At 49.8% G+C, this 115,343-nt stretch carries 96 protein-coding genes, 7 tRNA genes, 1 rRNA gene, 1 other RNA gene and 1 pseudogene (1 of these 106 running past the window's edge); 24 read left to right on the top strand and 82 right to left on the bottom strand.

The window, feature by feature from the left end:
• Together AC0YNW_RS07100 and AC0YNW_RS07095 are read right to left on the bottom strand one after the other, a co-directional pair.
• Nucleotides 1-38: the beginning of a Na(+)/H(+) antiporter subunit B gene (locus AC0YNW_RS07100; protein WP_387477812.1), read on the bottom strand. It extends 385 nt beyond the left edge of the window; the window shows 38 of its 423 coding nt (coding positions 1-38); it begins with the start codon at nucleotides 36-38; its stop codon lies off the left edge, out of view.
• Nucleotides 25-2,436: a Na+/H+ antiporter subunit A gene (locus AC0YNW_RS07095; RefSeq protein ID WP_475831346.1), complete on the bottom strand. Its 2,412-nt coding sequence runs from the start codon at nucleotides 2,434-2,436 to the stop codon at nucleotides 25-27. The genes AC0YNW_RS07100 and AC0YNW_RS07095 overlap by 14 nt, the downstream gene beginning before the upstream one ends.
• A 100-nt stretch (nucleotides 2,437-2,536) precedes the next feature.
• Here AC0YNW_RS07095 and AC0YNW_RS07090 point away from each other — a divergent pair, with 100 nt between their 5' ends.
• A complete protein-coding gene (locus AC0YNW_RS07090; RefSeq protein WP_475831345.1) occupies nucleotides 2,537-3,220 on the top strand; it encodes a universal stress protein in 684 nt (227 codons plus the stop codon).
• Between the two features lie 72 nt (nucleotides 3,221-3,292).
• On the opposite strand, the gene AC0YNW_RS07085 is transcribed toward AC0YNW_RS07090, so the two are convergent.
• The 5 genes from AC0YNW_RS07085 to AC0YNW_RS07065 all read right to left on the bottom strand — a co-directional run bounded on the left by AC0YNW_RS07085 (nucleotide 3,293) and on the right by AC0YNW_RS07065 (nucleotide 9,728).
• A complete protein-coding gene (locus tag AC0YNW_RS07085; RefSeq protein WP_475831344.1) occupies nucleotides 3,293-3,856 on the bottom strand; it encodes a tyrosine-type recombinase/integrase in 564 nt (187 codons plus the stop codon).
• A 943-nt stretch (nucleotides 3,857-4,799) separates the two neighbouring features.
• Entirely contained in the window at nucleotides 4,800-5,825 is a 1,026-nt protein-coding gene (locus tag AC0YNW_RS07080) for a Gfo/Idh/MocA family protein (protein WP_475831343.1), read from the bottom strand.
• Between the two features lie 3 nt (nucleotides 5,826-5,828).
• Nucleotides 5,829-6,671 carry a PIG-L deacetylase family protein gene (locus AC0YNW_RS07075; RefSeq protein ID WP_475831342.1) on the bottom strand — a complete coding sequence of 281 codons (843 nt, stop codon included), beginning with the start codon at nucleotides 6,669-6,671 and terminating at the stop codon, nucleotides 5,829-5,831.
• A 38-nt stretch (nucleotides 6,672-6,709) separates the two neighbouring features.
• Entirely contained in the window at nucleotides 6,710-7,750 is a 1,041-nt protein-coding gene (locus tag AC0YNW_RS07070; RefSeq protein ID WP_475831341.1) for a sugar phosphate isomerase/epimerase family protein, read from the bottom strand.
• Nucleotides 7,751-7,787: 37 nt separating this feature from the next.
• Nucleotides 7,788-9,728 (bottom strand): family 20 glycosylhydrolase, encoded by a 1,941-nt coding sequence (locus tag AC0YNW_RS07065; protein WP_475831340.1) that lies wholly within the window; start codon nucleotides 9,726-9,728, stop codon nucleotides 7,788-7,790.
• Between the two features lie 179 nt (nucleotides 9,729-9,907).
• Here AC0YNW_RS07065 and AC0YNW_RS07060 point away from each other — a divergent pair, with 179 nt between their 5' ends.
• Complete coding sequence (locus AC0YNW_RS07060) at nucleotides 9,908-11,500, top strand: response regulator (RefSeq protein ID WP_475831339.1); 1,593 nt, start codon at nucleotides 9,908-9,910, stop codon at nucleotides 11,498-11,500.
• 20 nt (nucleotides 11,501-11,520) lie between these two features.
• On the opposite strand, the gene AC0YNW_RS07055 is transcribed toward AC0YNW_RS07060, so the two are convergent.
• The 4 genes from AC0YNW_RS07055 to AC0YNW_RS07040 form a co-directional block, all read right to left on the bottom strand.
• Nucleotides 11,521-13,284, bottom strand: coding sequence for a sensor histidine kinase (locus AC0YNW_RS07055; protein WP_475831338.1), 1,764 nt, complete (start codon nucleotides 13,282-13,284; stop codon nucleotides 11,521-11,523).
• A gap of 68 nt (nucleotides 13,285-13,352) precedes the next feature.
• A complete protein-coding gene (locus AC0YNW_RS07050) occupies nucleotides 13,353-15,011 on the bottom strand; it encodes an extracellular solute-binding protein (protein WP_475831337.1) in 1,659 nt (552 codons plus the stop codon).
• Between the two features lie 50 nt (nucleotides 15,012-15,061).
• Nucleotides 15,062-15,952 (bottom strand): carbohydrate ABC transporter permease, encoded by an 891-nt coding sequence (locus tag AC0YNW_RS07045; protein ID WP_475831336.1) that lies wholly within the window; start codon nucleotides 15,950-15,952, stop codon nucleotides 15,062-15,064.
• Between the two features lie 39 nt (nucleotides 15,953-15,991).
• Nucleotides 15,992-16,879 carry an ABC transporter permease gene (locus AC0YNW_RS07040; protein ID WP_475831335.1) on the bottom strand — a complete coding sequence of 296 codons (888 nt, stop codon included), beginning with the start codon at nucleotides 16,877-16,879 and terminating at the stop codon, nucleotides 15,992-15,994.
• 968 nt (nucleotides 16,880-17,847) lie between these two features.
• On the opposite strand from AC0YNW_RS07040, the gene rnhA reads away from it, so the two are divergent.
• The gene (gene rnhA / locus AC0YNW_RS07035) at nucleotides 17,848-18,492 is read left to right on the top strand and encodes a ribonuclease H (protein ID WP_475831334.1); all 645 of its coding nucleotides are present in this window, start codon (nucleotides 17,848-17,850) and stop codon (nucleotides 18,490-18,492) included.
• 140 nt (nucleotides 18,493-18,632) lie between these two features.
• Here rnhA and AC0YNW_RS07030 read toward each other — a convergent pair whose 3' ends face one another.
• The 3 genes from AC0YNW_RS07030 to AC0YNW_RS07020 form a co-directional block, all read right to left on the bottom strand.
• Entirely contained in the window at nucleotides 18,633-21,029 is a 2,397-nt protein-coding gene (locus AC0YNW_RS07030) for an MMPL family transporter (RefSeq protein WP_475831333.1), read from the bottom strand.
• Nucleotides 21,030-21,076: 47 nt separating this feature from the next.
• Nucleotides 21,077-21,694 (bottom strand): TetR/AcrR family transcriptional regulator, encoded by a 618-nt coding sequence (locus AC0YNW_RS07025; RefSeq protein ID WP_475831332.1) that lies wholly within the window; start codon nucleotides 21,692-21,694, stop codon nucleotides 21,077-21,079.
• 237 nt (nucleotides 21,695-21,931) lie between these two features.
• Nucleotides 21,932-23,860 (bottom strand): AraC family transcriptional regulator, encoded by a 1,929-nt coding sequence (locus tag AC0YNW_RS07020; protein ID WP_475831331.1) that lies wholly within the window; start codon nucleotides 23,858-23,860, stop codon nucleotides 21,932-21,934.
• A gap of 288 nt (nucleotides 23,861-24,148) precedes the next feature.
• Between AC0YNW_RS07020 and AC0YNW_RS07015 the strand changes: the two genes are divergently transcribed.
• On the top strand, nucleotides 24,149-24,493 hold the full coding sequence (locus tag AC0YNW_RS07015) for a hypothetical protein (protein WP_475831330.1): 345 nt from the start codon (nucleotides 24,149-24,151) through the stop codon (nucleotides 24,491-24,493).
• Between the two features lie 99 nt (nucleotides 24,494-24,592).
• Here the strand turns inward: AC0YNW_RS07015 and AC0YNW_RS07010 are convergent, their stop codons facing one another.
• The 5 genes from AC0YNW_RS07010 to AC0YNW_RS06990 all read right to left on the bottom strand — a co-directional run bounded on the left by AC0YNW_RS07010 (nucleotide 24,593) and on the right by AC0YNW_RS06990 (nucleotide 30,769).
• Nucleotides 24,593-28,300 carry an FN3 associated domain-containing protein gene (locus AC0YNW_RS07010; RefSeq protein WP_475831329.1) on the bottom strand — a complete coding sequence of 1,236 codons (3,708 nt, stop codon included), beginning with the start codon at nucleotides 28,298-28,300 and terminating at the stop codon, nucleotides 24,593-24,595.
• On the bottom strand, nucleotides 28,297-29,259 hold the full coding sequence (locus tag AC0YNW_RS07005) for an NAD-dependent epimerase/dehydratase family protein (RefSeq protein ID WP_475831328.1): 963 nt from the start codon (nucleotides 29,257-29,259) through the stop codon (nucleotides 28,297-28,299). The genes AC0YNW_RS07010 and AC0YNW_RS07005 overlap by 4 nt, the downstream gene beginning before the upstream one ends.
• A 286-nt stretch (nucleotides 29,260-29,545) precedes the next feature.
• The gene (locus tag AC0YNW_RS07000) at nucleotides 29,546-29,758 is read right to left on the bottom strand and encodes a cold-shock protein (protein WP_387477783.1); all 213 of its coding nucleotides are present in this window, start codon (nucleotides 29,756-29,758) and stop codon (nucleotides 29,546-29,548) included.
• Nucleotides 29,759-29,843: 85 nt separating this feature from the next.
• The gene (locus tag AC0YNW_RS06995) at nucleotides 29,844-30,044 is read right to left on the bottom strand and encodes a cold-shock protein (RefSeq protein ID WP_116047398.1); all 201 of its coding nucleotides are present in this window, start codon (nucleotides 30,042-30,044) and stop codon (nucleotides 29,844-29,846) included.
• Between the two features lie 179 nt (nucleotides 30,045-30,223).
• Nucleotides 30,224-30,769, bottom strand: coding sequence for a hypothetical protein (locus tag AC0YNW_RS06990; RefSeq protein WP_475831327.1), 546 nt, complete (start codon nucleotides 30,767-30,769; stop codon nucleotides 30,224-30,226).
• Between the two features lie 280 nt (nucleotides 30,770-31,049).
• On the opposite strand from AC0YNW_RS06990, the gene AC0YNW_RS06985 reads away from it, so the two are divergent.
• On the top strand, nucleotides 31,050-34,016 hold the full coding sequence (locus AC0YNW_RS06985; protein WP_475831326.1) for a histidine kinase: 2,967 nt from the start codon (nucleotides 31,050-31,052) through the stop codon (nucleotides 34,014-34,016).
• Nucleotides 33,988-34,749 carry a response regulator gene (locus AC0YNW_RS06980; RefSeq protein WP_475831325.1) on the top strand — a complete coding sequence of 254 codons (762 nt, stop codon included), beginning with the start codon at nucleotides 33,988-33,990 and terminating at the stop codon, nucleotides 34,747-34,749. Before AC0YNW_RS06985 ends, AC0YNW_RS06980 begins: the two co-directional genes overlap by 29 nt.
• An 87-nt stretch (nucleotides 34,750-34,836) precedes the next feature.
• On the opposite strand, the gene AC0YNW_RS06975 is transcribed toward AC0YNW_RS06980, so the two are convergent.
• A complete protein-coding gene (locus tag AC0YNW_RS06975) occupies nucleotides 34,837-35,931 on the bottom strand; it encodes a carbohydrate kinase (RefSeq protein ID WP_475831324.1) in 1,095 nt (364 codons plus the stop codon).
• Between the two features lie 326 nt (nucleotides 35,932-36,257).
• Between AC0YNW_RS06975 and AC0YNW_RS06970 the strand changes: the two genes are divergently transcribed.
• From AC0YNW_RS06970 to rbsK, 3 genes are all read left to right on the top strand, one after another.
• Nucleotides 36,258-37,439: a NupC/NupG family nucleoside CNT transporter gene (locus AC0YNW_RS06970; RefSeq protein ID WP_387477774.1), complete on the top strand. Its 1,182-nt coding sequence runs from the start codon at nucleotides 36,258-36,260 to the stop codon at nucleotides 37,437-37,439.
• A gap of 23 nt (nucleotides 37,440-37,462) precedes the next feature.
• Entirely contained in the window at nucleotides 37,463-38,392 is a 930-nt protein-coding gene (locus AC0YNW_RS06965) for a nucleoside hydrolase (protein ID WP_475831323.1), read from the top strand.
• 105 nt (nucleotides 38,393-38,497) lie between these two features.
• The gene (gene rbsK, locus AC0YNW_RS06960; protein WP_475831322.1) at nucleotides 38,498-39,427 is read left to right on the top strand and encodes a ribokinase; all 930 of its coding nucleotides are present in this window, start codon (nucleotides 38,498-38,500) and stop codon (nucleotides 39,425-39,427) included.
• 86 nt (nucleotides 39,428-39,513) lie between these two features.
• Here the strand turns inward: rbsK and AC0YNW_RS06955 are convergent, their stop codons facing one another.
• Complete coding sequence (locus tag AC0YNW_RS06955) at nucleotides 39,514-39,879, bottom strand: hypothetical protein (RefSeq protein WP_475831321.1); 366 nt, start codon at nucleotides 39,877-39,879, stop codon at nucleotides 39,514-39,516.
• A 451-nt stretch (nucleotides 39,880-40,330) separates the two neighbouring features.
• Between AC0YNW_RS06955 and AC0YNW_RS06950 the strand changes: the two genes are divergently transcribed.
• The 4 genes from AC0YNW_RS06950 to AC0YNW_RS06935 all read left to right on the top strand — a co-directional run bounded on the left by AC0YNW_RS06950 (nucleotide 40,331) and on the right by AC0YNW_RS06935 (nucleotide 43,801).
• Complete coding sequence (locus tag AC0YNW_RS06950) at nucleotides 40,331-41,026, top strand: response regulator transcription factor (RefSeq protein WP_387477765.1); 696 nt, start codon at nucleotides 40,331-40,333, stop codon at nucleotides 41,024-41,026.
• Entirely contained in the window at nucleotides 41,023-42,399 is a 1,377-nt protein-coding gene (locus tag AC0YNW_RS06945) for a HAMP domain-containing sensor histidine kinase (protein ID WP_475831320.1), read from the top strand. The genes AC0YNW_RS06950 and AC0YNW_RS06945 overlap by 4 nt, the downstream gene beginning before the upstream one ends.
• Before the next feature lie 63 nt (nucleotides 42,400-42,462).
• Nucleotides 42,463-43,068, top strand: coding sequence for a PepSY domain-containing protein (locus tag AC0YNW_RS06940; RefSeq protein ID WP_475831319.1), 606 nt, complete (start codon nucleotides 42,463-42,465; stop codon nucleotides 43,066-43,068).
• Nucleotides 43,069-43,168: 100 nt separating this feature from the next.
• A complete protein-coding gene (locus AC0YNW_RS06935) occupies nucleotides 43,169-43,801 on the top strand; it encodes a PepSY domain-containing protein (RefSeq protein ID WP_475831318.1) in 633 nt (210 codons plus the stop codon).
• A gap of 66 nt (nucleotides 43,802-43,867) precedes the next feature.
• On the opposite strand, the gene nirD is transcribed toward AC0YNW_RS06935, so the two are convergent.
• Both nirD and nirB read right to left on the bottom strand, forming a co-directional pair.
• Nucleotides 43,868-44,224: a nitrite reductase small subunit NirD gene (gene nirD / locus AC0YNW_RS06930; protein WP_475831317.1), complete on the bottom strand. Its 357-nt coding sequence runs from the start codon at nucleotides 44,222-44,224 to the stop codon at nucleotides 43,868-43,870.
• Nucleotides 44,225-44,238: 14 nt separating this feature from the next.
• On the bottom strand, nucleotides 44,239-46,680 hold the full coding sequence (nirB, locus tag AC0YNW_RS06925; protein WP_475831316.1) for a nitrite reductase large subunit NirB: 2,442 nt from the start codon (nucleotides 46,678-46,680) through the stop codon (nucleotides 44,239-44,241).
• 279 nt (nucleotides 46,681-46,959) lie between these two features.
• Here nirB and AC0YNW_RS06920 point away from each other — a divergent pair, with 279 nt between their 5' ends.
• The gene (locus tag AC0YNW_RS06920) at nucleotides 46,960-48,714 is read left to right on the top strand and encodes a methyl-accepting chemotaxis protein (RefSeq protein ID WP_475831315.1); all 1,755 of its coding nucleotides are present in this window, start codon (nucleotides 46,960-46,962) and stop codon (nucleotides 48,712-48,714) included.
• A 139-nt stretch (nucleotides 48,715-48,853) separates the two neighbouring features.
• Here AC0YNW_RS06920 and AC0YNW_RS06915 read toward each other — a convergent pair whose 3' ends face one another.
• Nucleotides 48,854-49,042 (bottom strand): hypothetical protein, encoded by a 189-nt coding sequence (locus AC0YNW_RS06915; RefSeq protein ID WP_475831314.1) that lies wholly within the window; start codon nucleotides 49,040-49,042, stop codon nucleotides 48,854-48,856.
• Nucleotides 49,043-49,402: 360 nt separating this feature from the next.
• Between AC0YNW_RS06915 and AC0YNW_RS06910 the strand changes: the two genes are divergently transcribed.
• Nucleotides 49,403-50,434, top strand: a complete 1,032-nt coding sequence (locus tag AC0YNW_RS06910; RefSeq protein ID WP_475831313.1) for an NAD(P)/FAD-dependent oxidoreductase — start codon at nucleotides 49,403-49,405, stop codon at nucleotides 50,432-50,434.
• A 297-nt stretch (nucleotides 50,435-50,731) separates the two neighbouring features.
• Here AC0YNW_RS06910 and AC0YNW_RS06905 read toward each other — a convergent pair whose 3' ends face one another.
• The 3 genes from AC0YNW_RS06905 to AC0YNW_RS06895 form a co-directional block, all read right to left on the bottom strand.
• Nucleotides 50,732-55,267, bottom strand: coding sequence for an S-layer homology domain-containing protein (locus AC0YNW_RS06905; RefSeq protein ID WP_475831312.1), 4,536 nt, complete (start codon nucleotides 55,265-55,267; stop codon nucleotides 50,732-50,734).
• A gap of 789 nt (nucleotides 55,268-56,056) precedes the next feature.
• The gene (locus tag AC0YNW_RS06900; protein ID WP_475831311.1) at nucleotides 56,057-57,598 is read right to left on the bottom strand and encodes a serine hydrolase domain-containing protein; all 1,542 of its coding nucleotides are present in this window, start codon (nucleotides 57,596-57,598) and stop codon (nucleotides 56,057-56,059) included.
• Between the two features lie 126 nt (nucleotides 57,599-57,724).
• The gene (locus AC0YNW_RS06895; RefSeq protein WP_475831310.1) at nucleotides 57,725-57,904 is read right to left on the bottom strand and encodes a TetR/AcrR family transcriptional regulator; all 180 of its coding nucleotides are present in this window, start codon (nucleotides 57,902-57,904) and stop codon (nucleotides 57,725-57,727) included.
• 458 nt (nucleotides 57,905-58,362) lie between these two features.
• Between AC0YNW_RS06895 and AC0YNW_RS06890 the strand changes: the two genes are divergently transcribed.
• Nucleotides 58,363-58,530 carry a recombinase zinc beta ribbon domain-containing protein gene (locus AC0YNW_RS06890; RefSeq protein WP_475832170.1) on the top strand — a complete coding sequence of 56 codons (168 nt, stop codon included), beginning with the start codon at nucleotides 58,363-58,365 and terminating at the stop codon, nucleotides 58,528-58,530.
• Between the two features lie 60 nt (nucleotides 58,531-58,590).
• On the opposite strand, the gene ssrA is transcribed toward AC0YNW_RS06890, so the two are convergent.
• The 16 genes and pseudogenes from ssrA to AC0YNW_RS06810 all read right to left on the bottom strand — a co-directional run bounded on the left by ssrA (nucleotide 58,591) and on the right by AC0YNW_RS06810 (nucleotide 75,080).
• Nucleotides 58,591-58,956: a transfer-messenger RNA gene (gene ssrA / locus AC0YNW_RS06885) on the bottom strand.
• A 248-nt stretch (nucleotides 58,957-59,204) separates the two neighbouring features.
• A complete protein-coding gene (gene smpB, locus AC0YNW_RS06880) occupies nucleotides 59,205-59,687 on the bottom strand; it encodes an SsrA-binding protein SmpB (RefSeq protein ID WP_387477733.1) in 483 nt (160 codons plus the stop codon).
• A gap of 218 nt (nucleotides 59,688-59,905) precedes the next feature.
• Nucleotides 59,906-60,106: a cold-shock protein gene (locus tag AC0YNW_RS06875; protein ID WP_116047333.1), complete on the bottom strand. Its 201-nt coding sequence runs from the start codon at nucleotides 60,104-60,106 to the stop codon at nucleotides 59,906-59,908.
• Nucleotides 60,107-60,430: 324 nt separating this feature from the next.
• Nucleotides 60,431-63,262, bottom strand: a complete 2,832-nt coding sequence (gene rnr / locus AC0YNW_RS06870) for a ribonuclease R (protein ID WP_475832169.1) — start codon at nucleotides 63,260-63,262, stop codon at nucleotides 60,431-60,433.
• A gap of 142 nt (nucleotides 63,263-63,404) precedes the next feature.
• A complete protein-coding gene (locus AC0YNW_RS06865; protein ID WP_475831309.1) occupies nucleotides 63,405-64,667 on the bottom strand; it encodes an ABC transporter permease in 1,263 nt (420 codons plus the stop codon).
• A gap of 13 nt (nucleotides 64,668-64,680) precedes the next feature.
• Nucleotides 64,681-65,418, bottom strand: a complete 738-nt coding sequence (locus AC0YNW_RS06860) for an ABC transporter ATP-binding protein (RefSeq protein WP_475831308.1) — start codon at nucleotides 65,416-65,418, stop codon at nucleotides 64,681-64,683.
• 132 nt (nucleotides 65,419-65,550) lie between these two features.
• On the bottom strand, nucleotides 65,551-65,787 hold the full coding sequence (gene secG / locus AC0YNW_RS06855; RefSeq protein ID WP_119803882.1) for a preprotein translocase subunit SecG: 237 nt from the start codon (nucleotides 65,785-65,787) through the stop codon (nucleotides 65,551-65,553).
• Between the two features lie 96 nt (nucleotides 65,788-65,883).
• Complete coding sequence (locus AC0YNW_RS06850; protein WP_475831307.1) at nucleotides 65,884-66,651, bottom strand: sugar phosphate isomerase/epimerase family protein; 768 nt, start codon at nucleotides 66,649-66,651, stop codon at nucleotides 65,884-65,886.
• A gap of 96 nt (nucleotides 66,652-66,747) precedes the next feature.
• The gene (locus AC0YNW_RS06845) at nucleotides 66,748-67,446 is read right to left on the bottom strand and encodes a copper homeostasis protein CutC (RefSeq protein ID WP_475831306.1); all 699 of its coding nucleotides are present in this window, start codon (nucleotides 67,444-67,446) and stop codon (nucleotides 66,748-66,750) included.
• 155 nt (nucleotides 67,447-67,601) lie between these two features.
• Nucleotides 67,602-67,781: pseudogene (locus tag AC0YNW_RS06840) on the bottom strand (YhgE/Pip domain-containing protein); the annotation flags it as partial.
• Between the two features lie 81 nt (nucleotides 67,782-67,862).
• Entirely contained in the window at nucleotides 67,863-69,155 is a 1,293-nt protein-coding gene (eno, locus tag AC0YNW_RS06835) for a phosphopyruvate hydratase (RefSeq protein WP_387477717.1), read from the bottom strand.
• A 64-nt stretch (nucleotides 69,156-69,219) separates the two neighbouring features.
• Complete coding sequence (gpmI, locus tag AC0YNW_RS06830) at nucleotides 69,220-70,758, bottom strand: 2,3-bisphosphoglycerate-independent phosphoglycerate mutase (protein ID WP_475831305.1); 1,539 nt, start codon at nucleotides 70,756-70,758, stop codon at nucleotides 69,220-69,222.
• A gap of 1 nt (nucleotide 70,759) precedes the next feature.
• Entirely contained in the window at nucleotides 70,760-71,515 is a 756-nt protein-coding gene (tpiA, locus tag AC0YNW_RS06825) for a triose-phosphate isomerase (RefSeq protein ID WP_475831304.1), read from the bottom strand.
• A 32-nt stretch (nucleotides 71,516-71,547) separates the two neighbouring features.
• The gene (locus AC0YNW_RS06820) at nucleotides 71,548-72,732 is read right to left on the bottom strand and encodes a phosphoglycerate kinase (RefSeq protein ID WP_475831303.1); all 1,185 of its coding nucleotides are present in this window, start codon (nucleotides 72,730-72,732) and stop codon (nucleotides 71,548-71,550) included.
• A 178-nt stretch (nucleotides 72,733-72,910) separates the two neighbouring features.
• Complete coding sequence (gene gap / locus AC0YNW_RS06815) at nucleotides 72,911-73,915, bottom strand: type I glyceraldehyde-3-phosphate dehydrogenase (RefSeq protein ID WP_119803897.1); 1,005 nt, start codon at nucleotides 73,913-73,915, stop codon at nucleotides 72,911-72,913.
• Between the two features lie 133 nt (nucleotides 73,916-74,048).
• On the bottom strand, nucleotides 74,049-75,080 hold the full coding sequence (locus tag AC0YNW_RS06810; RefSeq protein ID WP_475831302.1) for a sugar-binding transcriptional regulator: 1,032 nt from the start codon (nucleotides 75,078-75,080) through the stop codon (nucleotides 74,049-74,051).
• Between the two features lie 247 nt (nucleotides 75,081-75,327).
• On the opposite strand from AC0YNW_RS06810, the gene AC0YNW_RS06805 reads away from it, so the two are divergent.
• From AC0YNW_RS06805 to AC0YNW_RS06780, 6 genes are all read left to right on the top strand, one after another.
• Nucleotides 75,328-75,402, top strand: a tRNA-Arg gene (locus tag AC0YNW_RS06805).
• 168 nt (nucleotides 75,403-75,570) lie between these two features.
• Nucleotides 75,571-75,861 (top strand): hypothetical protein, encoded by a 291-nt coding sequence (locus AC0YNW_RS06800; protein ID WP_475831301.1) that lies wholly within the window; start codon nucleotides 75,571-75,573, stop codon nucleotides 75,859-75,861.
• Nucleotides 75,862-76,107: 246 nt separating this feature from the next.
• Nucleotides 76,108-76,458, top strand: coding sequence for a hypothetical protein (locus AC0YNW_RS06795; RefSeq protein ID WP_475831300.1), 351 nt, complete (start codon nucleotides 76,108-76,110; stop codon nucleotides 76,456-76,458).
• Nucleotides 76,459-76,578: 120 nt separating this feature from the next.
• On the top strand, nucleotides 76,579-77,160 hold the full coding sequence (clpP, locus tag AC0YNW_RS06790) for an ATP-dependent Clp endopeptidase proteolytic subunit ClpP (protein WP_119803907.1): 582 nt from the start codon (nucleotides 76,579-76,581) through the stop codon (nucleotides 77,158-77,160).
• 502 nt (nucleotides 77,161-77,662) lie between these two features.
• Nucleotides 77,663-78,442, top strand: coding sequence for a formate/nitrite transporter family protein (locus AC0YNW_RS06785; RefSeq protein ID WP_387477690.1), 780 nt, complete (start codon nucleotides 77,663-77,665; stop codon nucleotides 78,440-78,442).
• A gap of 15 nt (nucleotides 78,443-78,457) precedes the next feature.
• Nucleotides 78,458-79,372, top strand: coding sequence for an L-lactate dehydrogenase (locus tag AC0YNW_RS06780; RefSeq protein ID WP_387477688.1), 915 nt, complete (start codon nucleotides 78,458-78,460; stop codon nucleotides 79,370-79,372).
• Nucleotides 79,373-79,617: 245 nt separating this feature from the next.
• On the opposite strand, the gene AC0YNW_RS06775 is transcribed toward AC0YNW_RS06780, so the two are convergent.
• The 8 genes from AC0YNW_RS06775 to AC0YNW_RS06740 form a co-directional block, all read right to left on the bottom strand.
• Entirely contained in the window at nucleotides 79,618-79,887 is a 270-nt protein-coding gene (locus AC0YNW_RS06775) for an HPr family phosphocarrier protein (protein ID WP_116047300.1), read from the bottom strand.
• A gap of 103 nt (nucleotides 79,888-79,990) precedes the next feature.
• Nucleotides 79,991-80,932, bottom strand: coding sequence for a DNA-binding protein WhiA (gene whiA, locus AC0YNW_RS06770; RefSeq protein ID WP_387477685.1), 942 nt, complete (start codon nucleotides 80,930-80,932; stop codon nucleotides 79,991-79,993).
• A gap of 6 nt (nucleotides 80,933-80,938) precedes the next feature.
• Nucleotides 80,939-81,925, bottom strand: a complete 987-nt coding sequence (locus AC0YNW_RS06765; protein WP_387477683.1) for a gluconeogenesis factor YvcK family protein — start codon at nucleotides 81,923-81,925, stop codon at nucleotides 80,939-80,941.
• A 14-nt stretch (nucleotides 81,926-81,939) separates the two neighbouring features.
• On the bottom strand, nucleotides 81,940-82,827 hold the full coding sequence (rapZ, locus tag AC0YNW_RS06760) for an RNase adapter RapZ (protein ID WP_387478400.1): 888 nt from the start codon (nucleotides 82,825-82,827) through the stop codon (nucleotides 81,940-81,942).
• Nucleotides 82,828-82,839: 12 nt separating this feature from the next.
• Entirely contained in the window at nucleotides 82,840-83,790 is a 951-nt protein-coding gene (locus AC0YNW_RS06755) for an ROK family glucokinase (RefSeq protein ID WP_387477681.1), read from the bottom strand.
• A gap of 306 nt (nucleotides 83,791-84,096) precedes the next feature.
• Complete coding sequence (locus tag AC0YNW_RS06750; protein ID WP_475831299.1) at nucleotides 84,097-84,219, bottom strand: hypothetical protein; 123 nt, start codon at nucleotides 84,217-84,219, stop codon at nucleotides 84,097-84,099.
• Between the two features lie 216 nt (nucleotides 84,220-84,435).
• Nucleotides 84,436-85,383 (bottom strand): thioredoxin-disulfide reductase, encoded by a 948-nt coding sequence (gene trxB, locus AC0YNW_RS06745; protein ID WP_387477679.1) that lies wholly within the window; start codon nucleotides 85,381-85,383, stop codon nucleotides 84,436-84,438.
• 21 nt (nucleotides 85,384-85,404) lie between these two features.
• Nucleotides 85,405-87,162, bottom strand: coding sequence for a tetratricopeptide repeat protein (locus tag AC0YNW_RS06740; protein ID WP_475831298.1), 1,758 nt, complete (start codon nucleotides 87,160-87,162; stop codon nucleotides 85,405-85,407).
• A gap of 182 nt (nucleotides 87,163-87,344) precedes the next feature.
• Between AC0YNW_RS06740 and AC0YNW_RS06735 the strand changes: the two genes are divergently transcribed.
• Nucleotides 87,345-87,677, top strand: coding sequence for a hypothetical protein (locus AC0YNW_RS06735; protein ID WP_475831297.1), 333 nt, complete (start codon nucleotides 87,345-87,347; stop codon nucleotides 87,675-87,677).
• A 620-nt stretch (nucleotides 87,678-88,297) separates the two neighbouring features.
• Here the strand turns inward: AC0YNW_RS06735 and AC0YNW_RS06730 are convergent.
• The 16 genes from AC0YNW_RS06730 to AC0YNW_RS06655 all read right to left on the bottom strand — a co-directional run bounded on the left by AC0YNW_RS06730 (nucleotide 88,298) and on the right by AC0YNW_RS06655 (nucleotide 103,577).
• Nucleotides 88,298-89,248 (bottom strand): ribose-phosphate diphosphokinase, encoded by a 951-nt coding sequence (locus AC0YNW_RS06730; RefSeq protein WP_387477670.1) that lies wholly within the window; start codon nucleotides 89,246-89,248, stop codon nucleotides 88,298-88,300.
• Between the two features lie 132 nt (nucleotides 89,249-89,380).
• Nucleotides 89,381-90,058 (bottom strand): bifunctional phosphoribosyl-AMP cyclohydrolase/phosphoribosyl-ATP diphosphatase HisIE, encoded by a 678-nt coding sequence (gene hisIE / locus AC0YNW_RS06725; RefSeq protein WP_475831296.1) that lies wholly within the window; start codon nucleotides 90,056-90,058, stop codon nucleotides 89,381-89,383.
• Nucleotides 90,058-90,816, bottom strand: a complete 759-nt coding sequence (hisF, locus tag AC0YNW_RS06720) for an imidazole glycerol phosphate synthase subunit HisF (RefSeq protein WP_475831295.1) — start codon at nucleotides 90,814-90,816, stop codon at nucleotides 90,058-90,060. Before hisF ends, hisIE begins: the two co-directional genes overlap by 1 nt.
• Before the next feature lie 21 nt (nucleotides 90,817-90,837).
• Nucleotides 90,838-91,470 (bottom strand): imidazole glycerol phosphate synthase subunit HisH, encoded by a 633-nt coding sequence (gene hisH, locus AC0YNW_RS06715; RefSeq protein ID WP_475831294.1) that lies wholly within the window; start codon nucleotides 91,468-91,470, stop codon nucleotides 90,838-90,840.
• 1 nt (nucleotide 91,471) lies between these two features.
• On the bottom strand, nucleotides 91,472-92,071 hold the full coding sequence (gene hisB, locus AC0YNW_RS06710; protein ID WP_387477662.1) for an imidazoleglycerol-phosphate dehydratase HisB: 600 nt from the start codon (nucleotides 92,069-92,071) through the stop codon (nucleotides 91,472-91,474).
• A 92-nt stretch (nucleotides 92,072-92,163) separates the two neighbouring features.
• On the bottom strand, nucleotides 92,164-93,456 hold the full coding sequence (hisD, locus tag AC0YNW_RS06705) for a histidinol dehydrogenase (RefSeq protein WP_475831293.1): 1,293 nt from the start codon (nucleotides 93,454-93,456) through the stop codon (nucleotides 92,164-92,166).
• 49 nt (nucleotides 93,457-93,505) lie between these two features.
• On the bottom strand, nucleotides 93,506-94,150 hold the full coding sequence (gene hisG, locus AC0YNW_RS06700; protein WP_387477658.1) for an ATP phosphoribosyltransferase: 645 nt from the start codon (nucleotides 94,148-94,150) through the stop codon (nucleotides 93,506-93,508).
• Nucleotides 94,147-95,373: an ATP phosphoribosyltransferase regulatory subunit gene (locus AC0YNW_RS06695; RefSeq protein ID WP_475831292.1), complete on the bottom strand. Its 1,227-nt coding sequence runs from the start codon at nucleotides 95,371-95,373 to the stop codon at nucleotides 94,147-94,149. Before AC0YNW_RS06695 ends, hisG begins: the two co-directional genes overlap by 4 nt.
• Nucleotides 95,374-95,724: 351 nt before the next feature.
• The gene (locus tag AC0YNW_RS06690) at nucleotides 95,725-96,213 is read right to left on the bottom strand and encodes an acyltransferase (protein WP_475831291.1); all 489 of its coding nucleotides are present in this window, start codon (nucleotides 96,211-96,213) and stop codon (nucleotides 95,725-95,727) included.
• Nucleotides 96,200-96,868 (bottom strand): pyrophosphatase PpaX, encoded by a 669-nt coding sequence (gene ppaX, locus AC0YNW_RS06685; RefSeq protein WP_475831290.1) that lies wholly within the window; start codon nucleotides 96,866-96,868, stop codon nucleotides 96,200-96,202. The genes AC0YNW_RS06690 and ppaX overlap by 14 nt, the downstream gene beginning before the upstream one ends.
• Before the next feature lie 65 nt (nucleotides 96,869-96,933).
• On the bottom strand, nucleotides 96,934-97,938 hold the full coding sequence (lgt, locus tag AC0YNW_RS06680; protein WP_475831289.1) for a prolipoprotein diacylglyceryl transferase: 1,005 nt from the start codon (nucleotides 97,936-97,938) through the stop codon (nucleotides 96,934-96,936).
• Nucleotides 97,939-97,996: 58 nt separating this feature from the next.
• The gene (gene hprK / locus AC0YNW_RS06675) at nucleotides 97,997-98,935 is read right to left on the bottom strand and encodes an HPr(Ser) kinase/phosphatase (protein ID WP_119803948.1); all 939 of its coding nucleotides are present in this window, start codon (nucleotides 98,933-98,935) and stop codon (nucleotides 97,997-97,999) included.
• Nucleotides 98,936-99,063: 128 nt separating this feature from the next.
• The gene (locus tag AC0YNW_RS06670) at nucleotides 99,064-100,566 is read right to left on the bottom strand and encodes a DUF4179 domain-containing protein (protein WP_475831288.1); all 1,503 of its coding nucleotides are present in this window, start codon (nucleotides 100,564-100,566) and stop codon (nucleotides 99,064-99,066) included.
• Complete coding sequence (locus AC0YNW_RS06665) at nucleotides 100,529-101,131, bottom strand: sigma-70 family RNA polymerase sigma factor (RefSeq protein ID WP_475831287.1); 603 nt, start codon at nucleotides 101,129-101,131, stop codon at nucleotides 100,529-100,531. The genes AC0YNW_RS06670 and AC0YNW_RS06665 overlap by 38 nt, the downstream gene beginning before the upstream one ends.
• 95 nt (nucleotides 101,132-101,226) lie before the next feature.
• The gene (locus AC0YNW_RS06660; protein ID WP_387477640.1) at nucleotides 101,227-102,348 is read right to left on the bottom strand and encodes an ABC transporter ATP-binding protein; all 1,122 of its coding nucleotides are present in this window, start codon (nucleotides 102,346-102,348) and stop codon (nucleotides 101,227-101,229) included.
• A gap of 89 nt (nucleotides 102,349-102,437) precedes the next feature.
• Complete coding sequence (locus tag AC0YNW_RS06655; RefSeq protein WP_475831286.1) at nucleotides 102,438-103,577, bottom strand: PucR family transcriptional regulator; 1,140 nt, start codon at nucleotides 103,575-103,577, stop codon at nucleotides 102,438-102,440.
• A gap of 200 nt (nucleotides 103,578-103,777) precedes the next feature.
• Here AC0YNW_RS06655 and ssuE point away from each other — a divergent pair, with 200 nt between their 5' ends.
• The gene (gene ssuE, locus AC0YNW_RS06650) at nucleotides 103,778-104,341 is read left to right on the top strand and encodes an NADPH-dependent FMN reductase (protein WP_387477636.1); all 564 of its coding nucleotides are present in this window, start codon (nucleotides 103,778-103,780) and stop codon (nucleotides 104,339-104,341) included.
• A gap of 155 nt (nucleotides 104,342-104,496) precedes the next feature.
• Here the strand turns inward: ssuE and AC0YNW_RS06645 are convergent, their stop codons facing one another.
• The 15 genes from AC0YNW_RS06645 to AC0YNW_RS06575 all read right to left on the bottom strand — a co-directional run.
• On the bottom strand, nucleotides 104,497-106,734 hold the full coding sequence (locus AC0YNW_RS06645) for a DUF4434 domain-containing protein (RefSeq protein ID WP_475831285.1): 2,238 nt from the start codon (nucleotides 106,732-106,734) through the stop codon (nucleotides 104,497-104,499).
• A 120-nt stretch (nucleotides 106,735-106,854) separates the two neighbouring features.
• On the bottom strand, nucleotides 106,855-107,784 hold the full coding sequence (locus AC0YNW_RS06640) for an ROK family protein (protein ID WP_475831284.1): 930 nt from the start codon (nucleotides 107,782-107,784) through the stop codon (nucleotides 106,855-106,857).
• A gap of 5 nt (nucleotides 107,785-107,789) precedes the next feature.
• On the bottom strand, nucleotides 107,790-108,500 hold the full coding sequence (locus tag AC0YNW_RS06635) for an N-acetylmannosamine-6-phosphate 2-epimerase (protein ID WP_475831283.1): 711 nt from the start codon (nucleotides 108,498-108,500) through the stop codon (nucleotides 107,790-107,792).
• A 29-nt stretch (nucleotides 108,501-108,529) separates the two neighbouring features.
• Nucleotides 108,530-109,360: a carbohydrate ABC transporter permease gene (locus AC0YNW_RS06630; RefSeq protein WP_387477628.1), complete on the bottom strand. Its 831-nt coding sequence runs from the start codon at nucleotides 109,358-109,360 to the stop codon at nucleotides 108,530-108,532.
• A 1-nt stretch (nucleotide 109,361) separates the two neighbouring features.
• Nucleotides 109,362-110,258 (bottom strand): carbohydrate ABC transporter permease, encoded by an 897-nt coding sequence (locus AC0YNW_RS06625; protein ID WP_119803969.1) that lies wholly within the window; start codon nucleotides 110,256-110,258, stop codon nucleotides 109,362-109,364.
• A gap of 93 nt (nucleotides 110,259-110,351) precedes the next feature.
• Nucleotides 110,352-111,668 (bottom strand): ABC transporter substrate-binding protein, encoded by a 1,317-nt coding sequence (locus AC0YNW_RS06620; RefSeq protein WP_475831282.1) that lies wholly within the window; start codon nucleotides 111,666-111,668, stop codon nucleotides 110,352-110,354.
• Between the two features lie 165 nt (nucleotides 111,669-111,833).
• Nucleotides 111,834-113,384: a DUF4127 family protein gene (locus AC0YNW_RS06615; protein ID WP_475831281.1), complete on the bottom strand. Its 1,551-nt coding sequence runs from the start codon at nucleotides 113,382-113,384 to the stop codon at nucleotides 111,834-111,836.
• A 112-nt stretch (nucleotides 113,385-113,496) separates the two neighbouring features.
• Nucleotides 113,497-114,366, bottom strand: coding sequence for a MurR/RpiR family transcriptional regulator (locus AC0YNW_RS06610; RefSeq protein WP_387477619.1), 870 nt, complete (start codon nucleotides 114,364-114,366; stop codon nucleotides 113,497-113,499).
• A 182-nt stretch (nucleotides 114,367-114,548) separates the two neighbouring features.
• A tRNA-Lys gene (locus AC0YNW_RS06605) sits at nucleotides 114,549-114,624 on the bottom strand.
• 12 nt (nucleotides 114,625-114,636) lie between these two features.
• Nucleotides 114,637-114,720: transfer RNA gene (locus tag AC0YNW_RS06600), tRNA-Tyr, on the bottom strand.
• Between the two features lie 17 nt (nucleotides 114,721-114,737).
• Nucleotides 114,738-114,813: transfer RNA gene (locus AC0YNW_RS06595), tRNA-Phe, on the bottom strand.
• Between the two features lie 17 nt (nucleotides 114,814-114,830).
• Nucleotides 114,831-114,907, bottom strand: a tRNA-Asp gene (locus tag AC0YNW_RS06590).
• Between the two features lie 10 nt (nucleotides 114,908-114,917).
• Nucleotides 114,918-114,993 (bottom strand) — tRNA-Val (locus AC0YNW_RS06585).
• A 3-nt stretch (nucleotides 114,994-114,996) separates the two neighbouring features.
• Nucleotides 114,997-115,073, bottom strand: a tRNA-Met gene (locus AC0YNW_RS06580).
• 174 nt (nucleotides 115,074-115,247) lie between these two features.
• Nucleotides 115,248-115,343: ribosomal RNA gene (locus tag AC0YNW_RS06575) — 23S ribosomal RNA — on the bottom strand; the annotation flags it as partial.

The raw sequence follows: 115,343 nt of genomic DNA, 5'->3' as shown, positions 1-115,343 counted from the left end.
CGAGTTACACTTTTCAATATCACATCATTCGGTTTCATGTTGTTCCCTCCTTTTGGAACGTTGATGAACCAATATATACACCCCTAGCCCGGCAATGGCGAGCACGGATATCTCCAGCATGGTATCGAAACCGCGGAAGTCCACTAATATCGCGTTGACAATATTTTTAGCACCCGCCAGCTCATAAGCATTTTCAAAAAACGTTGAAATCGGTTCAAACAGTTTATGTCCATTCGCAGACAATCCGAGCAGGGTCACCGTTAAGCCCATCGCGATCGAAATAACCAGATTCGTCAATTTGAAAGGAATACGCTCAATGCTTTTCTTCAGCTTCGGCAAATGATAGAAGCATAGCAGGAACAGAACCGTTGTCACTGTCTCCACCACCATTTGCGTCAAAGCCAGGTCAGGCGCCCTAAAGATGACAAAGAACATGGAAACCATATAGCCTAATGCTCCAAGTGCAACAATAGCCACGATTCGATTGCCGGCAAATAAGACAGCCAGTGCGGCGATTACCATCGCAAGCACAAGCCCCGCATCAAAAATACTGATAGCTGCATTACTTGCGAAATCGAACTGAATACCGTGGAGCAGCAGAAGCGAACTTAGCAATACAATGACAAAGAAAGAAAAAATGTAGATCAGATAATGTCTGAGCGAGCCTGTCATATACCGATTCGTCAGGGATGCTGAGAGCTTCTCCATACCCGACAAACTCTGATTGTACCAATGATTCAACGTGAATCCCTGCGTATAATTTCGCAAGACCTGGATCCACCGCTCCTTTGTTTTGAAGAGAAGGATGCCGACAACAATTACACCGATCGTCATCACGAGCTCCATGTTCAGCCCATGCCATGCGCTAATTTTCAGGTCGTATGGAGAAATCGGCATCGTAGGCAAAATAGCGGTTAATGCCGGGGTAAGAATATACTTTCCGAGAACATTCGGGAAGAAAAAGATGAATATGACGAGTAAACCCAAAACGGCCGGAGAAAACAGCATACCCCAAGGCGCTTCATGCACTTTTCGCGTCAGTTTTTCAGGGCGATATGTTCCTCCAAAGGTTTTGAATACAAAAATCATGCAGTAGACGAACGTCAATATGCTGGCTACCCAAGCAATGATCGGGAACAGGAGACCGATGTTGCTCAAACCGAAAATGCCGGCCCCGGATACATCTTTCACCGCCGCAAAAAACATTTCCTTACTCAAAAATCCGTTAAACGGCGGTAATCCCGCCATAGAAAAGCCGCCAATCACAGCGATCGTGAACGTGATCGGCATCACCTGCATCAAACCGCCTAAGTAGCGAATATCACGCCGGCCTGTCTCATGGTCAATGATACCTACAACCATAAACAAACTGCCTTTGAAGGTCGAGTGATTAAACAGATGGAATAGAGCGGCAAATGTAGCAACCGTAAAGATAGTGCCACTATCACCAGGTCCAAAATAGATCGCTAAGGAACCGACCCCAAGCAGGCACATGATCAGTCCCAACTGGCTAATTGTTGAATATGCTAGCATTGCCTTTAGATCTGTCTGTCTCAGCGCAGTCAAAGAACCATAAAGCAGGGTAACGAGACCAATGCCAGCCACAAGCCAGAACCACACGGAGCTGCCCCCGAAAAGCGGTGTCATGCGAGCCACCAAATAGATGCCGGCCTTGACCATCGTAGCCGAGTGAAGATAGCTGCTGACCGGGGTTGGCGCCTCCATCGCGTCCGGCAGCCAAATACCGAACGGAAATTGCGCGGATTTCGTAAATGCGCCGAGTAAAATGCATAGCATGGCAGGAATAAACAACGCATGGCTTTGGATAACGTCCAGGTTAGCGATCATTTCCCGAATGCTGTACGTATCCGCCATCATGATCAGCATAATAAATCCGGCTAACATGCCGAATCCGCCAAGGACAGTAATGAGCATCGCCTTTAAGGCGCCTTGGCGAGAACTCTTGCGCTCGTACCAATAGGCTATTAATAAGAAGGAAGAGACGCTGGTCAACTCCCAGAACCCGTACAGGACCAAGAGGTGATCCGAGAATACAACCCCCAGCATCGCGCCCATGAACATGAGCAAGTAGACATAGAAGCTATGGAGAGCCTCACGAACCTTGGACATGTAAAAAATAGAATAAATAATGACCAAGGTACCGATACCGCTAATAAGCAGACCGAATAACAGGCTAAGCCCATCTACGTAGGAGATAAAATTCAAATCGAGGGATGGAATCCAGGATAATGTGTATTTATAGGTGTTACCAGCCGCAACACCAGGTATATACTGTATCAAGTAGATAAAAATAGATAGTGGTACAAGTAAAACGAACCATCCCGTATGTACCAGGCGATTGAAATACTTATAAAGTAGGGGTACAAGCACTGCACTGATCAACGGGAGAAAAATAAATATAAAGAATATACTCAAGTGCACTCCTCCTATTCATGTCTTCTGCTTCCTTGACTCTTGTCGTAACTTCAACTATAGTCTTACATAATAATCGAGACCTAGAGGTGAAATATTTAAAATGAACAACGTGTTTAATGAGAGCATTCTTGTTTGCGTTTATTATGGTCCCAATGGCGCGAGACTAATCAAACGCGGTTGTGCAATCGCTAATTTGATGAAATCTCCGCTATATATATTGACCATTGATCCCAAGCCATTCGACGAGCTGGATGCCGAAAAATTATTCTATATCGAACAATGGAAAGAATATGCCCACTCTCATGCAACAGCCCAATTTATTATGAAGGACAATGAAAGCCGCCCTGTCTCTAAGGTCATTGCAGAAGTAGCCAGAGATAACAACATTACACAGATCATTCTTGGTCAGACGGCGCACAGCCGATGGGAACAAATTACGAAGGGATCTATCATTAATGCCTTAGTACGCGAGATCCCATTTGTCGATCTGCATATTGTTTCCGTTGCCCGTTATATTCGGGATGAAGAAGGTATATATGAAAAGGGAGTTCGTGCTTATTTGGTCAAAGATGGGAACCATTATAAGCTAAGCTTCAATCACGAAAAGCAAACCGAATTTGAGGGCATTTTCTTCAAAGAAGTCGATACAGATTTCGATAACGGGATTTTCCGTTTTATGAAGGATGCCGTAACTTTAAACGTGCTCGTTAGTGACGGGATCGTCACTGAATTTAAAAACGTAGATATTTCTACAGCGATGGGTCTAGACGACTCGGCCGACTAAAAGCGAATAAAAGAAACTCCCCCTCTCCGCATGTATGCGGAGAGTTTTTTTATCCCTTCAAAACAGGATTATTTACAAATTGACATCCACTTGAATGGGTTTCTTCTCCGCTCTGTCGATTCCCAAATACTTCAGTGTTTCTGCCGTGGAATGATGATGAAAAATCGACCTTAAGATAGAGATCGCCACTCCCCTATAATACGCATGATAACCAAACGTCTTTCTCAGCGTATGTGTCCCGATTTTCTCACAAATTCCTATCTCCCTTGCCGAGTGGTTAATAATTCGATACGCCTGCTGACGGGTAATGGGACGACAATCCTTTTTGGATTTAAACAAATAATCCTCAGGTTTCCAATCGATGTTAGATAAATGCTCCGTTAGTATCTCATCGATCTTGCTGTTTAAGAAATGAGCCTTATCTTCTCCCGTCTTTTCATCCTTAATATAAAGAAACTGTCTCGCATTCTGGCCATCCCAAACGTCCTGTACCTGAAGATTCAGTAAATCAAGGAGACTAATCCCCGTGTTAATTCCCAGTACAAAAAGTAACAGGTCCCTTATAGAGTGTTTTCTCAACTCTTCTTTCATCGCTTGAATAGTTTTCAAGTCCCGAATTGGATTTACAAATTGCACAGAGAACCCCTCCGCTTAATGTTACTTAATTTAAGGTTAACAGATATTAAGTAACATCACAATAAAAAATCGCTTCATTTTCATAAAAAAATCGAACAGTTAGCCACATCCTTCATAGACTTATTTCAGTAAACATAGAGTGGTTTTCAATGTAATGTAATTCAGCCGTACAAGAATCTAAATCAACATGCAAAAATCCACAACCTCATGCGGTTGTGGATTTACATGGTGAATCATGGAGCATTCGAACATATCGGGATTAAACGGGGTGAACGGAACCCCCGGCTGAGCGTATTGTTCCTCCGTATGCCCCCCTACCTTATCACTTCACAAATAATCTTATGTCTCCCTCTCAGTAACGTTGTAACTTCTGTCCTTCGCTTCCAATGCAAAATACCCCCTAAATGAGATTAGATAAACCCAACGGTTTTTCCAAATCTTTTTAGGGGGCGTATAATAAATCGCTTCAGTGCTTTCTCTTCTCATTAAGCAGCCGCAAACATTGCCTTATCGGCAAAAAACGTCTTATTGTCCTCCACGATGACAGTTGTGGCAGTTGTGACAATTGAAGCAATGAAAACAATTGAAGAAGAAGCGTAGACGAGCTGATTGATCATTTTGAGCGTTCCAAGGGGTCGCCTCACTCGCCTTAATTGGGGGAAACACTCAAATTCGATAAATCATGTTGGAATTCATTCATACTCTTACTTCCATTTTTATAAATCGTTTAGCTGGCAGCATAACCTCGCACTAGAAGAAGAACATCGACAACCCCTGTGAGATCCGCCAAATCTAATACTCATGACAACAACATATAAAGGGAACTCCGCTCTTGTTACTGATTAAAATGCCTATATCATCATTTTCTTCGTACATTCAAATTGGACATTGCGATGAATGCCAAAAGGAACCTGCCCCTTTCCAGTGGCAAAGTTCCTTTTCATTATTGTCCTAACGAAGCTGTCCTTCCATCTCGGGCAGAGGCGTATAACGCTTCCAACATTCGCGCTAATTGAATGCCCTCTTGGACACCGCTCAGCGCGTCATCGTCGTCGGCCGGAGCACCTTGCAACGTTCGAACCCATTGGCAGATGGAAGGCTCGTATACAGCATCCGCTGGGATCACAGTGCGGCCGTCCTCCGTCGAATCCGTATACAGGCGAACGACAGCATCCTCCGGTCGAACGAGCTTTCGATGCACGCCGTTGATGCCGCCGCCATGGAAGCTGCCCCGCGTGCCGTAAATTTCAATGGAGAACGGCGAATGATGCGCCACATGGCTCGATTCGCATATGGCGAGCGTTCCGCTCTCATATTTCATGATGCAAGCCGCATTATCCTCCGCCTTGCCCGCAGTCGTATGCGAGGTCATCGCCGTTACGCGATCGGGCGTACCTAGCAGCCAGCCCGACAGATAGAGGCAATGCACGCCCAAGTCCGAGAACACTCCGTAATCGCTCTCGCGGAAATGATCGGGCCAGCCGGAACTCGTCGCCCCGGCGTGGGCATTGCGTACGCGCACACTCATGAGGTCTCCAAGCATGCCTGAATCTACAGCTTGTTTGGCAGCCCGATTAACGGGCCAGCGCTTCAACGACATATCCAAGGCATAGTGTACACCGGCTTCCCGGATCGCTACAGCAGCCTGCTCCGCTTCGGCTCTTGTCATCGCAAGAACTTGATCGGCAATAATATGCTTGCCCGCGCGGGCGGCGGTGATCGTTAATGCCGCCACACGATCGGGCTCGCAATCGATAATAACGCCGTCGATGTCCGTGCGGGCAAGCAAGGTCTCAAGTCCGGGCTCGAAGACCGTGCCGAACTCCTCCGCAAAGGCGGTACCCCGGGAAGGGTCTTCGTCCCACAAAGCTGCAATCCGTGCCCCCTTCACCATGGCAAGATCCCGGACGAAGCCTTGTGCATGATAATGATTCCAGCAGCTAAGCAAGGCGAGATTCACGCACGACATGCCTCAGCCTCCGATCTGAAACATAGGGAACAGCATTCTCATTTCCTCGTCGCTCGGCCGTCTGCTATATTTGGCGATTTCAAACGGCTCGGAGAAGGTTACGCCCGCCGCGCCCGCCGCACCGTACCATTTTTCTAGCCCCGGCTTCATCTCATCCGATACATGCAAGAAATTCGACCAATATTTAAGGATGAACGATTTCTTCTCTTCCCAGCTATCCGGCACTTCGTCGAGAAGGTTTCGCTGCCAAGCGGCAAATTCATAGAATTGGGAAGCGTGGGCATCGCAAGCGAGCAGCTTCTTCTCGATGACCGAACCGATATCGATTACAACGTCAGCCGAATAGACATGCTTCATGGAGTAATCCGGCATGAGCAAGAAGAGCGGGGATTTCTTCAAATAGGCTCCTCCCGCCGCGTTCGGAGTCAGGGTGACGAGCGATGCGGCATCGCTGACGACTTTTCCTGTGTACCTATTATCCGCATGATTCCCTCCATCGGGATGGAACGTAATGACAATGTCCGCTTGCCACCGCACGATGCGATCGACGACTTGTTTGCGGACGGCAATATCCGGGAGAAGCTCGCCGTCGGGCGTGTCCAACACCTCGTACTCCAGCACGCCGAGACGCTTCGCAGCTTCGTCGGCTTCTGCCTTCCGGCGCACGACAAGCTCTTCTCTGCCCATCTCATGATGTCCGCAGCACCCGTCGGTCAAGGCCAGAAATTTCACCTCATGTCCAAGCTCTGCGAACAAGGCCGCCGTTCCGCCCGCATAGATATCCGGCTCGTCGGGGTGAGCACCAATGACGATAACACGTATGTTTTGCTTTGCATCTATTTTCATGTTGTTTTCTCCTTCGCATTCTTTAATAAGTCATTCATTTATTCCCGCAATCCCAGCTTCTCCAGCACTTGATAGAGGTGATCCCGGGAAGCATTCAAGCGTTCGTCCCGCTGGTCCCAATAGCTGATTGCTTCATAAGCTTCAGGCTCCATCAGCTCTCCGGACTTCATTCGTTTCTCGCACAGGTACGCATACCGGACGAGAGCGGAGATTTCATTCAATTGGAGCTCCGGATGGCGCTGAACCCATTCCTTGACATAGATATCGACAGGCATATAGCCTTTGTGATCTTCGATTTGGATTTGCAAGTTCGGGTTGTATTTGGCGATCTCCTGGAAAATCGTCTCGAAGTCGACTACGCCTTGGCCGCACGGCTTCACTTGGCGGGTTAACCCGTTATCGGTGAAAAATACGATAAAGTCTTTGGCATGCATCTGATGAATGTATGGCGCGGTCCGTTTGACTACGGCCATTGGGTCTTCCCCGATGGATACGACATTGCACGTGTCGAACGCAACGCCCAGCACATCTTCTCCAACAGCTTCAATCAAACGCAATATTTCGAAGGACGTAATCTCGTCATGCGTTTCCAAGTTGATCCGCGTCCCGGTATCCCGTAGAACGGGAGCAAGCAATTTTAGAAACTTTTCAGTCGCAAGCAATTGGTCTTCCCAAGTGACATCCGTCCGGAACCGGTCGTAGAGGAAATAGCCATCATGCTTCGGCTTGAAATTGGCTGTCACGCCGATGAATTCCTTGGCTCCTATAGAAGCGCCGGCCATAATCTGTTTCTCCATAGCCAGCTTATAGTCCCCGCCGCCCAGCAGCCAGATATCCGGCGTTTCGTTCGTGTTGAACGGATTCACTCGCCCGACGCCGAAGTCGATGTAGAGTCCGAGGTCCTTGGCGCAATCGGATGCGGCTTTTAATTCGCCTGGATCTAGCGTGGGAGAGATATTGGCGGGCGATTTATAATAAGCGCCTTGATACCCTTCCGCCTTGACTTGCTGCAAAGCTTTCTCGACCGTGGTCGATTCTTCCCGCAGGAATCCGTGATGCATGTCCATGCCGAGTTTCATGAATGATACCTCCCTAATAAATGAAGTCGCGGTTGAATTACAGCTTGGATAATACGGACGCCGTCGCAATGCGATGATAGAACGATTCTCCGTAGATTCGATCGGCTGCCGGCACGTCCTGTTCGTAGAGCAGACGCTCTTGTTCAAGCTCTTCGAGCCGGTAGATACGCCCTTCGGCATAATCCTTCAGTCGGTCCTGCGCCGTTAGGATACGGGCCAAGACGCCGCCGTACCGAATATCGAGCACTTCCCAGCCAAAAGGCTTGCAAGTAGCCATCCATAACCGGCGATGGGTTACGCGAAGCTCATTCACCTTCGCATAGAGTGCCGGCAACTGAATCGATGTGATCTTCGCCAGTCCGTGCAGATCATTACTGCGATAGAGCCGCGTAATTTGTAATCCAAGCGTTGTTTTGTCCCGCAACACGCCGCTTAATTTCTCGTATTGATCGAATAAGAGCGCCATCAAGTCGTTATTCCCCGAGTCTGGGGAAGCCGCAAGATTGGAATGAATATTCCGGAATTGCTCTTGCAAGGAACCATAGTGTTCCGGCAACGCCTCCTCCCATTCGCCCTCTACGCGAGCGTCGAAAAGGCCAATGAGAAGATCCTGCCACAATAAAAATTTGGAAGGGTTCGCCATATACATGTTGTTCGAGTCTACGCCGACCACTTCATCCATTTGCGAAGTAAGAAGAAACTGGTCCAGGTCGCCGCCAGTACACGTACGGAATCGACGTTGCACTTGTTCCATTGACACGTGGCTTGAATAGCCGTGCTCCGCATAAAGCTGCAGGCCGGGCCAAGCCATGAACGCGCTCGTCTCCGCTCCGTTATCGCCCCAAGCCGTCGCGAACACTTCCCGGACGCCTTTATTTTTGCAAGCGCGAAGCGCCGGATTCGTCGTCCGCCAAACCCTGCCGTAGTTGGGACTCAGGCTGGCCCATGTCTGCAATCCGCCAGCGAATATCGGAGTCGAACCGAATTTAAGATGCTTGTCGATGAATTGCTCATAGAAGTTTTGATCATCATGCTGATAGTCCCAATAAACGAATTGGACGTCGCTTGGAATTTGACTGGCGACATCATCGGGGATTTCGATGCTCAAATCGTAATACGGCGTTTTGCCTTCCGATGCCAAGTGGAAGTACGTATCGCTCCAAATCATCGGCTTCAGCCCTAATTTGCGCGTGATTTGAAGAACGCTTTGCAAATGCTCGTTCATAATATCGGACCGCTTGCGGAAGCCGTTGACCGTTAGATACTTGCCGAGGCCAATACCGAATGCTTCGTCCATTCCGATATGTATGCGGCGGGAGCGATAGGCGGAAGATACGGCGACAATCATCTCTTCGAGGAGCGCATAGGTTTTGGGCTCGCCGACCAAGAGAATGCTTTCCGTATCCTTAACGTTCCGGGTGTCATGCCACTTTAAGGCTTGCGTCAAATGCCCCAGAGTCTGAATGCAAGGAAACATTTCAATTCCGAATTGGGCCGCATATTGATCGCATTCTCTAAGTTCGTCAGTGGTGTACCGACCGCGCATATAGCCGAAATAGGGACGTGTTGGGACTTCATAGGTATCTTCCGTGTACATCATCAAGCCGTTCAGCCCCATCAAAGCCATCGAACGCAGCAATCGCTTAATGCTTGCGACCGTCGGCACGGCGTTTCGAGAAGCGTCGATCATCGCGCCATTAAAATCAAATTGTGGATATTCGGTTATTTCGAACTCCCGCTCCGTTCGCGCGCGTTCCGCGAGCAAGCTTAAAGCACGAAAGAAGTGAATCGTTTCCTGGTAATAGATTCGACCTTGGTCTTGGCGGAACATTACGCGCAGAGGCCCTTCCGCTTGAACGATTTCAATAGGAATACCCTGGTGATCCAGGCGGATATTCAGCAGGTCGGCAACTTGTTCGATGCCCGCATTGAGATCGGGCTCCGTTTGGCCATGAAAGCATAACTTCAAGCGATTCACTCCATTCTTTTTCTTCTATGTGTTTCATTATAGTAAGGGCGGGGGAACAAACAACCTGACTCTTTATGGCACAATACCTGTGCGAATGCAGCGCTTTGCCGGAACGGTAGATTTGCCCCCGATTCCTGATTATAATGGGAACGTAAGTAACCTGAATTCGATGCAGGAGGTTAACCCGAATGTTGAAGGTACTTCTAGTAGATGACGAGCCGGGTGCCATGAAATCATTGAAATATTTGATCGACTGGGAAGAACAAGGTTTTACGATAGCGGGCGAAGCGGAGAATGCGGAGGATGCTCTCGATGAGCTTCGGAGGAAGCATTATTCCTTAATGATTACAGATATCCGGATGCCGGGAATGAACGGACTGGATTTAATCGAGAATATCCAAACGTTCTCCAAGCTGAAGACGATTGTCGTAAGCGGGTACGACGAGTTTGCTTATGTGAAGAAGTGCCTGAACTTAAGAGTGGAAGATTATTTGCTAAAGCCTGTAGCCGAAGAGGATTTGCTGCGATTGTTAAAGCAAGTGAAGCAAGCGACGGAAGAAGAATCCAAGCTGAACAAGAAACTGTACTTGAGCGTGCCCGCGCTGAAAAATCAGCGGGTGAAAGCGTGGACGGAAGGTCTGTTGACCCTCCAAGAAATTCAGGAGCTGCATCAATTTTTCGATTTGGATGTGAATCGGTATGTCTCTTACGGCTGCTTTGCCGTAGAGTTGAACTTCTTCGAAGCGTTGGATTCTTCCTTGACGACTACGGAGATTCAGACAAGGTGCTTCGCGGTAAAAAACGTGCTGGAGGAAGTCATCGGCATGAACGGCCTCCTGCTCGAGGAGTCCACGGAACGTCTCGGCGTCGTCTACGCTTGGGAAGAAACGGGCGTCGGACAGACGCAGATGGAGACCCTGGCCAAGAAGATGCGCGACGCCATTGCGCAATATACGAAAGTGTCGATTACTATCGGCGTTGGAAGGGTCGTTACCGCAGCTTCGGATGTCGCCGACTCCTATGCCTCGGCCAAAAAAATGCTCGATCGCAAATTTCTGATGGGACATCATTCGATTCTCGCTTCGGACCCTCATTTCTTGCCAGGCACGGATCGAAACGACGGCATGAATCGGATGATCGAACAGATAATCGAAGCCGTGAAGTATCAGGATCGTGCGGGTATGGCGCGGGCACTGAACGATCGGCTCGAGGGATTCCGGGAACAGCGGCTCGCGAAGTCAACGGTGCAATCGGTTTGCTTGGAGCTGCTGGTGCGTCTGTTCCAATGTTTGCGTGATCTGGGATATGACGCGGAGTCCATGTTTCAGTCCAGCATAGAGGATTACAAAGCGATCATCAATTCCAAGACGATCGAGAGTCTATTCGAGTTCATTCAAACCAAATGCGAGGCGGTCATGGATTATATGGCTGCGGTGAAGACGACGGAAGCGAATAATCCGGTTGCGGCCGTAAAAAAAGTAGTGGCCGAACGTTTCGCTGAGCCTTTAAGTTTGAAGGGCATCGCCGAGCAAGTTCACATTAACGCCGCCTATCTCGGCCAGATGTTCAGAACGGCGGAAGGAATTTCCTTTAACGATTATTTGTTGAAGGTTCGGATCGAGACTTCCAAGACCCTGCTCTTGCATTCCAATAAAAAAGTCTACGAAATCGCCTCCGAAGTAGGCTACAAAGAAATCGACTGGTTCTATAAAAAGTTCAAGGAATTCACCGGCATTAGCGCCAGCGAATTCCGCCAGCAATATAAGGCCAACAAGGTTTGATCCTTGTCGGCCTTATTGTTTTACAACGTATGGATATGCAAAGTAACGACGGTCCCGGCGCCAATCTTGCTCTCGATCGTTAAGCCGCTATCGGGACCTAGCGCTTTTAGCCGTTGATAGGTATTCCGAAGTCCGATATGCTTGCCGTCGGTCGTGCGAGACTCGTCGACCATCTCGTTCGTAATCGCTGAGAGCAGATCCTCCGGGATGCCTGGCCCGTTGTCTGCGATGCGAATCGAGTAGGCGTCGCGCGAATACGGGATGGCTTGTATGTGAACGGTCGTTACCGATTTCTGTTGATCGAGCACATGAATAATCACGTTCTCGACGACCGTCTGAATGGCAAGCCGGGGAATCGGAAGCTGTCTGGCCTGCTCCGGAATGTCTAATTGATATTGAAGCCGATCCCCGAACCGGAAGGATTGAATCTTCAAATACGTTTCGACGATATGTATTTCTTCGTTCAAGGGAATCAAGTGGCCGCTTATGCTCAACGTATTCCGGAAGGAATCGGCCAGCAGCTTGATGATGCCCGCATTCTTTCTATCGCCTTGCTCGAGCAGATTTCCGCGAATGACATTTAAGACGTTGAATAAATAATGCGGATTAATCTGGGTCTGCAACGCATACAACTGCGATTCCTTATTTTGGATTTCCAATTCCTTGCGATTGATCTCAGCTTCATAGGTTTCTTTTATTAGGCTGTTGATCCGTCTCATCATCTTATTGAACAAATTGCCGAGTATGGAGATTTCATCTTTGCCCGGAATGTGAACCTCTTCCTGCAAATTGTCCATGTCCGTCTGGTTCATTTTTTTCATCAAAAGCATGAGCCGCTGCATCAATCCAAGCGACGTCAGATACATCATCGTTATGGAGATTAGGATCGCTGCCATGAGCAGCAAAAATGCGAATTTCTTCATCTCGTTTACTTTGCGGTTTAATTCGTCGATCGGGATTAGCGATAGAATCTGAATTCCGTTTCGGCTATGGCGAGATGTAATCTCCTTCTGTGTAATGAGATATTCCGTCTGTCTCTCTTGGTCGTAATAATGCCCCGAATTCAAATCCTTCGAAGACTCGTAAAATTCGTAATCCTGGATGTTCTGCGGCGTCTTGTTCCGACTGAAGCTATCCACGACAACCTGTCCGTTCGGCAATGCGATTATAAATCGTTTATTCTGGTTCTCCTGCTCGATCAAGCTCAATAAAATTTTCTCGTCCAAATCCAGAAAAACGTATAGGTTCTTTCCAGTGTTTGGTGTGGTTATTTTTTTGAAGAGCCTAAAAATCCCCACGTTGTAGTAAGGGTCCATGCCTAGATACGACCATTCCCCATACATCTCGGTATTGGATTCCTGGCTTCGCCGGTAGCTCTCGGATTGTTTGAATTCCTCGTCAATCAGCCTGATGTCCGCGAACTGGAACGTCGGATTATCCGTATAGATCGTTAACCTAAGAATATCCTTATTTACTTTCAACCATTTCGTGAAAGGTTCGAAGTAATCGTAATAAGCATCAAGCGCTTCAACGTCAGAGGTGTAGACATGCAACAGCCGATTCAACAAGTCTGCATTGGTGTAGAACAGATCGATCATCTGCTCATACGATTGCAGGATATTATCGGTGTTCTGGGCGATCTGGGAGACGGAGAAGCCGATGTCCTCGCTCGTTTTCTCATAGATAATCCGAGTTCCGTACCATCCCAAGCTATAGGTCAAGATGCTGATAAGCAGAGTCGTGACAATCATATTGGTCAGGAAGATCTTCGTGCGGATCCGCATGACAACTCGCTCCTCCCGTTCCAATAAAGATAGAACACCTTGGATGCCAAGGTGTTCTATCAACTATATCATGGGTTGACAACTTTATTGTATTGGTCGATATAATCTTTCCAAATCTCTGTCCAAGCTTCCTCCAATTTAGGCGTTCCAGCTTTGTCCATCTTCTCTACGAAGGATTCCCATGCCGAATCGAATTCTTGCTCGTTCTTCGCCATGATGACTTTAGGCACTTCGCGGAAAACGATTTGGTCTACGGTCTTCTGTACATCGTCCAGATCTGTAGGACCGTTTAACTGCCAGACGTATCCAGGGATATACTCCGGTTGCGGCAGGAAATCCGCCCAGATCTTCTTCCCGTATTTCTCCAAGATTGCTACTGTGTCTTTATCGTACTCTTCTGCAACCGTATTCGCGTTAGTCGCCGTCGCATAGTCGCCGTCATCCAATTTGGCGCCATGACCAAAGCTGAAGCGGTTGAACGGAGCATCCAATCCACGCGTGGAGTCGTAGAGATCGCCGTCTTTCGCTTTGCCGTCTTTGTACTCCTGAGTTTGGGTACGGATTCCATCTATGACCTCGAAATCTTCGCCTTCTATCCCCCAACCGATCAATTTCTGTCCTTCGTCGGTGAAGAGGAAGTCGATGAATTGAATCAAGCGTTCCGGGTTTTTGGCGTTTTTCGTAATCGACCAGTTTTCCGCGGACAAGGTAGGCAGAATGACGTTCTGATGATCTTCGTAGCTGTCGTTCAACAACAGCGGGAACTTCGCGTAGAGGCGATTCGTATTGCCCGATGCCACCAGTGACGATTCCGCGTTTCTTAGCACCCAGCGCGGGACGAAAGCCGCGAGTACACGTCCTTGCGCCATTTTTGCGGATGCGCTTTCCCAGGTCAAGCTGAACACTTCTTTATCGAGCAATCCGGATGTTTGCAAGCGATTCAAGAACTTATAGTAGTCCTTTGCAAAATCTTGCGTTACCGCCATACGAAGCTCGTCATCCTTATCTACAATAAATTGACCGTGGTCCGGATAACCTGCCGCTGCTATCGGCGGGTTAATGTAAGTAAGGGACGGACCCGCGCCCGAGAACGCGATGACATCTTTGCCGTCAATTTTCGGATTTTTCTCCACGTAATTTTGCAACAGCGTGAACAGTTCATCCAGCGTCTTGATTTCCGGGTATCCGGCATCTTTAAGCACTTCGTACTGAACGACGAAGCTGGCTTGGCTGGTTGGCGTCTCCGTTGCGATATTCGGATTATAGAGGGACCAGATATGACCATCCTTATCCTTGAGCAGATCATAAAACTTGCCGAACTTTCTTTTGATGTTTGGTCCGTATTGTTCGATCAGATCTTCCAGCGGAATAATCGCGCCGCCTTCTTTATACTTCGTTGTCAGCTCAGTTGTGAAGCTCACGACGTCCGGGTAGTCGCCGGATGCCAGCCATACCATGTATTTCTGGTCGGAACCTTCTTTACCGCCCGTCACGGTTTGATATTCGAAGGAAACGCCTGTTTTCTCTGCCAGCGCTTTTGCAACGGGGGAATCTTTGCGTACGTTTGGCCTCGTTGTGTTCATGCTGAATTTCATTGGTTTGATTGAAGGTGTACCGGATTCCCCTGCGCCAGCGGTCGATTGCTCCTTACCTTCATTGCTGCTGCAAGCGGAGAGGATTGTAAAGACGAGCGTGAATGACAATAACATCATTAATACTTTTCGCATGTGTCAAAAACCCCTTTGCTTTGATGTGAACTGCATTTTTCTTGCAAATACTATTCTTTTACCGCGCCTACAACCATTCCTTTAATTAAGAAGTTTTGTAGAAACGGGTAAACGAATAAGACTGGAAGCGTGACGATAACCGTCATCGTCGCACGGATGGACTGTGGCGTGATTTGTCGTACCGTTTCCCTATCCATGCCCATTGCCGCATTGCTCGTAATTTCGGCTGTTGATTGCATCATGATTTTCATCAATTCGTATTGCAATAGACTTAGACTATCTTTGCTATTGTACAGATAATTATCGAACCATGAATTCCAGTGATTCACCGAGACGAACAAGACTATAGTGGATATCACGGGCAAACTGCATGGGATAATAATCCGGAATAACACCTGAAAATCGGACGCTCCGTCGAGCTTGGCTGATTCGACAAGCGCCTCGGGCAGTTGATCGAAATACGATCGCATGATAATGACGTTAAACGCCCCTATCAGGCCGGGAATGATATATACCCAAAAACTGTTCGTAAGTCCGAGGTTCTTTATCAGCAAATAGGTCGGGATCAGCCCGCCGCTTACGTACATGCTAACGACGAGAATCAGGTTGATCGATTTGCGGAGCAGGTACTCCCGCCGGGAAAGAGCGTAAGCTAGCATTGTCGTCAATGCTGTGGACAGAAACGTACCGAGGATCGTCCGAGCCGTTGAGCGAAAGCTGGCCCCCAGCAAAGAATCATTTTCGAAAATAACTTGATAATTGCCAAGCGTCCATTGGTTTGGCCAGAAATATACTTCGCCGCGCAGCGAGTCCATCGGATCATTTAAAGAGATTGCGATCAGATTGAGGAACGGATAAAGCGTCACGAACCCCAATACGGCAAGAAAAGTATAATTAAAAATTTGAAATAGGATCTCAGAGGCATCCCATCGTTGTCTCACGTTTTAGCCCCCCTTTTATACACAGAACGTTCGCATTTGCTATATCACGCGAGATCCGCCGAGTTTACTCGATATGAAATTTACCATTAGAATTAGAGTGATGCTGACTAAGCTTTTGAACATACCGAGCGCAACGCCGAGAGAATATTGCCCGGTGCCAAACGAAGTATTAAGCGCATATAAGTCGAGTACTTCTGAATAATCGATGACTAACGGGTTTCCTAAGAGCATTTGCGACTCGTACCCCACGCTCACCAGCCAGCCGACATTGAGAATTAGCAGGATCGTCGCGGTCGGCATGATGCCAGGAAGGGAGATATGGAGCATTTTGGAGAAGCGTCCTGCACCATCCACATCAGCCGCTTCGTAAAGATCGGGGTTAATCCCGGCGAGAACGGCAATATAAATAATCGTACTCCAGCCGAGCTCCTTCCATATCAGCATAGTCGTATGAATTCCCCAAAACCATTCGCCTTTCCCCATAAAATAGATAGGGTCATCTATCCAACCGAGCTTCATTAGCATGTTGTTGATAAAGCCGCCGTCCGGAGAGAGGAAAGTCAGGACGATATTGGCAATGACGACCATCGATACGAAATGCGGAATGTACGTAATCGTCTGTACGAGTCTCTTAAAGAAGGTGAGGCGAATCTCATTCAGCAGCAAGGCTAATACGATCGCGCATAGGAACGAGAGCGTCATGCTGAGCAGGCTCATGGCCAGCGTATTCCTCAGCACGAGATAAAAGCGCTCATCTTGGAACAATTGAATGAAATTTTTCAGCCCTACGAATTCACTATTCGCCATCCCTTTGACAGGTGTATAATTCTGAAAGGCTGCAATCCATCCCCACAGAGGAACGAAAGCGAACAAAATGACTAACAGTATAGACGGCACAGACATGATGACAAGCTGGTACTGTTTCATCAGCTTTCGAACCCGGTTCCTGAATCGGGGTTCAGGAGCTTTTGTTTTTGCGGCTACGGTTACTTCACGGATATGAATTCCCCCTTTATTGCCCTCTCGTGATGATTCTTGACTACATTATACAAACGGGGGGTGCAAGGAAAAACCCGACTCCTTACGGAACAATACCTGACAATATGTATGACTTATTGTGTAAAACCATATTGCTTTGGAAAAAACTGCGATTGATCAATTAACTGACAAGATACTTCAAGTGCTCGTTAAAGCAGTTTTTCTGTCTGCTTAAGGCAGGAAGGTCCCCTTTTTATTTCCGAGGAAAGGCATTGGTCTTCTAGAATTGAACCCCATCATATTTATCTGAAAAGTTCTTGCTGCAACGTTGAAATGTCAAATTTCATATTGTTCTACCCCATTATTTAGGTTAGGTTCTAACATTGTTTTTTTGAAAATCACTCAATTTGCCTAATTAAAAAACTCATGGTCGAGTTAGGAACGAACCATGCACGATCAAATTAAACGGATGCCGGAGCATTATCCATCTATCGCTAGATACACGTAGCGACTCTAGCTACAAGCTTCGTGAATATTAATCTAAGTTGGTTAATGCATATGCTAGAAACATCAATAAAGGTGCCAATGGCATTTTCTCCGGCTCAAGAGGAGAAAAAACATGAAATCAACTTCGAAATACGAAAAAATTCAATACTTATTGTCGGACTTGAAACAACCGACATATCGGTTTCAACAAATCGCAGATGCGGTCTTCAAGCAACGAATTGGTGAATATGACCGAATGACCATACTCCCTAAAGGTATAAGGAACGAATTAATTATTCCCCTCTTCTTCGTCAAGCCCAATAGGATGGAGGAATGACGGCCTCCCTTACGTTTCAAAATAATAAAAGGAACTAAGCAGGCTTTTATCGAATGTTATAGCTTTCGGATTATGAATCAAGAAGGTGATGAAAGTGGCAAAACAAAAGGTTTATGTCGTATGGGCAGGCCATAAGCCGGGAATCTATACGACTTGGGCAGAATGTCAGGAGCAGACGAATCATTACACAGATGCGAAATATAAATCATTTGGCTCTCGTGAGGAGGCTGAACGAGCCTACAAGGATGGATGGCGGCTGCACTGGGGACAGAAGAGCACAGACAAGCCCGCCCAGAAGAAGCCTGCTTTAATCACACAGGATGCAATCGAAGACATTGATTGGGACAGCATCAGTGTCGATGTTGGCTGCAGCGGTAATCCGGGGATTGTCGAGTACAAGGGAGTAAGTACTCAAACAGGCGAAATTCTCTTCTATCATGGCCCTATCGCCAAAGGAACGAATAATATCGGGGAGTTCATTGCGATTGTGCACGGACTGGCCTATCTGAAGCAAAAGGGAAGCAAGCAAACGGTGTACACCGATTCCAAAACCGCGCTTAGCTGGCTCAAAAAGAAAAGCATCAGCTCTAGTCTCGTCCGGGACGCTTCCACCAAGGAAATATGGGAGCTGGCAGATCGAGCGATAAGATGGCTAGAGTCCAACACTTATGACAATAAAGTGATGAAGTGGAAGACGGAGATCTGGGGCGAGATCAAAGCCGATTTCGGCAGAAAATAATCGGTCATTAGACTGACCATCCTCATCAGCCTCCACATAGAAACACCTTCAAGGTTGAATCCCTGTCTCGTGACAGGCGTTCAACACTTGAAGGTGTTTTTCATAGCTTAATAGTAGGATTGGATCATTGTCTCTTTGGCTTAGCGAGACCGCTTCGGCACCGAAGCCACCTTGGCCAAGCCTTCTTCCTCTGTCTTCAGTTGAGCGATCAGCTTATCGCCTTCTACGTCCAGGTTAGGCAGCATACGGTCCAGCCACTTCGGCAGCCACCAGGCTTTGTCGCCGAATACTGCCATAACTGCAGGAACGAGCGCCATACGGATAATAAACGCATCGATCAGAATGCCGATTGCCAGCGCAAAACCGATTTGTTTGATCATAATATCATGCGCGAAGATAAAGCCTGCAAATACCGATACCATGATAACAGCTGCCGCTACGACCACACGGCTCGCCTGATCGTAACCGTCAATGACGCTCTCCTTGCCGTGATGCCCGTGTACATAGGACTCGCGCATGGAGCTGACCAGGAACACCTGATAATCCATAGCAAGGCCGTATAGAATACCGGTAACCATAATCGGCATAAAGCTCAGCAGCGGACCACCCGTGTCAAAACCGAAGAGCGAATGCAGCCAGCCCCATTGGAACACAGCCGTCGTCACCCCGAATGTGGCAAGAACACTGAGAAGGAATCCGACAGTCGCTTTGATCGGTACGATAATGGAGCGGAAGACGAGCAACAGGATAATGAGCGAGAGAATGACGATAATCCCCACGTAAAGCGGGAACACCTCAGACAATCTCGACGACATATCAATGTTGATCGCGGTAAATCCGGTAACGCCAAGCTTGATGGCATGGGTCTTCACCATCTCGGAATCCGTATCGCGAAGCTCCTGCACCAGGTTTTTCGTCTCCGCATCCGTCGGCCCCGTCTTCGGAATCAGGCTAATAATTGCCATATCGCCCGTTTGGTTCAAGCCCATTGGCGTAACCATCGACACATTCTCATGCTGCTGAAGCTCTTGAACCAACATTCCAAGCGTCTCAGGAGCGAGCGTGTCAGAAGGCCCTTGAGGCTCGGCGACCAGCAGCAGCGGGCCATTAAAGCCTTCGCCAAACCCGTCTGAAATCGCATCGTAGCTTTGTCTTGCGGCTGTGTCCAGATTCGCTGTTGCGCCTGAAGGAATACCCATCTCCATCTTCGCTACCGGAAGCGCAGCGGCTCCCAAGATCACGATGACGCCAATAATAATGACCCAGCGGCCTTTCACCACAGACTTGACCCAGCGCTGTGCTGTTCCATTGCGAGGGTGTTTTGCCGCTTCCCTGCTCTTCGCGCGGGCCTTTTCCGAACAGATCCGCTCTCCCACCAGGGCAAGCAGCGCCGGCAGTAAGGTTAAGGCAACAAGCACATTGACAAGAACCGCCACAGCCGCCACAAGCGCCATCGCGGACAAGAAGCCAATGCCGATGACGAGCATACCGCACAGAGCAATAATAACGGTTAATCCGGCAAAAAAGACAGCGCTGCCCGCCGTACCGACCGCTCGGCTCGCAGCTTCCTTAGCAGTAAGCCCCTGCTCCAGAATCATGCGGCGCTGGCGGTTTACGATAAAGAGCGAGTAGTCGATTCCGACAGCGAGGCCTACCATGAGCGCCAGAACTGGCGTGAGATCGGTCATATGGAAAATTTTCGAGAAAGCAAACGCTCCTCCTACACTAATGCCAACACCCATAAGTGCCGTCAGCAGCGGCAGTCCGGCTGCAACGACTGAACCGAGTGTCATGAACAACACGACTGCCGCGACGGCAATGCCGATCGCCTCTGTCGAGCCAATAGCAGGCTTGCCCATCAACGAATCGCTTGGCAATGCCTGAATGCCCGTGCCCTCGGCAGCTTTAGCCGCTTCAATGACGGAATCCGGCACCGAATCCGGCAGCGACATCTGCTGAACTGTGAACTGGAACTGGAACAGGGCCACGCTGCCGTCGGTTGCGAGCATGACGCCTGGAACCGGCATCCCATTCACCATAAGCGGGCCGAACGGAGGCATTGCACCAGCGGCCGCCTCCTGATTCTGAGCTGCGTCGCTCCCCTGTGCTGCACCCGCTCCGGCAGCATCACTGCCGCCCGCCGCTCCTTGTGCTGCTCCTGCCAGGGCAGCGGCGTCGCCTGCTGCAACACCGGCTTTCTCAGCCAGTTCAATCGGATTAATGACGTATTCCACGTTGTATACCTTATTCACGGCTTCGATAATAGAGGCTAGACGCTCCTCTGTATCCAAGCGCTCGCCTTGAGGCGCCTTGAACAGAATGCTTGCTTGTCCGCCGGAAGCCTCCGGCAGCTCCTCTGACAGCTTGTCCAGCACCTTCTGAGATTCTGTGCCTTCGATTTTCATGTCGGACGTGACATGTATACCGTTCACCCCGAGTAGAGCGAGTACAACCCCGAGGATGACAATCCAGCTAATAATGAAAGCCCAAGGCTTGCTGTAAGCCGACTTGCCTAATTTGTACAAGAAAGTAGACATGAGATAATGTTGCTCCTTTTCATTCTGTAATCATAAGTAACGATAGTCTAGAATCCTTGGCGCAAGTAGCTAAACATGGTATCCAAATACTGCTCGAACGTAACGGCGCCCTCCGTATCGGAGGAGGAGTGATCCGGGAGCTTTACATTCAGGCTGCCGTCCAATAATGGCAAGATCGCTCCGTAAACAGCGCCTGTAAGAAGATGGGTATAGCCTTCCGGGTGCCGTCCGCGGGACAGCTCGGTTAGCATCTCCTGAGCGCTTCTCTGCAAGCCATGAAGAGCACTTAGTATATACGGCTCAAGCGTCGGGTGCTGCTTCGATAGTTGCACGAGCTGACGCAATTTGTGGAAGTGCTCCGTTGTCATTTGCATCCTTAACAATTGGTACAGACTATCAAGCGGAGACATCTCCTTGTCGAGTGCATCGATCCATTCAATGACTTCTTCCGCTCCTTTGAAGTTGACAGCCGCTGCCGCGACCGCTTCCTCTTTGCAAGAATAATAGTTGGCGAAGGTTCTTCTGGAGTAGCCCGCTCGCTGGACGACCTCCTCCACGACGAAGCCATCCGGCCCCTTCTCCAGCGCAAGCGCAAAAGCAGCATCGGCAAGCGCACTTGCGGTAGCTTCCCTTTTCATATGGCGCAGACCAGGTTTGTTCATCATATTCCGATTACGTGTACACTCCTTTTCAAGATCATAGAAACAAGTGTATAAATGATTGCTCTTCCTTATTATTGCCCAATGAGCAAACTTGCACAATGAGCAACTTGTGAAACTTATGTGGCAATAGCGGCTGTTGGGGTCATTACCTGCTCATTTTGCTCACAAAAACAAAAGCAAATACCTTAGATCACCTCCTGCGATCCTTGGCATTTGCTCTGTGTAAGTTTCGGGTATTCGCTATTTTTTGGCGGCTTCTATGATCCAGGCGGCCAGACTGTTTATTTGCTCTTCTACCGCAATCGGATCGCGGTACCAGGACTGATTTTCATTCCAAATGTACACTTTTCCATTCCGGACTGCAGGCAGATTGCCCCAAATCGGATCAGCTTGCAAACCCTCCAACGTCGAATATGTCGTCAGAATCAAATAGTCTCCGGTGTATTCGGGCAGCATTTCCAGCGAGAACTCATAATAGGAACCATCCAACATATAATCGGGAATGTTGGAGGGCGGATTCGCTCCCAATATCTCGTACATGATCCTCCCGCCGCGCCCGGCCTTCGGTCCGAATAAAAACGCCGTGCCATCATATTCCTGCATCACAGACACCGTCTCTCCTTCATCAAGCACCGCTTGCACCGCATCGCGCAATTCACCAGACTGGCTCTCAAATCGTTCAATCCACTGTTCGGCAGTCTCCTGCTTTCCAAGCAAATCGCCAAAATAACGCATTTCCTCCTGAATGGACGCAAAGCTGTTGTAAGGCATGGCTACCGTCGGCGCAATTAGCGAAAACCTGTCCACTGTTTCCGCCTGAGCCGAATGCGTAACAATTAAATCCGGCTCCAGATCAAGCAGCACTTCCAACGATTCTCCCATAACGGTTATGCCGCTCAGCATTCCTTCCAAATATGGGCTTTCCATCAGAAGCGATTCGGACGCAATCGGCTTAACGCCAAGCGCCAGCAAAGTTCCCAAGTATGATGGCGCAGCCACACGCTGCGCAAGCGCAGGCACTTCCACATCGCCATTCGTCGCCTTGATGGTCCGCGTTTCAACGCTTGCCGATGTCAGCCCCGTATTCGCTGCATCCGTTGCGGTGCCGTTCGTGCTTTGAAGCGCTGTGCCATTATTTCCTCCTGTGTTGACCGACGATGCTTGGCAAGCTGACGCTGCCAAGGTCAGACATAATAACGCCATCGCCAACCATTTTTTTTTGCTCATTGCCATTCCAGTTCCCCCATCCAGCTCTAATTGATAATGAATATCATTATTATTAACATGATACATTGCCGGATGAGGCGCCACAACGGACAAATCTGACCACTTCATTGCACTTTTTGAAACTGCATTGCGAAATTGCTTGCGGTATTGCCCCGGCGTAATCCCGGTTTGCCTCTTGAACATGCGGCTGAAATATATAGTGTCCGGGTATCCGACATAAGCGGCTGCTTCCTGTAGCGTCGCTGCGGTCTCGCTCAGCAATCTTCGCGCCGCGTCCATCCGCAGCCGGATGATGTAATCAAGCGGACTGCATCCCATCTGTTCCTTGAATCTTCGCGATACATACTGCGGCGTATAATTCATGTGCTGAGCCAACTGTTCCAAAGAGATCGTCTCGCGATAATTCCTCGCCAAATAACGGATGACCTGCTCGGCCAACGATGGGGCGCCCGTATACTCTGTCCGCTCCAGCAATACTGCATGCGTGAATCGGATGAATTCACCTTTCGCCATTAGCCGTCTCAAGCCCTCGCTTTTCCCCAAGCTTTTTGCTATTGCTGTGCCGAGCTGCGAGTCGTTAGCGCTATCCTCCCTTTGCCACTCGGCTAGCATCGTTTCGAGCATCCCGAGCAACACAAGCGGCTCGGAAGGCGCCAGTCCCCAGCATTCCATAAAAGGATTGTCGGTTTGCAGCATCATATGAAACTCCCTCAAAGCCGTATCCGGCAACGAAGCTTTATATAAGACCATATAGACATCAAGCGATCCGCCGGACTGGACCGTTATCTTCGTCCCTTTGCCCACATGCAGCAAATGGAACCGTTCTGACAGCCACACATGTTCATCGGCCCACAGCTCGGCATGTCCATTGGCCGAAAATATAAACATGCTTGCCGGCGCAACATAGTTGCGAATTTCGTCGCTCTCGCCTATTCGTCTCAAGCGAATATCCAACACCCTGACAATGACTTGATTCCATAAATGAATTTGCTCGATCATGCTCATATTCGTTGCGCAGCGGGCTTTATTCCCTTGGCCGCCGCCTGCCCCTTCCAGTACTATATTTTAAATCAACCTTCGTTGATCATGATTATCAATATCATTTGAGCTTAACGATAACGAATGCCGTATCACACTGTCAAGTACAACCGCTTCTATTCATTGGGTAGCATGGTTTATGATAAATAGATCTATAGCAAGTGAAACTATCGTACTGAAGGAGCTTTCTCGATGAAACAGACCAAGAACATCATCTCAGACAAGTGGAAAAGGAACGGAATTATCACGATTGGCGGCATATTAATGGGGGCAGGAATAGCGGATTGCCTGTTCTCCTTGAATGAACTGGATTTAAACCAAATGGCCAGAGGATTGACGATTGCCAGCGCAGGGCTTACCATTCTGGTGGTTATAGACAACTCTAAAACGCAAAGGGAAGCCCAGCATATTCAAATCAATACTCAGCTTCGCTTAGAACAAGTAGAGAAAAAGCTGACTGCCATCGAGCAATCTCAACAAATGACGGAAAGACAGCTTCGTGAAATAAAGGAACTGCTGCATAAGGCAAAATCATAATTTTTTCGCGCAAACGATTCGCACAAAAAATGCCATCCATATGGATGGCATTTTTTGTTCCCACTTTCAGTTTAAATACGGCTGAAATTCCTCTTTAGGCTAATCGATTGCCGGTGGAGTTATGCCTGTCGCTTTACGCACCTTACTTACCGCACCGTCAAAGCCTATTACAGTTACAACATAAACGTCGTATTCCGCAACCTGCTCCTCAATTGCAACTTCATAATGAAACTCCCGATCAGCTGCAATATCCGCATAATAAAAAGCTAGCCAGTCTGGATTCAGGCTTTCGAAGCCTGCCAAAATCTGCTCTGTTGTAGGAACAGCCGCGCCCTGCGGCACGACAACAATAAATACCATGCCTGATTGATTCGTCTGCACAAGAACGTTAATGCGCGTAGTTTCATCTATAGTGTCGGCATACGTTTTAGGATAACCATTAGCAAATTCAGGCCGTTCCTCTTCAGGAACGATAATGGTATAGCTGAGAGTTAGAATTTGGCTGCTTGTATATCCCGATTTCACGGCAATTGCCTTAATCGTTGTATCCTCACCGATAACCAATGGTTCTGTATAAAGCGTGCCGTTGCTTGCTGAAGGCGCGCTTCCATCCGTTGTATAATATATCACGGCCCCCGCTATTGCGGTCGTCAGCTTGATCTCTGTACCAGGCTCCACGCTTCCACTCTCAACACTCGCCACTGGCATTGCTGCTTCAGACTGCGGAATGTTCACCGTGTAGCTAACGGTAAGGATCGGGCTGCTCGTATACCCCGTTTTCACAGCTACAGCTTTGATCGTTGTATTTTGCTCGATCAGAATCGGCCCCTCATAAAGCGTGCCGTTGCTTGCTGAAGGCGCGCTTCCATCCGTTGTATAATATATCGCGGCCCCCGCTGTCGCAGTCGTCAGCTTGATCTCTGTACCAGGCTCTACGCTTCCGCTCTCGACACTCGCCACTGGCATTGCTGCTCCTGGCACAGCCGGAACGGATGGCCCAGGCTCCGCCGGTGTCGGCACCTGCGGACGCTGCGCTGCCTCCTGCTGCTGTCTTTGTTGCTCCAAAGCCTGCTGTTGCTGTTCGAATCTCAGTCTTTCGGCGTCCGCAAGCTGTTGCTTAAGCAACTCCGCCGCTCTTTTGGCTACTTCTTCTTGCCGCTTCTTGTTCTCCTGCTCCAGCCGCTCTTTTTCAGCCAATAGCTTATTCTTCAAGGCATCCAATTTCGCCTGCTGCTCACGCTGCTTACTTTGCTCCTCCTGCTGTTTTTTTCTTTGCTCCTCCAATTGCTTCAGTTTTTCCTGCTGCTGCCGTTGCTGCTCCGTTACTTGCATCGGAGGGACATTGTCCAGATCTATTTTGTTATCCGAGTTTTTATTGACCTCGTCGATTATTTCCTGAAGCCTTTCTTTATCAAGCTTCCCTTGATCGAGGGCTAGCTTGGCAATATTCGCGAGCAAGTTCTCTAAATTTCTCTGGAATTGTTCAAGCTCGTAAGGAGACTGATTGTAAGGATTGTCGCCAGGGCTAGAACCTGCTGCCCCACTATTCAATTGTGCCAGCATCTCTGCATTCTCTTGATCGATTAGTTGTTTACTCCTTAATATCGCTTCAATGATAGAAGGTGAAGCTTGCTGAACGAAATCAGCTAGATCTACTAGTACAACTGGTTGATCGGTCACTTCAGCATCTGCCACCGTCAACTGCTGAGTCGGATATATGAAAACGGGATTCTGATTGGTTCCGCTGCCGCTTCCCTGAACAAGGCCGCTGCTTACAATTAGCCTCGAAGCTCCCGTAACCGGATCGACCCCCACAAAGAAATTCGTTCCGCGAACATCAGTCTGAGCCGTAGCGGTTATGATTTTGAAGGTATCCTTGGAGTCAACCAGCGGTGTTACGCTAGCCCCAATCATTCCGCTCCATAGAACAAGGCTCGTGTGCTTTACTTGCGACGCGCTGCTTAAATTCGAAATATACAGCTCCGAGCTTTCGTTAATCGCAAGCTCATCCTTGCGGTCAGCCGTCTTTAGGATTGCGCTTGATTTGAATTCAGTCATGATTCGATCACCGTGATGAAGGGTAACGCCATTATAGGCTCTATAGGTTAATGAACCGCCTGCCTGGCTTATCCATACCGTTCCTTTAATCTGGTCAAGTGTCGCCGTCCTCGAATGGCGATCCGCTGGAGGAAGTTGATTGACGGCTTCTGCTATTTCTCTCAAAATCACCGTTCTCGCATTCGGGTTCCATACAACATCTGTCCCAAAGGCCTCACTGAAAAACCTTAGCGGGACATAGGTGCGGGCGGCTTTGATATAAGGGGCTGCCTCCATCTCCCGCTGTTCTTGCACATCCGTTGCAGCATTCCCAGTCGCAATTACACGACTCCCGACCTGCAAATGAACACTTAGGTCTCCCTTAGTTAATTCAATAGTACGCTCGTTGTCATTGAATCCAACCTCGTAGCCCATATGCTCGCTTAACGCTCTGACGGGAACCATCGTACGTCCCTGTACAATCTCAGGCTTCACGTCAAACGGAATCATCTGATTTTCGAATACAACCTTCACTCGATCGTTTTTCGGTAAATCTCCCGGAAGCTTGTACCATTCAAGCTCACGAATTTGGTTGTTATAGCTGTCCGCAATGATCAAGTTGCCACTCGGCAATAGGGCTACATCTGTCGGATGGTGAAGCAAGTTATGACCGTTAATCCCGTCCACTTGGCCGAATTGTGCAGGCACACCGGCAATTGTGCTCACTTGTCCATTAACAAGATAACGAATGGTATGGTTCAAGCTGTCTGCAATAATCAGTCCTTGCTCTTCCGTTACGGCAATACCTCTAGGAGAATAGAAGCGCGCTTCTGAGCTGATACCATCGGCATAGCCGCCTGCAGCATACAGAGCCCCCTTTTCGTATACGGGCAGTTCTCCTTGGGACAAGCCTGCAGCCGTCGCAACTGTACCTTCAGTCAAATCGATATATCGAATGACATGATTTCCTGTATCGCTGACATATAAGTTACCTTTGTCGTCTATGGCAATGCTCGTAGGCTCATTAAACTTGGATTCTGACAACTTGCCGTCTGCATAGTCTCCTGCAGGAACCGCATAGCCAGCCGTAACCTCAATGACACGATCAGAAGGAGCATTCAAAGTGGTCACCTGTCCATCAGGCATTATACGGCGAATGGAATGATTCAAGGTATCTGCAACATACATCGTTCCATCCGCAGCAACGGCAACATCCTGCGGACGATAGAATCTCGCTGCTGAGCCTGCTCCGTCAACAAGTCCGAGAATGCCGTCTCCCGCAACGGTAGATACGATTCCGTCTTTTGATATTTTTCGGACAACATGATTTTCTGCATCCGCGATATAGACGTTGCCTTCCGAGTCCGTATCTATTCCAGAAGGACTGTTGAATACAGCGGATTGTCTGGCCCCGTCATTCCAGCCTCCGCTTGGGATTCCGCCTGCCTCCGTACCCAGCATCGCACCCGCATATGTAGAAACCTGCCCATTCGCAATTTGACGGACAAGATGGTTTTTGCCCTCTGCGACGAGCACAGAGCCGTCCTTCAACACCGTAATTCCTTGGGGCATACGGAAAGATGCCATAAGCGCCGCTCCATCCCAATCATCAAAATCACCGTTGCCGGCAAAGACCGATACGCTTGTCAGAACTTGTTGCCCAGTAATAAATCCCAATGAATCGCTCGTTTCATTGCCTTCCGCCGAAACATGCGGAACTGCTGCCAGCACCAATACGGCTATTAGCAGATACATCATCGTTTTCTTCATTTATCTCGCACCTCCATGTGAGATTGAGTTGCAATCCACTCCCGGACGACACTCGGCACACCGTCTACAGCTGTTGGATAACGGAATTGAAACCCGATTTCCTTCAATCTTTGGTTGGTGAAATAGGTGTGAGCGGTTGCATATTCCGTTAACACCGGCCCCAGAATCAATTGGCACAGCCATCTTGGAATTTCCCGAACCTTCCCTGTTACTTGCAGCTCCTGCTCGATCAAGCGCTTGAATGCCTTGGAGGACATGGGCATGTCATCACATAAGATATATCGCTCACCTGCTATGCCTTGTTCGGTTAAAAATAGACAGGCGCGCGCGGTATCCTCCACGTGAATAGGCGAAAAATAAGGTTCATACCCTTTCAGCGAATAAACAGGTTTCTTCTCATATAGCGGCTTGATGAACAGCTGCGGCATCCAGGAGTCAGGTCCGTATATTTGTGCCGGGAAGGCTGTTACAATCGGCAGCCCGCGTTCCAAATACCGGTCCAGAACATGAACCGACCCGGCGATATATGGACCCCAGCCTTTTGGCTCGCCATTATAGTTGCTGTCTCTTGGCACTTCCGAACCCGTATCGCCATAGAAGCTTGTCCCCGCAACATAGACGATTTTTTTGATCGTTACCGGGTTTACATGGTCCAAGAGCCGTACCGTCATCTCATAGTGACCCTTGCTGAAGGTCGTTGCGACCTTCTTCGTAACCTTCTCCCCCCAAGTAGGAGGCGCCGCAAGATGAATAATATATTCAGCCTGCCGAGCAGCATCCTGCCAGACTCCGTCTGATAGAAGGTCGCCGACTATCGCTTCTACGCCTTTCGCTTTCAGATCTCTGGCTTTTTCTTCGGAACGGGTCAGGACGATCGCTTCTTTCCCCTCTTTAATCACTTCATGAATTAAACGGCTGCCGACATATCCCGTGCCTCCGGTTATAAAAACTTTACTCACATCACTCTTCTCCTTCCAATTACCAAGCGCTCTTACCGGGTAAGTAATGCTGCTTTGGCTTACGCCACAGGCCATATTATAAGGAGTTGGGAATAATAAAGAGTCCTACCAAAGTAGTACAAATGCGAAAAAAAGGGACACGATATTCATCGCATCCCCATTCATTTTCCGTTTTTAAAACAAATGAAAAGCCCGACCGCGTGAGGTCGGGCTTTTCATGGTGAAGAAGACGATCAGATTTCAACTCTGTCTGAGGACAACACCACATCGAATTGTACGGATGCTGTCACTGCTTAGACTGATTAAAACTCGTGTTCTCCAAGATCGCAAGCATTTTCTCGCCTTTCTCCATAAGAGAATTGCATTGAACACACACCGGTTGTGCCTTAAAAACAAAGTTATCCCTCGTCCATCCGTTGCACTCTTTATTGGTGCATGACCAAATAGCTGTTAATTCCACTGGAAGATCATCCATTGGTCTTTTCCGTGAATAATACAAGCCGCATCCCCCTTTTATCCTGGTATCATTGACGAAAAAAAAAGCCCCATCACTAGGTCTGGGGCACTGTAATTATTTTGTAATTCTACAGTTTTACAACGTTTTCGGCTTGTGGGCCACGATTGCCTTGTACCACGTTAAATTCAACGCGTTGGCCTTCGTCCAGCGATTTGAAGCCGTCACCAGTGATAGCGCTGAAGTGAACGAATACGTCATTGCCGCCTTCAACCTCGATGAAGCCAAATCCTTTTTCTGCGTTAAACCATTTTACTGTACCTTGTTCCATGACTTATTACCTCCATATTTTCCATTTTGAAATGTCATTAAAATTTTGAAAAAAAAATCACACATCGTACAAGGTTACACATTAAAATCATAACCCTCTACAATATGTGCTCTCAGGTCGAAATTCCAATATACTAATCATAACACATCCACCACTGACTTACAACTTACTTCTTCACGTTATGTGCGCAGATGTTCCCCGCAACTCCGCATGAACATCATTAAGGTTGCCATTAATAAAATAGTTACCACAAACATCGCAATAACCGCCACAATAAATAGTGGAGGAATGATGATCAGGACAAATAAGAACAGGCTGGCGATTTGATAAATTAAAAAATAAGTCCATTTCTTATTCGCTTCTTCCGTAATGCCAGGTTGATTCTGCCTTGTTGCCATGTCTTTGATCCCCATAAGCAAATGATAAACGATCAATAGAAGCAGAACAATTGAAACAAGCCCCACGATGATGCCTAACGGATTAAAATAGAAACTCTCGCCCTGATTAGGTCGCTCATAAATCGAAAATACGGAAAGAACGACCATAATCATATTGTACGTCTTCCCCTTGGCAAAATGATCACTATGTGCCGCGAACGCTAGAAAACCCATCGTGAACAGGATATATCCAATAATATCCGGCATAATATCAATTCCCTGAATTCTGAAGTCAAACATGATAAATAAAAATCCCCAGAAAAACTTGCTAAAGCCCTCTTGTACCATAAGCCCTCCTGTAATCCCGACTTCATAAAGCATATGCCCATTTTTCTTAGAGCTATTCTTAGCATACCAGATAATGGGTGATTGGGGCGTGAATTTCCCATTCTTAACGGAGGACTGCGATCGTATTCGCGTGAATGACGGTTGTCTCTTGTCCATATTGCTGCATCGCATGCTCATAGCGCGGATCGTATCGAAACCTCACTCAAGAATCTCTCAAACCGAAATGGTAGTTTTTCGAGAGTTCTTTAACGTATGATAGTAGCTATAGGGGTGTGACTAGATGAAGAAGTGGATCGGCTGCCTGGGTGCGGCATGCGCCTTAATCGCTATTCTCTATATGATTTTTAGCGACAAGGATACGAGCGCGGTGAAGATACATGCTGTAGACGGCGTGCTGGACCTGCGCGAGCTGGCTGATTCTCCGTTCGCATCGTTAAACGGCGAATGGAATTTTATAGCCGAATCCTTCGTTACCCCGACCGAATTCATACAGGAAGCCAATCACGTAAAAGTTCCGGGTCCCTGGACGCCAGATGTGCAATGGGGGTCTTATCAGCTTCTAGTACAGCTGCCCGATAGCTGGTCAGAGATTGGTCTCCGTGTTCGAAATATATGGTCTGCCCATACGCTCTTTATTGATGGTACGGTCGTCTCCGAAGCAGGAAAACCAGGCACTTCCAGAGCGGATACGATCATGGACAACCCGGCCTACGAAGTGTACCTTACACCAGAAGACCGGGAGCTTCTGATTACGATTCATACCTCCAACTTCTACAATGCCAGAGGCGGCATCATCTTGCCTATCGATATTGGCGACGCCGAGCACATCAAGGAGGACGTTCATCAGGATCAGACCCTGGAATGGGCGGCAGCCCTTTGTTTGCTCTTATTCAGCATCTTCCATCTGACGATCTACTTGCTTCGGACCAAGGATGAAGCCTTCTTGTACAGCGGGCTCCACTTTCTGCTGCTGGCCTTAGTTATTGTGCTTCGCGGAGAACGAGTATTCATGCGCGAGTTCCCTTCTCTTCCAATCGAGCTTTATTTGCGCCTGCAGGATACCAGTACCTATGTCATGGCTCTCTTGCTTCTTGTGTTTATTGTCAAAACCATTCCGTCCATCATGAATCGGAAGACGATGATGCTGCTCTTCCTTCCGGTCCTGATCTATACCATATTAAATGCCGTACTTCCGGCCAGAGTTTTGTCAGGCGTGCAGTACCCGATCTTCTATTACATTGATCTACTGTTCCTGATCATTATCGTTCGTTTGTTCTCATTGACGATAAAAAATCAGACATCCATACGCAAAAACGAAGCGATCATTCTTCTCTTGATGCTGCTGTTTCTGGCCGTCTTCGCGATCAGCAGCTCATCGGACACGCTATTCTTCTCCGGGCGTAATGAGATTAGCCGAATCGGGTTAATTGGGGGCGTCATGATCATGAATGTGTTTCTCGGCATTCGTCTCATGAACCGGGCGGAGCAATCGGAGCAGCTTACCGTTCGATTACAAAAGGCCAATGATACGAAGGATGATTTCTTGAAGGTCGCCACGCAAGATTTGCAGAAGCCGCTGCATGATACCATCCATTTGATCCAGGCGATTAGCAGGCAACCCGATCGGCAGAAGCAAGGCGAGCAGCTATACTTGGCTGAGCAGCTCATTGGCAACATGGTTTATTTGCTTAGAGATTTGCATGACTTTACACGCATTCGATTTGATGATTATGCCATTCAGCTGAAATCTACCAATCTCCGGATGGTCATGCTTCATGTCCTGCAGCTGCTGCAGCTTACCTTTGCGAAGAAAAAGATACATATTCACGAAAATATTCCGAAACAGCTTTATGTATGGGCGGACGAGCAGCGTTTGACCCAGGTGCTGCTGCGTGTGATGACTGAGGTTTCGCATGATACAGCGGAAGACAACCTGACCATTGAAGCCGTGCAGGTAGGAGAGGATGTCATCCTTCATGTGGCGACAATCCGCAAGCAAGCGGCAACAAGGAATCACCGCCAGCAATCCTCCGGTCTCATGATGACGGAAGAGCTGGTTCAGCAGATGAACGGAAGTATCACCTATGAGCACAAGGAAAGCGGCATCCGCTTCACGCTGAAGCTCGCTTTCAGCGAGTTCAGGGAGCCGATAACCGCGCCTGAATACGAGGAGCATTCGCAATCTGTCACACTTGCCGAAGAACGGGAGCCAGGCACGCTTCTTATTGTGGATGACGATGTCATGCACGCAGAAGTCATGAAAGACATGCTAAGCGATACCTACAAGATCAGAATTGCCTATACCGCTCAAGAGGCTCTTGATTATTACCATCACCACCCGGAAATTTCGATGATGATTATCGATGACATCATACCAGGCAACCTGAACAGCCTCGAATTGCTGCAGCAAATCCGGACGAAGGCGTCATTGATGGAGCTGCCGGTCATCATGATGATCTCTTCCGAGTATCCAAAGCATATTGAGCGCATCTTCGCTTCCGGCGCCAACGATTATCTGATTAAGCCTTTCTCGAAGGAAACCTTGATGGCAAGGCTCAATGCTGCTGAGCAAACGAAGCAATCAATGCTGAAAGCGATCGAATACGAGATGGCCTTTCTGCAAACCCAGATCAAGCCACACTTCCTATACAATGCGCTGAGCAATATTATCTCCTTCTGCTACACGGATGGAGAGCGAGCCGCTTATCTGCTGACCATGCTCAGTTCCTTCCTGCGCTACATTTTTGATACGAGCCGGGATGGACAATATTCTTCCTTGCAAAAGGAGCTGGAGATCATTGAAGCCTATGTAGAGGTGGAGAAAGCCAGATTCGGCGAGCGATTAACGTTCGCTTATAACATCGATCCGCTTATTGATGCCGAGCACGTCCTCATTCCGAGCTTGCTGCTGCAGCCCTTGGTGGAAAATGCCATCCGCCATGGCTTATTTGACAAAGAGGGTCCGGGTCATGTTCAAGTCTCCATCTACTTGCACGAAGCCTCCCGCTTAAGCATACGCGTCTCTGATGATGGCGTAGGCATGTCGGCAGAGCGATGCGCTCAATTGATGGAGGGCAGGGCTGCCAATACCGGCATCGGATTTACGAATGTGCGCCGGCGCGTGCATGATCTCACCCAAGGCAGTCTGGAGATCAGCTCTTATCCGGGCAAAGGAACAACGGTTCAACTGAAGATCCCCCTCAAGGAGGCACGAGAAGATGTGGAAAGTCATCATCGTAGAGGATGAAAAGCCGATTCTGGGGCTGCATGCCAGATTGCTGGAGAGCTACGGCCCCTTTCAGGTTGCGGGCCGCTTCGAATCGCCATTCGATGCGCTGCCGGAAATCCCGAAGCTGGAGGTAGACGCGCTCCTGCTCGACATTGAGATGCCGAGAATGACGGGACTTCAGCTCGCTCAAACCTTGGTGGAAAGCGGCATTGACGTACCTGTTATCTTCACCACCGCTCACCAGCAATATGCCGTACAAGCCTTCCGTGTACAAGCGCTGGATTATATCTTGAAGCCGATGACCCCGAATACGGTTAAGCAGCTGGACGAACGCCTTCAGAAATATTATGGCCAGCGGCAGAAGCCGGCACCAAAGAAGGAGCTGCTTGTCCAGCTGTACGGAGAAGCCCATGTAAAGAAAGACGAGCATCCCATTAAATGGCCTACTCGCATAACCGAAGAGCTATTTTATTACTTTCTACTTCATGAGAATAAGTTATGCTTAAAGTGGCGAATCATCGATGATCTCTGGCCCCATGTCGAGGAGAAACGGGCGCTTCCCAATCTGTATAACACCATCTATCGCATGCGTCAGCTCTTTATGGAGCTCGGTGTCCCTATCGTCATCGAACGAATCAACGATGGTTACATCATGAGCACCAACAACAGCATTGTAATCGAGCCCAAAGAACAGCCGGATGCGCTCCTGCTGGAGTCAAAAGGGTACTTGTGGGCATATCGGTTGGAATGAGGGAAATTGAGGGTGTGCACATACATAAATCCAATCGAAAAAACCCGGCCATATACGGCCGGGTTTTATAGTGATAGCGAGCAACCTTTATCGTGAATACTCCTGTACAACTTCATACATTTTTTCGGGCCTTAATAAAGTGCTAATGGAATCTTCCGTTTGAAGGGTTAGAGCCGCGCCGGCAAGTCCCAGCTGGCATGCGCTATGCAGCGATTCATTGTTCATAATGCCATACATGGCACAAGAAGCAAAAGCGTCGCCAACCCCTGTGATGTCCACAATATCCGTTAGAAAAGAAGGCAAGTGCCCCGATTCCTCCGAAGAGGAATAATAGGCCCCCTGATCGCCCAGTGTGATAATCACATTTTTAACGCCGCGCGCTCTAATCTTTTCACATGCGATCTCACAATCTTCAATGGAATCGATCTTCATGTCGGCAAGCACCTCTGCTTCAACCCGGTTCGGGAGCAGCAGCTCTACTCCGTCCAGCCGATAAGGAAGCTTATGTGTCTTGGCTACAGATGCAGGGTCTATATACAAAGGAATATGTTCCTCGGCACAGCGTTTGATGATATAGCTTATACAGTCCTTGGGAATATTCGTATCCAAAAAAACAGCTTGTGCCGAAATAATATGGGACCATTTCTCCTCGAACATGGATACGGTCATTTTTTCGTATATGTGCATATCATCCATCGAGACTACGCTCTCTCCCGTTGGGTCCAGAAGAGTGATGAAAATTCCTGTTCGCTCAGTCGGCATCACCCAAACTTGGCTGACATCAACACCTTGGCTTTTGATTTCATTCAGGATCCAGTTGCCCTCTTTGTCGTCTCCAACACAGGTCATAATGGACGTATTACAGCGGAGCCGGCTTAAATTTTCTACAACGTTGCGTGCCGCTCCGCCGCAAGATTCATTGATTTTGACCGGATTGGAGGAAGAAAAACTGACCGTCTGATTCGAGCGCGCAATCTTGTCAATGTTAGCCCCTCCGATACAAACAATTGACGATTCCTCCCGTAAAATATAGGCCCGTCCTTTAATTTCACCGCGTCTGGTCAAGCTGGCAATATAATTGGCAACCGTCGGACGGGATAAACCAACCTTAGCGGATAACTCTTGCTGTGATATAAAAGGATTCATTCTTATATAGTCCAAAATTTGCTGTTCTTTATCCACGAAGCAACCCCATTTCTACTTGTCATCCTTAAGTACCAACCTCGTGTATGTTCCCTATCTTTATTATACAACTAAATCTACCTCCAGAATAAATTCATGCAGCTGTGGCATGCGAAATTTAGCATGATGTATGGCTTGTCAGGCATATTCAGGAACCTGATCAAATTTTGCATATTGACATCTCAACATGAAAGCGTATACTAAACATATGTTTTCAACATAAACTTTTGTTTGTTCGAATTTAGGGGGTGTAAATTGGCTGTTAGTTATGGTGAGGACAAGTCAATCTTGCATGAGACATTGGCATTAACATGGAGGAGATATACATGAATTTTATTTTCTTGCTAACTGGCCTTCTTCTTGTTTTTATTATTGGTTTCTTAGTAAGCAACAATCGCAAAAAAATAAAATACAAACGTGTTCTGATCATGTTAGCCGTACAAATCCTTTTGGTGTACTTCATGATGAACACGAGCATAGGAATCACTGCGATTACAAAAGTGGGCTTGCTTTTTGAAAAGCTGATGAGCATTGCCAATGCGGGCATCCAATTTGTATTTGGAGGCATGGCAAATGAGGGTCAAACTCCGTTTTTCCTTGGCGTGTTAATGCCGCTTGTTTTCATGTCTGTACTAATCGGAATTCTGAATTACATCAAGGTTTTGCCTTTCATCATCAAATATTTAGGCCTGTTCCTTAGCAAAATTACCGGTATGGGCAGACTTGAAAGCTATTTTGCCATATCTACATCTGCGCTTGGACAGCCGGAAGTCTTCTTGACCATTCTCAAGCAAATCCCGCTTCTGTCCAAAGAAAGACTCTACACCATTTGTACATCCGCGATGAGTGCAATAAGCATGGCGATGGTTGGCGCATACGCCAATATGCTGGAGCCTAAATTTGTTGTAACGGCTGTTGTCTTGAATATTTTCAGTGCTCTTATCGTGGCCAATATTATTAACCCCTATGATCTGGATGAGAATGAGGACTTGGTTGAAGTTGAGGAAAAAGAACGGCTTCCTTTCTTCCGAATGGTCGGAGAGAGCGTCACGGATGGTTTTAAAATCGCCATTATTGTTGGCGCCATGCTGCTAGGATTTATCTCCCTAATGGAAATGGTGAATGTGATTTTCCAAAGCACATTGCACATCTCATTCGATACGGTTATTGGTTATATCTTCGCGCCAATAGCTTTCCTGATGGGTGTTCCATGGTCAGAAGCGGTACAAGCTGGCGGCATTATGGCGACCAAGCTGATTACGAATGAATTTGTAGCGATGTTGAGTTTTGGCAATATGACAGGTGAATTCTCATCCAGGACGGTTGCTATTGTATCTGTCTATCTGGTTAGCTTCGCTAACTTCGGAACGCTCGGCATTATTTCCGGCTCCATCAAAGCGATTAGCGACAAGCAAGGAGATCATGTTGCGAAGTTTGCTCTTAAATTGCTGCTGGGCTCAACGTTGGCTTCTGTTATTTCAGGCACCATGATAGGTCTAGTCATGTAAATAAAACTTAGAGGTGAAAGATAATGACATCAAGAAAAATTATTTTGGATTGTGACCCCGGACATGATGACGCCATTGCGATTATTTTAGCTGCTGCTCAGCCGCAGTTGGAGATATTAGCGATTACAACGGTTTCCGGAAATGCAGAAATCGATAAAACGACTCAAAATGCGCTGAAGGTTTGTGATTTGATTTCATTAAATAAGGTCATTGTCTCGAAAGGGGCAAGCGAGCCTATGGTTCGGTTACGCGAAACGGCGCCCGGCATTCATGGCGATTCCGGCTTGGACGGTCCTGAGCTACCTGAACCTTCCCGCAGCTGGAGCGAGGAACATGGCGTCGACACCATTATCAGACTTGTGAAAGAGTCCACAGAGCCTGTAACCCTGCTTCCGACAGGACCATTAACCAATATTGCCTTAGCTTTAACGAAAGCTCCGGAAATTAAAAGCAATATTGAAGAGATTGTCCTTATGGGCGGCGGTACTTTCGGCAACTGGACGCCAACAGCTGAATTTAACATTTGGGCTGATCCAGAGGCCGCAAGAAAAGTTTTTGAAAGCGGTATTCCAACTGTAGTGATGGGTCTGGATATTACGCATCAAGCTCTAGCAACCAAAGAAGTGATCGAAGAAGTCAATGGAATCGATAACCGTGTTGCTAAAATTGTCGGCGAGCTATTAGTATTTTTCACCTCCACATACAAGGAAATGTTCGATTTTGACGGAGCGCCGGTACACGATGTATTGACTGTAGCCTATCTTGTTGCACCAGAATTGTTCAAAATGAAAGATGTGAATATTGTCGTGGAAACAAAAGGTGAATACACAGCAGGAACAACATTAGTTGATCTGCATGGGGTTACGGGCAGAGAAGTGAATGCGAAGTTTGGCCTGGAGCTTGATGTAGACGGTTTCTGGAAACTAATGATTGACGCACTTAAAACCTATTAAATCTAATCATCAAGAAAATAGATAGAGCAATTCAAGAGCGTGCTTACACGGATCATGCCCACAGTGGCTCCATGTAAGCACGCTGAATCTGTAGGAGTTGAAACCATGAAAAGACCTAACATAGTTGTTGTTGGCAGTTTAAATATGGATATCGCAGTTGAGGCGGAGCGTGCCCCACTTATGGGAGAGACGCTTATGGGAAATGGCGTCCATTTCATTCCTGGCGGGAAAGGCGCCAATCAAGCCGTGGCCGCTGCCAGGCTTGGCGCTCGCACCACAATGATCGGTGCGGTGGGCAGTGACAGCTTTGGAGCAGAGCTTCAGAATTCTCTGGAGAAAAGCGGAGTCGACGTTGTCGGGATCAAAACGGCAGAAGGCATTTCGACTGGCATTGCCACTATACTTCTCGCACAAGGAGATAATCAGATTGTGGTGGTCCCAGGTGCTAATGCCTACTGTCTCCCTGCAGACGTGTACCAGCATGAAGCCCTCCTTGCAAAAGCTGATGTGGTGCTTCTGCAACTAGAGATCCCTCTGAAGACAGTAATTGCCGCGGCAGAAGTCGCCAAGCAACATGGCCGAACGGTTATTTTAAATCCAGGCCCAGCCAGGGACTTGCCGGAAGAGCTATTGAAGAACACGGACTACATTACCCCGAATCGTTCGGAGCTCGGCTTGTTAACAGGAATGGATACATCGGGGGAGCAGTGGAAAGAAGCAACGAAACGTTTGTTGGAAATGGGTCCACGTCATATCATCACTACATTAGGTTCGCAAGGTTCGGGCTATATGAACCCGGATATGCAGATAACGGCCATCCCGGCATACCGGGTTCCCGTCATCGATACGACCGGAGCAGGGGATTGCTTCAATGGCGGATTGGCTTACGCATTAGCCGCAGGAGGTAACCTGGACAGCGCCGTTCGCTTTGCAACCAAGGCTTCCGCTCTAGCGGTCACCAAATTCGGCGCCCAAGCCGGTATGCCCTCGCTTGAAAAAGTGGAGACGTTCGACTGGACAGCCGTATATGCATGACGATAAATGATGGTACAGATAGTATGAGGAAGCAGCTTCTTCATTATTAATAAAAAGCCCAGCAGCTATATTAGCTGCTGGGCTTCTCATAGCGAAAAATCAGTAACGCCCTTTTTAGAGGCATATTTCAACGTATAAGTTCCATCTTCTATTCCATATGGCATCGTAGCTATTTTTATCCGCGTATAATCAAGCCTGCTTTCTCTCAACACTCTTTTGATTAAGGCTATGCTCCGCTCTTCTTCCGTCACGATACAAAATAGATTAAGCATATACTTTTTCGGGTCGGACATGCACTTCCCCATATCGAAGCCATCAACAGAGCCTAACTCAGCATCCGCCAGAGAGGCCTCCAAATATTCCATGACTTTATCCTTTAACCAATGGTCACGCTCGCTGCCTTTGGCACTTTTCAGAGGGTACTGCACGACTAGCCAGAACTTTTCACTCACTCCGATTCACCAGCCTATAGACACGTAATTTATATTGCACAAAAAGCGTATGGGCCTTGGACTTACTTCATTTATTATAACAAAGTTTTTTCAAATGGGATGTTTTTCTAATAATAGCAATACCACCTTTAGGGATATTCCCTATCTGATGTGAGCCGATTGCAGCAATCTCACCGCCGAATGTTACCTCGTTTTCGGATACCCCGGCTTCTGCTGTAGTTACAGTTGAGAATAATGGTTTGTCAGAGCGGTTGAGATAATCGTTTCATACCCGTTGTTGTATTAGTATCATGGTGTTGTTTATGATAAAAGAACTAAGGACAGTCGGCAACCCACAACATATAAGAATTCACAACCACATGAGGTTGTCGAATTACGTTTAACCAAACGAATGTGTTTCAATAATAAATGATGATGACGGATAACGATGTTCCGTATAGGAGGAGCAATCATGGCAGAAACCCTGTTAGTGGTAGAGGATGAGCGAAAAATTGCAAGGCTGCTGCAAATCGAGCTGGAAAGCGAAGGCTACCAGGTACGAGTAGCATTGGACGGCACAGCGGGCTGGACGGCATTCCTCGAAGGGGGCATTGATCTGATCTTGCTGGACGTTATGCTTCCCGGCATTAGCGGGATCGAGCTGTTGCGGCGCATTCGCTCCGCTGATGCCGATACGCCTGTCTTGCTGCTGACGGCCAAAAGCGCAGTCGAGGACAAGGTATCCGGTCTCGATCTTGGAGCAAACGATTACATCACGAAGCCCTTCGAAATCGAAGAGCTGTTCGCGCGCATTCGCACCGCTTTGCGTCTGGCTGCGCGTACGGAACAGCAGTCGCCTCCCGAAGAGTGGCTGACGGCTGACGATTTAAAGGTTAATTTACAATCGAGGGAAGTCATGCGAGGCGGAAAAGAACTGGACCTTACGCAACGGGAATTTGATCTGCTTGCGTATTTGCTTCGCAATAAGCGGCTTGTGCTGAACCGCGATCAGATTTTAGCTGAAGTGTGGGGATATGATTACGCCGGGAATACGAACGTCGTGGATGTCTATATCCGGTATGTCCGCAAAAAAGTAGACGAGGGCTACGGGAAAGAGCTTATTCATACCGTTAGAGGAATCGGCTATGTCCTGAAGGAAACGCCATGAAGCTGAGCAGCAAAATTCATTTATACTCCTCTGTCCTGTTCGCCTCGCTGCTTCTGGCGGCCAACATAACGGTTTATTTTGTTTTTTATTCGCTAACGATTAAGCAGGAGCTGCATGCCTTAGCAGCCGAATCGGAACAAGCGGCCGAAGCCATCCGCGTTTCTAATAACCCGCTCGCGACAGAGGAGCTTCTTCGGGCTTATGTACCAGTGTCGGGCATGATCAGACTTGCGCAAGAAATGCCTAGCGGCGGAGTCGGATTGCTCGTGACTTCTTCATCCGAAACGGCGCTAAGCGAGCAACAATCAGCCTATTCTCCTCAGCGAATCGTAGAGAAGGTCCAGATCGGCCAGAGGGACTACGGTTACGCCTCCATCCCCATTATTGCTGCAGACGGCGCGGTTGCGAATGTACAAATAACGAAAAGCATGGCTGAGTTGACTCAGTTACTAGCTATGCTACGGCTGGTGCTCATTGTTGTATCCATTGCTGTTATTATTATTGTTCTTCTATCCAGCGGCTTGCTAAGCCGGTTAATTATGCGTCCGATTGGCGCCATGACCCGAACGATGAAGGAGATTGCCCGCAGCGGTAAGTTCGTTCGTCTAGAGCAGCATGAGAAGTCCAAGGATGAGCTTGCGCAAATGGGCGAGACATTTAATGAAATGATCGGTTTGCTGGAGAACAGCTTTCACAAGCAAGAGCAATTCGTATCGAATGCTTCGCATGAACTGAAGACGCCGCTGACCATTATCGAAAGCTATGCCCGTCTGCTGCAGCGAAGGGGGCTGGAGAGGCCGGAGTTATTCGAGGAATCCGTCGAAGCGATCCGGTCGGAAGCGGTGCGAATGAAAGGAATGACCGAGCAGCTGCTGTTGCTTGCCACCCCGAACCGTCATCAGGAGCATGAACGAAGCGTGATCGAATTGCTGCCGGAGGTTGAACAAGCAGCAGCCGGATTTCGGCGCGCATACAAAAGAGACATTGACGTTCAAGCCTCTGCTGAACCGGTATATGCTTATACGAATGCAGATCAGTTGAAGCAGCTCCTGTTTATTTTGCTCGATAATGCCAGGAAATATAGTAAGGACCGAATCGATATTGAGCTTGAACGAGACAGCCGCCATAGCCTCATTCGGATAAAAGACCGCGGGATCGGCATTCCAGCCGCAGAATTGCCGCATGTATTCGAACGATTTTATCGGGTGGACCCGTCGCGCAGCAGAGATCAGAATTCCGAGGGCGGAACGGGCCTGGGCTTGTCCCTGGCCCAAGAAATCAGCCGGGCGATCGGAGCGGACATTGTGCTGACCAGTGAAGAAGGCAAAGGGACGACGGCTACCCTTCTTTTGCCCCTGCCCCAGCAAGAGTAACGATTCTCATGAAATTGTAATGAACAGCGGTTATTGTAGGTAAGGCAGATGCGGAAGTGAGGGATGATGATGGGAAAACGGACCGTAAGAACGGTGATTGCGCTCCTTGCACTCGCTTTGATTATATTAGGGGGTATCCTGCTTTTTGCGAATTCGCGATCAAGCGGCGATAAGCTGTTGTCCCAAGAGGAAGCCGAGAAAACAATACTCGAGCAGTATGATGGCAATATCGTTCATACAACCGTAGAGGGGCATGCCTATGTTGTGCAATTGCGGTCAGACAAAGGCCTATATGAGCTGACGATAGACAGAGCCACTGCCGCTATTGAGGCTATCCGCCAGATTAAGCTGTTCACGGAGACTCCCGGCAAGCCTGCGGAGACGCCAACACCATCGGAGACGGCCAAGCCAAGCCAGTCACCGCCGCCGGAGAAATCGCCAAATCCGTCCGTATTGTTAGAAGAAGCCGACGCCATCAACATTGCGCTGGAGAAAGTTAGCGGCACGCTGAAAGAAGTAGAGCTGGAGCAAGAAGGCGGCAAATGGTATTACTTTGTAGAGCTTGAGACAAAAGACGGCCGTGAAGCAACCGTGCAATTGCACGCTGGTTCCGGCAAGGTCCAATCGGTAACATGGGATGACGACGATGATGAGGACGATTCGGATTAGTTTATCATCAAATTCTAATGTGGCTGTAATTTCACTCTTAGAAAGCATGTGTAAAGTAATAAGTGTGAGATGAGCAAGCCATTACGAAAGGATGATAAGAATGAAGAAAAAAGGATTAATTGTGGCCATCGTCGCTTTTGCAGTCATTGGAGGCACCAGCGCTGCCTTCGCATCGGGAGCCGTACCGTACATTGGAAAGGATAAAGCTGCAAAGGCAGCGCTGAAAGAAGTGCCTGGTACCGTTACTGAGCTTGATTTGGAGCATAGGAATGGCAAGGCCTATTATGAGGTTGAAGTGCAAAAGAAAGACAGCCGCGAGGATACGGATGTATACATTGATGCCAATTCAGGAAAAGTGCTGGCCGTCCATGATGATCGGGATGACGATCGGGATGACGATCGCAAGAAACCGTCCGTGACTGCGAAGCCGGATGCGAGCACAAATAGCGGAAGTACAGAGAATGCTGCTGCTGGCGCAAAAGTGATCACAAAAGAACGGGCAATCGAGCTGGCCCAACAAGCGGTTAAGGGCGAAGTGATTAAAGTGGAGAAAGAACGGGATGACGGCATTCAGAAGTATGAAGTGAAGCTTAGAACAAGCGAAGGCACAGCCGAAGTAGAGCTTCATGCGGCGACTGGCAAAGTCCTTTCAATTGATTATGACCGCTATGATGACGACGATCATGATGACGATGATGACTACTACGAGGATGACAGTCGTGATCGGAAGTAAATGAGTGAATTCAGGCATAGAACAGCCCAGTCCATATGAGGACTGGGCTGTTCGGGATATTCCCCTTCATTCAGTAACCGTGCATTCAGGAGTACCATTTAGCGCGATTTCGACGATGCCATCCACCGCTCGGATGTCGAATTTCAGAACTTGGCCCGTGTCTGGCGCTTGGACAAGTCCAGTTTCGAGAGAGATTTTGAGGTCCCGGAGCGGACAATAAATATAATGTCCGCTCACGATCGCTTCAGCCAGAGTCCCGCCTTTGGCATGCGGCGTTCGATTCTCAAGCGCGTAAAGATTCCCGTCCGTCGTTCGAAATACGGCAATCTGACCATTGCCCATTTGCACTTCCCGACCCAATCCGACTGGGAAGTCTTCGATCGGACCTATGGAAGCGAATGTCGCCTTGTCGGTTTGAAGCATGGTATCTCCTCCTCTTATAACTGTGGATGAATCGGATGATAAAGCTTTTGGCGGATCTCTTCATTTTCGAGCACTTCCTGCCAAGGATCGCGCAAGTCTTCAAGCGCTTGGCTCAACCGGCCACTCAGGCTTACCCGTCCGATCCGATCTTCTACAACTGCTTTCCGCACGTTGTCCAGGCCGATACGTTCCACAAAATCTGAAGTGCGTTCCGCATAATTAGCGTTTTCGCGATAGTATTGAATGAACGCGTCGCAAATATCGACTAGTTCTTCATCCGATTTCACCTTGCAAAAAGGATCCGCAGCTCTTAATTTGATACCGCCGTTACCGCCTACGAAGATCTCCCAGCCCCCGTCGTTGCCTACGATCCCAATGTCTTTCGTCCCCGATTCGGCACAGTTCCGCGGACACCCGTTTACGGCCATTTTGAATTTTGCTGGCATCCATAAGCGTTCATAACGATGTTCGAGTTCGATTCCGAGGCCGATCGAATCTTGGGTGCCGAAGCGGCAAAATTGAGATCCCACACAGGTTTTGACGGTACGAAGCGATTTGGCGTAGCCGTATCCCGAGGGCATGCCAAGATCGGCCCAGATGGCAGGCAAATCCTCTTTCTTTACGCCAAGCAGGTCCAAACGCTGTCCACCCGTCACCTTCACCATTTTCACATCGTATTTGTCCGCCACGTTGGCGATCTTTCGCAATTCGTCAGGCGAAGTCACGCCACCGTACATTCGCGGAATGACGCTGAACGTGCCGTCCTTCTGGATATTGCCGTGCAGACGCTCATTCACAAAACGCGAATCCTTCTCGTCTTCATGTTCCTCTGGCCAAATCATGCCAAGGTAATAGTTCAGCGCGGGACGGCACTTCGAACAGCCTTCCGGTTCATTCCATCCCAAGACGTTCATGACTTCACGGACATGCGTCAAATGCTTCTCTCGAATAGATGCAACAATTTCGTCGCGTGTAAGCGGTGTGCATACGCAGATGCCGGGCTTCTTGGCCGCCGACTTGTCGTATCCATCTCCAAGAGCGTATTGCAACAATTGTTCTACTAGCGGCCTGCAGCCTCCGCAAGATCGGGTCGCTCCGGTACATACTTTGATCTGTTCCACCGAATCCCAGCCTTCTTCCCGGATCCCTCGAACGATAACCCCTTTCGTCACACCGTTGCAGCCACATACGATTTCTTCGTCCGCCATCGTTTCAACGGCTGAAGCTTTCGCTGTCCCTCCGCAGCATTCTCCGCCGCCGAACAGTTGCTTGTATAGGTCATCCGTCATCTCCTTGCCTTCCCGGATGCAGCGGGTTAGAATGGCGGAGTCGTTCACATCGCCGTAAAGAACGGCACCAACGATCTTATTGCCTTCGAGAAGCACCTTTTTATAGATGCCTTTCCAGTCGTCGTGAATGCGTAAAACGCGATGTGTCTCCGTCTCTGCATATACACCTGCCGAAAAAACGTCCACACCTGAAATCTTCAGCTTTGTCGAGACCGAAGAACCTATATATGGAGCCGTTTCAGCCTCAGCCAACTTTTTCGCAAGTATCGTTCCCTGCTCATACAACGGGGCCACAAGACCGTAGCAGACGCCGCGATGTTCGCAGCATTCCCCGACCGCATAAACATCCGGGATGCTGGTTTGCATGTAATCGTCTACTTTGATGCCGCGCGCAACCTCGATACCGCTAGCCTTCGCCAGTTCAGTGTTCGGTACGATGCCGGCCGCCATCACCACCAAATCAGCCGCCAGCTTGGTGCCGTCCTCGAACTTAAGACCGGTAACCCGGGAATCACCTGTTAGTTCTACCGTTTTCTTGCCCATCGCGAACTTGATCCCTTGCCGTTCCAGTTCTGTCTTGAGCATGGCAGACGATGCGGGATCCAACTGACGCTCCATCAAAGTATCGAACAAATGAACGACCGTCGTATCCATTCCGAGCTGCACCAACCCCTTTGCCGCTTCCAGGCCGAGTAAACCGCCGCCGATTACGGTTGCTCTCTTGAATAGCTTCGACGCATCGATCATGGTGTTGCAGTCGGCAATATCTCTGAAACCGATGACTCCTTCCTTATCCGCACCCGGAACGGGCAGTACGAACGGTACGGAACCGGTAGCTAATATCAACACCTCATATTCGGCCGACTCTCCTGCATCCGTGTACACACGTTTGGCAACAGAATCGATTCGAACGATTTTCTTGCCCGTGTGCAGCGTGATTCCGTACTCTTCATACCAGCTGAGATCGTTCATAATGATGTCGTTTACCGTTTTACTGCCTTCTAGCACATAGGACAGTTGAATGCGGTTATAGTTGGGGTAGGGTTCTGAACCGTATACCGTAATATCAAACGCTCTTGTTAGCTTTAGTATTTGTTCTAACGTGCCAATGCCGGCCATTCCGTTCCCGATGAGAACTAGTTTTTTCTTTTTTTCGCGATTCGTCACGTTCATTCGCCTCCACTATGGGACTCTAACGTTATATTAACGGACGGACGAAGACATGGATGTGAAGATTGTCACACTAGAATAAATACATAACTCCTCGAGCTTCAATATAGCCATCTCAAGCTCTATTCCCTACAAGCCCCCGCTAGATGAAGCTCATCCCTAAAATAACGAGGGATATGGCAGGATAAGAGAAAACATTGTCGAACAACTTATGGGGTTGGGATATTTTATTCATTGACATTCATGGCACTAGGACCAAGGGAGAGGAACGGCTTCATGTTAAAACTTAAGAATCGTCTGGCTGTAAAATTATCCATCAGTATTCTGGCGCTGCTCATCATTTTGTCAGCCACTCTCATCTACATGCAAATCCAAAACATCAAGAAGGCTAGCAACGAAACGATCGGCAGCTTCAGTATTCACATAGCCGAAGCATACGCGCAACGATTCGACTTGGATGCCTACAAACAATTTTTAAATGATCCGCAAGAAAACGATTTGTATTGGGGCATCCGCGAAGAGATGGATCAATTCCGCTCCCAGATTGGCGCACAGTATGTATACACGTTTACGATTGACGACAAAAGACAGCCTATCCTGCTTATCGACGGACAACCTAAGGAATCGGATGCCGCCTCACCAATCGGGGAAATCACCGACGTGCCCGAAGCATCTATTAGCGCGTTGCTGAACGGGGAATCTTCGAAGAGCGATGTGATCCGCAACCTCGTGTACGGAGATTATATATCTTCATATGCGCCTCTTCACGATACGGACGGAACGATGATCGGAGTGTTAGGCATCGATACTAATGTGTCCGTTGCAGCCACGATTCATCGGGAGATCATGAAAAACAGCAACCCGTTATTTATTTTGATGGGATGTTTAACCTTGCTGATTTTTGTTCTGATTGCGTGGTTCATGTTCAGAGCTCTGCGACCGCTGCGTCTTATCGTAGGCGGTGCAGAAGCCATTGCTCAAGGCGATCTCGCGGAAGCGAAGGCGATTCTGCTCACCACAAGTGTGAAGTCCAGCGATGAAATCGGACAGGCGCATTCCGCAATGAACAAAATGCTGGAGCGGCTGGGAGCCACCCTCGGTGATGTCCTTGGCAATATTGCTGTAACGACAGATGATCTCGTCCATTCTACCGAGCGATTCAGCTTGGAGGTAAACCAACTGGTCTCCTTGAACCAGCAGCTCGAGCATTCCATTACAGAACTGGCGAACGGAGCGCAGCATCAACGTATAGCAGCTGAAGAAAGTGCAAAATCCATGGAGGAAATTATTGTTTCCATCCAGCGAGTGTCCGAAGCCTCCGCCGATGTATCCAACGCTTCCGGTGAAGCATTGGATACGGTCGAAGACGGACGCAGCTCCATCAACGGATTGAAGGAGCAAGTCGCTTTAATGTCTCAGGTTGTCAACCAGACAACAACCTCCGTACAAGCGCTGAATACTTACATGGTGGAAATTGAGCCTGTTCTTCATTCGATTTCCAGCATTGCTGACCTCACCAAGCTGCTTGCGCTTAATGCTTCTATTGAAGCCGCGCGAGCAGGCGAGCATGGCTCAGGCTTTGCTGTCGTTGCCGGTGAAGTACGCAAGCTAGCGGAAGCCTCCTCGGTTTCCGCAGCGCATATTACCTCGCTGTTGCAGCAAATCCAGCAGGAATCCTCGCAGATCGGATCGTGGATGCTGAAAGAAAGCGATGAAATGGCTAAAAGCACAGAGCTGTTCAACCAAGTGGAATTGCTGTTCAACCATACGGCTGATCGGTTTTTGATCGTGAACGAACAAATTCAGGATATTTCAGCCGCTGCCCAAGAGATATCCGCCGGCTCCGAGGAAATCGCCGCATCGGTTGAGCAAATCTCGCAAATCTCCATAACTGCTGCGGAAAATGCGGTAGCCGTCCAATCGATGTCAGCCAATCAGCTAAAAGCCACGAAACGTATAGCCGATACGAGCAAGCAGCTTGAGACCAGGACAACCGGCTTAGAAGAAGCGGTATCGAAATTCAAGCTATAGTCATCTTGTAATAAAGGCAAAAATCCACAACCTTACGCGGTTGTGGATTTTACATTTGACGGGGGCGAAGCGTGGGTTTGTAAACCGCAATTCTCCAAAATCCACGCATGATCGCTTCCTGCGATAGCGAAGCTAACTTCTACCATGCTACCACCGAGAAACCGGAATAGTAGAGGAAGTCGGCATGGAGCCCGGCTTCCTCATTGATTTCATGTGACCCGTTGAAACTAGGAATTGCGAGAGAGTCGACAGCCAATCGAATCGGACCTAACATCCCTCCGTCGGCTGCTACTTGCGCTTGATGCAATTGATAAAAGATAGGATTCATAACAAAACCTCCAGAGACCGAACCTGAACTAAAAGAAAATGAGAATTATTCTCAATTAAATATAGACAATTAGCGGAACTCTGTCCAGTTTACTTTCCTTTGGGATTTAAAGCGCAGATGAAGATTGACATATAGCCGATAGCGATTATTTAATCGAAAGAATTCGTGTATTGACAATTGGGAAATAACTTATCATACTAAATATATACATTTGTTTAATAAGTGTAGGGCAGTTATGATCATCCTCATAATTTATTGATAATGATTATTATTGTCGAAGTCAATACATACACTACTACGCTGATGCAATCTTAGAAGCCGCAAATTCAAGATCGATTATTATAATGAGGTGAGTACCTAATGACGGAGAACCTGGAACTTTATGATGTAACTTTTATTGGCGGCGGCCCTGCGGGGTTATATGGCGCTTTTTACAGCGGAATGCGCGAAATGAAGACAAAAATAATCGACGCCCAGAGCGAGCTGGGGGGCACGATGTTATTTTTTCTGGATAAGATGGTGTGGGATGTTGGAGGAATACCCGCTCTTACGGGCCGGGAGTTGACTGATCAACTGGTTCGTCAGGCCCGCACATTTGACCCGGCGATTGCATTGAGTCAGGAAATTGAAGGACTAGAGCGCCTCGATGACGGCACCTTTATGCTGACCTCCACTGCCGGCGACCGGCACTGGACCAAGACGGTTATTATGGCGATTGGATACGGCGGCCTGCGAAAAGTGAGGAAGCTGGAAATCGAAGGGGCGGAGCGTTATGAACGCTCAAACTTGTATTACACCGTAAAAAACCTCGAGGAATTCCGGGAGAAAAGAGTCTTGATCTCCGGCGGAGGCGATTCGGCTGTAGATTGGGCCAATGAATTGGAGCCGATTGCCGCCAGCGTGACAGTTGTCAACCGGACGGATAAGTTCAAGGGACTTGAACGCAGCATTTCACGAATGAAAGCTTCTGCTGCCGTTCGCACTCACTATCAAATAGAGAGGCTTCATAGTGAAGACGGCCAGACAATCGATAAGGTCACGATCTGCCACGTAGAAACAGGACAGCGCGAGCAGTTGGACATAGATGTGCTTATCGTCAGCCACGGCGCTACTTATGAATATGGCAAGCTCAGAGATTGGGGGCTAGGTATCGGAAAGGACATTCTTACCGTCACCGATAAAATGGAATCGCAAATGCCCGGTATATTCGCCGCTGGCGATTTTGTAAGCTACGGAGGGAAAGTGAAGTTGATTACCGGAGCATTCAACGATGTTGTGCTTGCCGTCAACAGCGCCAAACAATACATGGATCCGCAAGCGGCAAAAATGGCCCGAATCTCTACCGAAAACGTCCGTTTTGATGAATTGAACAAGCAGTTCGTCAATAACTAGCAGTTGAATCGTATAGTACGACCGCCTTATTGCTATTACTCTCTCCAAAATGATTCATACTAAAATCTCATGTCAACTATTCGTCTATAATTTTTCCGCCACAAGAAAGCCCAGACCTCATGCGGTCTGGGCTTTCTTCGCGGAGGCGAAGGGTCTCGCCTCCTACAAAATACTGAAGTCCATTCACTCAACTATCAGATAATCAATACACGGGGAAATTATATATCCAATACAACTGTTCTTATAAATAAATGCGGAAGGGGGCTGCCTTCAGTCTGACTTTATAATCCCTATTTATTAAATGAATTCCGCTTTTTGAAGAAATCGCTGAATGATTGCTGCGGTTTCTGCTCTCGTAATATTTTGCAGAGGATGCAGTTCGCCTTTGTATCCACTGATAACGCCGATTTCAATGGTTAACGCTGCAGCTTGACGAGCCCAAGAGGCCAATTGTTCGCTATCTGCGAAATTGTTGACTAGTTCTTGCTGCTTTGTATTGTCTATCTCCTTATTCAGCTTCACAAGCATCATTGCCCTGGATAGAATCACCATTGCTTCCTGTCTTGTAATCTTCTCATTAGGTTTGAAGGAACCATCGCTATATCCATCGATCAGCCCATAAGAGTATCCGATCTGAACTGCTTGATAATACCATGCTTTCTCCGTTATATCCTGGAAATGTAACGTCTTGTTAGCTGAGCTTAAGCCTAATGCTCTGATCAAAATAGCCATAAACTCTGCGCGCATAATTTCGCTATCCGGTAAAAACCGCTGCTCGTCTGCTCCATTAATGACTAGTCTTGATGCCAGGTCATTGATGCTTGATTTGGCCCAATGAGTGGATACATCATTAAAGGATTTCTCATTTTTGATTAGTCCATAGATGCTGTTGCTCATGCTGTTGAGGACAGCATAATAGCGACCGTCTTCTTGTATGATCCTAGTCGGAATATGAATGAGCGTTCCATCAGAGGTTATCTTTACTCCCGTCATGATACGATTCAGGTTTAACCCTTCTGGTATCGCAATACGCCTCTCGATATAAGTATCGAATTGGTTCAGCTCAATTTCTTGGCTACCATAAACACCTTTTACAGAGAAGCTTACGGGTGGAGCGACAAGTGTGACTTGTCCGTTGCCAGAATCCTTGAACACAAATGCCGAATTAGAAAGAATACTCAACTCTAGCTTGATCTTCATATCCTTCAAAGGGATATTAGCTCCTAATTGATTGCGCCATTTATCAACAGAGACCTGATCTAATGGAAGACTATACATTGCATTTTCCGTAACTACTTGAATGATCGCGTTGCTATTGTCAAAGCTTTGTAGGAGTGCTGCATTCAGTTCCCAATTGACAATATCTGATTTATTGCGAACCGCTATTATAATAACCGGATTATTGCCTGCTTCCTTCAACAAACCTTTTAGCTGCTCTTCTTCCAGGATGACCGTTGTTACCTTTTTTCCATCCGTTGTAGTGACGACAGCTTTGGTCGCATTTTCTGACTTATTACCTAAAATAAGTAAAACTTCTGAGGTTGATGTGCTTTCTGTGGTTCCGGAACCTCCGCTGCTACCTGGACTACCGCTATTGTTTTTTTTGATTTTGAAGTTTACCGTCGCTTCATTCCCTGCTGCATCCGTTACGACTAGCGTGTATGCACCTTCAGTAACTATTTCAGTGCCGCTAGTAAATGCTACCGTATTCAACTTCGCTGTTCCTTCGGTGAATACAGGAGTTGCACTCTTGTACACTCCGCCCTCAGATACTCCAGTAACGGTAGGCGGAGTCGTGTCGATCGTGAAGTTTACCGTCGTTTCATTCCCTACTGCATCCGTTACGACCAGCGTGTATGCACCTTCAGTAACTATTTCAGTGCCGCTAGTAAATGCTACCGTATTCAACTTCGCTGTTCCTTCGGTGAAAACAGGAGTTGCTTTCTGATATACCTCACCTTCGGTTACCCCTGACACGTTAGGTGGGGTCGTATCGATCGTGAAGTTTACCGTCGTTTCATTCCCTACTGCATCCGTTACGACTAGCGTGTATGCACCTTCAGTAACTATTTCAGTGCCGCTAGTAAATGCTATAGTATTCAACTTCGCTGTTCCTTCCGTGAATACAGGAGTTGCACTCTTGTACACTCCGCCCTCAGATACTCCAGTAACGGTAGGCGGGGTCGTATCGATCGTGAATCTTATCGTCGCTTCATTCCCTGCTGCATCCGTTACGACTAGCGTGTATGCACCTTCAGTAACTATTTCAGTGCCGCTAGTAAATGCTACCGTATTCAACTTCGCTGTTCCTTCCGTGAAAACAGGAGTTGCTTTCTGATATACCTCTCCTTCGGTTACCCCTGAAACGGTAGGCGGGGTCGTATCGATCGTGAAGTTTACCGTCGTTTCATTCCCTGCTGCATCCGTTACGACTAGCGTGTATGCACCTTCAGTAACTATTTCAGTGCCGCTAGTAAATGCTATAGTATTCAACTTCGCTGTTCCTTCCGTGAATACAGGAGTTGCTTTCTGATATACCTCACCTTCGGTTACCCCTGAAACGGCAGGCGGAGTCGTGTCGATCGTGAAGTTTACCGTCGTTTCATTCCCTACTGCATCCGTTACGACCAGTGTGTATGCACCTTCAGTTCCAATTACAGTACCGCTAGTAAATGCTACTGTATTCAACTTCGCTGTTCCTTCGGTGAATACGGGAGTTACTGACTTATAGACCCCACCCTCTGTTACTCCCGTAACCGTTGGTCCGACATTATCGATCTCAAATTTAACCGTTGTCACATTGCCTGCTGCATCCGTTACAACCAGCGTGTACACGCCATCTTGATCAATCTTTGTACCTGTATTAAAAGCAACACCATTCAACGTCGCTGTTCCTTCGTTGAATCCGGGAGTTACCGACTTATAAATTCCACCCTCCGTTACTCCCGTAACAGTAGGTGCTACTGTGTCGATCGTGAAGCTAATGGTCGTCACATTCCCTGCTGCATCCGTTACAACCAGCGTGTACACGCCATCTTGATCAATCTTTGTACCTGTAGTAAAAGCAGCCCCATTCAAAGTCGCTGTTCCTTCATTAAAACTGACGGTCACTTCTTCTTTATAACTCTCACCGTTCGTTACTCCTGTAACTCTAGGCGCTGTCTTGTCGACCTCAAAGTTTATCGTTGTTACGTTACCTGCCTCATCCGTTACAATCAGGGTATACATGCCATCTAGAGCAACCTGTGCACCACTGACAAAAACAGCCCCGTTTAAAGTCGCTGTTCCTTCGTTAAAGGTAATCGTTTTGTTTGTGTTGTATATTCCACCGTTTGCAACTCCCAACACGATAGGTAACGTCGTATCAACCCTGAAGCTCACCGTCGCATCATTGCCTGCCAGATCGGTAACGGACAGCGTATACGCTCCATCCTGTGTAATCGTTGTACCACTGGAATAAGGGTTTCCATTGAGCAATCCGCTGCCTTCACTAAATAGAGGCGTAACTGTGCTGTTATATACTTTGCCATCCACTACATTCGTAATAACAGGAGCGGTCGTATCTACTGTAATCGTACTGCTAATAACAGAACTGCTCGAATTTCCGACTTTATCTCGATATTGTACATATACGGTCTTAGCTCCCTCGCCAGCGGAAAGGACCCATGACCTCCCGTTCAGGTCAGCGATACTGAACCAACTGGTCTGCCAACTGCCGTTAATATTGGAGAGACGCACCTGCTCAACTCCTGAGCCGCTTCCATCCGAATAGGTTCCTTTCAAAGTGACCGTCGCTGATTTCGTCCATGAGGCACCATCATTAATGATCAGTGTACCTGTTGGTGCTGTCTGATCTAATAGAATGGTCTGAGAAGAATTGGCGGAGAACGCATTATTGGAATCCCTCAACTGCATATAGATGGTCTTCGACCCATCTCCTCCAGTCAGACTGAATGTTGCAGAATTGCTGAAAGGCAGCCAAGATGCCGCCGATAAATTAGCAACGCTATTCGCAAATCTCATATGGGTAACACTATCACCTGCATCAGGATCTGATCCTGTTACGGATAGATTGACTGTGCTGGCGTTCGTTGCTGTTCCCTCCACAATTGTGAAAGAGCCCGTAGGGGGGGTATTAACATTAACCGGCCCAGTCTCATAAGTAACGACTAGTTTTGGGCGGTATGCAGCATTTGAAGCTTCTAAGGAATACAATAAGAATCTCCCGCTGTCTGCATCTGCTTCATTTCCGTTAAGTATAAAAGTTACTATGCGATCAGAACCATCCGTAAAGGCATCGACAGCGCTCTTAACGTTAAGTGTAATCGTTTGATTCTGAAGATAAGTGCCCATCGGCACTTCCGCAGTGCTTTTCGCCGTAAATTTATCTGAATAAGGGCTGTCCGTATCTACAGAGGGGAAGATACCCATGTCCAATCTATTCGCGGCAGAGCCCCTTGCCTCCATGTACAAAGTGTGATTTGGGACTCTTAATACAGTAGCAACCGTCACGACCAGCTCTGCTGATACAATGGTCCCTTCTGGAGCACCTAGATTGTAAGAAGCAGCCATTCTATTGCGCACGTTGACGAAGCCATCATTATTGCTCATGCCGACATAGAGATAACCATCGCCGTCATTATCATAGATACCGTTATATTCCGGTTGACCATCTAATTGCATTGTATCCGCAGTTGCTGTATAGGTCTTTGTAACTGTGCCTCCTGCTGCTTCAGCTCTTGGTACCAACCCGGGTGTAATCAGCGTGAATACCATAACAATAGTCATTAATAGAATTAGAATTCTTTCTTTCATTGTTTCTCCCCATTTCATCGTAAGGTATCGCCCATACCAAAAGGCAATGCTGCCCGAAACTGTAAAAGGCAGAGCCTCCCCCATTCTCTTCAGAACATCATAAGTCAAATCCTAAGAAGTTGTAGTCCTACTAAAGATGTACATCGCTAATTTATTTAATCCATACGAAAACCTTTTCTAACTTGGAGCAGGCCATTCATGAATATGTTTCGTTTTCCGGGAAACGGTTGTAGCATAAAGATTTCTCTCTATTCGTGTCTACCTGTCTGGGGAATGAGCATGCTTCACGACCCGCAATGCACCTCGGACTTGTTATATTTAGAATAGAGAGGGGCCTTAAACCCCCACCTAAATACTTATATTCTATAAATTCCCACATTATTAGACAAATTCCTGCTTTACTAAGCACCAACTACTATGCAGCGATTGTTTTCTCATAGACTTTAACATCATCCATACTAAACTGCTCCGTCAAAAACATTTTCTTCGCGTCTCTCGCTAAATAAACACCCTGGGAGCTCTTCTCCACAGGCTCTAAATTATTTAAAATGCAATAGAAGCCTCATGTCTCTCGAGCATCGTCAAGACAGCTTACGTACACCCTACGCCATCAAAAAATTTCGCGGTTTCACTAACCTCAAACGCATACGAAAACGCAAAAAAGCGACCTAACATGGTCACTTTTTCCATAATTTAGTGGAGGTGAGGAGTGTTGCCCCCCATTATATACAGAAGATCCCCTAAGGCTTTTTTTCGGGGTTTTCCATTTCAGAAAACTATAGTCCTCTCAGAAGCAAAGCTTCCGATCTAACAAGTTCCGCTATCTGCCTTCATTTTCTTCATACCATCCATCCGCACACGACGCCAAATTCGAATCAATAGATCTAGCAAATAATACACAAACCACAAGCTCAGCATGGCGGACAAGAAAATGAGTCCTAAGGCCAGATCATAGGGATACCCATAAAAGGCTGCAGGAGATGGCCGCATAGTAACAAGTAACACCCACAGGGAGGATGCAAATAGGCCATACACCATCATACCTAGAATAGCCCGCCACAGCTTTTGGGTAGAAATCTTCTTCCTGTAAAGTCTGTGTACCATCAGGATCAACAGAATCATACTGACTGCAACAAGCAGCCACGCTATATATCCAAACAACTTTCCCAATGTCAACGAAGCTTCCGGAGCGACTGGATCATATCCAATTAAAATGCTCGCAATATCTTCGATCATTTGCTGTTTAATTCCAGGATGAAACTCACCTAACAATAAAGCAAAACCCAAATCATATTCAGGAATAAACAGAATAGCCGTCGCAGATCCGATGCCGTCGCCTGTTTTGTAATAGATATCGGTATGATGAAGCTGCTTGACCTCAAGACCTCCCACGGTGTAGTAGGCTGTATTCTTCTCTGTAGGGACTCCCTTTGTTTTCAGGCTCTCAAGCGATGTAAAAGCTTGCTCGAAAGGATTCGAAAACTCTAATAGAAAAGCAAGATATTTGCCCAAATCCTCAATCGTGCTGTACGCTCCCCCATCTGGATCCTGGCTTCTGCCGAAAGATTCATACGAACGCTCCAAGTGCCTCGTTGTACCAAAGAACCAGGTGTATTCTTTTGCTATACGCTCTTGATCGATCTTTCCCAGGTCTTGTCCATAGACGGTATCCATCATCTCTAGCGGCTTAAATATATGCTCTTTCATATAATCGTAGTAGCTCATTCCTGTGACATACTCTATCACGAGCCCCAGCGCATCAAAGCAGCCATTGCAGTAGTTGCCTATCGTTCCAGGCGGCTTAGTGAGTTGAAGATTATTCATTAAGCGAACAAATTGTTCGGTGGATTCCTTCGCTTGATTACTTTTAAAGGTCAGAGCATCCGTCTCGAAAGAACCTATCCCGCCTGCAGCATGAATAAGTAAATCCCTAACGGTGACTGGGTTGAATCTCTCTTGATTTTGAAATTGGAACCACGGGATATAGGTTTTAACCGGCTTATTGATATCCAATAAGCCCTCATTGTTCAGCTTCAATATTGCCGTCGCTGTTAATGACTTGGTAACAGAAGCAATGGAATATAGTGTTTGGGAAGAAGGCTTATTCCCTCTTTTCAGATCAGCGACACCAAACCCTTCTGACTTCATTAGTCCGGATTGATCGAAAATGCCAATTACTCCGCCCACAACCTCATTTTTAAGTAATTCATTTCTTGTATACTCCACCGCTTGTTCAAGCTTCGTTGAATCTGGATGTTGGGAGTCCTTGCTAGAATTAACTGTCGCATGGGCAACTGGGCAACCGAGCAATACGACAACCAATATCATACTTACTATACGGAAGTACATCAGGCGAACCCTCCACGTTCAGGTGTCTTCAGATGATGACGCTTGGCCCGATATACGGCTACCGAACACGCTACTGCGATCCCCAGCACAATCATCAAGTCATTAAGCAAAAAGCGAATGATCTCTTCAGCCGCTCCAAGCAATATTCGATTTGAAATGGTGATAAAACATACCGAATGAGCTATTGACGGCCGTGGAAATGTCCTTGACCGATGTATGGACATACCCCTTTCTCATAAATAGCTTGATTGCAACTCCCAGCAATTCTTCTTTTCTCTCTTCGGGTTGTTTAACGATTCTTGCCACCTAAGATCGCCTCCTGACAGAGCGTTGCTCTGTAAGTATTTTGAATCATGAAAGTTGTTTTGTAAACAAATTTTTGCCATTAATGGTTTCTGATTCTAATAATCATTCCCTGCGCGCGGAATGACGCCGGGGTTTCCATAGATTGTTGAGATTTTTGCAAACTCTTTTTTTCTACGAGTTGGACACCATGGAACACTTTGTTCAATGTATGGCTGAATATCATCGATTAATGATTTAACCGCATGTCGATGTACGTTTAACCCAACTAATGTGTTTTAATAATAAATGATGATGACGGATAACTATGTTCCGCAGAGGAGGAGCAATCACGGCAGAGACCTTCTTAGAGAGGATGAGCGAACAATTGCTATGAAAGATTTCGAAAGCGTACAAGGTATGATTCTTCGACGAAAGTAGGACCATATGAGTAACAACAGTTACGAGTATTTTATTCCGGAATACTGAAGTGTGAGAAGTGTGGCTCTAATTTTAATGGTAATAGTGCGATCAAGAAGCTCGTTAAAACCGGCGAGACAATATATAGAACTTATCGTTGTCATAACAATTACTTGTATAAGACATGCGATACACCATCGCGGCTCAATCCCTGTCCTCTTCGGACTTAATGAGCTCAAATCAGCCTCTAAATAGCAAAAACACCATCCTCATGCGGATGGTGTTCATGATGGTGGAGGCGAGGGGATTTGAACCCCTGTCCGAAGATCACGCCACACGGCTTTCTACGGGTGTAGCTGCAGTTTTGATGTCACCTACGGAGTCCCCCTGCAACGCGGTACTTTATAGGTCAGCCTGATTATCTTCTTCAGCACACCCCAGGCGGAGATGTGACAGCGTATCCCACTAAAGTTGGGCCCTCATCCCGGTACATGGGCGATACAGAGCGAGAGCACGCGAGCAGGTTATTAAGCTGCTACAGCGTAGTTTGTTTGTTGTTTGCCATTTAATAGGCTTTAGCGTTGATGAAGCAGACGACTCCCTGCTACCCGCTGGCTCGCGCTCGTCCAATCCCCGTCGAATCCATAAACGCCCCCGAATGGGCATAAACGCTGCTTATGCTCTTGCCGAGCATCAACGTCTAGCTAGTCGGGACCTCTGGATTGAGGTGATGTATGACTGAATCGCACAAGTCATGTACATCTGAAATTCGGCTGAGTCTTGCTTGCTCTCTAACCGACCCGGCAACCCACCGTTGCCGTGTACCTATTATACCACGAACATCCGGCATTTGCCCGGGAATATTGCTGGCAGCGTTGGCCGATTCATCCATGGGAAGAACGGATTATCTAGCCACCTTCTGCTTCTCCCGAAGCGCGCGCTGGATATCGCGCTGCGCATCCCGCTTGGCGGCGGTATCGCGCTTATCGTATTGCTTCTTACCTTTGCCCAGCCCGATCAGCAGCTTGGCGTACCCGTTGCGCACGTAGATCTTCAGCGGCACGATGGCATAGCCTTCTTGCTTCGATAATCCCAGCAGCTTGTGAATCTGCGCCTTATGCAGCAGCAGCTTCCTTGCGCGCGTCGGATCAGTCGGGTTATGGATGTTGCCCTGCTCGAAAGGGCTGATGTGCATGTTGTGAATGAAGATCTCGCCATTGCGAATCGTTGCGAACGCATCGCCGATATTCGCTCTGCCATTACGCAGCGACTTAATCTCCGTTCCCATCAAGACCATGCCCGCCTCGAAGGTCTCCTCAATGAAATAGTCATGGGAGGCCTTCTTGTTCTGGGCGAGCTGCTTGCCGTCGTTCTTCTTGGCACCCATGCTAATTCACCTCGTTTCTTCTTCAAGACCAGCGTCTCTGTTGGTTCATTGTAGCAACTTTGCCAGCCAAAATCAATAATCAGGAAAGGTACTCTTTCCTTTAAACTGATCTTCACCTCATGAACCAGTTAACCGAATGCTGGACCCTCCAAAACAATCTATGTGAAGCAAAAGACCGCCCGACTCGAGGTCGAAGCGGTCTCTCCGATATTAAGCTATTACAGCTTAACTACGTTTTCAGCTTGTGGTCCGCGGTTGCCTTGAACAACGTTGAACTCAACGCGTTGGCCTTCTTCAAGAGTTTTGAAGCCGTCGCCAACGATTGCGGAGAAATGTACGAATACGTCGTTTCCGCCTTCAACTTCGATGAAGCCGAAACCTTTCTCAGCGTTGAACCATTTAACTGTACCTTGTTGCATGTGGAATTACCTCCAAAAAATTAAATTAATATGCGCCTATTTGTTCTTTGAAAAAAAAATATTCACACATTGAAAAGGGTTTCATGACGACTCTAATGACACCCTTTTCAATATGTGAATTCAGGTTCATCTCATCCGATTGCTTTGAGTATACTATCCCAGCCGCTGAAAAGCAAGCGACAAGCTTAAATATATTTTCCCATTATGTCCAGTTGGCGGCACTTACATTCCCAACTAAGGAAAAACCATGCCGCCATCTGACTCTAGAATGAGAGTATATCAACTACATAAACCCATCTAATCCTATTTTTAGTAAATTCAGACCTATTTCCGTTTCTTTCTTACAAAAGCTGCCGTGGAGTTGCTTAGCTCTCCTTTTTTCTTGCGCTTCTTTTTCTTGGCTTCGTCTGCTGGCGAGGCTGCTGCTGCTCCCGCTTCACTGCCATTGAATACGCCGCTAGTCGTCGCGTTCTTCCGGCGCCCGTTCCCGCCTTTGCCCTTTTTCTTGGTTTTGTCACCGGATGCGCCAGTGCCCTTGCCCGGGCGGCCATCCTTGCCGCGGGTATCCTTGCGGGCATCGCCGCCTTCACGAATTGGCAGTCCCCACATATCCGTGCGAGTGCTTTTACCTTCAGCTTCAATCTCTGCGGCTCTCTTATCTATCCAGTCGCCATTATCCGGCACGCTATCCTTACCCCAAGGGTTGGCGCCATTCCCAGTCGGCGCAGCCGCGTCCTTGCCGCCGCGTTTGAATCGGCCTTTAGCCGCTTGATCAGCTGCACCTGATCGTTCTTTACCACCATTCGCGGCTGGCTTGCTGCCATCGCGCCCGGCGCCGCCTTTGCCTCGGCCGCCCTTGGCGCCAGCGAATGCGCCGCGACCTCCGCCGGAAGCATCACGGCTGCCGGGACGACCGCCGCCCTCACGCTTGCCATAGCCTCCGCGCTTGCGGCCTGCCCCGAAACCGGCATCCGCAACGCCTTTGTAGCTGCCGCGCGGCTTCATGTCGACCATCTCGAAGTCAATATTATATTCATCCATATCGACGCGCGCTACGCGAATCTTCACTTCATCGCCGATGCGGTATACCTTCGACGTACGCTCGCCAATGAGCACCATATGGAGCTCGTGGAAGTGGTAGTAGTCATCCGTCATATCACTAAGACGAATCAAACCTTCGACCGTATTCTCTAATTCGATGAACATGCCGAAGCTGGTTACGCTGCTGATAATGCCGTCGAATTCCTCGCCGACCTTATCCAGCATGTATTCGCATTTCTTCAGCTTATCCGTATCCCTCTCAGCATCGACCGCTGCCCGCTCCCGTTCAGAGGAATGCTGGGCAATATCCGGCATACGAGCCGTCAGAGCTTCATGACGCGCTTCGCTAAGTGCTCCGCCGCCCTCAAGAACCTCGCGAATGACCCGGTGGATCACCAAATCGGGGTATCGGCGAATCGGCGATGTGAAGTGGGAGTAGAATTCGGCAGCCAAGCCGAAGTGGCCCAGACTCTCTGCATCGTACTTCGCCTGCTTCATCGATCGCAGCATCATGGTGGAAATAACGGTCGATTCCTTCGTCCCTTGAATTTCCTCCAAGAGCGTCTGCAGCGCACGCGGATGAACGGAATTGTTGCCTTTGCCACCCTTCACGACGTAGCCGAAGTTTGCCGCGAACTGCATGAATGTCAGCAGCTTCTCCTGATCCGGGTCCTCGTGAATCCGGTACAGGAATGGCACACGCAGCCAGTGGAAGTGCTCCGCAACCGTCTCGTTCGCCACCAGCATGAACTCTTCAATGATCTGCTCCGCAACGGAACGCTCGCGCTTGACAATATCAACAGCCTTGCCGTTCTCATCGACGATAATTTTTGACTCCTGGAAGTCGAAGTCAATCGCGCCGCGCTTCATCCGCTTGGAGCGCAGGCGCATCGCCAGCTTCTCCATCAGGGCGAACATCGACAATAGGTCGGCATAACGCTCCTTCAGTTCCGTCTCTGGCTCCTCTTCATTAGCGGTCAGAATGCGCTTCACATTCGTGTAGGTCATTCTCTCCTTCGTGCGAATGACACTCGTGAAGACATTATGCTTCACACGCTTCAGCGTCTTCGCATCGAATTCCATCTCGCAAGAAAGCGTCAGTCGGTCAACTTGCGGGTTAAGCGAGCATATGCCATTCGACAAGCGGTGAGGCAGCATTGGAATGACGCGATCGGTCAAATAAACGCTGCAGCCCCGGCGGAATGCTTCCTGATCCAGTGCAGATTTCTCCCGTACATAATAGCCTACGTCCGCGATATGAACGCCAAGCAGGAAATTGCCGTTCTCCAGCAGCTTCACATGCACCGCATCGTCGAGGTCCTTAGCATCTTCGCCATCAATCGTGACGATGATCTCATCTCTTAGATCACGGCGCCCTTGCTCCTTGATCTCCGCTTCGGTGATCGTATCCGGCGCAGCTTCCGCTTCGGCCATAACCTCATCGGGAAAGCTCTCCGGCAGCTGATGCTTGCGGATGATGGACAGGATGTCGACGCCAGGATCATTTTTGTGACCCAGAATCTCCAGAATCTCGCCTTCAGCCGCGCTGCGGCCCTCCGGATAAGACACAATACGGACAACAACCTTCTGACCAGTCACCGCGCCTTGGAATCCGCCCTTCGGAATAAAGATATCCCGGTTAATCCGCTTATCATCGGGCATAACGAAGCCGTATACCTCGTGATTCTCGAACGTGCCGACGATCTGTGTCACTGCACGCTGGACAATACGGACAACCTCGCCTTCCATACGTCCGCCACCTTCGCTTTTGGACGTAATGCGTACTAGGACAATATCGCCGTTCATCGCGCTCTTCAGATCATTCGCGTGAATATACACATCGGGATGATCCTTCTCATCCGGCAGCAGGAAAGCGAAGCCTTTCGCATGTGCTTGAAGCTTTCCGCGCAGCAAGTTCATTCGCTCCGGTACACCGTAGCGCTCGTTGCGCGTACGAATGATCTTGCCCTCTTCTTCCAGTTTATTTAGCAGTTGGAGAAATTCCTTGAATCCCGCTGCTCCCTCGATACCGAAGTGTCCCTCCAGCTCTTGGTACGTCATCGGCTTATACGCCGTTTCTCTCATAAAATCTAGCAATTCTTGCTCGCGTTCCATCATGAATGGCCCTTCTCCTCATGAACCGCCTAAGGGCTAGAGCTCTTGTAGCGGTTGATAGATTATCATATACCATGTAGTATACACGAAATGCCAGCGGCACATCCCCATTTGCGAAAAAAACGAAATACCGCCTTAATCATCAGCTTCCGCTGATTGGAGAATCCTCTGTCTTATGAACCGGTCTTCTCCATTCCCTGGCATGAACCCCCCACCAAACCAGTACACATACCATCATCGAGGGCAGTACTCCCCACAATCCCAAGAGACGAAATCCAGCAACCGCCGACCAAACCATAATATTCGGAAGCAGCAGCCAAAAACGTGATATCCGCAGTCCCGCGAATAGATCCGCCGTATTCCATGGGAATTGCGAAACAAACTCCTCGTTTCTCCACTGCTCCCACTGCGTACGCAGCCAAGGTACAATCAGAAATAGAAATCCCCCCATAATTGCGTACGTAGCAGATGGTGGCACAATCAGCATTGCCCCTGTCGTTACCGACAAAAAGCCCATTCCGATCCGCAGCATGGACAGCGACCGCACAAAGGTAATGATGCGCAGCTCGGCGAGAATCGTACCCGTATCGGTCTTCTTGAACAAACGCCGGGACTGGCGCATGAACAATGGCTTTTTTAGCTTCATAACCGGCTTCCGTTCGATCACTTGGCTCATCAGAAGCTCTGTGGAGGACAACCGCGCTGAGCGTTCATTTTTCACTTCCGTCTCAAAATGAATCGGCTTGCGGAGACATACAATCAGTACGACAAGAAGCAGTACAGCAGCTCCCGCCAGCGCAGATCCGAAGATACTTCCCTCTTGCGTTAGCGACAGCATCGGATATAAGTATGCCACGACGCCGATCAGCAGAACGATCGCTTCCAATACCACCTGTCGCCACTTGCGGAGCCTTCCAGTCAGCATATGAATCGTCATCGACATCAGCATCGCGAACAGGAAGGAATACAGATAGGCTGCTCCAACTTCCTTAAGCCCCATCTGTTCCACTCGCAAAAGAAAGGGCAGCACCACAAGGAACGGCAATACGAGTCTCAGCGCCTGCATGATGAACGAATAGGCCATGCCATAACGCTTTAGCAGCTTCAGCCAACGAGGCTGTTGGAGCAGAAACAATCGGTCCGCCTCATCGACAAAGACTCGAATGCGTCCTCCGAATGCAAGGATAAGAAATAACACAATCGATAGCAGCAGCAACCAGGGAACCCCGGCAGCCCACTCCGGCGTCTCCAGCCAGATCTCACGATATAGTCCGCCGAAGATGAGAATGCCTGGTACAAGTAAATACACCCAAACGGTCCAATCGAAAACGCTGTTCCATGCTTTTGCCTGTTCTTTCACATTGCGCTTCAACCGGTAGAAGAACAGCTGTGACGGTGTCATCATTGCTTTTTCCTCCTTAAGTCAACGCCAGGAAGCAATCCGACAACGCCGCATCCTCCGCGCATCCCGCATCCCGTCTGACCTGATCCAGCGTTCCCTGCGCAACAATCGAACCTTGATTAATAAGGACGAAGCTTTGGCAGATTTTCTCAGCCGTGTCCAGTACATGCGTTGACATCAGGACGCCTGCGCCCCTTGCCAGCTCGCTCTGCAACAGGGTCAGGAAATCACTCGTCGCCCGTGGGTCCAGTCCCAAGAACGGCTCGTCCACAATATAAACATCTGGCTCCAGCAGGAATGCGATAATCAGCATCAGCTTCTGCTGCATCCCTTTGGAGAACGACATCGGATAATGATGCTTCTGTTCCGTCAGCCGGAACTGCTGAAGCAAACAATCCGCTTTGGCCTCGAATTGGGCTTCCGTTATGCCGAATACCGACGCGGCCAATCTCAGATGCTCCCATAGCGTAAAATATTCATAATAAACCGGTTGCTCCGGCACATACGCATATCGCTTATGTTGGCCCCCAATCTCCACCTTCCCCGTTACGCTGGGCATGAGGCCCATAATCGTCTTCACCGTCGTGCTTTTCCCCGCACCGTTAGGACCGATTAAACCCACTAGCTCGCCGGGGCCAACCTGTAGATTAATATCCCGAATGATCGCTTTATCCGCTTCATATCCCGCTTTTTGAATGGCCGCTTGCAGCACATAGCTCGTCTCTTTTTCTCCAACATTCCACTCCTGATTCACTTGAGCAACCTCCTCACTCTCTACACCGAATCGCAGCTCTTCCTCTATTCTACGAAATCCCCTGTTTCTGGTATCAGAAAAAACATCAAAAAAAGACGAGGATTAAGCTCCTCGCCTTTTGTTAGCTCATCATTATTTTTGTACGAAATAAGATACAATCAGTGACAATAAGAAGAATCCGATTGCCAATGCTACTGTCAGACGCTGCAGGAACAGGTCCAAGCCACGGGCCTTCTGCTTACCGAACAAATGCTCTGCGCCGCCGCTAATCGCACCAGACAAACCAGCGCTCTTACCTTTCTGCAACAATACGACTGCAATCAATCCGATAGAGAATAATACAAGCAGGATCTTCAATGTAATTTCCATTCCATCCACCTCCAGCGTAGCCGCTCGTAAAACACATAAGGTTATTGTACCATAGCTGCACAGGATTGACAATAGTACGAGCCTTTACAAGAGTCGCTAAGCATAGCCCATTTTTTTCAAATAGAGAATATTCGCCTTCGCGCTATCCATTGAACTGGTCAGGAAGTCCTCCTGCTCCACGAACATATACTCGACATCGCTCTTCTCAATCTCTTGCAGCAGCCTTTCAATCCCGACAATACCTTTTCCAAGCTCGGTATCCTTGCGCCCCATTTTGAAATCACGGATATGCACCAAAGGCGTCCGGGCCTTATGCTTCTTCAAATATTCCACCGGGTCATAACCCGCCATGTATATCCAGCCCAGATCCAGCTCTGCAACCAACAATTCCTCGGGCACCAGCTCCAATATACGATCGAATGCAGGTCTGCCGTCTACCAGCTTCCATTCATAATCATGATTATGCAGAGCCAGCTTCATGCCCGCCGCCCTCGCCTGTTCCCCGCATCGAATGAGCACATCCGCCAAAAAGTGCATATCCTCGATCGTCGGCTGTTCGTGCATAGGCACCCACGGTACGATGATGTAAGAAACGCCGATCCCGGCGGCAAATTCAATATCATTGTGGAAATCCCGATCCAGCTTCGCCAGCGTCTTAAAATTAAGCGATACGAGCATGGAAGGGATAGCTAATTCGAGCTCATCGGCCCTCTTCTTCAATTGCTCTGGAGGCGCGTTGAAGTACCCGATCGACTCAATCGCTTTATAGCCCATCTCGGCGATCTTCTCCAGCGTTCCCAGAATATCGCGCTCCGCCTCATCTCGTAACGAATACATCTGTATTCCCGCAATTGGCTTGCCCATCTGTCTTGTTGCCCCCCTAAGTCCGACATATGCACTCCGAGTTCATACTCTCGTACATTATGCGCAGCGAGGGCAGCAGGAATACTCCATTAATGCCTATGAATCAAGAATGTCATGCAGCAATCGCCGAATCTCCGTTATGCTTGATGGAACAATGGCCTCCATAAAGCTGCCGTTCCGCCTTGCTCCTGATCCAATGTGAATCTCGTGGACTCTCGTCTTGTCGACGAACTCTTCAATATTGCCCGCATGAAGTCCGTAGCCGCCCAGTATCGAAATGCCCAGCCGGTCGCCCTCCTCCCGGAGAGTCCGAATTCGATCCGCAGACTGCGGAGCAGGCTTTAATCCGCCTGCTGTTAGGACGCGGCTAATAGATGGATACTCGGCAAGCTGCCGCAATGCCGCCAGTTGATCCTCGATTTCGTCGAATGCGCGGTGGAACGTCACATCAAGACCTTCCGCTGCACGAAGCATCCGCTCCAGCGAGCCTCTATCCAATTCGCCGGAGGGTGTCAGCAGCCCGATTACAATACCCGCGGCTCCCGTCTCCTTAATCGCTTCGATATCTCGCAGCATAATCCCTATATCCGATTCGCTATAGCAGAAGGACTGACTATGTGGTCTAACCATCACTTGAACAGGCAGCGTAGAAGCATTCACTGCCCCTTCCACTAATCCAAGACTTGGTGTTAATCCGCCTTCCGCGATCCCGGTTACCAGCTCGATCCGGTCCGCTCCTCCCTCGGCAGCAGCTTCGACATCCTCCGTCCGAATGGCGATCACTTCAATCAGCATGTTCAATCCACTCCTCTCGACAACCTTAATCCATTTATACCAGCGTTAGGCGTTATACTCGCCTGCCACATGATGGCGCTTCATCTAATCTATTCGAGCCTACCTCATTAAGAAGCAAAAAGGAAGACCCGGGGGTCTTTCTTTGGTAGCCAATATTATGTTTTCGACGCTTTGAACACGGACAGCAGCAGCACGATCAAGCTGACTACGCCGATGCCAGCCAATGTCATTACCGGACCGCTCCACTGGAGGCCTTGGCCGAAGAAGAACAGCTCGCGCAACCCCTCTACCATGAATCGCATCGGCAGCCAGGAATGTACCCAATCCCGGTAAAAACCGAATAATGCAAAAAAGAGAGCATATCCCCTGAGGGACATGCTCTCTTCTTATTTCACAAGCAGCGGAGCTGCCTGTTCTTATTTGAAGTTTTTCAGGTTGTAGAATGCTGCTTTGCCGCCGTATTGAGCTGTGGAGCCCAGTTGGTCCTCGATGCGAAGCAATTGGTTGTACTTCGCTACGCGGTCCGTACGGGAAGGAGCGCCTGTTTTGATTTGGCCAGCGTTCGTCGCAACTGCGATGTCCGCGATTGTGCTGTCTTCGCTTTCGCCGGAACGGTGGGAGATAACCGCTGTGTAGCCAGCGCGTTTCGCCATCTCGATCGCATCGAATGTTTCTGTAAGCGTACCGATTTGGTTAACTTTAACCAGAATGGAGTTGCCTACGCCTTTCTCGATACCGTCGTACAGACGCTCTGTGTTTGTTACGAACAGGTCGTCGCCAACGAGTTGTACTTTGCTGCCCAGCTTCTCAGTAAGAAGCTTCCAGCCATCCCAATCGTCTTCGGAGCAGCCGTCTTCGATCGAAACGATCGGATACTTCTCAACCCACGAAGCAAGCAGGTCAACGAACTCAGCAGGCGTGAAGGATTTGCCTTCGCCAGCCAGTACGTATTTGCCGTCTTTGAAGAACTCAGTGGAAGCCACGTCCATACCCAGGAATACGTCAACGCCTGGCTTGTAGCCTGCGCGCTCGATTGCCGAGATGATTGTCGTAATCGCTTCTTCGTTGGAGCCAAGGTTCGGAGCGAAGCCGCCTTCGTCGCCAACAGCTGTGTTCAGGCCTTTGTCATGCAGTACCGCTTTCAGGTTGTGGAAGATCTCTGCGCCGATGCGAAGAGCTTCTTTGAAGTCGGAAGCGCCAACTGGCAATACCATGAACTCTTGTACGTCGATGTTGTTGTCCGCATGCTCGCCGCCGTTGATGATGTTCATCATTGGAACTGGAAGAGTCTTAGCGTTGAAGCCGCCCAGGTATGTGTACAAAGGAACATCCAGAGCGTCAGCCGCTGCGCGGGCAACAGCCATGGATACAGCCAGGATCGCGTTAGCGCCCAGCTTCGCTTTGTTAGGCGTGCCGTCAAGCTGGATCATTTTGCGGTCGATTGCTACTTGATCAAGGGCGTCAAGACCGATGATTTCAGGAGCGATAATCGTGTTTACGTTTTCTACTGCCTTAACAACGCCTTTGCCCAGGTAACGGGATTTGTCGCCGTCACGAAGCTCTACCGCCTCGTATGCGCCAGTGGACGCACCGGATGGAACGATAGCGCGGCCTTTGCCGCCGGACTCAAGAGCTACTTCTACTTCTACAGTTGGATTCCCGCGGGAATCCAGCACTTCGCGTGCATATACATCAACGATAATGGACATTTGAATGAACACTCCTTTTCTATAGTTCGCATAATCAATATTGCTTCATTCCACTAGTCTACTATTATTGGCCAAGCAATGTCGAGCCTGTCATCTCAGCCGGCTTCGCCAGACCTAGCAGGTCGAGCATCGTCGGCGCGATATCTGCCAGGATGCCGCCATCGCGCAGCGTAGCGCCTTCTCTCGTTACGATCAAAGGCACCGGATTCGTCGTATGCGCCGTATGCGGACGGCCATTCTCGTCGAATACCATATCCGCATTGCCATGGTCCGCTGTAATGATGCAGACGCCGCCTTTCGCAAGCACCGCTTCTACGACTTTGCCCAAGCATTCATCCGTTGCTTCTACCGCCTTGATCGTTGGCTCCAGCATGCCGGAGTGACCAACCATATCCGGGTTGGCGAAGTTCAGGATGATCGCATCATGCTTATCCGCTTCAATCTCGCGTACCGTGGACTCCGCCAGCTCGTAAGCGCTCATCTCCGGCTGAAGATCATAAGTGGCAACCTTCGGCGAGCTGATCAGGACACGAGTCTCGCCCGGAAGCTCCTTGTCACGGCCGCCGCTGAAGAAGAACGTGACATGCGGGTACTTCTCCGTCTCCGCTGTGCGAAGCTGCGTCTTGCCGTTCTGGGCAAGCACTTCACCCAGCGTATTGTCGAGATTCTTCGGCGAGTAAGCGACATAGCCGCCCACCGTCTCGCTGAACAGCGTCAGGCAGACGAAGTGCAAGCCTACGGGATGATTCGCGCCGCGATCGAAGCCGCGGAAGTCCTCATTCGTGAATACTTGCGACAGCTGGATCGCACGGTCCGGACGGAAGTTGAAGAACACAACTGCGTCCTCGGACTCCACCAGTCCTACCGGCTTGCCGTCTCCGCCTACGATTACCGTCGGCATAACGAACTCATCATATACGGATTTCTCATACGATTCAACTACCGCTTTCACAGGATCTGCGTATTGAGGTCCTTCGCCATAAACCATAGCACGGTAGGACTTCTCCGTACGCTCCCAGCGCTTGTCGCGGTCCATTGCATAGTAGCGGCCTTGGACCGTTGCGATGCGACCTACGCCAAGCTCCTCGATCTTCGCTTGAAGCTGCTCGACATAGCCCTTCGCGCTATCCGGTGATACGTCGCGGCCGTCCAGAAAAGCGTGGATGTATACATCCGTCAAGCCTTCCTTCTTCGCCAGTTCCAGCAGCGCGAACAAGTGAGCGATATGGCTGTGAACGCCGCCATCGGACAACAGCCCGTACAGATGGAGCTTCTTGCCTCTCGACTTCACGTGATTCACAGCAGCGAGCAATGTCTCGTTATCGAAGAACTCACCGTCGCGGATTGACTTGCTGATACGAGTCAGATCCTGATACACGATGCGGCCTGCGCCGATGTTCAGATGGCCAACTTCGGAGTTGCCCATCTGACCTTCCGGCAAGCCCACGGCTTCACCGCTTGCTGTCAATGTCGTATTCGGGTATTGCGCCATGTAACGGTCGTAATTCGGCTTGTTCGCTTGTGCGACCGCATTGCCAGTCACGTCGTCGCGAAGGCCGAATCCGTCCAAAATAATCAGTGCTACCGGTTTGCGAGAGGCCATATTACTTGGCCCCCTCGATCAAAGCGATGTAGGAAGCAGGCTCAAGGCTTGCTCCGCCTACCAGCGCGCCGTCGATGTCCGCTTGACCCAGGTACTCCGATACGTTATTCGGCTTCACGCTGCCGCCGTATTGAATGCGAACTTTCGCTGCAACCGCTTCGTCATACAGTCCTGCGATCACGCCGCGGATGTAGCCGATGACGTCTTGTGCATCTTCAGACGTGGAGGATTTGCCTGTGCCGATCGCCCAGATTGGCTCGTAAGCAACTACAACTTCAGCTGCTTGTTCAGCCGACAGGCCTTGGAATGCAGCTTCTGTCTGCACTTTGCATACTTCTTTCGTCGCGCCGGATTCGCGCTCTTCCAGCTTCTCGCCTACGCATACGATTGGCGTCAAGCCATGCTTGAATGCCGCAACCGTCTTCTTGTTCACGATCTCATCCGACTCCGCGAAGTAAGCGCGGCGCTCGGAGTGACCGATGATGACGTACTTCACGCCCAGATCCTTCAGCATCAAGCCGCTGATTTCACCTGTGAAAGCGCCATTGTCCTCGAAGTGAACGTTTTGCGCGCCGATAGCGATTGTCGTGCCTTTAGCCGCTTCTACCAGTGCAGGAAGCGCTGTGAAAGGCGCGCAGATAACGCTCTCTACGCCAGCGACTTCCGCTTTGCCCTTCACTTCAGCGAAGAATGCCGCCGCTTCAGATACCGTTTTGAACATTTTCCAGTTGCCTGCGATAATCGGTGTTCTGCTCATAGGATGACCTCCTGTTTCTATCTTCTCAAGATTTACTTGTCGTTAAGAGCGACTACACCTGGAAGCACTTTGCCTTCCATGAATTCCAGGGAAGCGCCGCCGCCAGTGGAGATGAAGTCCATTTGGTCAGCAAGACCGAACTTCTCAGCTGCCGCAGCAGAGTCGCCGCCGCCGATGACCGTGTAAGCCGAAGTCTCAGCTGTTGCTTTTGCTACTTCACGCGTGCCATGAGAGAATGGCTCGATTTCGAATACGCCCATTGGTCCGTTCCATACAACCAGCTTGGAGTTTTTGATCACGTCTGCATAAAGCTCACGCGTCTTAGGACCGATGTCGATGCCTTCCCATTCAGCCGGAATGCCGTCAACGTTTACGATTTGCGTGTTCGCATCAGCGCTGAAATCGTCTGTTACTACGATATCAACCGGGATGTAGAAGTTTTTGCCCAATTTTTTCGCTTTTTCGATGAACTCAAGCGCCAGGTCCAGCTTGCTGTTGTCCACCAGGGATTTGCCGATTTCATGGCCTTGCGCTTTGAAGAATGTATAAGATAAGCCGCCGCCGATGATGATGTTGTCAGCGATCTCCAGCATTTTGTCGATAACCGCGATTTTGTCCTTAACCTTGGAACCGCCTACGATTGCCGTGAACGGGCGCTCAGGGTTGTTCAGCGCTTTGCCTAGTACTTCAAGCTCTCTCTCCATCAGCAGGCCGGATACGGCTGGCAGGATGTGAGCAATGCCTTCTGTGGAAGCGTGAGCGCGGTGAGCAGCGCCGAAAGCGTCATTAACGAACAGGTCAGCCAGCTTGGCAAAAGCCTTCGCAAGCTCCGGATCGTTACTCTCTTCGCCCGGGTAGAAACGTACGTTTTCAAGTAAAAGAACGTCGCCGTTCTCCATTGCAGCGACTTGTGCTTCTACGGCTTCGCCGATGGCTTCGTTCGCTTTCGTTACCGGCTTGCCCAGCAGTTCCGACAGACGCACTGCGGAAGCTGTGTGGCGAAGCTCTTCGACGACTTGTCCGTTTGGACGGCCCAGGTGGCTCGCCAGAATCACTTTTGCGCCTTTTTCGATCAAAAAGTTAATCGTTGGCAGCGTCTCGCGAATACGCTTGTCATCCGTAATTTTGCCGTCTTCGAGCGGCACGTTGAAGTCCACGCGGACGAATACACGCTTGCCTGCCAATTCTGCTACGTCACGTACACTCTTCTTGTTCATGGTTGAAATCCTCCCCAATAGTGGTTTCTGCCGGCTTATCGGCCATATCTATCTCTATAAAGCAAAAGGCGTCCCTTCACCCTAAAAGGAAGGAACGCCCATAGTCCGGCCCTGCGAGGGCGCAAACCAAGGGCCGAAGCTCTTACGTAAGGAGCCGCGGCCCATCAGCTTTCTTTCCTTACAGACCTTTGCTTGCGATATAAGCAGCAAGATCAACTACGCGGTTGGAATAGCCCCACTCGTTGTCGTACCAGGAAATAACTTTAACCATGTTGCCTTCAACTACCATAGTCGACAGAGCGTCGATTGTGGAGGAAGCTGGGTCGCCGTTGTAGTCGCTGGATACCAGCGGCAATTCGTTGTAGTTCAGAATGCCTTTCAAAGCGCCTTCGGAAGCTTCTTTGAACGCTGCGTTAACTTCTTCAACCGTTACGTTAACTTTCAGCTCAGCAACCAGGTCAGTTACGGATACGTTAGGCGTAGGAACACGCATAGCCATACCGTTCAGCTTACCTTTCAGCTCAGGCAGTACCAGCGAAACAGCTTTCGCAGCGCCTGTGGAGGAAGGAATGATGTTCTCTGCAGCAGCGCGAGCACGGCGCAGGTCTTTGTGTGGTACGTCAAGTACAGATTGGTCGTTTGTGTACGAGTGAATCGTTGTCATCATACCTTTAACGATACCGAATTTATCGTTCAACACTTTAGCGAATGGAGCAAGACAGTTGGTTGTGCAAGAAGCATTGGAGATAATGGTGTGTGCAGCAGCGTCGTATTGGTCTTCGTTAACGCCGATAACCACAGTGATGTCTTCGTTCGTTGCAGGAGCGGAGATGATAACTTTTTTAGCGCCGCCTTGCAGGTGAAGCTCAGCTTTTTCTTTTGCTGTGAAGATACCAGTGGACTCAACTACGATCTCAGCGCCTACGGAACCCCAAGGCAGATCAGCAGGGTTGCGCTCAGCGAATACTTTGATTTCTTTGCCGTTTACAACCAAAGCGCCTTCTTTTGCTTCAACAGTAGCGTCCAGAACGCCATGCGTTGTATCGTATTTCAACAGGTGAGCCAGCGTGTTAACATCTGTCAGGTCATTGACTGCTACGATTTCCACCTCAGAATTGTTCAGCGCAGCACGGAATACGTTACGGCCGATACGTCCAAAACCATTAATACCAACTTTAACCATTGTTTGTTCCTCCTAAGCGTTTTTGGATTGCTATAAAAAAATATATTTCAAGACGTGTCCCGGGGGCTGCTAATGCAGGCCGTTCCTCGTCATGATGCCTTCCTTACAACTTGTACAATTCCTTGCCCTGCGTCTAATTCTCTTCTAGTAAACTGGCCATCTCCAGCGCCGCGGCTTCGTCGGTGACGAGTACGTCGTTATGGCCGAATCGCATCACTGCCGCAATCGCTTCGCCTTTGTTCTTGCCCCCGGCAACGCCAATCACTAATTCAGTGTTAACGATATCCTCGAGCCGTAACCCTACGGTCTGCATTTGGTGAACAACGGCTCCGCTTCGGTCAAAATAAAACCCGAATGCCTCGGCCAGTGCGCCCTCCGCTTCGATCTCCGCTACAACTTCGCTGTCCAGCTTCCGTCTTCTCGCCATGATCATGGCGTCCCCGATCCCGTGTACGACAATTCGCGCACTTCGGATCACGTCAACGATCTCCCGAATGTTGGGCTCTTGCATCAAGGAAGCGAATGCCTCTTCACCCAGATGATCCGGCACATGCAGCAGCCGGTAATGTCCGCCCGTCCGCTTCGCCATGGTCGAGGCCAGCGTATTCGCTTGATAATCCAAGCTTTCGCCAAGTCCGCCTCTTGCCGGTACGAACCAGATATCCTTCATGGCTGTTGTTGTCGTAAGCTGATTGGCTACCTGGGCAATCGTCGTGCCCCCGGTTACCGCTACGACATCTCTCGGCTTCAGCGCGGTGCGAAGTACTTGGCACGCTACCCTTCCGAGCTCGCGCTTCGTCTGAATCGACGTCTCGGAATCGCCTTGCACAATGATGACCTGCGATAGCCCGTATGCCCTGCGCAGCTTCTCCTCCAGTTCGGACAAACCGAACATCGACTTGTACAGAGGCTCCAGCTGTTCGAGTGCGCTGCGGCCTTGCTCGCTGATCCGCATGCCCGCCGTATGAATCTCCAGCAGGCCTTGCTCCTTTAGGAAATCGGTCTCTGCCCGAAGCACTCTCTCCGTCATATCCAGCGTATTCGCCAGTGTACGGCGGCCAATCGTGTCCGATAGCATTACCTGATGCAGGATCATGTACCTCTTCCGCATGACTTCCAGAAGCTCAGGCACAAGCTGCTGCTGCAGTTCAATGAGCTGTCGCATCTCTTATCCTTCACTCCATCGGTCATTAGCATAATGGGATTCAAAGAATTGTTGGGACTGAATTCGTCCCGCGTGTTCATTTTAAGTCCCACCTCTATTTTAACGAAAACAAGAGCAGCCTGCAAGAGTCGAATCGCATTTGAAAACGATTTCCGACATCTTTTTCACAAATTTAATTTTCCCAGCCTTCTTGCTTTAACGGCGTGAATATCATATAATCATCTCTGCTACTGTTTTTTGAAGAGATGCGCCCGTGGTCCAATGGATATGACGTAGGCCTCCGGAGCCTGAGATCTAGGTTCGATTCCTAGCGGGCGCGCCACTATACCAATAAACTTAAGCCGTTCAGCCTCATGCTGAGCGGCTTTTTTGCATCCTGCAACCAACCTGTGCATGATAGCTTCTTCCGTCCTGCAACAAACCTAACTACAATAACGTTTATATGGGCGGATTTAAAATCACCCAAGTCTGTAGATATTTGGAGGAAGTTATGAAGCGAAAAAACAAGCGTTTGCTACTGGCAGCTTTTGTACTCGTACTCGCCATTATTATTATTCAATCAAAGGCCGTGCCAAAAGCCTTAGCATCTATTGCAGCAACGCTATATGTAAACTCTCATTACGCTGGGAAGAATCTCTCATTCACCGGCGTGGAATATGAAGCTCATTTCGGCCAATATATCGATTCTTTCAAGAATCGCACCGAGAGCATCCATCTAATGATGTACCCAAACGCTATGCCCGTCTTCGTTCAATATGATCCTCTCGACACGAGCAGATAACTTCTTCACATTGTTTCTGGTATATCGGTACACAATTGTAGGCTCCGACACGCTATCCTCCTGTTCCCGCTTTTGATCGCTTCTCTTGTTTCTGCCAAAAATCCGGCGGTTCATAGCTAATCAGCGTATAATCCAGTTATTGATAGATAAGTCGTTATCAACAGCTCTGTTCAAAAATTATTGTACGTTCATTTACGAATGGAATGGTTATTGCATTGTTAATTTGCAGTGAGGATTGGAGAAGTCGTGAAAAAAGCTACATTTGGTCAAATGAAGGAGCCCTTGACCCCTCGAGAGGAGTGGAGAACACAGATCATTGACGCTGCGAAGACGGGTTTCTTCAAAGCGTTCCAATCCTTCTTCACCTTCAAGCTGCAACGGGATCTCGATGTGATGCTGGGGGCGATCCAAGGGGTTATCCCGCAGCTTAGCGGAATCATCCTTGAACTGGGCACAGATGAGGAAGAGCGGAAGCTACGTCTGGAGGATTTGCACAAGCTGAAGCATGCCGTCAGCTATTATGAATGGCTGCAGCGTTTCGTCAATGACCTGCAAAACGGGGTCTACTTTACGGAGCGGACCGAAGAGCAAATATAGGGTTTGGCCTGAAAAATCAATTTCTTTGACCATCTTTGACTTTTTGATTTTAATCCGTTATGATAGGAATACGAATTTTTGATTCATGCTTTTACGTAGACGAAGGAGGACTGGTTCGAAATGAATTTTGTGCCTATGGTTATTGAGCAAAGCAATCGGGGGGAACGTTCATACGACATCTATTCCCGCCTGTTGAAGGATCGCATCATATTTCTAGGTTCTGGCGTGAATGACGTGGTAGCCAACTCCATCATCGCGCAAATGCTGTTCCTGGCGGCGGAAGACCCGGATAAGGATATTTCCCTATACATCAACAGCCCTGGCGGTTCCATAACAGCCGGTATGGCCATTTATGATACGATGCAATACATCAAGCCGGATGTATCGACGATCTGCGTAGGTATGGCCGCGTCCATGGGCGCGTTCCTGCTGACAGCGGGCGCGAAGGGCAAGCGTTATGCGCTGCCTAACAGCGAAGTCATGATTCACCAGCCGCTTGGCGGCGCTGAAGGCCAAGCCAGCGACATCGAGATCCGCGCTCGCCGCATCCTGAAGATGCGCGACAAGCTGAACCACATCCTGGCGGAACGTTCCGGCCAGCCGCTCAGCCGCATCGAGCAGGACACCGACCGCGACTACTTCATGAGCGCAGCCGAAGCCCACGCTTACGGCCTCGTAGACAAAGTCATCGAGAAGGTCTAATCATTCATAACGCAGAGAAACCTCCCTTCCACTTTTGTGGAGGGGAGGTTTTTAATTTGCGGACGCTATGTTTATGCCCCAAAGTCTGTCTCTGCTTAATCGCGAAATCCTCACTTTAAATAATCAACCAGCTCTCGCAGCGGCTCCCCGCTGATAAAAGCATACTTCAACTTAACATGATCAATAATGACGGAATAGGGTTCAAATGAGTATGGATGACATGGCTCACGCAAGCTACCTTCTCTTCCTAACAAGACACCCTTCATCACTGCTAAGTTGCAAACCTTATAACAGTTTCTTACAACACTAATTCTCTGTTCCAGTCACTTTCGCACGATTAACGTTGCCCCATACCCCTTCCAGAAGCCCCCCGCCTCGCTCCTCCCATTTTTTTCTGGTCCATAGTGACTTTTATCACATCTTTCCAATTCCTGCTCATGCTATATTGGCATCACAACGACAACAGACAAATGCAACAGAGAGATAGTCAGGAGGAGTACCTATGGAGATTGAAGCGCTGCTCAAGGTGGAGCAGCTTGCGTTGAAGAAGCTGCGCATTTTCCGGCAAAGCCTGTGGCGGTACCTGTCACGTTCCATGCTGGCAAGCATGTTTATCGGTTTCGGCGTTATCGTCGCATTCAAGACAGGCAGCTTCTTTTATGTCGAGCATTCTCCGCTCACCTATCCCATGGCCGCCCTCACGTTCGGCACAGCCATTATTCTGATTAGTTATGGCGGAGGCGACCTGTTCACCGGCAACACCTTCTACTACAGCTACGCCGCCCTTCGCAAAAAAATGCGCTGGAGTGATACCACTAAGCTGTGGATTCTAAGCTATGGCGGCAACATCCTTGGCGCTGCGGTGTTCGCACTCCTGATCTGGCTGACCGGACTATTCGCCGATCCGAATGTGAACGGGTTTCTGCTTGAGGTCGTGGACAAAAAGATGCATACGCCTATGGTAGAGCTGTTCTTCCGGGCGATACTATGTAACTGGCTCGTCTGCCTGGCCTTCTTCGTACCTATGGGGCTCAAAGGGGACGGTGCCAAAATGTTCGCCATGATGCTCTTCGTATTCTGCTTCTTTATCTCGGGCTACGAGCATAGCATTGCGAATATGTGCACCTTCGCGATCGCACTTGTCCTGCAGCAGCCGGGGACGATATCGCTGGACGGCATTCTGCATAACCTGATTCCTGTCACAATCGGCAATCTGATCGGGGGAAGCGTGCTGATGGCCGCGATGTACCACTACGTAAACAAACCATTTATCGAGGAATAAAGGAGACTATCATTTATGAAAAAATCAAGAATCGTCATCATCGGTACGGGAGCTGTCGGCTCGACGACCGCTTATACTTTGCTGCTTCGCAATCGCATGGATGAGCTGGTGCTCATTGACGCCAATGCTGATAAGGCCGCAGGAGATGCGCTGGATATGAACCACGGCATGCCTTACCTGGGCGGCGCTAAGGTTTGGGCAGGCACTTATGAAGACTGCAAAACAGCCGATATTATCATCATTACGGCAGGCGCAGCGCAGAAGCCCGGAGAATCGCGGATCGATCTTTTGAAAAGAAATATCGCGATCTTCGACAGCATCATTGATCAAGTGCTCCTTCATACGCGAGATGCAATTCTGCTTATCGCATCCAATCCGGTCGACATCATGAGCTACAGATCGTGGAAGAAGTCGGGCCTGCCAGCGCATCGCGTGATCGGCTCGGGCACGCTGCTCGACAGCGCGCGCTTCCGCTATCTGATCGGACAGAAGCTGCATATCGATCCTCGCAGCGTACACGCTCACATCATCGGAGAGCACGGCGATTCGGAGCTTCCGGTCTGGAGCCTCGCGAACGTCGCCGGAACCGAGCTGCAACTGAGCGCAGAGGACAAAGACGAGATTTTCCTGAATACTCGCGACGCCGCATATCAGATCATTCAAGCGAAAGGCGCAACCTACTACGCCATCGCACTGGCGCTAGACCGCATCTGCACAGCGATTCTGGACGATGAAGGAGCCGTCTTGAACGTCTCGACTCTGCTGGAGAACTACCTTGGCGTATCGGATGCTTATCTGGGAATTCCATGCATCATCGACCGGAGCGGCGTTCGCTCGACGCTGGAGCTGACTCTTACCGATCTCGAGCAAGATCTCTTCACCCAATCGGCAGACAAATTGAAGAATATCCTTGCTACACTTGAGGGCTGAAGCTCGATAGGCAGTCGATAAGACAAGTGATCAGTTCGCTTTCTTTCAATCTCATGCATGCATAACAAAAAAGCCTTCCTTCTACTCCTGGACGGCATCCACCGCAAGCTTTAGGCTTGCAGCCGGATACCGATCATTCAGAGTGAAGGAAGGCTTTTCGCATATCGAAAAATACAGACGCATAAATAAAAAAGAAGCCGCTTTGGCGCGCGAACAAGTCATGCGACAAAGCCACTTCTTTCCTCTTATTGGTTATCCAATTCCTCTTTGCTGACAAGAGCGACTAAAGCGTTTACAGCCTGTTCGGCGTCCGACCCGTCCGCGCTGATCGAAATTTCTGTGCCAGAGCTGATTGCCAGACTCATAATCCCCATAATGGATTTGGCATTAACCTTCTTATCGTCTTTCTCTACAAATACCTCGGAGGAGAATTTGTTCGCTTCTTGTACGAATAACGCTGCTGGTCTCGCATGAAGCCCCGTCTTCAGACGAACGACAACCGGAAGCTTGGTCATGGAAATCTTACCCCCTATATTTTACTAAAAGCTTTATCACGTGGGAAATGTTGAATAATATAAGCCAATTACACCTTATTATATCATCATACAAGCCGTTGCACTAGGCAAAAGTTGAACCGCCCCGGATTTTTTCGGCTAATTCGTCGATTTTGCGAAGTCGATGATTGACGCCGGATTTACTGACCTTTCCGCGAAGCATCTCGCCTACTTCCGTCAGGTTCAAATCGGGATGCTGAAGCCTGATCTCCGCCACTTCACGCAGCTTCTCAGGCAGGCTCTCCAGTCCAACTTCCTTCTGCAGCAGCTTGATATTGTCGATTTGTCTTACGGCCGCTCCGATTGTTTTGTTCAGATTGGCCGTCTCGCAGTTGACGATCCGGTTGACGGAATTGCGCATATCGCGCATGATCCGCACATCCTCGAATTTGAACAGCGCTTGATGTGCGCCGATGATATTCAGCAATTCGATAATTTTTTCGCCTTCTTTGATGTAGAAGATAAAGCCCTTCTTGCGCTCGATACACCGCGCGTTCAGGTCGAACTTATTCGCAAGATCCACGAGCGCGCCGCAATGCTGCTCATACATCGACGAAATCTCCAGATGGTACGACGACCCCTCCGGATTGTTGACCGAGCCTCCTGCGAGGAATGCGCCCCGCAAATACGAACGCTTGCAGCAAGGCTTGCGTACAATCTCCTTGTCGATGCCATCGTTGAACATGAAGCCTTCCGATACGATGCACAGCTCGCTCAGCACTTCCTGTACGTTCGTAGGCATACGGACGATATAAACGTTGTTTTTCTTCAGCCGCATCTTCTTGCGAACGAGCAGCTCCACATGGACTTCAAAATGCCTTTTGATCAACGAATAAATTCTTCTGGCAATGGCCGCATTCTCCGTCGAGATGTCCAGAACGACCTTGCGGCTGGATAGGCTGACCGAACCGTTCATCCGGATAAGGGCCGATAGCTCGGCACGCTCACAGCAGCTGTCCGATTCAATTAATGTCAGTTCCTTCTTGGTCTGCGCCGCAAAAGACATTCTTCCTCACCTCTTTCTTAACATCCAGTTCTCCACTAGTTTATAAATATGATGGCTTAACCGTTCCGCGTCATGACGCAGAAACTTTCGAAATAATACAAGCCGGTCGGCAATGACCTTATAGCCTCTGCTTTCGACCTCTGCCATATCCAGATGGACTGCTTTCGCGCCCAGCTCGGCGTATTGGCTCTCCACCTGCGGCGGAATTTCTCCGTCATTCACAATGACATAATCGAATAAATGATGACCGATATGCGCATGAATCGCATCCAAATGATTGCTTACTGAATAATTGTCTGTCTCGCCCGGCTGCGTCATGACATTGCAGACGAACAGCTTTACTGCTTCTGATTCCACAATGGCTTGCGCCAGCTTCGGTACGATCAGGTTCGGCATGATGCTTGTGTATAAGCTGCCAGGCCCGATCAGAATCGCATCCGCGCTCTCAATCGCCTCCACCGCTTCAGCCAGCGGCTCGACATCGGCCGGCTCCAGGAACACCCGTTTGATCGCCTGCCCTGCCTTCGGAATCATCGATTCCCCGGTAATAATCGTACCGTCCGCCATCTCCGCTTTCAGTACGATGGCCCGGTCGGCGGCAGGCAGCACCCGCCCTTTGACCGCCAGCACCTTGCTGAGCTGCCGGATTCCTGATACGAAGTCGCCGGAGATATCCGTCATGGCGGCCAGCATTAGATTGCCAAGACTGTGACCCGCAAGTCCGGTGCCGTTCGGGAACCGATACTTAAGCACCTCGGTCAGCAGCGGCTCCGCGTCCGCCAGCGCCGTCAGGACGTTCCGAATGTCGCCGGGGGGCGGTATTTGCAGCTCGTTGCGCAATATGCCGGAGCTGCCGCCGTCATCCGCTACCGTGACGATAGCGGTAATGTCGAGCGGCTTCTCCTTAAGCCCCCGCAGCATGACAGACAGTCCCGTACCGCCGCCGATGACGACGATTTTGGGACGTCTGACTATTTTCTGTATGGTCTGCATGCTCTCACCCCGTGTCAGTGCTTATCTCGTTCGGAATCGCGGTGGCTGACACGCACCCGCTCCGTATCGCTGCTGCCAAGCATGCGGCCCAAATACTCCGCGATCGCGACAGAGCGATGCTTCCCGCCTGTACAACCAATCCCGATAACCACTTGGCTCTTGCCTTCCTTGCGGTAGAGCGGTATGAGAAATTGCAGCATATCAAGGAGCTTCGTTAGAAACTGCTGGGTTTCCGGCCACTTCATCACATATTCATAGACATCCGGATTTTGCCCCGTGTTGGGACGCAGATGCTCCACATAATGCGGATTCGGCAGGAAACGCACATCATAGATCAAGTCGGCGTCGATCGGAATGCCGTATTTGAAGCCAAATGACGTCACATTAACCGACAAGCTATTTTGCTCCAAATGAGTAAAATGATTAATAATCCGCTCTTTCAATTTAAGCGGCTTTAAGTTACTCGTATCAATAACCTGCGATGCGGAACCCTTGAGGTCCTCCAGCATGCGCCGCTCGCTGTGGATGCCGTCGAGCGGCAACCCTTGCGGAGCAAGCGGGTGACGGCGGCGGCTTTCCTTATAGCGCTGCACCAGCACCTCGTCGGTCGCATCCAGGAACAGAATCTCGCAGCTGATTGTATGATGCTCTTTGATATACGCTAACGACTCCGCAAGCGCAGTGAAAAACTCCCTGCCGCGGAGATCGATGACAAGTGCTACTTTTCCTATCTTACCATTCGACTGCTCGATTAATTCCGCGAACTTCGGAATAAGTACCGGAGGCAGATTATCGACGCAAAAAAATCCGAGATCCTCAAGGCTCTGGACAGCAATTGTTTTGCCCGCACCCGACATACCGGTAATTATGACAAGCTTCGCCAATGTCGCTGTCGTTTCCATGAGAGACACCTACTATCCTCTTAGAATAAGTCCTGCCGCTCCGACGATACCCGCATTGTTGCCCAGCGTAGCCGGAACGATTTTCACGCCTTCCTTCGCCTGGTCAAGCGTATACTTCTCGAACACTTCGCGAATCTGATCGAACAGGAAGTCGCCCGCTTTGGAGACGCCACCGCCGATAATGAAATATTGCGGGTTCAGCAATATAGCCAGCGTGGACATTGATTTGCCCAAGTAGAATGCTGCGCGGCTCACGATACGCGCCGCCACTTCGTCACCGGTTTTCGCCGCATCAACGACATCCTTCGCCGTAATCTCCTCGAGACCCGTCAAAGTTGTGCGGTCTCCGCGCTCTACCGCATCCTTTGCCATACGAATAATGCCCGTAGCGGAGGATACCGTCTCCAGGCATCCCATCTTGCCGCATCCGCACTGGATTGCTTCCAGATCAGGGACGATCGAAGCATGGCCGAGCTCGCCCGCCATACTTGCGAAGCCTTCCACAATACGGCCGCCGATAATGATGCCGCCGCCTACGCCCGTGCCAAGCGTGTAGCACACGCAGTTGTCGATGCCTTTGCCCGCGCCAGCCCATGCTTCGCCCAGCGCAGCCACATTCGCATCATTGTTAACCTTAATCGGCTTCTGCAATTCTTGCTCCAGAAAGCCTTTCAGATCGGTATTTTCAATATATAGATTCGCAGAAAACTTCACAAAGCCTCTTGGAATATCAAGGAAGCCGGCGATTCCTACGCCCACACCCTCAACCTGTTCCCATTCAAAAGGCGACTCTTTCACAATCTCCCGTGCATAATCCGCAATATTATGAAGGATGACGTCCGTTCCTTTACCTGTTCCCGTCGGCCCTTCAAACGTGTGGAGCAAATGTCCCTCCGCATCGCAGATGCCTACCTTGATCGTAGTACCACCGACATCGACTCCAATGTAAATCTTCTCAGACATGACAAAGCCACCTCATCCATAAAGTTAACGTTCTCTGTTCCAACTATAAGCGTTGTAACCGCTTCGGTCAAGCGCAATCCACCACCCCCAGCACGCGCAAAAAGTGCCCATTTGCCGCATCACTGCTGACATTTTGCGATACGTAAGTGCCTCGTAGAAGCGTCCGTGAAGGCGATTCCAAGGAGCTCTCATAGCCTCATAGCTAGAGACGAAGACGCCACCCTGCTGGCATTATGATTCCTTCATCTCTTGTATCCCCTTAATCACCTGATCGATAGGCGATCCATTCCAAGGATCAACCGGACTTTACTCCATAACCGTCAGCACATAGGTATCATCTACGATATAAAACATTCCGAATTTCGTTGTGCTGTACATGCCTGCCTTGTCACCGCTCTCCGGACCTAATGGCATTCGCTTCGTGTTCACGAGCATCGCCTCCCCCACACCAATAATTGTAACATTTAACAAATGGGAGAGGGGGTGCTTCTGCAAAGGGTACGGGGTTAGTTCCGATCTCACATTGTGACGATCGCCAAACCTTTCAACTAGCATTACCGCTATACCACTTACACGACAGCTGCATATGAAAAGGACTGCAGGATTGGAATCAACCCCGCAGTCCTTTCCGCTTGCTCCAATTGCTTAAAGCGATTGGCTCCAATCCTGCGTGATATGTCCCTCAAGGAACCGCTCGCAGTCCAATGCCGCCATACAGCCGCTGCCCGCAGCCGTAATCGCTTGGCGATATTTGTTGTCTTGAACGTCGCCGCAAGCAAATACACCCGGTACGTTCGTCTCGGATGAACCCGGCTTCACTTTAATGTAGCCTTGCTCATCCGTATCGATCTGGCCGCCGAGGAACTTCGTGTTCGGCGTATGGCCGATTGCGATGAAGATCCCGTTCGTCTCGATGACTTCTTCCTCGCCCGTCTCATTGTTCTTGACCTTCAGCCCTGTAACGCCCATGCCGTTCGCCACAACTTCCACCGGCGTGCGGTTGAGGCTCCAGCTGATTTTCTCGTTCTCACGCGCACGATCTTGCATGATCTTCGACGCACGCAGCTCCGTACGGCGATTCACCAGCTCGACATTCGTTGCGAAGCGAGTCAGGAAGCTCGCTTCCTCCATCGCGGAGTCGCCGCCGCCCACCACGATAATCTTTTTCCCGCGGAAAAAGAATCCATCGCAGGTCGCGCAAGTGCTGACGCCTTTGCCCACATTGTCCTTCTCGCCAGGGATGCCGAGATACTTGGCAGAGGCGCCTGTGGAGATGATCAAGCTTTCGCCGACGATCTCGCCTTGACCTTCTACTTGAAGCTTGAACGGACGCTGTGACATATCGACGCTGTTCACCCAGCCCGTTATAAACTTCGCACCGAAGCGCTCCGCTTGCTTGCGCATATTGTCCATTAGCTCCGGTCCCATAATGCCTTCAGGGAAGCCTGGGAAATTTTCCACATCCGTCGTGGTCGTCAACTGGCCGCCCGGCTCAGGTCCTTCAATAATAAGCGGGTTCATGTTGGCGCGTGCCAGATAGATCGCAGCCGTCAGTCCGGCAGGACCCGTACCGATAATAATGGATTTGTACATCTGCTTCACCTCATGATCAAATTAGTCTTCTGTTGGCTGCTGCGCAAAAAATACGGAGTTGATCGACTTCATCTTCTCCTTGATGCCGCAAGCCTCATCGATTAGCTTCACATGCTTGCTCACCGTTGCAATAGAAGTGCCGTATCGAAGTGACACCTCATGGTACGATATCGCGCGGCGATGCATCTTCGCTGTCAAATATTCCAGTGCCGCCGCCCAGCCCTCCGGCTTCGTGAGCTTCGGAACGTTGGGATAGACCCTGGTTAGAAATTCAACCCATAATGTCATCATATCATGCTGCTGCACAAGATCATAATGCTTGCTCATGCGACTGATGGCCGCCTGCGCCACCGCTTCCCACTTATCATCCCATTCGGGCAGCCTCGAAGGTACGCGATTCGGCTCGATAACCGACTCCTTGCCTTCCAGCATCACCTGAAGCGGCTCTTGTACGCCCATTGTACGGAGCACGAATACGGCGATTTTTTTCAAATAATCGTCTTCCTCCGGCTCCATCAGGAAGGCGCGCAGCACATCCTTCACTTCATTATCGGCAATCATGCCGAATGCCTGAATCACCTGCAGCTTCGTATGCTGATCGCCATGCCGCAGCGCCCAGAAGAAGGACGAGCGGACGAGCGGATCGCGCTTCAAATGATCCGGCATCCCATCCGATGACTTCTCCCATAGCTTGAATTGCTCCTCGAACGGCAGATGATAATGGTAGCTGATCGGCGGAGCAGCCTCACCTCTCTGAATGAGCTGAAGCTGATCCAGATAATAAGAAGCTACGCCCGATGCCGGATCAAGCTTCATCGTGCCTTTCCACAAACGCTCCGCGTCGTTCAGCCGTCCAGAGTTATAGGCAGCAACAGCTGCATAATGATGCAAACAAGGGTCCTGCTGTGCCTCTCCATCCTTAATCAGCCTCATGAAGTGACGGCGGGCGACGCCATGCTCGCCTAGTATTCCCATTGTCGTCGCCAGCTTGAATGCATGCTCCTGATGGAACGGCACTGTTTTCGCCAGCAGCTCGACCAGTTCTTTCAGGCTTTCCGTATTTTCTTCATGCTGATAGAAGATAGCCAGATTGCATAACGCATGAAGATTGCCCGGCTCATGCTCCAGCACGCCCTGGATGCAAGCCTTGGCTTTATCAAACAACCCCATATAGTAGTAGGCCAAAGCCAGATTGTTGCGTGCCGCGAGGAAGTCGGGCTGCTGCTCCGCAATCTCTTCCAGAATGCGCACAGCCTCGGTAAACTTCCCTTCCTCCAGCAACGCCCGTGCCTGGTCATGCTCTACCATGCCTTGGCGGGACTTAATATTTTTGAGCGGCGCTGGCCTCTCTAGTTCATAATGGAGCAGCTCCATCATTTCTTCGGCTTCATCCAAATAATGACCTTCCGCATCCTCTTGCAGATACTGGACAAGCGACTGCTCTGCCGATTCATACATCTCCATATTGGCAAAGTTATTGGCCATATAGAAGTGGCATTCTGTCATCTCGGGGTCCAGCTCTTCTAGAATCCAGCTTAATACTTCATTGGATTCCTTATAGTTACCCATTTCCGACATAATGCCCGCCATATTGCAATGGTTCACGGGATTATCCGGCTCATATTCAACGGCTCTGCGGAAGTACTTCAGTGCCTTATCATAATGATACCGGTCCAGCGAACGGACCGCGCGCTCGAAAAAGAACGTAGCGTCCCATTGTATAGGTATAATTTTGGTTCCTGCTCCTTCATTGACAGCCATACGTTTCTTTCCCTTCATTCGCAAGGCACCTCCCTGTATGTTTTGCTCCTGCCTACCTGCCATTCGTACATCACAGCATGGTTCGCATCAGCAAAACAACCTTCGTACATTTTTAGCAGTTTTGCGCTAACAAAACAACTTTGTATGCTATATCTCATCATTTATATGCTCGTTCATCATTCGGATCGTCTCACTCCGCCTTGCAAGCCGAGTTTCTCGGCTTACAACACTCCGCCGAGTTCATTCCCGCCTTGCAAGCCGAGTTTCTCGGCTTAGAGCACACCGCGGAGCTCATTCTCGCCTTGCAAGCCGAGTTTCTCGGCTTAGAGCACACCGCGGAGCTCATTCTCGCCTTGCAAGCCGAGTTTCTCGGCTTAGAGCACACTGCCGAGCTTCTTCCCGCCTTGCAAGCCGAGTTTCTCGGCTTACAGCACTCCGCGGAGCTTCTTCCCGCCTTGCAAGCCGAGTTTCTCGGCTTACAGCTCTGCGCCGAGCCCGCTCCCCGCTCTTTACTCTTCATCAATAAAACGTAAATTACGTTTTGCATAAGCAAAACCGCGTTGCGCAGCCCTTTCCAACCATGCGGCTCAATCAACGATCACCGAGCGCTAACAACGTTTCACGCATGCAAAACGCAACTTCAAACCTTCCAGCTCCAATCAACCACTACCGTATGCCCTTGCCCATACCATTCTGCACCAATTCACATCACCTTTTCAATCAGGCGTTTCCCTCGAAAAGTATATGCTCTCCTCGGCTCATGGCATGCAATCGGACGACTTCAAAAGTTACCTGCAACCAGCCGGCCCCTTTGCGTCCCCTCATCCTCGGCATCGTCGCTGCATCATACGAAACAGCCGAAAATAGTAAAATCATCGAAACATAAAACGACACAGCATAGCGCAAACCTTTGCGCACCGTCACGCACACCTTCGGCTTCAACAGCAAAAACACACTGCGTCGTGCGTCCGCGAACAGCGGCAATTCTAATCGCCCTTTCTGTCCCGTTCCCGTTTTTTACGATTATACCATAGCCCCGCAGAACTCAACACGTAAGATTATTGGATATCCCAAAAGTCGAAAAGATCGCGGACAGCATGAGCCGCCCGCGATTCTCTCTTCGTCGATATGCAATTACTGAAGCCTATAAGCGCTATACACCTTTGTTTTTGAACAGGGTGCTGATCGAGCCGCCGTCCAAAATAATGCGTGTCGCTTCCGCTAGCAGAGGCGCGACCGACAGAATTTTGAAGCGGTCCGGGGTCGTCTCCGGCAACATGATGGAATCGGTTACGATGACTTCTTTAATATTGGGATGATCCAAACGCTCAATTGCGGTTCCGGAGAAGAGCGGGTGCGTCGCGCAGACGTATACATCCTCCGCGCCTCTTTCTTTCAAGCCTTCGACAACATTGACAATCGTATTGCCCGTATCAATCAGGTCTTCGATAATGATTGGTGTCTGGCCTGCAACATCGCCGATTACATGCGTAATGGACGACTCGTTGTGAGCTGGACGTTTCTTGATCATAATGGCAAACGAAGTGTCCAGATAGTTGGCCAGCTTCTCCGCCGTGGATGCACGGCCTGCGTCCGGCGATACGACAACCGGGTTCTTAATGTTCTTCGACTTCAGATAGTCGCTGATCAGATCAAGCGCCGTCATGTGGTCTACCGGAATATTGAAGAAGCCTTGAATAGCGGGAGCATGCAGATCGATCGTAATGACACGCGTAGCGCCTACTGTCGTCAGCACATCTGCCAGCATTTTCGCCGAGATCGGCTCCCTCGGAGCAGCCTTGCGTTCCTGGCGTGCGTATCCGTAGTACGGCATAATGATGTTAATCGTTCTTGCGGAAGCACGCTTCGCCGCATCGATCATGACAAGCAATTCAACGAAATGCTCGTTAATGGGATGCGAGAACGACTGAACCAAAAATACGTCGCAATTCCGTATCGTTTCTTCGTAGTGGACATAGATCTCGCCGCTCTTGAAACGGGACAGCTTGATTGCACCTAAGTTCAGTCCTAGTTCGCTGCTGATTTTCTGAGCCAATACCGGATTTGACGAACCCGAAAAAATACGCACCTTGTCGCTTAACATGATACCCTCCTGAGCGTTTCAACCAAATAATTTAAACCTTCGATCATTCTTACTTGTCCTATTATACATTGATTTACCGATAATTCAAAAAGTATTGCTACTATTTTTCGACAAAGTCATGTCTTCCAGCATTTACCTCATCTTATTCGTCGTCGGCTTGCCGTGGCGGCTCTCCAGCTCGGACATGATATCGTCAAGCGGAAGTCCCCTTTCACGGAGCAGAACCATGAGATGGAAGAGCAAGTCTCCCGCTTCGCTGCGCAGTTCGTCGTTGTCCTTATTCTTCGCTGCAATGATCACTTCGGCGGACTCTTCTCCGACTTTTTTCAGGATTTTGTCGACGCCTTTGTCGAAGAGATATGTCGTATACGTGCCGGATGGACGCTCCGCATCACGCTGAGCAATAACACCCTCCAGACGGCCCAGGATACCGAATCGATCGGCAACTGGCTCCGCGCCTTCTGTAGTCCCTTCGCCTTCAACAGCAATCGAATTGTAAAAGCAGCTGTAGCTGCCCGTATGGCAAGCCGGTCCCTGCTGATTCACACGGACGAGCAAGGTATCCCCGTCACAGTCATAGGCCATGGAGACAATCTGCTGCGTATGTCCGCTCGTCGCGCCTTTGTTCCACAGCTCGCTGCGCGAGCGGCTCCAGAACCATGTTGTGCCCGACTCAATCGAGAGCTTGAGCGACTCCCGATTCATGTAAGCCAGCATGAGCACTTCCTTGCTCTGCGCGTCCTGCACGACAGCCGGTACGAGACCGTCCGCATCCCATTTGATCTGCTCCTGTATCTCTACTGTTCCCATTATCTGACCTCGACTCCCTTCCTGCGCAAATCATCCTTCACTTCTTGTATCGTCATTTCCTTGTAGTGGAAGATCGTTGCCGCGAGAGCCGCGTCTGCGCGCGCTTCCTCGAACACTTCATGGAAGTGCCCAATCTGACCTGCACCGCCGGATGCAATAACCGGAATCCCGACGGAATCCGATACAGCAGCCGTCAGCTTCACGTCAAAGCCGTCCTTCGTGCCGTCTGCGTCCATGCTCGTCAGCAACAGCTCGCCCGCGCCCAGCTTCTCCGCCTCTCGAGCCCATTCCAGCGCGCGAATGCCTGTCGCTTGGCGTCCGCCATGCGTATAAACTTCCCATTCGCCCCACTCCGGGTTGAACTTGGCGTCGATCGCGACGACGATACACTGCGAACCGAAGCGGCGCGCGCCATCGGATACAAGCGATTTATTTTTAATGGCAGCGGTATTAATGCCGATCTTGTCCGCTCCAGCGCGAAGCAATCTGGTCATGTCATCGACATGTGAGATGCCCCCGCCTACTGTGAACGGAATCGTAATTTCTCCAGCGGTACGCTTTACAACCTCAATCATGGTCGCTCTGCCTTCAACGGATGCCGAAATGTCCAAAAAGACAAGCTCATCCGCTCCCTCGCGGTCATAGGTTGCCGCAAGCTCAACGGGATCTCCCGCATCGCGCAAATTCACGAAGTTCACGCCTTTGACGACGCGACCATCCTTGACATCCAGACAAGGAATAATTCGTTTTGCCAGCATGTTCTCTCTCCCCTCTCCCTATCAGACCAATGCCGTTTGCGGCTTTCCGCTTCCCGTCAAAGTCAGGAAGTTGCCTAGCAGCGCCATACCCAAATCCCCGCTTTTCTCCGGGTGGAACTGCATGCCGTATACGCTGCCGCGGCCTACGATAGCTGTGACCGGTCCATAATAATCCGTCGTGGCGAGCAAGTCGGACGCCAGGCCCGGCTTCGCGTGGAAGGAATGGACGAAATAGACATGCCCCTCCTCAAGCCCTTGGAATAAAGGAGAGTCCCCTTGCAGGAAGCTCAGCTTGTTCCAGCCCATATGCGGGATTTTGAAGTCGCCGCTAAATCGGATCACTTGACCCGGAAGCAAGTCCAGACCTTCGTTCTTGCCATACTCCTCGCTCTCTCCGAACAGCAATTGCATGCCAAGACAGATACCAAGGATCGGCTTGCCCGATGTCGCGTAAAACTTCACAACTTCGTCCAGTCCAGTGTTGCGCAAGTTCTGCATCGCGTCGCCAAATGCGCCCACACCCGGCAGAATCGCGCCGTCCGCCTCCATAATTTGCTGCGGATCAGCCGTCACGACCGCCTCATAACCGAGACGCTCCACCGCTTTGCTGACACTATGGAGATTGCCCATGCCGTAATCGATAATCGCGATCATCTTACAGCATTCCCTTCGTCGATGGAACTCCTTGCACGCGAGGATCAATGTTGGTCGCCTCGTCAAGCGCTCTACCCAGAGCCTTGAATACGGCTTCGATCATATGATGCGTATTTTGGCCGTAGTGCACAATAACATGCAGCGTAATGCGCGCCTCCAGCGCCAGCTTCCACAGAAACTCTTGAACCAGCTCCGTGGAGAAGCTGCCTACCTGGGAAGAAGGATATTGCGCGCGGTATTCAAAATGCGGACGGTTGCTCACGTCAATAACAACTTGCGCAAGCGCTTCGTCCATCGGAACGAACACGCTGGCATAACGCTTGATACCGCGCTTATCGCCCAGCGCCTCGCGAAGCGTCTGGCCAAGGCAAATGCCGATATCCTCTACCGTATGGTGATCATCAATATCGATATCCCCCTTCGCATCGACTGTCAGATCGAATTGTCCGTGCTTGGCGAACAGGTCGAGCATGTGGTTCAGAAATGGGACATCCGTCTCCAATTTGACCTGCCCTGTTCCGTCTACCGCAAATTTAAGCGAAATATCCGTTTCATTCGTCTTCCGCGCTACCGAAGCTTCGCGCACCGCTTGTTCTGTCATGGTAACTCCAACCTCCATCTATAGTTCCTTCATTTATTATCTGCTTTCAAAAAGATTAGCCGCACTCTGGCGCCCGTTTCTCGGGGTCCGCTCTACTTCGAGCCGTTCTCCTTATCCAGTCGAACCTGAATCGCTCTGGCATGGCCTTCGAGCCCTTCATGACGGGCCAATGTCATAATGTTTTCTCCGTTTTTCATCAAGGCTTCCCTGCTATAGTAGATCAAGCTGGATTTCTTCATAAAGTCATCCACATTCACTGGTGAGGAGAATCGAGCCGTTCCGTTCGTCGGAATGATGTGATTCGGTCCCGCGAAGTAATCGCCTACCGGCTCCGAGCTGTAAGGACCGAGGAAGATCGCCCCTGCGTTCTCAATCAGACCTAGCAGTCGCATCGGCTCCTCCGTCAGCACCTCCAGATGCTCGGGAGCAAGCTGATTCACCACATCGATGCCCGCTTCAAGGGAATCGACCAGCAAGACCGCTCCATACTGGTCAATCGAGCTTCTGGCGATGTCTTGTCTCGGCAGCGTCGAGAGCTGGCGCTCCACTTCATCAGAGACGGCTTGAGCCAGCCCCTCGGAAGGCGTAACCAGGATTGACGAAGCCATCTCATCATGCTCTGCCTGGGACAGCAGATCCGCTGCGATATAGACCGGATCGGCAGACTCATCCGCCAATACGACAATTTCGCTCGGTCCGGCAATGCTGTCGATATCGACCGCGCCGAATACCGCACGTTTCGCCAGCGCCACGTAGATGTTGCCTGGACCGCAAATCTTATCCACTGGAGCAATCGTGTCCGTACCGTAAGCAAGAGCCGCAATCGCTTGCGCCCCTCCAACACGGTACAGCTCCTTCACGCCCGATTCAGCGGCAGCGACCAGAATATAGGGATCAATCCCTTCCTTGCCGCCTGTAGCCGGCGGCGTCACCATTACGATTTCGGGTACGCCCGCTACTTGAGCCGGAATGACATTCATCAGTACGGACGAAGGGTAAGCCGCTTTGCCGCCGGGCACATATACGCCTACACGCTTTAGGGGACGCATGATTTGTCCCAGCATTGTCCCGTCAGGCTGAAGATCCATCCATGAATTGCGCAATTGCTTCTCATGGAACTTCCGAATATTGGCTGCCGCTTCGCGCAATGCCGTCAGGAAAGCAGCATCGACACGATCATATGCCGCATCAATCTCCTCCTGTGTCACACGAAGCGAAGCTGCATCCAGCTTCACCTTGTCATGCTGCTCCGTGTAGCGCAGCAAGGCGGCGTCGCCTTCCGCCTTCACGTCTGCCACAATGCGCAAAGCACTTTCATTCTGCTCCGGCGTGCCGTACTCCACCTCGCGCTTCAATCCAAATTGCTCCGCACGCATAATGCGCATGATCCAACACTCCTCTCCTTGCGCTTTACTGCCGCGCATCTTGCTCTATCTAGAAGTTCTTCGTCGCAATCGTATCCTGCAGCCGGTCGCATAGGCTTTGGATGCTATCATTCTTCATCCGGTAGCTCACCCGATTGGCGATAAGCCGGCTCGTAATGCCGAAGATCGTCTCCATCTCGATAAGCCCGTTCTCTCTTAGCGTCTGGCCCGTCTCGACCATATCGACGATCCGGTCCGCCAACCCGATGAGCGGCGCAAGCTCAATGGAGCCGTTCAGCTTGATCACTTCGACCTGCTGCCCCTGCTCGCGGAAGTATGCGGATGCGACACTCGGATACTTGGTCGCTACGCGAGGCTGGATCGTCGGCTTCCAGTCTGGCAGTCCGATAACAGACATCCGGCACTTCGCAATGCCCAGATCAAGAAGCTCGTAGACATCCTTGTCTTCTTCCATTAGTACGTCCTTGCCGACAATACCGATATCCGCAACGCCATATTCGACGAATGTCGGTACATCCACCGGCTTCGCCATAATAAATTCCATCTTCGCTTCCGGCTGTTCAATAATCAGCTTCCGCGTATCGTCAAAGTCGCCCGGAATCGGGATGCCCGCTTCCCGGAACAGCTTGAGCGCTTGCTTGTATATTCTGCCCTTCGGCATCGCAACCTTCAATATGTTCTTCTCGCTGCTCATGTTGCGCTGCCTCCTTTCGTTCCTTGGCCAGCCATATACGTCTGCAAAGCCGTATAGCGAAGCCCTTTATAGTGGAAGCTGCCAGACTGAGCGGCCTTATGCAGCTCATCCGATAGTGAATCCGCTCGCACCGTCACAACCAGCCCGCCTTCTCCGCGAAGCTGCTGCGCCTCTGCCAGAGCCTCGTCGCGTCCGGCAGCATCAAAGACGATTAGCGTGCGCTCATCTTCAACGTCGCTTTCTGCGCCCAGAAGCTCGAGCACTCTCGTCGTCTTCAGTGCAAAGCCCGTTGCGCCTGCCGGACGCCCAAACTGCGCCAGCAGATTGTCATAACGGCCTCCGCTTACGACAGGGAAGCCCAGATCGGCAGCGTAGCCTTCGAAGGTCATGCCCGTGTAATAGGAGAAGTCGCCGATCATGGTCAAATCAATCAAAACATGCTCGCTGACGCCATATGCCTTGAGTGCATCCCAAATCTCGCACAGATGGCTAATCGACTCCCGCGCCGTCTCGTCCGTGCAGAGCTCCAGCGCCTGATCGCATACTTCTCCGCCGCCGCGCAGCCGCAATATTCCTTCCAGCTCAGCGCGCACCGGCTCTTCCAGCGACAGCTTCCGCAGCTGATCCCGATAACCGACATAATCACGCCCCAGCAAGCATGACTTCAGCAGCTCTTGCTCTTCAGTACGGCCCGGCAGCGCTTCGCCAAGCAGCCCGTTCAGGAAGCCGACATGGCCGATCGCGATCTTGAAGCGCTCCACGCCCGCCGCCTTAAGCGACGCAATCGCCAGCGCCACAACCTCGGCATCCGCTTCCGCAGACGAATCACCGACCAGCTCGACACCCGTCTGGAAAAACTCAACCTCCCGTCCCGCTTCCTCTTCAATGGAACGGAACACATTGGAATGATAGGACAAGCGCAGCGGGAAGTCGGATTCCTTAAGCAGCGAAGAGACGACCCGCGCAATAGGGGACGTCATATCGGAGCGGAGGACCAGCGTCGTGCCGCGGTTATTCAGCAGCTTGTATAATTTATGGTCGGATGTGGAGCTTGCCGCCCCCACCGTATCGTAATATTCCATCGTTGGCGTAATGATTTGTTCATAGCCCCAGCCGCGCATGCAGGCCAGCACTTCGCGCTCGATATGACGCAGCTTGCGAACCGCTTCCGGCAGATAGTCCTTGGCCCCGGTCGGCTTCTCGAACATCTTTGGTTTAGACATAACCGTTCTCCTTCATTAAATGCTTTAGTGATTTAAAGTGTTACCATACTACCAAAATAAAGATATTAGTGGTTATCGTAGCATGATTAACGCTCTCCCGTCAAGCTGACACAGCCCCATTACAGGCCTAACAACCCAGCTTCTCCTTGTATCGGCAGAACGCCTTCTCCTGAATAGCAGAATCATCTTATTTCCTCATAAAAAAGGACATCCTCCCGCATACACGATTAGCGCCTGCGCGCCATTCGCTCTGCATGAAGGACATCCCCGCTGCTGTGAATCCTATCATCACTACCTATGGACAGCCCGGTTCTCGCTCTCCTGATTGGAGGACGCTCTTGCGTAAGCCACTCAGTCCAATCGGCGCTCGATTAGCCTCATCGGATTGCCGCCGACAAAAGCATGGGCGGGCACATCCTTATGCACCACCGACCCGGCGGCGACAACGGCATGGTCCCCGATCGTAACACCGGGAAGAATGGTCGTGTTCGCGCCGATCATGACATGGTCGCCGATATGTACATAGCCGAGACGATACTCCTTGATCAAATACTCATGCGTCAGTATCGTCGTATTATAGCCGATAATCGAATTGTTTCCGACCGTAATCCGTTCCGGGAAGAAGACGTCCACCATGACCATCAGAGCAAATGCTGTATGCTCACCGACCTTCATCCCCAGCACGCGGCGGTAGATCCAATTTTTCCAAGGCAGCACAGGACAATATCTAGCCAGTTGGATAAATATAAAGTTCCGTACCGCCTTTATTCTGCTTACTGTCGAATAGACCTGCCATAAGGCATTGGGTCCTTCAACGGGGTAGCGTTCAACGTCTCTCAAGCGTCCCCAGCTCCGATCCCGCGAAAGCGTACAGCTCCCGCATATCGTCAATGACATACGTTGCGCCGGCATCCCGCAGAATCTGGCCTCCCTTAAGCGACCATGCGACACCAACGCCAATCGCTCCGGCGGCGACCGCAGACTGGATGTCGACCGTGCTGTCTCCTACCATGATAGTCGTCGCTGGATCGGCTCCAAGCAGTCCCATCGCCTTCAGGACCGGCTCCGGATGCGGCTTGGCATGCGTAACATCATCGATCGTTACAATGGTGTCAATATAGTCGTATATGCCGACGAACTTGAGGCCTCTCTCCGTCGTAAGCCTCATTTTGGTCGTCACTACACCGATCTGTATACCCTGCCGATGAAGCTTCTCCAGCACTTCGTTTACGTATTCGAACGTTCGTACCAGATCGTCATGCAACCTTAAGTTGACTTCACGGTACGCCTTCACAAGAGGTTCCACATCGTCCAATCCTGAGAACAGCTTCATTTGATCGGCCAACGTCAGACCCATGCTCGGGATAATATGATCCCGGCAGAAATCCTCTGGCACATACCCCTTCAGCGACTCCAGGAAAGAACGGATAATAAGCTCATTCGTATCCAGAATCGTACCGTCCAGATCGAATAACATGGTGCGAATTTGATTCATGCTGTATGGCCTCCTAAATTCACAAAGCTGACTGACTTTCCGCCATGATGACATTCAGTCCACGATTACTTCTTGTCTTCGCCCGCTTTGGAAGCCGTGGCGATATCTTGCCCATCTGCGGTTAAGCCGTTGCGCTCCGGCTTCGTAGTCACGATCGGATCGGAATAACGCACATCCGCTTGACCTGTTACGCGCCGTACAATAATGAAGATGATCGCCCCGATAATGAGCAGCAAAGCCAGCAATTGCGAGATGCGAATATTGCCATAGGCCGGGTCCAGATAGCCTTGGTCGAACACTCCGCTAATCGGCGACCACAGACCATTGATCAGCGATACCAGCCAGTTAGGTCCCATAAACGCCAGGCTGTCGATACGCAGCGCTTCAATAAAGAACCTGCCGATGGAGTACCAGATGAAGTAGGCGGCAGTCAGCTCGCCGACGCGCAGGAACTTCTGGCGACGAAGGACGAACAGAACAGCCAGTCCCACCAAGCTCCAGAGCGATTCATACAGAAACGCCGGATGGCGGAAGGCGCCTTCCGGAATAGCTGAATCTACAATAAACATATGATTAACGATAAAGGAAGGGATATGCAGCGTATTGCGAAGGAACTCTTCACTCACTGGCCCCCCGTACGCTTCCTGGTTCATGAAGTTGCCCCAGCGTCCAATCATTTGCCCAACCAAGATCGATGGTACTGCAACGTCAGCAATTCTAAGGAACCGGTAACCTTTATATCTTGCATAGATAATGCCGCAGATAAACGCGCCTATTATCGCGCCGTAGATCGCAATGCCGCCTTCCCAGATTTTAAACATATCCAGCGGACGGTCTTTATACTGATCCCATGAGAACGCTACGTAATAAATGCGCGCCGCAATAATCGCGGACGGCGCTCCCAGCAACAGCAAGTCCATGAAAAAATCCGGCTTGATGCCGAATCTCTTCCCTTCTCGCACCGCAAGCAAAAGGCCCGCAAGCGCACCCAACCCCAAAATAAGTCCGTACCACCGGATCGACAAGCCGCCGATCTCGAATAGGACCGGATTAATCGCGAACGTATCCATTAGTTTGATCTACTCCCTCATTTCATATATTGGCGTATGTGCGATGTTGTGTGCATGCTCAATCGTAATCATCCATATCGTCAGCAATCGTCTCGGTCAGTTTGTTCGTGAATTGCAGAGCGGCATTGTAGCCCATCCGCTTCAATCGGAAGTTCATAGCGGCCACTTCGATAATAACGGCCAAGTTCCGCCCTGGACGCACCGGGATCGTCACAAGCGGAATATCCGTATCAATGATGCGTGTCACTTCTTCATCCAGGCCGAGACGATCGTATTGCTTATCCTGCTGCCAGTTCTCCAGCTTGATGACAAGCCCGATCCGCTTCTGCGTGCGGACAGCCCCTGCGCCGAACAGCGTCATGACGTTGATGATGCCCAGCCCCCTGATTTCGAGCAAATGACGAATAAGCTCCGGAGCCGTTCCATGCAGCTGCCCATCGGATGTCTGGCGAATCTCGACGGCATCGTCCGCAACGAGACGATGACTTCGCTTCACCAGTTCCAGCGCGGTCTCGCTCTTGCCGATGCCGCTGCCTCCCGTAATCAGCATCCCTACACCGTATACGTCAACCAGAACACCGTGAATGGTAGCCGTCGGCGCCAGCTTATGCTCCAGGAAGTCCGTAATGCGGCTGGATAGAATCGTCGTTGCCGTGTTGCTGCGCAGCACAGGCACTTGCATCGCATTCGACTGTTCAATAAGCTCCTTAGGCGCTTCGAGCCCTCGTGTCAGAATAATACAAGGTGTGTCCTCGTTGCACAGACGCACCATGCGGTTCTTTCTCTCCTCGCTGTCCAGCATATTGAGGAATGAAATTTCGGTACGGCCCAGCAGTTGTACCCGCTCACTCGGGAAGTAATGGAAGTAGCCTGCCATCTCCAATCCCGGACGGTATAAGTCGTCTACAGTAATATTGCGTTTAAGTCCGTCCTCGCCGGCTACGATCTCCAGCTGGAACTGCCGGACGAGCTCTGATACTTTCACTTTTTTCGGCACGGTATGGACCCCCTTCATCTGTGCGCGCAAGCTTGATCTATCCGTATGTACATCAATATTTCCAATGTCTTCATCGTAATGCAAAAAGACGCCGAACGCAACGTTTCCCGCCGCGCGGCGCCCCTGCTTTATTTGATTGGGACCGAGATGTCTTGCAGAACATACCCATAATATTGATCCACATCCAGAGTCAGCGGCTGAGCGTAGTCTGCATTCGGAATATGGAAGTAATAATGACCGGTTTCTTCCTCACTTATACGAATGGATACATAATTCTGCTTTAGTATATCTCCGTATTCAATCGGATAGCTCTGGCCTGACGCATCCCGGAACGTTCCTCCGTATTCAAACAGTCTGTATCCGCCATAGCTGGCTCCGTCTAAAGGCGTGTTTAGCCGCATATCGAACCGAAGATCAATCCCGTCATGCCACATGTTGGCCTCCCCCAAGGATAGCCGCTCATCAGGAGCGCTGATCATCAACTTCTTGTCGGTATCAATGACCACCTTCATGTCACGGTCGTTCATCATCAACCCTCTGGCCACCAGCGTGAGAGATTTCACCTTCTCGAATGCGCCAATCTGGAAGTGTCTTCGGAGCGAGCTGTCTAAATCACCCATTCCCGCCTGCGTCGCGTAGCTTCGTCCCCGTTCATCTACCAATCGCAAATCGATGAAATCGACAAGACGCTTCTGATTAGCGGGATCCCCCTCGAAGTCCACTGTAACCTGAAGCGGCGTAATGCTTGCCTTCGTCAGCTTAATCTTCTGGCCCGCCACCTCAATCGTCGCATTCAAGTCAAACGTTTCTTCCAACTCGGCAAACTTCTGGTGATCGATCGCGATTTTGACTTCAAGCCACTCTTCTCCCAGCTTCATCATGACGTGAAGCTCTCTTGGAATCGTCTCTCCCGGTGATACGCGAATATCGAGATAGTCCTGAACGATCCCCTCCTTCTGAGTGGCATCCCGGAAGAAATGGGAGCTTGCAGACATCGCCTGAAGATCTTCCCCGCTCCCATCCTTCAGTTTGTACGGCAGAAAAGTCATATTCTCTTCCGTTATGTCCGGTCCCTCCGCTGTATACAGAAGTACGATCCGCTGTGAATCCGCTAATATGCCATTAACGGTAAACTTATAGCCTTTTCTCTCATCGGACTGATTCAAAAGTTGGAAGTATTCATGATCTAGGGCGGTCTTTAAGGAGCGATCATAGGACACCAATTCCACAAACCGTCCAAACCCCGGAATCTCCTTCATGATGGCAGCAAAAGCAGGCGAGATCCGAACAAAAGCCGTCAGCGAAAGCATAAGACAAATGGCGGCGATGCCCACCTGGAGACTAATCCGTCTCCTTCGAGTCGAGACGCTGCGTCTGCGGCCATTCATATGACCATTGCGAAGGGCAAGGTCCAATCGATCCGCCAAGCCCGATTCCTTATTCAAGGCGATCTCCCTGTCCACTCGTTGAACATCACTTCTAATGCTATTTAGCAGTTGGTCCATCCCCGGGTGATGGTCCAGCTCTTCACACTCTCTCAAGCTATGACTGCTGTTCTGTAACTCGCCCGGCCCATTCGGCCGATCATCCCCCTCAGCGCCTTCCCCAGCCTTCTTCCACGACTCGCTCATGTCCGATGCCCTCCTTTCCACGCTCCATATCCTGTCTCAATTGCTTCAGTGCCTTATGCAGCCATGTGCGGATCGTGCCATCAGGCCTCTCAAGAAGCTCCGCGATCTCCATTACAGTCATATCCCGATAATATTTCAGCACGACAATCATTCGGTATCGCGGCGGCAGCTTCGCTATCTGCTCTGCCATCCCGATGCGCTCGATCGTCCGGTCCGACTCAGCCGTCCGGTCCAATCTCTCATTGGGGGACGGTAGCTCCCGCTTTCGCTTCTTGCGCTCATCCATGCAAACATGGATTAAGATCCGTATCATCCATGTTGCGAAATATCTCGTCTCCCGGATGCTTCGTCGCTTCATCCAGACGCGGCATACTGTCTCCTGCACGGCCTCCAGCGCATCTGTCTCGTTGCGCATATAGGCGTAGGCAATACCGTACATTTTGCCCTTCTCCCGCTCTATTCGCTCCAGCAACGCATCATCGTCCTTGCGCAGATCCGCGTCATTGCGCTCATCATGCCCCATCTCTTCCCCCCGCTCCTGCCTTGCTGCCGTCTTTGTATGCATTAGACGGTTCAACCCCGCAAACGGTTTTCCTCCTCCGAAAAAAACTAAAAAAGAGCCTCCGGAATGAACCGGAGACTCCTTGTTATAATCAGCTATTAGTTCTCGAAAATGTTCAGTTCTGTCTCTTTGTCGAACAAATGTACTTTGTTCATGTCCAGAGCCAGCTTCACGCTTGCGCCATCACGGATAGCGGAACGGCCGTCTACGCGGGCGATAACCGTGTCGGTACCGATACCGTTCAGGTACAGATACATTTCGTGACCAAGGTTCTCAGCAACCTCAACGTTCGCGTTCACGATCGAGTTAGGGGATGCTTCCAGGAATACAGGCTCTTCATGAATGTCCTCAGGACGTACGCCCATGATAACTTCTTTACCGATGTAGCCTTTGGAGCGAAGCGTAGCCGCTTTGCCTTCAGGTACAGACACGTCTACGCCAGCCGCTTTGAAACGTACAGCGCCGCCTTGCTCAGACAGTGTGCCTACAATAAAGTTCATGGATGGAGCGCCGATGAACCCTGCTACGAAGATGTTCTTCGGATTGTTGTAAAGCTGCTCCGGAGAATCCGTTTGTTGAATGAAGCCGTCTTTCATAACGACGATGCGATCGCCCATTGTCATGGCTTCGATCTGGTCATGCGTTACGTAGATTGTAGTTGTTTCCAGACGTTTAGTCAGTTTGCTGATCTCCGCGCGCATTTGGCCACGAAGTTTAGCATCAAGGTTGGAAAGCGGTTCGTCCATCAAGAATACTTGTGGCTCACGAACGATCGCACGGCCCAAGGCAACACGCTGACGCTGACCGCCGGAAAGTGCTTTTGGCTTACGGTCAAGCAAATGCTCGATATCAAGAATTTTAGCAGCTTCACGAACGCGTTTGTCGATGTCTGCTTTTTTGAATTTACGAAGTTTAAGACCGAATGCCATGTTTTGGTACACGTTCATGTGCGGATACAGGGCATAGGATTGGAATACCATCGCGATGTCGCGATCTTTAGGAGCAACGTCGTTCACAAGACGGTCGCCGATGAACAATTTACCTTCCGAGATTTCTTCAAGACCTGCGATCATACGAAGAGTCGTCGATTTACCGCAACCGGATGGTCCGACCAATACGAGGAATTCTTTGTCCTGGATGTCTAGGTTTACATCGGTTACAGATGCTTTGTCCGAACCCGGATATTTTTTGTAAATGCCTTCTAAGCGTACGCCTGCCATGATCAATTTCCCCCTAAAAAAGAATTTCGATATGCATCTATCTTATCCCACAGGGAGACAGATGACTATGCACATACCTTACAAAAAATTTAATTCCTTTTCGTAACTTTGTACAATAGCAAAATGATCTTCACGAGAACGGCGTCTCGAAACTGTCTGACGTCGAGTCCTGTCTCCTGCTTCAGCTTGTCCAGCCGATAGAGGAGTGTATTGCGATGAATATACAGCTTCTTGGCCGTCTCGCTGACATTGCAGTCGAGGGAGAAGAAGGTGTCCAGCGTGCTGAGCATCTCCGATTCCACAAACAAATCCGCGCGCTTCAGCGATTGCTCCAAATACTTGGACCGGTTCGACTCCGGGATCGCGTTAAGCAGTCTCTCCAGTTGCAGCATCCATGGAAGATGAATGTTGGTTCCAACATGGAATTTGCGGCCCAGATGGATCGTCTCCCGCATTGTAATGGCGGCCTCAACCATGCCTTTCGCAGGAGATACGGGATGCGTAACGGCCAGATGACATTCACCCAGCCATTCGCTTGCGAGCATCTCATGCAGACCGATCGCAATGGAAGCCAGACTGTCTTCCATCGTTTCTTCCTCCGCGAGCTCATGCATCTCCGCATCTTCATCCTTCAATAGAGACATCGGTCCCCATATAAGCCATTCCCGGCTCTTAAGCGGAATTAGCAAGATATCGTCAGAGAGAAAGGAGCGCAGCAGCTTCTCCAGCTCCGGATAGACATCCTGCTTGACACTGGATTGCTCAGCTACAAGCAGGAACGGAATCATATCATGATACAAGCGATTGCCTACGGTGAGATGATCAGGCAGTGAATAGACCGGCTCCTCGGCTTCAAGCTGCTTCTGCAGCCATTCCCCCAGCTTGAACGCCAGCTTTTCAGATTCCGAGGCTCCCGTGTCTCCATATGGCTTCGATCCGCTGGATGCATGACGCAAGGACCAACTGATCAGCTCCTTATCCTTCGCTTCCAGATTGCGTGCTTCCATCTCCAGGACGGACAGCTGCTTCTGGCTGGTCTCCGCAACGACCCAAAGCTTTCCATTATGTTCGATCCAAATCCCCGCCGACATGGCACCATCAATGAATGGCTCAGAAGCCGCTTCCGCTCCTTCGGCGGCCGCTTTCCATTCCGCCGGTTTCATGGTCAATACCGCTAACGGCCTGTTCAAAATACGTTCCAGAGGCTTTACCCATTCATATGTGCTCATTTAAGTTCCACTCCCATGAAATTAAGCGCTCTTTTTCGTCCATTTTATCATATCATTCTGCTGTATTCAGCCTCGTCCGGCGTTTGACCGGATCAGCCATTCATGGTACTCTTTTTTACATAGAAAACTTATCGGATAAGACAACTATATCTGACTGCTCTTACGTATATACGTGCTTACTATAAAGGAGATGCAAATTCATGTCCAACTCTATTGTAATCATATCCGGAAGCCCGAACGCAACATCGCGTCTGAACGGAATTGTAGACTTTATTAGAAGAGAGCTTGATCTTAAGGGCTACCCGTCGAAGATGATTACGGTCGTAACTTTGCCTGCGGAGGACCTCGTTCATTCCCGCTTCGGCAGCCCGGCGATTGTAGAGGCCAATAGACTGGTAGAGGAAGCGTCGGCTGTCATTATTGCCAGCCCGGTATACAAGGCTTCTTATACAGGCGTATTGAAATCCTATATTGATCTGCTGCCTCAGAAGGGACTGGAGGGCAAGCTCGTATTGCCGTTGTTCATTGGCGGTACGCTCGCGCATCTGCTGTCCATCGATTATTCCCTCAAGCCTGTACTGGCATCCATGGGCGCGCGCCACTTCATCAAAGGCATTTATGCTACGGATAACCAAGTGAGCCGCATTCAGGACGGGAGCAACGAAACCAAGTTCGAGATCAACGAAGAGCTTACCGAGAGACTGCAAGCTTCGGCACAGGAGCTGATCGAAGAGCTGACTCTGCGCAGCCGCGCTGTCCAATAAATGAAATGAAAGAAGCTGCTCAACGAGTCCCTGCGACTCATGAGCAGCTTCTTTTTTCGCGAGTTTTAGAAACTCTTCCAATCTGGCCGTGTTCATGCGAGCATCTAATAAGGTTTCAATAATAGCTCATCTTGTTCGTAGTAAGGATGTAACGATTAGCTGCGAGCTTGAATCTCATCGATGAATGTCCATGCGCTGCTTGCCGGAACGACTTCTACTTTAATATAACGACCCGACACGCCGGACAGTCCGGTTACACGATAAGCTTTGGTTTGATCGGAGCTGCTGACCGCTGGCTTCTCGACCGTTCCGGCATTCGTAAAGTTGATATTATCGCTGGAAACGGAGAAGCGCACTTCCTTAGGCAGCAATACATAGACGGATTTCACTTGCAGGAAGTTGGCATTCAATTCGCTGATCGCGCGCACTTGCCCCAAATCGATGACGAAGCTGTAAGAACTTGCGCTATTGCGGCCTTGCCATGCTCCATCTACATAAGACGCCAAGCCATAAGCTCCGTTCGTAAGCTCCGTGCCTCTCGTATCCGGATAAGCGGCATCCGCAGGCATCGAGGATGTATAAGACTTTCCTGCGGACCAAATATTCGGATAGATCGTTCCTGCCGGAGTTGCTACGGATACAGCCGATGACAGAGCCGACAGATTACCTGCCGCGTCAAAGGCACGCACGGCATACGTATACGAGGTTCCCGGCGTCAGCTGCTTATCGACAAAGTTGACTGTAGCGGTATAGCTGGCATGGACCAGCTCACCATTGCGGTATATTTGATAGCCTACTACACCGGTATTGTCTGTCGAGCTGCTCCAGTTCAAGTTAACCGTCATAGAATCCGCTGCGGTCGCCGTTAATCCCGACGGGATTGTTGGTGCGGATGAATCCATGATACCGGTAGCTACGTAATCCGCATAAGTCTCATAATATAACGGATTAACAGTCTGAGGACTCATGTAATGGTTGAAGCTGAAGCTCGTATAATGACTGACATACGGCTCTACCGCCAGCATATTGTCCAGCATAAGCCTCATATCCATCGGCCTGAAGTCCATATTGAACGTCTCCGTATCAGCCCATAGCGCCGTGCCCGGGCTCGAAGCGGTGATGGCGTTTTTCGTCGCAGTAAACCAGCTTGCCAGATCGGACGTTGCCGCATGACCGGCTCCGATGCCATCCTGCAAGGCAAGGATGTCGATGTCTGTGCGGCTCAGAATATAATTCCACATTGTCTGCCAGCCGGACGGATTCAGCCCGCCGGATACATTGTAGAACGGTGAAATCATAATCGGGAGTCCTGGCGACACAGTGTGAGCCACTGTTGTGACATCATTATAGAAGTCCGCCATACGCTGCCAGGAGGTTGCATCAGGCAAGTTCCAATTGTCTACCTCGAAGCTTAAATACCAGCCCTTGAAGGAGTCATAGCTGCTGTATTGATTCCACAGATCCTCAATCAATTCGCCGGCTATGCCCGCTTCTTCATCCAGCCATGCCACATTGTTCGTATAATTGGCGAACCATTCATGATTAAGCTGAAGACCGATATAGATATCGAGACCGTATTCCTCGCCCATCTGAAGCGCCTTCGCGACAACATCTTGCGATGTCTCTTGAGTCAGGCTTGATACAGTTGTCGGATAGACGGCTGTACCGAACTCCGTATTCGCCGACCATTGCAGGATCAGATGATCCATGCCGACATCCTTCATATACTGGAATTCATCTTCCCACTGCGTGTTGCTCCACTGGTCGCCAAGCTCCGGCTGCAGGAACGAGCCGTTTAATTTCAGCACATTCGCAGGGGCAGGCACTTCCTCCAGCACTTTCCACTCGTCAACGAAAGACCAGCTGCCCGGTGTGCCGGATACAGTCATCTTCACATACCGAGCCGTTGCAGGCGCTGCGGAATCGCATGAATAGGTCAGACGCACGATATCGTTGCCCGCTCCCTGCTGTCCTACGGAACATGCCGGCTGATAAACGGCATTATCTGCGGAGTAGCTGTACTCCACGCTCGTTGGAGCAGGAATGCCGCCTCCCGCATACTTGAAGAATCCTGCTTCAAACCGTTGGAACGTCTGCGCTGTACCCAAGTCAACAGTGAAGGAGTAGCTGCCTGGCGTAAGCCTTCCCTGCCATGCGGCATCAGCAAGCAGCGGCGCTGCTGTGATACCGTCCGTCAGCTCTGCACCTCCGCTATCCGGGTAGGAGGCATTCGCTGCCATACTGGAAGTGTAGCTTTTCCCGGCGATCAGATTCGCGCTGGCTGCGTCAGCCCTCTCAAGCCCTAGAGGATTAAACCCTACGACAATCATCGTCAAACACAATACTTTGACCAACTGGACTCTTGCACTTCGCAACCATAATTCCGTCTTCATGAATCGATCTCTCCTTTGAATTAGGATGGTTCGATCCAGCTAGAAAATTCGGATGTATTTATCATGAAGCCAGCACTGATTCTCAGGCATAGATCCGTACAATGGAATACGGGCTAACGGTTAACGCTTTAAGGCTGCCAGGGCGGCCCCAATGACTCCAGCTTGTCTGCCCAGCTGTGCGGCGACAAGGGCTACAGGTTCAGGCCGCTGATACACGGGCATCACTCCTCTGCTCAACAAAGTCTGAATCCGCTCCAGCAGGAATGTGTCTTGCCCGGCCACAATGGCTCCGCCCAGCACGATAGCAGGCGGATTGTAGATATGGATGAGACCGGTCAGACCGGCCGCTACATACTCGCAATATTGATTCACGATGGCTAGCGCTCTTGGGTTGCCTTCTCTCGCATAGCGGAACAGCGTCTCAGGCTCCTCCCAAGGTCCGTCTTCCCATTGCTCATAGGCGAGCTTCTTCAGCCCTGTCACCGAAGCATAGGATTCCCAGCAGCCCCGATTGCCGCAGCTGCACTCGCGGCCGCCCATAGAGATAACCATATGGCCGAATTCGCCGGCATAGCCCTCTCTGCCGCCATATACGCGGCGCTCGCTAATCCAGCAGCCGCCTACGCCAGTACCGAGCGCGACGCACAGGAAGTCCTCCCATTCGCGTCCCGCTCCCAGCCAAGCTTCCCCTACCGCAATCATGTTGACATCGTTGTCCACTACGACAGAAAGTCCTGTCTCTCTGCCGATACGCTCTCCAAGCGGCATGCCTGCCCAGCCCGGGAGCGTTGCGGTCGCGCCCATTACGATACCGCTGGCGCGCTGAACCTGGCCTGCGCTGCCGATTCCTACGCTCACCAGCTGTAAATTCAAGTCCGGGGAAGCCTGCATCGCCTGCTCTGCAATAGCGGACAGCTTGTTCAGCAGTTCATCCGGTCCTCGTTCCGACTCGGTAGGCATGAGTCCCTCCAGCAGCACTTCGCCGTTCTCTGCGACGATGCCCCATTTGATATTTGTGCCTCCGAGATCGATTCCTAATGCGCAACGCATCGGCTTCATTCCTTTCCGACAAGCTCAGGGCTTTGGGTGAGCCCGTCTACGAATTTCTTCGTAATCGCCTCCGGACGCGTGATGGCGCTGCCGATGACGACTGCATGAGCGCCAAGCAGCAGACATTGGTACGCTTGCTCCGGCGACTGAATTCTGCCTTCAGCGAAGACCGGGATCGATACCCGACGCGCCAGCTCCTCGACCAGATTGAAATCCGGCTCCTGCTGTTGAGGCGAATATTCCGTATATCCTGATAGAGTTGTAGAAATGATATCAAATCCCATTGCTTCCGCCTGCATCCCTTCCTCGATAGTCGAGACATCCGCCATAAGCAAGCAGTGCGGATATTCTGATCGAAGCAGCGCGACGATGTCAGCAAGACTTTCCTCTCCCGGACGGCGGCGCGAAGTTGCGTCAATCGCAATCACATCAGCCCCCGCCTCGGCAACGGCAAGCGCCTCTTTGCTGGTTGGGGTAATATAAACCTGCGAATCGTCATAGCGTTCCTTCCATATCCCAATGATAGGAAGAGCGAGAGATTCCTTAATAGCGGCAATATCCGCCGGTGAGTTGGCGCGGATGCCGACAGCTCCGCCCTCCCGGGCTGCGATTGCCAGCTTTGCCATGGTGTCGGAGCCGAATAACGGCTCCCCTGCATACGCCTGACAGGAGACGATTAGCCCGCCACTGAGAGCTTGTATTAGGTCCTTTTTCATATCTGTTACACTCCTTACGTACGGAAACATCAACCCTTGATTCCTGTCAAAGTAATACCTTCTATAAATTGCTTTTGTGCAAAAAAGAACATAATGATTAGAGGCAGGGTGAACAGGGCCGAAGCCGCCATCAGGAGTCCCCACTCCGTGTAATGCTCAGCCAGGAAAGCCTGCAAGCCCAGCGTCAGCGTATACATATCCGCGTTGTTCAGATACAGCAGCGGCCCCATGAAGTCAGACCATGTATACAGAAACGTGAAGATCGCGACGGCTGCTAGAGCCGGACGGCATAGCGGAAGAATCATCGTGACATAGATACGGGACTCGGATGCGCCGTCGATGCGCGCTGCCTGGATAATGGTATCCGGGATGGACATAAAGAACTGTCTGAGCAAGAAAATATAAAGCGGCGCACCCGTGAAAGTCGGGATAATGAGCGGCCAGTAGCTGCCGGTCAGTCCAAGATCCTTGAAGATCATATAGATCGGAATCATGGTTACCTGGAATGGGAGCAGCATGGTTGCAATCACAATCGGGAAGATCCACTTGCGCCCGCTCCATTCAATCTTCGTAATGGAATAAGCGACAAGCGGAGCCGCGAACAGCTGTCCCACCACACTCGCGAGCGTAACGAGCAACGTGTTCAAGAAGTATTTTGCAAACGGGATGATCTCGAATACATCCTTGTAGTTGCTCCACTGGAACACCTCTGGCCATATAGTTAACGGGAAGGTCGATATTTCTTCCAACGACTTAAGCGATGTCAGCAGCATCCAGAGGAACGGCGCCAGGAAGGCAATCCCGATCACGACCAGAATGCTATGGACGGGTAGGCTCTTTTTAAGTTTGATCGACTTCATCTTATTCGCCTCCGTAGGTGACCCATTTTTTCGAAGAACGGAAGATGAGCCATGTAATAATGCCAGCTATGATGAACAAGATCCATGCCATAGCGGAAGCTTTGCCCATTTTGAAGTAAATAAAGGCATTGTGGTACAAGTACATCGCATACATCAAGAGCGAATTCTCAGGTCCGCCGCTGCCCGGCAGATTGAGTGCGCTGCTCGATACAACAAAGTATGCTTGTGTGAAATATTGCAGATTATTGATCACTTGCATAATCAGCTGGAATAGAATGATCGGCGAAATGGTTGGAATCGTTATGCTCCAGAATTGGCGCCACTTGTTCGCTCCGTCGATCTGAGATGATTCATACAGCGATTGCGGAACCTCCTGCAAGGAAGCCAGGAAGATAATCATCACATTGCCCGAAGCCCATAGTCCCATCATCACCAGCGAGAATTTGCTTAAGCTCGGATCAGCGAGCCAGTTCGGTCCCGGCAGTCCGACCATACTGAGCAAGTCGTTGAGCAGGCCGTATTGCGGATTCAGAATCCACATCCACAGCAGCGATGTTGCTGCGAGCGGTACAATCGTCGGGATGTAATACACTGTGCGGTATATCGACAAACCTCTAATTTTCGTATTAAGCAATAATGCCACTAGTAAGGAGAAGAACAAGTTAATCGGCGTGCTTACTACTGTCAGGTACAGCGTGTTCTTCACGCTTTTCCAGAATAGATCGTCTCCCATAAGCTCCTTATAGTTATCGAATCCTACAAATTCGGGAGACTGAAAAATATTGAAGCTCGTAAAGCTGTAATAGAATGATGCCAATAACGGATACAGCGTAAAAGCGAGAAAGCCTAATAGCCAGGGACTCGCGAATGCTAACCCGATCCAAGTTTTTTTCTTCATGGTTGCTCCCCCTGAAGTCTACTTTCCCCATCATAAGTTCTGTACCGCTTCACCTTCCGGCAAAGCGGTACACGTAGCTGACTTCACGATTCCTTATTTCAGCAGATTGGCGGACTTGTCTTTCATCGTCTTCATCGCTTCTTCTGCAGTCTTCTTGAAGTTCACGGCAAGCTCGAATTCATCCGTAATGACTTTGCCGTAAGAGCCTTGCTCACCGAAAGTAGGGAATGACTTCAAATTCGGATTTTTGGCTGCTTCTGCGAAAGCTTGGAAATCTGGAATGTCCTGCAGCGCCGGATCGTCATACGCCGAAGTTCTGGCAGGCAGATTGGCGAACTTGTCATTGAATTTCACCATGTTGTCCTTCGACATCAGCCAGCTCATGAATGCCCATGCGCCGTCTTTATTTTTCGCATTGCTTGGAATAAAGAAGGTCGATGCGCTCACTTCGCCGCCGCCAGCCAGCTCAGGCTTGCCCGCAGGTGCAGGATATGGCGCTATGCCATAATCGATGTCCTTCTTCAGTACGTTTTTCACCGTATGTCCGAACCACGGTCCATCGAATCGAATGGCTTGATTGCCTTGAATGAACGGATCCGTTGCATCCAGATACTTGGCGGACGAGTTGAACTTCAGGATATTATCAGAGCCGAATTGCTTGCGGTAAGCCTGCATCAGCTCGATGCCCTTCTTCATGCCCTCGTTGTCAGGCGTCAAAGTCTTGCCGTCTTCGGAGATGAAGTCACCGCCCATGGCAAAGGCCATGCTGTTCGTGTAATACACGTTCGGGAAGTCCGGGAAGCCCATTACTTTGATCGTGCCGTCGGCATTGGTCTCCGTCAGCTTGATCGCATATTCCAGCAATTCTTCTTCCGTCTGAGGCGGTCCGTCATAACCGGCTGCCGCCAGCAGCGCTTTGTTGTAGAACATCATATTGAAGTTGACGTTAATCGGAAGCGCATACAACTTGCCGTCGTAGCGGCCGGAATCCAGCGCCGCTGGCACGAAGTCAGAGATATCGTAGTTGTCTCGCTCGATATATTCGTCAAGCGATTCCAGCATGCCCTTCTCCACGTAGGAAGCCGTGTTATTGCTGAAGTTATCCGTTACATCCGGTCCCTCTCCGCTGGAGATTGCTACGATGATCTTCTGCATATCCGGTACGGACAAGCCTTTCACTTCGTATTGCTCTTGGCTTGCATTGAACTCGGAGATCAGTTGCTCTACATACTCTCCTTCAACGCCGCCCCATAGATACCAGAAGCTAACCTCTGTCTTTTTGCCCGATGAGCCGTTGCTGCCTTTGTCCGTGCTGGAAGGGCTGCCGCTATTATTGCCATTCCCGCAAGCAACAAGCGCAGCGGTCAGAATTAAGGCAAGCGTCGTCGTGACCCATTTTCTCTTCAACATAATTCGTTCAATCCCCCTAAGTATGAAGTAATGATGAAGTTCCTGGAGCTATTATACCCCCGGTCGAGTCCGATTGTAAAGGATATTTCCTTTTTATTTTTTAATTTAGGAGGAATACTCCAAAATTGAATGGAGGGAAGTCATTTTAGTAGAAGCATAGCTCCATTAGCTCTGCTGGCTCTCCAGCAAGAATCCGATTTCGAACATCCGCTTCCATGGCGTGGATACCTTCGATATCGTTAGCGTTCCATCATAAGGGATATAATCATTCATGAATTGCTGCAAATGTTCCTCAATCAGACCCTCCACTTCCTCCTGTACATGCTCGATGTGGAAATAAGAGGCCTGCAGCTCCGGCAGAAGCTTGTCGGTAATATGCTGACGTACGACAGACTGATAGCCCCAGTCCTCGATAAGCCGGTAGTAATAATACATGCGGCTTGCCGCATCCTTAGACGGATCGAGCTGCGGCTGCGCACGGTTATAGGCCGTAATGATCGCATGGGAGATCACCGTACCGAGCGCATTGCCAGACGTATTCCATGCCGCATAACCATCCAGCTTCTCTAACAAGCCTTTTTTCGCAAGCAGCTTCATCAGAATGTCATCCCCGCCATTGCATAGAGCTACGTCACCCAGCACCGTTACTTTTCCTTGACGCGCATATCGGTCTATTGCGCTTGCGAATTCACGCATATTCACTTCGGAGAAGTAAGAGTGATGACGCGCATCATAGCGATCTGTCGTCTCGCCTACAGTTACTCCGCTAGTAGCAGGGGAATGAACCATCAAGAAGATATCTGGCGCCTCAAATCCATCCGCTACGTAGGCTCCCGATGCCGTAATGTGATGCTTCATGCTTTCGTTCAAGCTGCGATCCTCATATTTGGGTACGATGGCTGGACCGAGCGTTGAAGAGTATCTGATGTGAATCAAAGGTTCGTACTGATGAATCTCGCAGAAGATACGACTGAACATTGTACATCCGATTTCATCCGCACCTGGGTATACGGCTATCCGGTCAAGTAAATTGCACTCCTGAATGAGATGCACGAGATTCCGCTGCTCGGAAGAGGTATATCCGTATAAAGAGTTGTCATCCAGCGGAACAACCAGATAATCGATGATTCCCTCGTCCACTAGTGATACAGAGCGTTGATTCAACTGCTTGTTCACTGCTCGTCTGCCCAAGAAATCATCAAAAATATCGCTCGGCACCGTTCCTTCGATTTGTGCCAGCCGTTCCTCTTCAACTTGGCTCAGTCCGTCTCGCTTGCGCTTATCCGTCAGCCACCCGAATTCATACAGCTCCCGGCCGTAATCGGCATAATAATCGGGTTCTTCCTCGCTGCTCGAATAGGCAGGGGCTCTTGTAATGAGGTGGAAGGCATACAGTTTTAAGGATGGATTCCCTGCTTTTATTTCTCGCAATACGTTTATTCTTCGTTCCAGTTCTGCCAGATCGAGCTGATGAAGCCTGGAAGGTACGATCCCCCCATACAGCATCATATCGACACTGATTAAGGCGTAATCTGCGTCAGCGGACTCCTTGCGCAGCCAATGAGCTACGGCTTCGGTGTTCGCAGACTTTTTCTTATCCCCGAGAATATCTCGTCCTGGCACAGCCATATGGAGATCCGTCATGCCTGCCAAGTATAGCGGATAGTCATAATTGCATGGCCTTTCATCCAGTGGTACATATACGATCTTGTTCATAAGATGCGCTCACTCCTGTTCGTTAATAAAAAATCCATACGACCAAAGGTACGCATGGATAATTACTTCATATTAATATTATAGTACGGAGAATTGCTCCATTACAATCCTTTTAATAAATTTTATGGACAACAGCCATGGAGGTTTTCTCCAACGCATCGTAAGCCTTGGTCCGGTAGCGGATTGCCGTTGCAGTGGTCAGGATATCCAGGACATGAATCTGAGATAGCTTAGACGAGAAGGCGCCGCCTTGCAGCGGAGTTTCCCTAGATTTGGAGAGCAGCACCACATCTGCGTATTGTGTCAGAGGCGAACGCAGATGGCTGGTCAGACAAATAAAGAAAACCGACTTTTGCTTCGCAATCTTGACAGCGTCCACGATATCCTTTGTACTGCCAGAGGTCGATACGGCAAATAGAACATCGCCTTCTTCCATCAGAATAGCGTTCATTGCCATGATATGAGGATCGGTCACAACCTCGGTATTATACCCCAATCTCATGAAACGGTACTTGCCGTCCATAGCGGTATTAGCTGATGATCCGACACCGAAGAAGTACAGCTTCTTCGACTGCCCGATCGCATCGATGGCCTTCTCCATTTGTTCCATGTCGAGAAGATTAAGCGTGTTTTCGATCGACTTCGTATTTTCCGCCGTTATTTTAGCTGCAATTTCATGAAGATTATCGGATTCATCAATTTGACTGTGCACGTTTTTGATCGGAACGACCAAATCCTGAGCCAACGCCAGCTTGAATTCTTGATAGCCCTTAAAACCGATCTTGCGGCATAAGCGTAAAACCGAGGTTTCCCCCACTCCAGCCATCTCGGCTAAGTCTGTTAATGTCACATAAACGACCGCTTCCGGATCCTTCCGAATGACGTCCGCAATTTTCTTCTCTGTCTTGGTCAGCGATTCGTAGATGCTGGATATCACTAATAAGGTATTGGCACCTTCGGAGAAACCTTTAAGCTTGGACATTGCATACACTCCTCAAATTGAAGAAATATTCCACTTTATAAAATAATAATAGACTTTCGCTCCACAACTTTCAAGTATAATCGGTTGGCAAATAAAAAGGCCCCTGCTAGAGGGGCCTTAAACACAAAAAAAGAGAGATTCATCTCTCTGTTCGATTACTTGTTCAGTTTTCGTAAAAAAACTGGTGAGCCATGTAGGACTCGAACCTACGACACCCTGATTAAAAGTCAGGTGCTCTACCAACTGAGCTAATGGCTCTCAAGAAGAAAGTGGTGGAGGATGATGGATTTGAACCACCGAACCCGAAGGAAGAGATTTACAGTCTCCCGCGTTTGGCCACTTCGCTAATCCTCCATGTTGCTTAGAAAAAGTGGTGGCTCGGGACGGAATCGAACCGCCGACACGAGGATTTTCAGTCCTCTGCTCTACCGACTGAGCTACCGAGCCTTACTTTATTGAAAAAATGGCGGAGCTGACGGGATTCGAACCCGCGGTCTCCTGCGTGACAGGCAGGCATGTTAGGCCTCTACACCACAGCTCCAGGATTAATATGGTGGAGGATGACGGGATCGAACCGCCGACCCTCTGCTTGTAAGGCAGATGCTCTCCCAGCTGAGCTAATCCTCCATATGGTAGCGGCGAAGGGGATCGAACCCCCGACCTCACGGGTATGAACCGTACGCTCTAGCCAGCTGAGCTACACCGCCACATGTCCCCGAAAATGTCGCTTGCAGCGCTCGGGGTCGCTTACAAGGTCAGAAAATGACATAGCCATATGTCATGTGCAACTTTTATCCTTTGGATGAAGCTTGTCCATCCTGAGAAAAGAATTGCGCCCTGAAAACTGGATACGAAAGTAACTGTTGAATCATCCTTAGCAGTAGGATAAGCCCTCGACCGATTAGTATTCGTCAGCTCCACACATTGCTGTGCTTCCACCCCGAACCTATCAACCTCGTCGTCTTCAAGGGGTCTTA

The organism is Paenibacillus sp. J31R120 (assembly GCF_056269225.1).
Note: the sequence above shows the minus strand (reverse complement) of the source record. Positions and strands in the feature narration are given on the sequence as shown.

Coding starts and splice junctions, on each gene's coding strand:
- AC0YNW_RS06905 (WP_475831312.1), bottom strand. CDS start 55,267: ATGAAATGGGGAGAAACAATGAAAGAAAGAATTCTAATTCTATTAATG.
- AC0YNW_RS06610 (WP_387477619.1), bottom strand. CDS start 114,366: ATGTCCAAGCTTAAAGGTTTCTCCGAAGGTGCCAATACCTTATTAGTG.
- AC0YNW_RS06765 (WP_387477683.1), bottom strand. CDS start 81,925: ATGCAGACCATACAGAAAATAGTCAGACGTCCCAAAATCGTCGTCATC.
- AC0YNW_RS06800 (WP_475831301.1), top strand. CDS start 75,571: ATGAAGCGAAAAAACAAGCGTTTGCTACTGGCAGCTTTTGTACTCGTA.
- nirD (WP_475831317.1), bottom strand. CDS start 44,224: ATGCTTCAAACCGACAAGGCGACATTCGCTTCCATAGGTCCGATCGAA.
- AC0YNW_RS07080 (WP_475831343.1), bottom strand. CDS start 5,825: ATGTCGTGCGTGAATCTCGCCTTGCTTAGCTGCTGGAATCATTATCAT.
- gpmI (WP_475831305.1), bottom strand. CDS start 70,758: ATGGCCTCTCGCAAACCGGTAGCACTGATTATTTTGGACGGATTCGGC.
- AC0YNW_RS06780 (WP_387477688.1), top strand. CDS start 78,458: ATGAAAAAATCAAGAATCGTCATCATCGGTACGGGAGCTGTCGGCTCG.
- secG (WP_119803882.1), bottom strand. CDS start 65,787: ATGGAAATTACATTGAAGATCCTGCTTGTATTATTCTCTATCGGATTG.
- hisG (WP_387477658.1), bottom strand. CDS start 94,150: ATGAGCAGCGAGAAGAACATATTGAAGGTTGCGATGCCGAAGGGCAGA.
- AC0YNW_RS07050 (WP_475831337.1), bottom strand. CDS start 15,011: ATGCGAAAAGTATTAATGATGTTATTGTCATTCACGCTCGTCTTTACA.
- AC0YNW_RS06620 (WP_475831282.1), bottom strand. CDS start 111,668: ATGTTGAAGAGAAAATGGGTCACGACGACGCTTGCCTTAATTCTGACC.
- AC0YNW_RS07075 (WP_475831342.1), bottom strand. CDS start 6,671: ATGAAAATAGATGCAAAGCAAAACATACGTGTTATCGTCATTGGTGCT.
- AC0YNW_RS06865 (WP_475831309.1), bottom strand. CDS start 64,667: ATGATGACACCGTCACAGCTGTTCTTCTACCGGTTGAAGCGCAATGTG.
- AC0YNW_RS06820 (WP_475831303.1), bottom strand. CDS start 72,732: ATGAACAAGAAGAGTGTACGTGACGTAGCAGAATTGGCAGGCAAGCGT.
- lgt (WP_475831289.1), bottom strand. CDS start 97,938: ATGGATACGTTCGCGATTAATCCGGTCCTATTCGAGATCGGCGGCTTG.
- AC0YNW_RS06920 (WP_475831315.1), top strand. CDS start 46,960: ATGTTAAAACTTAAGAATCGTCTGGCTGTAAAATTATCCATCAGTATT.
- AC0YNW_RS07010 (WP_475831329.1), bottom strand. CDS start 28,300: ATGAAGAAAACGATGATGTATCTGCTAATAGCCGTATTGGTGCTGGCA.
- gap (WP_119803897.1), bottom strand. CDS start 73,915: ATGGTTAAAGTTGGTATTAATGGTTTTGGACGTATCGGCCGTAACGTA.
- AC0YNW_RS06695 (WP_475831292.1), bottom strand. CDS start 95,373: ATGTCTAAACCAAAGATGTTCGAGAAGCCGACCGGGGCCAAGGACTAT.
- AC0YNW_RS06655 (WP_475831286.1), bottom strand. CDS start 103,577: ATGAGCACATATGAATGGGTAAAGCCTCTGGAACGTATTTTGAACAGG.
- AC0YNW_RS06630 (WP_387477628.1), bottom strand. CDS start 109,360: ATGAAGTCGATCAAACTTAAAAAGAGCCTACCCGTCCATAGCATTCTG.
- AC0YNW_RS06645 (WP_475831285.1), bottom strand. CDS start 106,734: ATGAAGACGGAATTATGGTTGCGAAGTGCAAGAGTCCAGTTGGTCAAA.
- AC0YNW_RS06660 (WP_387477640.1), bottom strand. CDS start 102,348: ATGGCAGGCGTACGCTTAGAAGGCATTTACAAAAAATATCCGGGTTCG.
- AC0YNW_RS06625 (WP_119803969.1), bottom strand. CDS start 110,258: ATGAAGAAAAAAACTTGGATCGGGTTAGCATTCGCGAGTCCCTGGCTA.
- AC0YNW_RS06990 (WP_475831327.1), bottom strand. CDS start 30,769: ATGGTACAAGAGGGCTTTAGCAAGTTTTTCTGGGGATTTTTATTTATC.
- AC0YNW_RS06615 (WP_475831281.1), bottom strand. CDS start 113,384: ATGAACAAGATCGTATATGTACCACTGGATGAAAGGCCATGCAATTAT.
- AC0YNW_RS06810 (WP_475831302.1), bottom strand. CDS start 75,080: ATGCGACAGCTCATTGAACTGCAGCAGCAGCTTGTGCCTGAGCTTCTG.
- AC0YNW_RS06940 (WP_475831319.1), top strand. CDS start 42,463: ATGATGATGGGAAAACGGACCGTAAGAACGGTGATTGCGCTCCTTGCA.
- AC0YNW_RS07070 (WP_475831341.1), bottom strand. CDS start 7,750: ATGAAACTCGGCATGGACATGCATCACGGATTCCTGCGGGAAGAATCG.
- AC0YNW_RS07040 (WP_475831335.1), bottom strand. CDS start 16,879: ATGAAACAGTACCAGCTTGTCATCATGTCTGTGCCGTCTATACTGTTA.
- hisH (WP_475831294.1), bottom strand. CDS start 91,470: ATGATCGCGATTATCGATTACGGCATGGGCAATCTCCATAGTGTCAGC.
- AC0YNW_RS06970 (WP_387477774.1), top strand. CDS start 36,258: ATGAATTTTATTTTCTTGCTAACTGGCCTTCTTCTTGTTTTTATTATT.
- ssuE (WP_387477636.1), top strand. CDS start 103,778: ATGTCCAACTCTATTGTAATCATATCCGGAAGCCCGAACGCAACATCG.
- rbsK (WP_475831322.1), top strand. CDS start 38,498: ATGAAAAGACCTAACATAGTTGTTGTTGGCAGTTTAAATATGGATATC.
- smpB (WP_387477733.1), bottom strand. CDS start 59,687: ATGGGTGCCAAGAAGAACGACGGCAAGCAGCTCGCCCAGAACAAGAAG.
- AC0YNW_RS06915 (WP_475831314.1), bottom strand. CDS start 49,042: ATGAATCCTATCTTTTATCAATTGCATCAAGCGCAAGTAGCAGCCGAC.
- AC0YNW_RS06935 (WP_475831318.1), top strand. CDS start 43,169: ATGAAGAAAAAAGGATTAATTGTGGCCATCGTCGCTTTTGCAGTCATT.
- AC0YNW_RS06755 (WP_387477681.1), bottom strand. CDS start 83,790: ATGTCTGAGAAGATTTACATTGGAGTCGATGTCGGTGGTACTACGATC.
- AC0YNW_RS06640 (WP_475831284.1), bottom strand. CDS start 107,784: ATGCGTTGCGCATTAGGAATCGATCTCGGAGGCACAAATATCAAATGG.
- AC0YNW_RS07060 (WP_475831339.1), top strand. CDS start 9,908: ATGTTGAAGGTACTTCTAGTAGATGACGAGCCGGGTGCCATGAAATCA.
- whiA (WP_387477685.1), bottom strand. CDS start 80,932: ATGTCTTTTGCGGCGCAGACCAAGAAGGAACTGACATTAATTGAATCG.
- clpP (WP_119803907.1), top strand. CDS start 76,579: ATGAATTTTGTGCCTATGGTTATTGAGCAAAGCAATCGGGGGGAACGT.
- hisD (WP_475831293.1), bottom strand. CDS start 93,456: ATGCGCATTATGCGTGCGGAGCAATTTGGATTGAAGCGCGAGGTGGAG.
- AC0YNW_RS06845 (WP_475831306.1), bottom strand. CDS start 67,446: ATGCTGATTGAAGTGATCGCCATTCGGACGGAGGATGTCGAAGCTGCT.
- AC0YNW_RS07015 (WP_475831330.1), top strand. CDS start 24,149: ATGAAACAGACCAAGAACATCATCTCAGACAAGTGGAAAAGGAACGGA.
- AC0YNW_RS06965 (WP_475831323.1), top strand. CDS start 37,463: ATGACATCAAGAAAAATTATTTTGGATTGTGACCCCGGACATGATGAC.
- trxB (WP_387477679.1), bottom strand. CDS start 85,383: ATGTACAAATCCATTATTATCGGTACGGGTCCTGCCGGACTGACGGCT.
- AC0YNW_RS06670 (WP_475831288.1), bottom strand. CDS start 100,566: ATGAGCGAGTCGTGGAAGAAGGCTGGGGAAGGCGCTGAGGGGGATGAT.
- AC0YNW_RS06945 (WP_475831320.1), top strand. CDS start 41,023: ATGAAGCTGAGCAGCAAAATTCATTTATACTCCTCTGTCCTGTTCGCC.
- hisF (WP_475831295.1), bottom strand. CDS start 90,816: ATGCTGGCAAAACGAATTATTCCTTGTCTGGATGTCAAGGATGGTCGC.
- hisB (WP_387477662.1), bottom strand. CDS start 92,071: ATGACAGAACAAGCGGTGCGCGAAGCTTCGGTAGCGCGGAAGACGAAT.
- AC0YNW_RS07030 (WP_475831333.1), bottom strand. CDS start 21,029: ATGTCTACTTTCTTGTACAAATTAGGCAAGTCGGCTTACAGCAAGCCT.
- AC0YNW_RS06900 (WP_475831311.1), bottom strand. CDS start 57,598: ATGTACTTCCGTATAGTAAGTATGATATTGGTTGTCGTATTGCTCGGT.
- ppaX (WP_475831290.1), bottom strand. CDS start 96,868: ATGAATCAAATTCGCACCATGTTATTCGATCTGGACGGTACGATTCTG.
- AC0YNW_RS06665 (WP_475831287.1), bottom strand. CDS start 101,131: ATGCATACAAAGACGGCAGCAAGGCAGGAGCGGGGGGAAGAGATGGGG.
- AC0YNW_RS06730 (WP_387477670.1), bottom strand. CDS start 89,248: ATGTTAAGCGACAAGGTGCGTATTTTTTCGGGTTCGTCAAATCCGGTA.
- rnr (WP_475832169.1), bottom strand. CDS start 63,262: ATGGAACGCGAGCAAGAATTGCTAGATTTTATGAGAGAAACGGCGTAT.
- AC0YNW_RS07025 (WP_475831332.1), bottom strand. CDS start 21,694: ATGATGAACAAACCTGGTCTGCGCCATATGAAAAGGGAAGCTACCGCA.
- hisIE (WP_475831296.1), bottom strand. CDS start 90,058: ATGGGAACAGTAGAGATACAGGAGCAGATCAAATGGGATGCGGACGGT.
- AC0YNW_RS06910 (WP_475831313.1), top strand. CDS start 49,403: ATGACGGAGAACCTGGAACTTTATGATGTAACTTTTATTGGCGGCGGC.
- AC0YNW_RS06950 (WP_387477765.1), top strand. CDS start 40,331: ATGGCAGAAACCCTGTTAGTGGTAGAGGATGAGCGAAAAATTGCAAGG.
- eno (WP_387477717.1), bottom strand. CDS start 69,155: ATGTCCATTATCGTTGATGTATATGCACGCGAAGTGCTGGATTCCCGC.
- AC0YNW_RS06785 (WP_387477690.1), top strand. CDS start 77,663: ATGGAGATTGAAGCGCTGCTCAAGGTGGAGCAGCTTGCGTTGAAGAAG.
- AC0YNW_RS06875 (WP_116047333.1), bottom strand. CDS start 60,106: ATGCAACAAGGTACAGTTAAATGGTTCAACGCTGAGAAAGGTTTCGGC.
- tpiA (WP_475831304.1), bottom strand. CDS start 71,515: ATGAGCAGAACACCGATTATCGCAGGCAACTGGAAAATGTTCAAAACG.
- AC0YNW_RS07055 (WP_475831338.1), bottom strand. CDS start 13,284: ATGCGGATCCGCACGAAGATCTTCCTGACCAATATGATTGTCACGACT.
- AC0YNW_RS07090 (WP_475831345.1), top strand. CDS start 2,537: ATGAACAACGTGTTTAATGAGAGCATTCTTGTTTGCGTTTATTATGGT.
- AC0YNW_RS06980 (WP_475831325.1), top strand. CDS start 33,988: ATGTGGAAAGTCATCATCGTAGAGGATGAAAAGCCGATTCTGGGGCTG.
- rapZ (WP_387478400.1), bottom strand. CDS start 82,827: ATGGAAACGACAGCGACATTGGCGAAGCTTGTCATAATTACCGGTATG.
- AC0YNW_RS06995 (WP_116047398.1), bottom strand. CDS start 30,044: ATGGAACAAGGTACAGTAAAATGGTTTAACGCAGAAAAAGGATTTGGC.
- AC0YNW_RS06775 (WP_116047300.1), bottom strand. CDS start 79,887: ATGACCAAGCTTCCGGTTGTCGTTCGTCTGAAGACGGGGCTTCATGCG.
- AC0YNW_RS06740 (WP_475831298.1), bottom strand. CDS start 87,162: ATGAAGGGAAAGAAACGTATGGCTGTCAATGAAGGAGCAGGAACCAAA.
- AC0YNW_RS06635 (WP_475831283.1), bottom strand. CDS start 108,500: ATGAAAAAGGACCTAATACAAGCTCTCAGTGGCGGGCTAATCGTCTCC.
- AC0YNW_RS06850 (WP_475831307.1), bottom strand. CDS start 66,651: ATGGGCAAGCCAATTGCGGGAATACAGATGTATTCGTTACGAGATGAG.
- AC0YNW_RS06985 (WP_475831326.1), top strand. CDS start 31,050: ATGAAGAAGTGGATCGGCTGCCTGGGTGCGGCATGCGCCTTAATCGCT.